Genomic DNA, 115,343 nt, shown 5'->3' with positions numbered 1-115,343 from the left:
GAGGCACTTGCCCTCGACCAGGCACCGGCCGTGGCTGTTGCCCTGCACGTTGATCGGATAGTCGTAGGCGTAGATGTCGCCGGCGCAGTTGCCGATAGCGTAGAGTCCGGAAACGGGCTGGTTGTCGGCGTTGAGCACCTCGAAGTTGTCGGAGATATGGATGCCGCCGCATACGCCGAGCAGGCCGGGGCCAACCTTGCAGGCATAGAAGGGGCCCTGCTTGATCGGGTAGAGGTAGTGGGATTCCTTGTAGAAATCGGTATCCTCGCCCGCTTCGCACAGCGCGTTGTAGCGCTCGATGGTCGCAAGGGCCACATCGGCGGGAACGTCGAGCTGGGCGACAAGCTCCTCGATAGTATCGGCCTTCTTGTAGTTGTCGGGGTTGTCGGTGACGCCCTTCTCGACTCCTTCGGCATGCGATTTTGAAGCGTCCTCGTAGGTGGAGCCCACGGGGCGGAAGCTATCCCAGAACATGCCGCCGCCGTACTGGAGGCTGTCGGTGTTGTCTGCCTCGAAGTTGGCGTCGAAGATCGACCAGGCATGGTCGTAGCCGCCATTGACCATGATACCGACGCACTTGCCCTGCACCCACGTAGCCTCGTTCATGAAGCGGTTGCCATCGGGATTGACGAAGAGGAAGGGACCGTGGTAGGTGGCTGCAGCCTGCGGATGCATCATCGTCGGCCACGGGCCGTCCTGGAACGCACCGCCTGCCCACGCCGCCATGTTGTGGCCGTCGCCCACGTTGCCGCGGTCGGAGCACAGACGCGTCATGACCTTCAAGCCAATGGGAGCGAACGCCTCGAGGTACTCGTCGTTGTAGCTGATGTCGCCCGTAGCGAGCACGACGCCCTTCGAGGCGTTGTACTGCACGTACTTCCCTTCGGAGTTCTCGCAGATGGCGCCTTTGACCGCGCCCGACTCGTCCTGCACGAGCTGAACGGCCGGCATCTCGAACACGAACTCCGCGTTGCCGGTCTCCTCGGCCTTCTTCATGAACAGGTACTCGATGTAGTTGGCGATGTTGATGATGTCGGACGTGGTCTCGCCGCCGTAGATCATGTGGTAGCAATCGATTTCGGGGTGCACGGCGCTGCGCGATCCCACGGTCACCATGCAGCTGCAGCCGTCGGACTCCGCCACATCGAGCAGCCAGTTCATGCAGCGCTCGGACTCGCGGAACCACTTGGCCACGAGCGATTCGCGGCAACGGTTGCCGCAGGTGGAAACCCAGCGCTCCATCTCGATCGGCTTGTCGATGGTGATGCCGAGCTTGTCGAGCTCGCGTGAGCCGACCGCACCCGTGCCGCCGACGCCGTGGCCGTTGAGCACGGTGTCCTTCTCGACGAGAACAACCTTGGTACCGTTCTCGGCCGCGTTAAGCGCGCAACAGGTACCGGAGTAGCCGCCGCCGATCACCAACACTTCGGTATCGACGGTCTCGGCGATATCGGTGATGGGTTCGGGTTTGATCTCCCAGGTATGCTTCGCCGAAGCCGCATCTCCCGACGCATCGCTGCCCGAGCTCGAAGCGTTGTCTTCTCCCGACGCTGCGGGGCTGCATCCCACGACGCCGAGTGCCGCAACGCCCGCCGCAGAGAGCGCCGCTCCCTTGAGCAGATCGCGCCGCGAGATGCCTGATTTCGTTTCGCTCATGTGATTCCCTCCTAAAGAATCGGTTTGCCCGGCTCCTGCTACGTGATCCCGAGCTCATGCCCGGCGACCTTGGAACCGTGACCCGATAGTAGGAAAAGGGAGATGAAACCGCACCCCATAAAACAGGTTGTTTTTGCGTTGTGCCTCGTCAAGTGCTTTTCCGTTGTCTTTTCAACGCACAGCGAAGACGGGTCTAAAACCATGTCAGGGGAATCGCAGGAATGGGTGAACGAGGTTTCACTCGCCGTTCATCAAGTCGATGAGCTGCTGCTTCGAGTGAACATCGAACTTTCGGTATATGTTCTTGGCATGGCCTCGAACCGTATTCTCCGATATGAACAACTTCTTGGCGATGCCGGCGACGCTGTTGCCGCGCACGATGAGGGCGGCAACCTCCCGCTCGCGCTGGCTCAGCGGATCAACGAGGTCCATATCCCCGAACCGGCTCGCAAGCGATGCGATCCACGCTTCTTCGAGATCGGCGGCGCTCAATCCCGAGGTATCCGCTTGAGGCTTCCTCTCGCGATCCGTTGCAGGCCCGACCCTATGCGCCGCATCGTCGTCTGAGGCCTCGTCGCCGCGGCCTCGCTTACGCTGCCTCGTCCACGAAACAAGGAACATCGTGAGCGAAAGCACGTATACGCACATGAACAAGACGCTCACTACAAACGAAAGATCATGGGCGAACGCGGAACTCAAATGCGCACCGAGCAGATCTCCTATCACCATCGCCGCATACACCGGGCACAGGCCGAGCGCGTACACGTAGATCGACGGCATCGAGCGTTCGTTCGCATAGACGGCGCAGGTAACGATAAGCAGAAGGTTGACGATCTCGAACCCGAACATGAGCGTAGCCGAAAGCATCGGCGCGTATTCCATTCCGAATATCGTCGGGAGAAGGAATGCCCCCGTGATGAGCGGGAACAGAACTTGATAGGATCTGAGTACCTCGAACCCCTTTACCGAGAACAGTTCGATAAGCGCGATGACGAGCGCTGCGGCACCGAATCCGGCAAGAACGAAAATAAGCGTCGAAGAGCTCGCATCGCTCAGAATACTCGAAGCGAGCTTCCATACGAACCCGATCGAGCACACGCAGAACACGGGCTTCCAGAGATCCCGGACGGCGCCGCGCATATCCGTGCAGGACGAGCCTTCGGATGAACTCGGCTCGATTTCCGCAATCGCTTTGTACAGAGTAACCGAAGCCAGAACCGGAAAAACGGCGATGGAGCACACGATCGTTCCGCCAAGCGGAAGCGGCTGCATGATAAAGCATAGTATCGCCGAGGCAACCGCCGAAAGCGGAATGTAGATCGCGGTGCGCGAAGCGCCTTCCGAGGTGAAGAACGCCTGCCACAACCCAAAAAACATGCCACTCGCCAAACCGATAAACGCTCCGGATGAAAGCACGAAAGGGAGCTTCGGGACATCGAGGTAAAACCCCGTATAGAACAGAGAGGCACCCGCAGCGAGCAGGAGGCCCGCAGCGAAAGCGACGCGCGGACCGAACTGCTCCCTTCCCCTCGCGCGAACGATCGCCACCAAAGCGAGGACCGCACCGATGGTGCAGAGCAGGTTGAGCGTTTTGAACGCGAGCATCTCCTCGGCCGTTGCGGTTGAAGGATAGAGAAGAGCCGAAAACGTGGTCGCCCACAGAAACGCAAAGCCGACATGATGCCAACGCAGAGTTTTAGCTATCGCCTTTGCCTTCGAGAAGGACAATCGAATTCCTCAGCTCATCGTATCCACGCGGCGGCATCGCCGCACGCGCCTCCTTACGCGATCGCATCGCGCTCCCATAGCAGTGCCAGCATTCTACCATCGTTTGGGAAAGCGCGGGCGGGCGACGAAACGGCCCATCGGCTGCGGTGCGACCTCGCGGCACCGAGGAAAGCGCATCTTCTGCTTGGCTCACGTGAAGGACATCGGCAAGCGGTGGAGTCCGAATCCGTCCCCGAAATATCAAATTGGCATTTTGCGTTACAAGCCCGCCTCATCCAGCCGAAACGAGACTTTCGGAAAACCCCGCTTCGTTTCGCTTCGTCTCCCGATCGGCTGCCCGACTAAACCCGATCCGCAAGCGCCCACGACTCGACCTTCAGTCCGGGCACGCGCTCGAATTCGCGCACGTTGTTCGTCACCAAGGTTGCACCGTGGGCTTTCGCGGTCGCAGCTATCATCAGGTCGTTTGGCCCGATAGTCTTTCCGCGCGTTTCAAGCTCAGCTCTAATGGATGCGTACTCTTCGGCGCACCGAGAATCAAAAGCTGCGCGCTCGAACGGATCGAGGAAGAGTTCCGTCTTCAGGAGGTTCTCCTGAGGCTTTGCGCTTTTCAGAGCCCCTAGCCGCAACTCCGCTTCGACAACGGCAGGCACCATAATCTCCCGAGGATCGTGAGATCGAAGCGCCTTCAGAACCCCCGGCATCGAGCCACGCAGAAACTCAATACACACGCACGTGTCGAGAAGCAGCATCACCAAGCGCCCCTTTTGCCGTCGAGCTCGAACGACAGCTCCGCAGGTTTGCGGAAAGTTTCGTCATCGATAGAACCGTAGAGATCCCAGTAGCCCGTCGGCCAACCGCTCGCTGCATCGTTTCGAATGAGCTCGGCAACGTATTTAGAAAGAGAGACGTTCGCAAGCACCGCTTTCTTCTTCAGCATGTCCATGGTCTCCTCTTCGAGATAGAGGGAGAGTTGGGCCACAATAGCCTCCTTTCAAGTATATTTGCAAGTATACTTGATTCATGCTCACGAGACAATGCGAGGCCTTCAAAAACAAAAAAGCCGTTTCCGCTGATGAATCCATCCCCCGCGGCGGGTGAACGACAGCCTGGGCAAGTCACTCCCGCTCGGGGGATACCGCTTCGTGCTGCAGCGGCCTATCGTTTATTGCGGCGCACAGGCGCCGAACCGATACGAAGGAGGGAACCATGAGTATCAATACAGGTCATTCCGAGAAGTCCGGAGTAACCAGGCGATCGTTTCTTGCCGGGGCGGGAGTCGGCGCGCTCGGCATCGCTGCAGCAGGCATGTTCGGCTGCTCCCCGGCAAACGAGGAGAAGCCGAAAGCGAGCGCAGCCGAAGAAGGCTCCACACCAGCCGCTTCAACCAACACGACTGTCGAAATGACCGAAACCGTCGATACCGACGTCGTTGTGATCGGCACGGGAGTTTCAGGGCTGACCGCAGCCATTTCCGCTGCCGAAGGAGGCGCAAAGGTCATCGTGCTCGAAAAACTCGATGGCCTGAAAAAGGTATACGCCCACAGCATTACGGCGGTCGGCACGTCTTTTCAAAAAGAGCTTGGGGAGGACTGGACACCCGAGGAACTCGTCGCATTCTGGAACCAATACCCCGACAGCGATTCGTTCATGGACACCGACGCCCAGCTCTTCGCCGCCGAGCACTCGGCCGAATCGATCGATTGGCTCATCGAGCATGGCGTGGACATCGTCGGCGTGACCGTTCCGCCCACCAACCCGTTCCAGGTACCCGCGCGCACCTTCGTGACCAGCGCCGATCGCGATGGAGTGAAAGCCTACCTCGAGCCGCTCAAAGCCAAAGCCGAAGAGCTCGGCGTCGAATTCCGCTTCTCGACCGAAGCGACGAAGATCGTTGCCGATGCTTCGGGCGCGGTAACCGGACTCGAAACGGTTTCGGGAGATAAGGGAACGCTGTTCAACGTCAAATCGCTTATCGTGGCGGCAGGCGGATTCGGCGGCTCATCTGACCTGCTGCGCCTTTACGCTCCCCATACCCCCAACTGCTCGACCTTCGATGGCGAGTCGAAGGGGTTCGCGCTCCTGCAAGCAAAAACGGTCGGAGCCGACGTGGTAGCGCCGGGCGGTACGATGGCGTACTTCGTGAATGTCGATGGAGGATACAGCGACAACGCAGGCCAGGGACTCTTCGTCAACCGCGAGGGCAAGCGATGGGTCAACGAGAACCTGTATTTCCTCGATCGCGCCGGCATCGCTTACAAGCAGGGCATCACCGAGTATTGGGCCCTGTACGACTCCGCCCTCTACGAGCAGGTCGCCGGCCAAACCGGAGAGAAGGGCCTCGAATCGGGAACGATCGTCAAGGCCGACACCATCGAAGAGCTCGCCAAGAAGATGAACGTCAACATTGCAGCGCTTACGAAGACCGTCGAGGACTACAACGGGTACTGCGAAGCGAAAAACGACCCCGAGTTCGGCAAACCCGCCACGCGCATGGGCCGCGTGTTCGATCCCGACGACCCGAAAGAGTACGATCTCGACGTCATCGACAAGGAATTCACCTTGCTCAATCCGCTGGCAACCGCTCCGTTCTACGCCATCGACATGACCGTACAGACAACCGCCCTCTCCGGCACAACCGGCGGAATGCGCACCAATACCGACGGGCAGGTTATCGCCGTCGACGGTTCGCTCATTCCGAACCTTTACGCGGTCGGAGAATCGGCAAACGGCCACCTGATCGGATACTTCTACCCGCAATCGGGAACGTCTTTGTGCATGTGCTTCTGCTTCGGACGCTATGCCGGCGCCGCGGCAGCAGCTAACGCAACCGCTTAATCGCCCGTCGCCCGTGCTCCCCGCCAAAGCGGGGAGCACCCCTGTGCTATACTCGCCGCAAGGGGGTAGATGCTCGGATGCCGAATTCCAACGCTCGACGCGACATGCGCGCAATGAAACAATCGCTGCAAACGTTTTCCCAGGCCGCAGCATCCCAGCCCGCCGTCTGGATCGGCTTCGCCTGCGTGTGCGCCTGGCCGTGGAGCTGCACATCCGCAACGCTCGTGTACACAAATGCAGGAACCGTCGGATCACCTGTTTGGCTTGGATCGAACCTCACCTACCTCATCATCGGCATATGCGGCATAGCACTCGGCCTCGGATTCAGAAAATCGGCAGCGCGGCTTCCAAACGCCGCCGTCGCCGTCATCGCGGGCGTATGCTATGTTGCCGCTTCGGCGCTGTTCGTTTTACTCAGCAAGCTACCCCCCGACTATCTCGATCCGGGATACGCCACCATCTCCTATATCTGGCCCGCCTTCGCAGGCATCGGGCAGACGCTCCTGTTCCTCGAGTGGATGAAGGCGTTCGGCCGGACGGGGCCGAAAAAGACCATCGCCTTCGTCGTATGCGGTTCCGTACTCGGTACTGCGCTCATATTCTCGCTCAATTTCATTCCGCAGACGCTGCGCGAGCTTATGCCGGCGGCCGTTGGCGCCTGCGGTGCGCTCTGCGCCTTCCTCATGGCAAAGCGATCCGATGGCGATAACGGCGAAGAAACCCGATCAAGCGGCATCTTCCCAGAAAAGACCCGGGCGCCTTGGAAGCTGCTCGTAACGGCGGCGGTAGCGGGTTTCTCCTTCGGCACGTTTCAAAGCCTGTCGTTCTCGGGATCGTTCGGAACAACGGCCTGGTATACGTTCGGCGTTGTCGGCTTTCTTGTAGCGTCGGTGCTGTTTGCGTTGATCACCCTCGGCCTCAGAATGAACTTCAACTACATGATCTACCGAATCTCGTTCGTCATCATGGCTACGGGTGCATTCTTGTGCTTGTTCGGCACAGAGATTTCAGCGTGGGGATACGGCGTGTACTGCATTGGGTACCGATGCCTCGACATGCTTATCTGGTGCCTATGCGCCTACCTCATCCGACACAGAAGCGTTTCGCCGGTTTGGCTGGGCGGACTCGTTATCGGCACGCTGCTCTTCGGAAGGTTTTTCGGATTCGAGATGTTCACCATCCTCCACCCCCTGCCTGCTTCGACTGACGTATCGTTGCTCATAGCCACCGTTTTGTTCCTGCTCTTGCTCACCGCCCTATCGCTCGTCAGTCACAATAACCTGCTCGAAGCATGGGGCATGGCGAAACCCGGGGAAGCCCCCGGCGATTCCGAGATACTGGATTCGTCTTGCGATCAGATCGGAACCCTGTACCGATTGTCCGAACGGGAACGTGACGTTCTTCGGCGTATCGCCCAAGGAAAAAGCAGAGCCGATATCGGTGTCGACCTCGTCCTCTCAGAGGAGACGGTAAAGACCCACATCCGCCATATCTATCAGAAGTGCGGTATCCACTCCCGCAAAGAGCTTGACGAGATGGTGGAAGCGAGGGTTCGCGAAATCAAGGACGACAGGATCGATCTCACGCAGCAGGATGCGGCGGAGTAGCAACCGCTTTCGACTCGCAGCACAGAACTTCCCTTACTCGATCCCCTTACGGCAGCAAAAACGGTGAAGCGATCGGCACCTCATCGCAATCCTCTTTCGCACCGGGCCTGCGCTCAGCGTGCGGGAAACATGCGGAGCGCAGGCTTTACGGGAGTCGGTAAACGGCTTTCGCGCTAGGCGCTTTCGGCGATATGCTTGCCGGTCAGATAGCCGTACGTCATCGCGATGCTATGGCTCGCGCCGGCAATGGTCGCAGGATAGTCCGCCAAGAAGCGACCACCCTGAACGTTGCCGATGGCATACAGGCCGGGGATGACATTGAGATCGGCATCGCACACCTCGGCGTCCTTCGTTGTCGAAAGGCCGCTCATGGTTACGAGGCAGCGAAGAGCATCCTGCGAAGCCCCGCTCAAGCCAGGCTCGCCCACTGCGTAGCGAATTGCGTAAAACGGCGGGGTTTCCAGAGCGAACATACGCTCGGAGGCTTTTCCGAAATCCTCATCCTTGCCGGCGGCGCATAGCTCGTTGTAACGTGCGATCTGCGCTTTCATGGTATCGGCGACATCGGCTTCGACCCCTAGATTGGCCACCAGGTCTTCGACGGTATCGCCCTTGGCGCTCGTCCAATCATCGATTGCATCGATATCCTCTTGCGAGATCTTGCTTTTCGTGCCGAGACCTGCCTGCATCGAAGAAAGCTGCTCGGGAAACTTCGAGTCGAAAATCTGGTAGATCACGTTGCCGGGCTGACGGATCAGCGCCGAGCCAAAATGATCGTTCGTTAAATCTTCGTTGATGTAGCGCTCACCTTTGCCGTTCAGCTGCAAAAAGGCATCGACGCCGAGCTTGCCCAAATCGCCGTGGGCCATCGCAGCATGCGGACCCGCCTCGATGTTTCCGCCGACCCAGTAGCCCATGCGGTGACCGTCGCCCATATCGGCGAAGTTCCCTTCGATATCCTGATGCATATAGGTGAACGTGAACTTTTCCTTCTGGTCGTAAATCCAGGGCAGATAATGTGCGACCATCTCGTCGTTGCGCACGTAATCGCCCGTTGCCAGCACAACGCCCTTCGAAGCCAGCACCTTGGTATAGGTTTGGTCGTTGAGGTTCTGGAAGATCACGCCGACAACCTTATCGCCCTCCTTCACCAGCTGACGCGCCGGGCAGTCGAAATGCGCATCGACGTTACCAGTTTCCTGGGCCTTCTCGAAGTTCGCGAGGAATACCGGCTTTTGGCCTCCCTTGTCGGGTGCCGTGAACGAGAGCGTGCCGCTGAAGACGACTTCGTGGTCGCGCCCGTATTCATAGGGAGGATACGAGTTCTTGTTGCTTACGTACACCGTGTCTTCGCTTGGCGTCTCGTCGCCAGGATGCACCCAGACAAGACCGCCGTAGGCCGAAGCGTACCAGTCGAACGCCTCGCCGCAGTGGTCTGCCCAGTTTTTGAGAATCCTGAAATCGCTGCGATGGCTCATCTGGATCATGAGTTCATTGACAAGATCGGTCGTCTCGATATCCTCGATGCCCATCGAGCGGGCGTTTTCGGTGTTGAATGCCGAGAACTGAGACGAGCGGCAATTGGGTTCGGAGCATTTTTCGATCGCAACGACCTTCACACCCCCCTCTGCCGCAGAACGCACAGCCGATACTCCGGCAACGCCGAGGCCCACTACAACAAGCTCGGTTTCAATGGTTTGCGCAATTTGATCGTCTGTGATCGGGTCGGGCGCCTGCAAAAACGAAGGAACGCCGGTCGTATCCTGCCCGCCCGCTTTCCCCGTCGACCCGGCATCGGCATCCGCTGAAGCAGGTTCCCCCGCCGCGCAACCCGCAAGCCCCATTGCTCCGAGACCGAGACCGAACGCCGCCGCTCCCCCGATGAAGTTCCTTCTTGAAATCTCTTTCATGTCGATTCCTCCTTGGTTTCGATGTACCCGTGTATCGCCTAGCCGATGAAAGCCCAGGCGATAGACGCACTATGCGACGGGAAACCGCAAGGGTGAAGGCGAGGAAGGGATGAGGAAGCGGGATGATTTTTCTCATACCCCACTGCTTGATCAGGGTGGATACGAGAGGCAAACGTAGGAAACCGCATTCTCGAGCACGATGGGGCGCGCCGATAGTAGAATAGCGAAAGGGAGGAACATGGATACAGAACAAGCGCATACGCTCAGAGCGAAACAGGGCCAATCGATTCCGAGCTTCTGCTTCCTCGGCTTCTTTCTCATGGTCTCGTTCAGCACGTCGCTTTCACTCAGCAACTACGCGATCGACGATTCTCTCGCCTCGCAAAGCCAATTCCCCTTCGGACCGCTTACGAAAATGATCTTGTTCGCAGCAGCGGCTTTTCTTTCAACGAGGCTCACTCCGTTGCACAAAAAGCACCGTCTGCTTATCGCAGCAGCTATCGTTCTTTCGATTGGCGCCGTCCTCACCATTGCATCCCGCTCGTCGATCGGCTCAACGGCGCTCTGGCTAAACGCCTGCGGATCGATCGTCATCAGCATCGGAACCGTCCCCCTATACCTTGCATGGATGGAGCTGTACGCGAACATGGACATGCGCCACGTTCTTGCCTACTATACGGCGACGCATGCGCTCTCGTCGTTTCTCTCATTCGCGCTCACGCTCGTGAGTTCGGCTGCATTCGTCTCGGCGGTCATCGTCGCCTTTCCGCTCGTTTCGACGGTGCTGCTCATCGTCAGCTCGCGCAGGATCGAACATGTTTCCTTCGCGCAGGGTGAAGCGGTTTCGTCGGGCTGGTCGTTTCCCCTCAAACCCGTTGTGCTGTTCGCAGGCTTTACCTTCTGCAACAACTTCTTACGGGGCTTCTTGTCGGGTGCGGGACGAGGATACGCCCTTTTCGGCGTCCTGATCGTCTCGGCAATCGTGCTCGTTGTCATCTTGCTGCTGTTCAAGCAGTTCAGCATTCGCTCGCTGTATCTGATCTCGCTGCCTATGGCGGTGGCTGGTGCGCTCTGCTCGCTCATCGACCTGCCGAATGCCGCGCTTGCCGGTTCGCTTCTGACCAACGGGGCGTATACGCTGTTCAGCATCTTCATCACTGCCGTCTTATGCAACATATCGTTTCGGTACGGCGTAAACCCGCTTTGGACGTTCGGATTCACGCAAAGCGCCCTCGCCCTCGCGCAGATCATTGCGCAATCGGTTCACGCCTCGTTCGACATTCATCTGCAGAATGCAACGTTTTACACCCTGTGCGTCTGCATCATCGCTACCGTAATCATCATCCTGTTCGTCGTATTCATGAGCGACAAGGACTTCACCAGCACATGGGGTATGACACTGTCCAGCAAGAAAACGGCATTCCAAGATCAGGAAGACCGCTCGAGCACAATTGAACGGGCAGCTTACATCGCCCGGATCAAAGGGCTCACCAGACGGGAGGAGGAGATCCTCGCCATGCTGCTCGACGACCGAACCATAGCCAGCATCGAAGGTACGCTCTACATCTCCAATTCCACCGCGAAGACCCACATCCAGCACATTTACAAGAAACTCGATGTACACAGCAAACAAGAACTCATAGAAACGTGCGGAACGCTGTAAGATCGCGAAGCAAGATGCGATCTCACGCAGCAGGATGCGGCGGAGTAGCGCTTCGGCGACAATCGCGCCCGCAGTCAACCAACTCCTAAACCCGCACGCTTCGACCCCTGGCGCCCCTAGCGTGCGGGCCGGATTCTCGCAACCCGGCCCGCACGAACAAGGACGGTCCGCCTCGTTACGACTTCATGATCTCCTCGGCCACGTACACACCCGAGCCGAGTGCGAGACCCACCGACGCGCCTTCGTTGGTGTAGTACGGCACGCTGTACACGCTGCCTTGGTCGACGCCTGCAACATAGAGACCGGGGATCGGGTTGTTCTTCTCGTCCATGGCGCGCAGATGGCTGTCGACTTTCACGCCGCCGTTCGTGCCCCACGCGCTCGGCACGTACTCGAACGCATAGAACGGTGCTGTCTTGACCGCCTTCAAGAACGCCGGATCTTTCCCGAAATCGCCGTCGGCACCCGCATCGCAGAATCCGTTGTACTTCTCAACGGTGGCCTCGAGCGAATCGAGTGAGAACTTCTCCGCAATCTCGGAAAGCGAGTCCGCCTTGAGCGCCCAGCCCTCATCGATGGCCTGCGCAAGATGCGCCTCGGCGTTCTCGGGAGTCGTCTTGTAGTAGTCGGCCATGGGGCCGGGCACCCAGCTTTCAGGCTGGCCGAGATACGCGAAGATACCATCGCCCTTCACGGCCTCGTAGTAGTCCGAATCCATGATCACGTACGCCTTGCCCGCGCGCAGCAGCGCCTCGCCGCCGATAGCCAGAGGGAATTGGGCGATCTTGCCCTCGTTGATGAACCGCTCGCCCGCCGTATCGGTGTACAGGCCTCCGAAGAGCCAGTATCCGTAGTGCTCGTTTACGTTGGTCCAGTCGGGGTTGAAGGGGCTTCCCTCGGTCGCAGCCGAAACGGCGCCGCATTCGTTGCCGAGCACGGCGAAGTTCCGATCCCATGCGCCGCCGGCGTCGAGCACCATGGCGATGCCCGTGCCGTCGGAGAGCGTGTTGCCGAGCGCATAGACCTTCGTGTTGAAGCGATCCATCTGCATGTCTTCGCTTCCGAGGAACCCACCTGCGCACACCACAACCGAATCAGCCATCACGTCGATGCCCTTATCGGTCTGCACGCCTTTGGCGACACCGTCTTCCATGATGACCTTCTCGGCCGCTGTACTGAACAGGAACTCGCCGCCCGCAGCTTCTATCGCCTGCACGAGCGGGGCCACGCGCTCCTCCCCGCCGGTATCGAACATATGGCGGCCGCGGAAGCCCACGCCGTACGAATCGGGGATGAGCGTCATCGGTATACCGAGATCGAGCATCGTGTTGATGGCATCGCCGGTGTGGCTGAGCGTGTTGCGCAGAAGCGCACCGTTCACGCTTGTGCGCGAAAACTCGTTCATGTAGGTGAACATGGTGTCGAGCGTAACGGTTGCGTTCTCCTGCTCCTGCAGCTTGGTTTCGCACGCGGTGGGTCCTCCGCACATCGAGAAGTTCGACATCGCGGCAGAGGGGGCCTTTTCGATCACAACGACGCTCTTACCGCCTTCGGTGAGCTTAAGCGCAGCCAGAAGTCCCGCAGCGCCCGCCCCGACGATCGCAACATCGCATGCTTTCGTTTCGCTTCCCTCCTTGCGCGCTATTCCCGCCGGGGCCTGCGCGGGAGCGTCAGCGGGTTCTGCGCTGGCCGCCTGGTTTCCGCCGTTCTGCTCAGGCGAGCATCCCGCAAGCCCCAAGCCGGCCGTCAGCGCACCCGCTCCGACCAAACCGAGAAACGCCCGTCGATCAAGTTTTGCATCCATGGTTGATTCCTTCCCTGTTACGTTGCAATGGCGCAATCGTACGGAAACGGACGGCCTGCGCCATCACCTCAAAGATGCGTTTGGTGCAGCAAGGGAATGATCTGGGTATACCTCGTGAAAATCACGTTTCTGAGGTGATGCTTCCTCACGCACGCTGCGGTAGGATGGTGGTAGGGGAAACGAGGGAAGCGCTCGAAACGCAAGCTTGGCAGAACGGAGCCGTCATGAACGAACCCCGGAAAACAGAAGCGATGCTCGCGCGCTTCGCTGCGTTGATCGAGCCGCGCTTTCCCGTGCGCCTGCTCGGGTTCGGGCTCGTCTACGTATGGAGCTCGTGCATTTGGGAGCTGTCGATCTTCTCGCCTGTGCGCGCAAGCGAACCGACCGGGTATCTGTTCGACATCTGGCTTCTTTCCGCCTTTCTCACGCCTGTCGCCTGCATCGCCTGCGCCCTCGCAGGGCGAAAGCGGGAGTTGATCGACCGCCCCTCGCTCATCGTCGCAAGCCCTTTGCTTGCCACGATCGGGACACTCTGCATTGCCCTGTACCCCCTGTCCGGCGAAACGTTCCAGCCGATCTTAGGGATTGCAGCGGGAATAGGGACGGGCGTCGGCCCCGCCATCATCGTGGTGCTCTGGGTGGGGCTCTACGCGAAGCTCGACACCGATACCGTCGAGACGGTGGTACCCGCATCGTTCTTCGTGATCATCGTATGCATGCTTGTCATTCCCTATCTTCCGGCGGTTGCCGCGGTCGCGGTCGCCGTCCTGCTCCCCTTGGTATCGGCTGTGCTTCTGCTCATGTCGAAGCACGGCATCGAAACCGGCACGGCGGATTTCCGGGAGGCAGCGGAAACGGACGAGGATGCGAAGCCCTATCCCCTGTCGAGCATTGCGAGGATCTTCCTTTTGATCCTCGTGGCCTACGCGATCAGCTGCACCATACCCTCGTTGCAGCAAGACATTGAACTGGTCGTGCCGCCCGTCGCCGCCAACATCATCGGAATCCTCTTCGCCATCGCCGTTTCGCTGGCCATCGTGCTGTTCTCCTCGCGCATCGACCTCGACGCGTACTTTCGGTGGATGTCGACGCCGCTTATCCTCTCGGTCGTGCTCACGGCCTTCTCCGACCCGCTAGCCATAACCGTCGCGTCGATCCTGGCGAATGCGATGTTCACGAGCCTCGAGATCATCATGATCCTGTATTTCATCCGCCTCGCTCGCAAGGTGCACCGCCCCGTATCCCTGTTCATCGGAATCGGCGCATGCGCAACGTATTCGGGATTGCTCATCGGCTACCTTCTCGGTGCCGAGTGGGCGGCGCTCGCCGCCCGGCAGACGGCGAGCGTCGAGCTGTACTGCCTCGTTCTCATCGGCGTGTTCGCTTTCGCGATGCTGCTGGTGCCCCGCAACGATCCGGCGTGGTCGGGCATGCCGCCTGCAAAGCCTGCTCTCGAGGAGGCACCGAGCGATCCTCAGCGATCATTCGTCTCGATCTGCGACGAAATCGCCGAACAGTACGCCCTTTCCAAGCGGGAGATCGACGTGTTCAGGCTGCTGGCCCAGGGGCGCAGCCAGCCCTACATCCGCGATACGCTCTTCCTGTCCAAGAACACGGTGTCGACCCACATACGCCATATCTACCGCAAGCTCGACATTCACTCGAAGGAGGAGTTGATCGATTTGCTGCAAAAGGATGCCGAGCGGTAGTCCGATCGCGTCCGCTGCAAGCGTGCGTGCTACAGCGCCCGCTTGATCTCGGCGATCGAATAGAGGCTGCCTGCTGCGCACACAAGGCCCTCATCCCCTGCCAGCTCACGGGCTTTTGCGACCGCATCGGGAATGTCCTTCGCGACATAGGGGGCCGTGCAGGCCGAACATCCGAGCAGATCTTGGCCAGTCCAGCGGATGGCACGGGCGAGTTTTGCGGCGGGCAGCGCCCGCGGATTCGGCGGCTCGATGGCGACGAAGGCGCTCCCGAGCGGCAAAAGCTCCTCGAGCATCTCGGGATACTCCTTATCTTCGAGCACGCCGATGACGAACACCGCCTTGCGACCGGGAAACGCCTGTCTGAGCGAATCGGCGAGCGCGCGGGCTCCCTGGGGATTATGCCCGCCGTCGACGACGAACGTCGGGTGCTTCGCCACGATCTCGAAGCGCCCGGGCCACACGGCTTGCGCCAATCCGATGCGGAGCGCCTCATCGGACACCGCCCAACCGCGCTTGCGCAGGGCCTCGATCGTCTCGATGGCGAGTGCCGCGTTGTACGGCTGATAACTGCCGATCAGGCTGATTTCGAGATCTCTATACTGTTTATACGAAAAAATACGAACATTTGTTTCACGTGAAACATCGCTCGCCGAACCGCGAGCACCCGCGTCGACGCAAACGGCTTCGCCTTCCACGACCATGCCCCCGTTCGACAGCTCGGCGAAATCGGGCACAGCCAAGGGCGCATCGAACTTGAGGGCCGTCGCCTCGATCACGCTCATGGCATCGGGTTCCTGCGGCCACGACACCACGGGTACGCCTTGCTTGACGATGCCCGCCTTCTCGCCTGCAATCTCTGCGAGCGTAGTGCCGAGAATGCCCGTATGGTCGAGTGCGATGCGCGCGATCACGCACGCCTCGGGCGACTCGATCACATTCGTCGAGTCGAGCCGTCCGCCCAGACCCACTTCCACAACCGCGATATCGCAGCCTACCCGCGCAAAGTGCACGAATGCGACGGCACAGGCAAGCTCGAATTCGGTTGGATGATCGTCCATGGCTTCCGCCTGATCGCGCACCGCAACCGTAGCTGCAAGAAGGTCATCGGGCGAAATACGTGCGCCGTCGACGGTGATGCTGTTCTCGTACGCCCCGATCGTCGGACTCGTAAACATGCCGACGCGCAGTCCGGCAGCCTGCAGCACGCTTGCGGCAAACGCGGACACCGAGCCCTTGCCGTTCGTACCCGAAACGTGCACGATGCCGTACGCTCGCTCGGGATGGTCGAGCCGTTCGACGAGCTCGGCGATACGGCCAAGCCCCAACTTGCTCGCACGCCATGCGGGGTTTTCGAGATACGCTACTGGGTCGAACGACATAGTCATCCTCATTTCACTTTCGCACGCTGCTCGGAAAACACGATGAACGCGATGAGCGGCAACCCGATGATCGATACTAAAAGCGCGTAGCCCAGCACGACGCTTCCGAACAGAAAGCCCGTCTGGATGACGGCAAGGAAGAACAGCAGCACCGGCATGAACTGCGCGTTGAGGTTTTTTGCAAAAAGATAGCCCGTGTCACGCTCGACGAGAACCGCTTCGTCGAGATCGCAGACGCCAAGATCGCGCCGCATGAAAGCGGGGATGCCGACGATCGGGTCAATGTCCGCCTCGCGGGCGATCGTATTCGTTTCCCGAATCCTTTCGAGCGAATCGATGGGAAGAGCCCTCGCCTTCGCCTTGGCCTTTCCGTGCCGCAAGATCACTTTGTCGGACTCGTCTATACCGAGGTGGACCATCGCCGAACGGGGCAGCCTTACAACATCGCGCCCCTCGTCGTTGTCGTACGGACGGCAGCTTTTGAGCAGAATCGAACTGTTCCCCACCACGAAACCCGAAATCGCCTTCGGCACCCCCGAGAGGAAGTGCGCTGATTCGTCGAACGCCGAAGCGGTTATCTGCACGGCGTCGTAGCCGCATTGCCGCAGATCCCGCCTGATCGTCTTCTGTTCTTCGTAGGACTCGGGGACGAACTGGGGTGCGCGCTCGTAACAGGCGATTATGCGCTGCTTCGTTTCGGCATCGACACCCGCTTCGTCAACCAACCTGCGCATCACCTCATCGAGCGTGCATGGGGGCACGCTCAGGTTGAGCAGCGTTCGCTGGTACCGGCTCAACCGCATGGTTTTCGGGGCAAGGCTTTCATCGACCTCGATCTTGTCAAACGGAATGTAGCACAGGGCACCCGTCGCCAGATGGTTCAACCGGTAGTAATGCCGACGCTTCGAGGAAAGGTCGTCCTCGATGGCCCCCAACTCCCGATAGAGGTCTTCGGACAGGGCGATGCAGCCCTCCCTCACCTTGTCGATCCGCTGGACGGCCACGTGTTCCACCAATAAGGTGCTCGTGTGCTTGCGCACCGATACGCATACGCGGTCCTGCGCGTCTATGCCGAGGACTTCCATAACCCGCAGCGTCGTTTTCGCCGTATTGCAGCCAGCATCGGAAGCGAAATCGTCGTCCTCGTCCGAAGCTGCGATGACAAGGCAGCATTCGGCCGATCGGGAATCACCCTTTCGCGCAACGCGCACGAGCTCGCGATTGATAAACCCGTGCTCGCGCGCCCACGCGGCGCTCACATCAATCCTGTTGGAGGGCACGAAGGAATCGGCTTTACCCGCTATGACAACCGATGCCGACGCCTCGCCGACGCCCGTGGCAACCGCGCGCTCCGCATCAGCGCCCGCCATCGCTTCCACCTCCCGCTATCGAAGCGATATGCGCGATGATCTCCTCTGCCACGTTCACGCCGCAGCATGCCCGTATCCCTTCGAACTGGGCGTTCGAATTGACCTCGCAGAAAACCGGCCGACCTCCTTCGCCGAACAGAATGTCGACGCCGGCGAAATCGAGCCCTATCGTGCGGCAAACCGCAAGAGCCATAGCCTTAAACGATTCCGGAGCATCGAACGCCTCGGCCGACGCCCCGCGCACGATATTCGCACGAAAATCCTTACCACCCGACGATCTGAGCATGCCCGCAACCACGCGATTGCCAACCACCTGCAGCCGCGCATCGCGCCCGACGCTCGATGCGACGAAGCGCTGCAAGACGGCAGGACGGGTTCCGAACGAATCGAGGACGGCAACGAGTTCTTCGCGCGCGTGCACCAGATGCACCTGTTCGCCGAACGAGCCGCTGCTCTCCTTCGCCACCAACGGCAAACCGAGCCGCTCGATCGCCTGATCGGGAAAGTCCTCCCTGCCCCACGAAGGAGGCTGGAAGGAGAGGGGAACCACGATGGCATCGGGCATCTCGATGCCGCGGGCCGCAAGCGCAAGATAGGTCAGAGCCTTGCTGTCGCACACCTCGATGGCATGCGCGCTGTTGCATACGCGAAAACCGCCCATCTCGAGGCGCTTTGCCAGATTGACGTCCTTGTCCCAAAACAAAACGAAATCGGGTCGTTCGTCGGGCGGTACGGTCGAAAAGTCGACGGGAGCCAACTCGACGTTCGTTTTCACGGAAAGGCCGATAGCCGCTTCGTGGGCGGCGTCGACGAGATGGGCATAGGTTGCCCTGAAACGATCGCTTCGCAAAAACCCGTTGACAACGAGCCAGCCCCTCATCGCAGCACCTCGTTCAATCGCCCCACCGCTTCTTCGAGGGCATCGCACACGACCGAAAAATCCGAGCGGCCCCCCTCTTCGAGAAACAGCCTCACGTTCATTTCGATCTGAAAGCAGAGCGCAGGCGATCTTCGGGCGACGTCGGCGGATACGGTTCGGGGGCCTGCAGCAGGGAAAATCGCATCCACCGTCACCGGCTCGATCCCGCGAGACTCGAAGGCCCGCACGATCTCGTCCGTCAGCTCGAACCGCCCGTCGACGTTACGCCCGTGTCCCGTACCGATCTCCACCATCGACTGATGGCGATCGCCCATCTCGTGCAGGTCGAGCACCGCCCGCACGCCTCCGTCGCGCACGAGACGCACGATCTCGTCGCGATAGTCGCTCGCTTCGTCGTAGTTCGGATCCTCCAGGGACGCCCCGCACCGGTAGATGGCCGGGCAGCCCATGCGATCGTGAAGCAGCAGGGCGAGCCGGCCCGCATCGGGCTCGGCGCACTTCACCGCGCCGTTGCGAGCGTGCTCGACCCGATGCGGGGCCGAGACGAGCACGGCTCCATGCCCCGCCAGAACAACGTATGCCGAAGCCGCCTCGGATGCCCGGTGCTCTCCGGATATGAGATCCATAGCGGCACTCCTTGCTAACGCGCGGTCAGTCACCCCATTATACTGCGCTCAGGTAATTCGCGATGCCCTTGGCTGCACGCTTACCCGCGCCCATGGCGAGAATGACCGTCGCTGCACCGATAACCGCATCGCCGCCCGCAAACACGCCAGGAACCGAGGTTGCACACGTTTCCTCGTCGGCTACGATGAGGTGGCGCGGAGTGGTTTCCAAGCCGGGCGTCGTATCGGCGATAAGGGGGTTGGTCTTCGAGCCCACGGCGATGACGAGCATATCGATATCGATCACGAAGTTGCTGCCCTCGACCTCGATCGGACGACGACGCCCGCTCGCATCGGGCTCGCCGAGCTCCATCTTCACGCATTCGAGACCGCTCACCCAACCTTCATCGGTTCCGAGCACGCGAACAGGGTTCGTAAGCATCTGAAACTCGATGCCCTCCTGCTCCGCATGGTGTATCTCCTCGTTGCGGGCGGGCATTTCTTCCTTACCGCGACGGTACACGATCGTCACTTCGGCACCGAGACGGCGGGCGGTGCGAGCGGCGTCCATCGCAACGTTTCCGCCGCCGACGACCACGCATCTCTTGCCCGCGTACACCGGCGTGGCGTACTCGGGGAACTTGTACGCCTTCATGAGGTTCACGCGGGTCAGAAGCTCGCTTGCCACCATCGATCCGTTGAGGCCTTCGCCCTCGATGCCCAGATACGACGGAAGGCCCGCGCCCGTTCCCACGAACACCGCGTCGAAACCCATGTCGCCCATGAGCTCGTCGATGTCGTAGAGCTTGCCCACAAGCGCGTTCACTTCGAACGATACGCCCAGATCGGCGATGGCCGACACCTCTTTGGCCACGAGGTCCTTCGGGAGACGGAACTCGGGGATGCCGTAGGTGAGCACGCCGCCCACCTTGTGGAGCGCTTCGAACACGGTCACATCGGCGCCGCACTTCGCGAGCTCGCCCGCGCAGGTGAGCGATGCGGGACCCGATCCCACAACCGCCACGCGCTTGCCGGCAAGATCGTGGCCCGTCGCGCAGGCGGAACCGCTGCGGTATTCCGCAAGCGCCGCAGCCGCCTCTTCGGGATGGGCGAACGCCCAATCGGCTACGAACCGCTCAAGGCGGCCGATGCCCACCGGCTCGCCGTTCTTGCCGCGGGTGCACACGCCCTCGCACTGGTTCTCCTGGGGGCACACGCGCCCGCAGATCGCCGGCAGCGTGTTGGTATCCTTCACGACCGCGTACGCACGGCCGAAGTTGCCCTCGCCCACCTCGCGGATGAAATCGGGAATCGGCACGCCAACCGGACAACCGCTCACGCACGGTTTGTTCGGACAATGGATGCAGCGGAGCGCCTCGTTGACGGCGTCTTCGGCGCTGTAGCCCTGCGCGACCTCGTCGAACGTCTGCGAGCGAATCGTCGGATCGAGCTCGGGCATGGGAGTCTTTTCCTTTTGCCTGTTCACCTGAAGCTTCTTCTCTTCGGCCATGGCTACTCCCCTTTCCCGTTCATGCAATCTCGACCCTCGTGCGCCTCGCGAGCCGCGCCTTCGAACGAGCGGTACATGACGCCGCGGCGCATCGCGTCGTCAAAATCGACGAGATGACCGTCGAAATCGGGGCCGTCGACGCAGGCGTGAAGGTACTCGTCGCCCACCTTCACACGGCAGCCGCCGCACATGCCCGTACCGTCGATCATGAGCGGGTTCATGGACACAAGCGTTTTGATACCGTAGGGCTTCGTGGTGGCGGCCACGAACTTCATCATGATGACGGGGCCGACGGCCAGCACCAAATCGTAGTCGGCACCCTCGTCGATGCGCTGTTGCAGAGCTTGGGTAACGAGGCCTTTGTTGCCGTTGGAGCCATCGTCGGTCATGATGATCTGACGGGTGGAGTTCTCGTCGATCTCCTTTTCGAGCAGTATGAGATCCTTGTTCCTGAACCCGGTGATCACGTCTACCTCAACGCCGTGCTCGTGAAGCCACTTCGCCTGGGGAAACGCGATCGCCGTTCCCAAGCCGCCGCCGATGACGCACGCCCGTTTGGCGCCTTCGAGTTCGGTGGGGTTACCGAGCGGCCCGGCGAAATCCAGAAGCGCTTCTCCCGCCTTCAGCGTTGCGAGCTTGCCGGTGGTGGCGCCCACGGCCTGGAAGATGATGGTCACGGTTCCGGCTTGAGGATCGCAATCGTTCATCGTGAGCGGAATGCGCTCGCCGCTCTCGTCTATACGGAGCATGATGAACTGCCCGGGCTTGATCTTCTTGGCGATTGCGGGCGCCTCGATAACCATACGCGTAACTTCGTCGTTGAGTGCTTCGACTTCTTTGATGGGATACACGGCGGTCTCGTCCTTCTCGTCTTAGATGCAAAACAGCACCGCGCTTGTACGGGCACGGTGCCGCTTAACTAATCGGTGTCGACGAACGATTATAGCAACTTCCCTACACGGGAAATGTTTCTAAACGGTTAAAGGAGCCTAAACACCGCATACTGCATGCGAGCGGACGCCGATGCCCGCCCGCATGCCGCCTTGCGTAAAAACGGGCGCAGATGCCTAAAAGCATCTGCGCCCGACGAACCTCCGAAGCGGTGTTTACGCCTGCTGCTTCTTGATGTTGAACGCCAAAACCGCACACAGGATGACGATGAGCAGACCGACGAACTGGGACAGGGGGAACGACCCCTGCATAATGCCGAGCACTGCGCTCGCGATGGACAGGATGACGCCGATGATCGACAGCACGAAAAACGGTCCGATCTTCTGGGGGTTCTTCGCGCCGCGCTTGCCGAGCAATCCGAGGATCAGATAGACGACGCCCGAAACGAGGGAGCCCACGCCCAAAATCACCGAGACCGCCGCCGCGTCCAACGCCGACCCGTCCACGTCGATCGCCTGGCCGGCGATGCCGGGAAGCGATGCCCCGAAGCACAGAAACGCGCCGAGCAGAATCATGAGGATCGCGTAGATGATCACGATGATGGATACAACCTTCAACGCTTTCTGAGAACCTGACATTCGTTTTCCTTTCATCCCAGCCTTACGATTCGCCGCACAGCGCGCATCGCGCTTGCGCACTGCCCCGACAAGGCGCAGCCGCATCTGCGGCAAGACCGTTCCTAGGGTAGCACCGCGCAGAAAAACCGGGTCTTGTTTTTCGTCGGTTCAACTTCTCGTTGCGTTTGTTGACATGCCTTTTTACGTATCCATATCATGAGGGCATATGTCGAAAGCGCAGACGATCACCGCCCGAACGCCCGAACGCACAGGAACAGCCCGTGAACATAAATCAAGTGAAATACTATATCTCCGCCGTCGATTGCGGGAGCTTTTCCGCCGCAGCAGCGGAGCACTACATCACCGCACAGGGCGTGTCGAAGGCGATCGCCGATCTCGAGCACGAATTCGGTTTGCAGTTGCTCGTGCGGAAAAACCGCGGCGTCGAACCGACCGCATTCGGCAAGGAGTTCTACAAGCAGGCGAGAGTGACGGAGCTCAGCTTCGACAGCCTCGAACAGTTCGCACGCAATTACGTCGAAGCCCCCGACGGAACCCCGACCCTCGATTTGCTGATCTGCGCCCCGAGTTTCATCGGGATGGGCAGAGTGAGCACCAACGTTGCGGCTTTCGTACGCAAGAACCTCGGCATCAACACCACCGTTTCGTACGGGTCGCCTAGCCAATGCCTGACAGCCCTGAAGAGCGGGTCCGCCGATGCTGCAATATCGCTTGGCGAAATCACGGTTCCCGGCATCGACTGCGACCCCATCGGGATGATCCCCTGCGGCATCTTGATAGCGAAAAGCCACCCGTTCGCCGCGATGAAAAGCATCCGCATAGCCGATCTCGACAATCTGAGCATCGCATTGTGGCCCGATCACGATTTTTTCAACGCCGCCGCCCTGAAGCGCTTGGATCAAAAGGGGGCAGCCATCGGTCCCGCCCCAATCGAAGCGGACGTTCGGGACTTCACCGAGTTTCTCGGATCGGGGGGAGCTTTGGTCGTACCCTACATCTCCGCCATCGACGAGGGAGGAATCCAATCCGTCTCCATCCCCTTCGATCGAAGCGAGGGAATAGCCACGCCGCTGTGCCTCTCCAACAGATCGCTGAATCCCGCGCCGAAAGTCATCGCACTGAAGCGCTTCTTCAAGGCGGCAAAACGATTCATTTCCGAATCGCAGGCTTCCGAAATCCTCACCCAAGTCCAGCACGTTTCAAATACTAGGTAATACATTATTTATCTGCTATAATCGTCGCGCTTCAACTTATCGTTGCACTTTGTTGACACCCGTCCGAGGGCACCCATAATAAGCGGTGCCGCCTTTTTGCTCCATGCGTTTTCCAAAGGCAAAACCGCACTCGCTTCGCAAGGGAACGCTTTGAATATCAACCAAGTCAAATACTTCATCTCGGTCGTTGAATGCGGCAGCTTCTCATCGGCTGCTTCCGAGCAGTTCATCACGGCACAGGGCATGTCGAAGGCGATCGCCGATCTCGAAGCCGAAGTCGGCGCCCAACTGCTGACCCGAAAGAACCGCGGCGTCTCTCCCACCGATTTCGGCTTCGAGTTCTACGAACGCGCCAAGCTGGTTATGAGCTGCTACGAAGACCTCGAATCGTTCGCGCGCGGCTACAAGCACCGCGCCGAGGGATCGCGGGTGTTCAACGTCTACATCTGCATTCCCGCATTCGGCTCGAAGGAGAAGGTCAGCGTCAACGTTGCCAAGTTCGTCAGGGCGAACCTCGGTGTCGAAGCGGAGGTTTCGTTCGGTTCGAAAAGCGAATGCCTTGCCGCGCTCGACAGCGGAGATGCCGATGCGGTAATCGCCATCGGCGAGGCCGAAGTGCCCGGATACGAATGCCTGCCGGTCGGCAAGCTTCCTTGTGGCGTGCAGATAACCAAGCGCAGCCCCCTTTCGCAACAGCCCTACATCAGGCTTGCCGATCTCGCCGATACGAGAGTCGCGCTCTGGCCTAACTACGATTTTTTCAACGACACCATCCAACGGCTGCTCATCGAGAAGAACGCGCCGTTCACTCCGCATCCGGCCGATCGATCGATCAGAAGCCTCATCAAACTGTACGCAGTCGGCAGCGCCGTTCTGCTCCCGCGCATTGCAGCGCTCGACGTGGACATCCTGCAAACCACGCCCGTATCGTTCCATCCCGATGAGGGCCTCTACGTTCCCCTGTACATTATCGGCCCAGCAAGGAAAAGCTCCCCCGCTTTTGCGGCGTTCTGCAACCTCGCGGCCGCGCACAACAATCACGCTTCGGCAACAAGCACCGCGCAAACCATCGCGCAGGTTCTTCCCTCAGACGAAGAAGGCGAATAGCGAACCGGGCGGCACGGGCAACAGATCGATAACCGAGCGCACACGACAACCGCGCCGCAGCTCGTTCTTCCGTATAATCGGGGGCATCGCATGAAGACGCCGCATTGAAGCAGAGCAGCCAGGAAGCGGCCGTGCGACAGCTTGAAGGAGTATCGCCATGCCAGCGCTTTATCGCCTAACCGACCGCCTCGAAGCCCTCGACCCAGAGCAAGGGACCGACCCCGCGCAGCCCGTCATCGAAGTGCTGCGAACCGATGAGCTCGATTCGATCGGCATCGAGGACATCGACGCGCTCGAATCGCTGCGCAGCCTCGCCTCGTCGCAGAGCTCCTACGTCGATGCCTTCCCCGACTGCATGATCGGATCGCTTTCGATTCCCAACAAGAACGACTTGCTCGACGAACCCTCGTGCTTCGGCTTCTACCTCGATCAGATGCGCCTGATATTCGTCGACGACGGAAACATCTGCGAATCGATTCTCAACAGCATCGCCAAAGCCCGCCCTGCGTGCAACCTCACTGTCGCCCGCGTACTGTACGAGTTCCTCAAGTTCACCGTCAAAGACGATACGCTGTTTCTCGCAGACGTCGAAGACAAGCTCGGCGACACCGAGGAGAACATCCTCGACAGAAAACGACACGTAACGAACCATCATATGCTGCAGATCAGGAGAAAGATCCTCAAGCTCGACAATTACTACCAGCAGCTATCCGATATGAGCAGCATCATGAGCGAAGACGAGCACCACATGCTCGCCAAAGAGGAGCGGCGCCTGTTCCATCTGTTCTCGCAGCAAGCCGATCGGCTCATGCAGCGCGCGCAATCCCTCAAGGATTACAGCCTGCAGCTGCGCGAGCTCTACCAGATGCAGATCGATACGCAGCAGAACGAGATCATGCGTTGGTTCACCGTGATCACCACCATCTTCGTACCGCTGACGCTGATTACAAGCTGGTACGGCATGAATTTCCAGAACATGCCCGAGCTCGCTTCGCCCTACGCGTATCCGATCATCATCGTCGTATGCGTTGCGCTTATCGTCGTGGAGCTCGGCTTCTTCAAGAAGAAGAAGTGGCTCTAACGCGGATCACCGCCCAAGGGAAGCCGTTCGGCCGCAGGGGCGCTCGTATCTGCCGTCAGGAGGTCGCCCGGCACAACCGGCTCGGCCTTCTGGGGATCTTCGGAGGCGCCGGCGAAAGATGCGTCTTGCGCCGGCGACGCAGCTTTCGCAGGATCGGCGGGGGCATCGTCGGCCTCGGATCTCACGAATTTCGGATCGGGGGATTCGGCCAGCAGCGCGCCGAGCGTACGGAAATCGGCTTCCATGATGTCGCGCTTGCTGCGGTCGTAGATGGCTGCGGCGGGATGGAAGATCGGGAACACCTTGAACTTACCCGCCTGCTGCAACTTCCCGTGTAACCTCGTTATCCCCACGTCGGTTTTCAGGATGAACTTCGTCGAGAAGTTGCCGAGCGTTACGATGAACTCCGGATCGATCGTGCGCGTCTGTTCGCGCAGGTACGGCGTACACAGCGCGATCTCATCGGGTTGAGGGTCGCGGTTTCCGGGAGGCCGGCACTTGAGCACGTTCGCTATGTAAATGTCTTCGCGCACGAGTCCCGCAAACGCGAGGAGCTCGTTGAGATATTGCCCCGCCGCACCGACGAACGGCTCTCCTTGAAGGTCTTCGTTCTTGCCCGGCGCTTCGCCGACGATCATAACGCGAGCACGAGGGTTTCCCACCCCGAATACGATCTGCGTGCGGCCCTCGCACAGCGCGCATTTCTTGCACGCCTCGACTTCCGATCTGATCTGCCCCAAAGGAATATGCGGTTTCTTCATAGCTGTCCGTTCCGTTCCTGCCTCGCCGCCTTGCCGAACACTGGCGCCACCCGTTGCCGCCACGCGCCGATGAGCTTCGACGCGGCGCATGTTCGCTTCGCCGCTCATACGTATACGCGCGGCATACGATGCGAGAAGCCGATGACTATTTCGTGCTGCACCGTGCCGAGCATGTTCGCCATATCGTCCACCGTCACCACCGAATCGCCCTGACGGCCCACGACGATCACCTCGTCGCCGATCTGCGGGTCGAGCCTGCGGCGGTTGCCGTACACGCGCATATCGACCTCGAACATGCACTGATCCATACAGATGTTGCCCACCTGGCGGCAGCGCTGCCCGTCGAGGATCACATCGGTTCTGCCCGAAAGCTCACGGCGAAACCCGTCGGCATAGCCGAGTGGCAGGGTGCATATCTTCACGCTGCCAGGGCTGCGGTACTGCATCCCGTAGCTGACGCCCTCGCTCATGGGCACGAGCTTCACTTCGGTGATGCGCGCATGCACGCTCATCGCAGGGCGAAGCTCGACCATGCGACGTGTTTCCTGGCAGGGATGGAACCCGTAGAGGGATATGCCGAGACGCGCCATGTCGAAGTGCACATCGGGATAGCGGATGATGGCCGCCGAATTGGCGGCATGCACGATACCGGGGCTGATTCCCGCCGCGCGCATGGCGTTGATGGCCTCGAGGAACCGTTTGGCCTGTATTTGGAAGTCGAGGGTTTCGGCGCAATCAGCCGTCGCAAAATGTGTGAACGTGCCCACCAGATCGAGCGCTCGATGAAAGCTGACCTGCGTCATGAACTCGACGACCTCGTCGTGGCGTATGCCGATGCGGTTCATGCCGGTGTTTATCTTCAGGTGGTACGGAGCCCTCACGCCGAAGGCATCGGCCGCCTCGCCGTACTGGATGGCGAATTCGGGCGTGTAGATCGTCGGCATCACTTTGTAGGCGAGCAAAAGCGGGATCGACGTTATCGGAGGCTCGGCCAACACAAGAACAGGCGCGTTGATGAGCGCTTCACGAAGTTCGATGGCCTCGTCGACCGTTGCCACCCCAAGGTACTCGGCACCCGAGTTGAGCGCGGTCTTCGCAACCTTGACCGCTCCGTGCCCGTATGCGTCCGCTTTTACGACGGCCATAAGCTTCTTGCCGCGCCCGATGCACTGCCGAGCTACGCCGACGTTGTGCCTGATTGCGGCAAGATCGATTTCGACCCACGCCCACCTGCGGTCACGGGCCGGGATGGTCGCCAGCTTCTCGGGGTCGAAGGCGAGCTTACCCGAAGGCGATATGACATCGCGCGCAAAGTCGATCGGCCTTTTAGCGTTCTTCTGGGAATACATGCTCGAATAATCGCTGCGTTGCTCGCTCACGAAAAATGCCTTTCTCTCAGCTCGGTCTTAGTATAGCGCACCGAATATGAACACGGCAGCGTTCGGTTCGACTGCATGAAGATTTCGTCCGCCCTCAAACGGTGTTTGGGTACGCGGAACGAGGAGAACGCATCAGCGACTTTCGATGCGCTATCGAATTCCCAGCACGTTCCCGAGATGTCGGAATCGGGCACGAAATTGGACCTGTGGCAATTATTATCAATAAATTTATCTTCTTACCAGCTTGGGGTTCGGCATAGCGCCTGATCAACGAGATGGCTTTGCTTCGATCATAGTTTATTACTGCATTACCTTTTGACAGGCCTCAAAATTCGTGCCACAGCCCAGGTCGCAGGGCCGATATCGCGCTTGCAGCATCGTCTGCAGTCGCGCGCAAACCCATCCGCCAACCTTCTTGCCGGTCGATGGGTGCAGCTCGGTCTCCCGCACAGGCGAACCGAGCATAGGCGATGCCCGAAGACGACGAGCATCGCGTTTATCCGTTCAGCGTTTCCAGCAACTCGAGCAGTTCTTGGCGGCTGTGGATATCGAGCTTCGTGTAGATATGCTTGCTGTGCGTACGCACCGTGTTCTCGGAAATGACGAGCTTTTCGGCAATGACCGCAACGCTGTGACCGCGCGCGATGAGCTCCATGACCTCGGTTTCCCGCGAAGAAAGACCGTATGCGTCCTTGAGGTCGAAGCACTGCTTCGAGAGGCGGTCGCGAATCGTGCCGAAGTCCTCGGAGGGAGACGGCCGATTACGCCGCTTTTTCTCCACGGAGCGACGTTTCGCGGTATCGGAGCGACGCTTCTTCACCGGCTTACCCCCTTGGAGGCTATCGACGTCCTCGGTCCTTATTCCACTCGCATCTTGATCGCCCGGAGAATCCTGCGAAATCCGCACGGGCTCGCGTCGAAGGGGCAGAAATTCGATAGGATCGGCCTGGACGGCAGCCCTCCCCGTTAGGTTCTTGAACAGGGTACCGCTTGCCGCCAAAAGCGTGAGCCCGAGCACGTAGCTGGAAATCATTGCCACCACGAACAACCATTCAGACCCCATCGACGATACCGAATCGGAGAGCCATCCAAGGAGAAAGCCGAGGCTCTGCATGAGGTAGACCACACTGCCGAAAAACGCGTAGATGAACACGGGGTTGATGCCGCGATCGCGCGAAACCTGCGCGCACTGCATCATCATAAGCATGAGCACCAGAGAAAACACCATGTACGTAAGCGCGGCAAACAGGTTCAGGTAGAATGCGCCGAGAAACGGCAGGAGCAGAAACCCCGTGATGATGAGCGGATACACGACGCGAAACACCGTGGTGAGGCCAAACCGAAAACTCGCCCGATACCACAGCACCAACAGCACCGCAGCCGAGATGAACGAGCCGAGCATCGAGGCTACGTTGACAACGGTGCTGACCTCCTGATGAAGCAGCGCGATGCCGCGGATTACACCGCTTGCAAACGCAAGCGCGCCCACACAGAGGGCACTTCGCCAAAAGTCGCTCATAACCTGTCGATACACACGCGGATGCTGGCGCGGCACATCCTCGAACATCGGCTGATCGACTTTCATTTCTCGTACGCTCAGCGCTACGCACAATCCGCATAGCGGTACGAATACGAGCGGAATGAGAAATGCGGTCAGCGCAATGGGGACGAGGTAGAGCGCGAAATATATAAACGGCGCAAGCGCAGTTCCGACCATCAGCCGCAAGTTGCCTTCCTCCGATGGCAACGAGGCGAAGTAGCGCTGCCAGAGCATGAACAGCCCAGCGCAGCCGACACCGAGCAGAACGCCTCCCCCGCCTACGAGCACAAGCGTGAAATCAGCCAGGTACATCGCGCCGATGAGGCACGCCGACCCGGTGAACACCATGATGGCCGAAAGCGATACGAGCATACGGCGCGCTTCGTGCGGAAACCAATACGATCCGAATACGCTTGCAAGAAACGCTCCCCAAAACGCGAGCGATTGAGCAAGGAAAAAAGTCAGGGTGACTTCGGCGGTTTGAAATTCAAGGGGAAGAAACGGAAAGATGCCCGCCCACGTGGACGTAGCATTTACGGTAAGGAAAAAGGCATAGCCCCAACTCGATACATGCGGCTTGAAAGCCATGCGGCGGCCTCCTCCCTCAAGCTTTGCACGCGCCCCGCTATGCGATATGCTCACTATACCGAATGATCGGTTAAAGCCGCAGGTGGATTAATCACATGATGCTTAAATCACATGCGCCATGTGATTAATCCACCAGCTCGTTCCATTAGGGTTGAGCATGACGAGCAATCCGCAAAGAAGGAGGGACTATGGATTTCAAAGACGAGACAACCCTATCACGCCGAACCTTCGTCAAAGGTTCGCTGGCAGGCCTCGCGCTTGCCGGAGCTGCCGGATCGGCGGCGCTCTACGGCTGCGCTCCAGCCGAGGAGAAGCAGCAAAGCGGCGGGGACGCGCCCGTAGAAGAGACCGACCAGATCGTTTGGGGTCAGTGTTTTGTGAATTGCGGCAGCAATTGCGCCCTGAGGTATCACGTTCGCGACGGAAAGATCCTCTATCTCGAAACCGACAATACCGGAGATCCGGAAAACACCCAAATGCGGGCATGCCTGCGCGGGCGTTCGCGGCGCCGCTGGATCAACTCCCCCGATCGCCTCACGCACCCCATGAAGAGAACCGGTAAACGCGGCGAAGATAAATTCGAGCAAATCAGCTGGGACGAGGCCATCGAAACCATCTCGAGCGAGCTCAAACGCATCATCGACACCTATGGGAACGAAGCCATCTTCATTGCACCGGGCTCGGGCGTTTCGGGGTCCATTGTCCAATCGGCGCATCAGAGACTGTTCAACATGCTCGGCGGATGCGTCACGCGCTACGGCGACTACTCCACCGGCTGCATACAAGGCGTCATGCCGTATATGTTCGGCAAGAAATTCAGCCCCTACGACAACGTTCACGCGTCCTCGATGACCGAGGCCTTGAATTCGGATCTCGTAATCATGTTCGGCAACAGCCCGGCAGAAACCCGCATGGGCGGCGGCAACATCGTTTTCGACTACACGAAAGTTAAGGAGAACGGCGCCCGTATCATCCACATAGATCCGCGCATGAACGAAACGTGCTCGGGCACTCTCGATGAATGGATCCCCATCCGTACGGGAACCGATGCTGCTCTCGTCAGCGCCATCGCCCACGAGCTCATTGCCAACGACCAGATCGACCTCGACTTCCTGCATACCTATTGCGTCGGATACGACGAGGAGACCATGCCCGAATCCGCCAAGGGCCAGAACAAATCGTACTACGACTACATCATGGGCACCGGCTACGACATGATCGAGAAAACCCCCGAATGGGCTGCGCCCATCACGCAAATCCCAGCTGATCGCATCCGCACGCTCGCATCGGACATAGCCGGCGCCAAAGCGCTGTTCGTTGCGCAAGGCTGGGGGCCGCAACGCCACTCGAACGGCGAGAGCGCGACGCGCGCAATTTGCATGATACCGTTGCTAACCGGCCAAATAGGATTGCCGGGCACCAACACCGGCCAACGCGAAGCAGAGGTCGGTTCCATCGCAGGTTCTCCAACGATAGGCGGGATCCCGTCTGGCGATAATCCCGTCACCGTCAAAATTCCCAACTACGAATGGGTGGAGGTAATAGATCGCGGCGAGAAGATGACAGCCACGAACGCCGGCATACGCGGTGCCGACAAGCTGTCAACGGGCTTCAAGTTCGTATGGGGCTTTGCCGGAAACTCTTTCACGAACCAGCATGGCGACATCAACCACGGGCACGACATCTTGGCTGACGAGAGCAAATGCGAGTTCATCGTCATGACCGAAACGGTGCTTACCGACTCGGCAAAATACGCCGATATTCTTTTGCCCGACGTTATGGCCGCCGAACAGTTCACCATCGGAACGAACGGGTATACCGAGTGGTATCGCGGCGTACGTGTGGGCGGGCCCGCCCAGGAAGCGCCGGGCGAGTGTCGGAAAGCGTACGACGTTCAAGCGGACATCGCCGACAAGTTCGGGATCAAGGATCAATTCACCGAAGGAAGGTCTTCAGAAGACTGGGTGGAGTTCCTCTACAAGCAGACCGCCGACAAAAACAGCGACATGCCTTCATGGGAAGAGATTCTGGAGCAGGGTGTCTGGAAACAAGAAGTCGAGCCAGTTATCGGACTCAAGGACTTCAGGGACGATCCCGTCAAAAACGCGCTCGAAACCCCTTCGGGGAAAATCGAGATCTACTCTGAGGAGCTTGCCGAAATCGCCGACACCTGGGAGCTCGATGAGGGAGACGTCATCAGCCCGATTCCGATCTTCGATCCCGGCCGCGAAGGATACGGGGCCGTCACCGACGAGTACCCCCTCTACTGCTCCGGATTCCACCACAAAGCCCGTGCCCACTCTTCGTTTGGCTTCATCGACGTTCTTAAGCAAGCCGCACGCAACCAGATGTGGATGAACCCCGCCGACGCCGAATCGCGCGGCATCGAGAACGGCGACCTCTGCTCCGTCAAAAGCCCGCGCGGCGAAATCCGCATCGAGGCAAAAGTCACTTCGCGCATCGTTCCGGGAACCGTATCGATTCCCCAAGGAGCGTGGCATGATGCGGATATGTACGGCGACAGAATCGACCACGGCGGCTGCTCGAACACGCTTACCATGTCGCACCCGACTCCGTTGGCGAAGGCAACACCGGCACATTCCTGCATCGTCCAAGTGGCGAAGGCGTAAGGGGGTATCACGATGACTCAATACGGATTCTACTTCGACAGCTCGCGCTGCACCGGATGCAAGACCTGCGAGATGGCCTGCAAGGATTACAAAGACCTCTCCCAAACGGTCGCGTTTCGCAAGGTGTACGACTACGAGGGCGGAACGTGGACTGCGGCCGACGACGGATCGTACACCACCGACGCCTACGCCTACCACGTGTCGCTCGCCTGCAACCACTGCGATATGCCCGCCTGCATGGGCGCATGCCCTTCGGGCGCCATCGACAAGGATCAGAAAACCGGCATCGTGCGCATCCACGACGATAAGTGCACGGCTTCGGGAGCCTGCGTGGAGGCTTGCCCCTACAACGTGCCCATCCTCGATACCGAGAAGGGCTACGCCGTCAAATGCGACCTCTGCTACGATCGCGTGACGAACGGGCAGAACCCCATCTGCATCGAAGCGTGTCCGCTGCGCGCTCTCGAGTTCGGCGAGATCGAGGATCTGCGCGCGAAATACGGCGACACCGCAGCCATCGCGCCCATGCCCTCCCCTGACGAAACGCAGCCCAACATCGCCATCAAGGCATGCGATGCCGCCAAGGAACCCGGCGACAGCACCGGCGCCATCGTAAACGAAATGGAAGTCACCGGCACGCCCGCCGCTTAAAAGCGCCTTTTATCGAGCAGCGCCGCGCGCATCGCAGCGGCGCTGCTCCTCTGCGAAAAGCACGTCCGAGCCCATCCGCCTGAATATCCGGCCTTGCCCGATGCGCAAGCGATCGGGCCGCGTATAATCGATGCGGGAAATAGGATTCGAACCGGAGCTATACGAACATGCAATACGGTTTTTTCTTCGACAACGCGCGATGCACCGGCTGCAAAACATGCGAGCTGGCCTGCAAAGACTATAAGGGCCTCGATGCGGGGCGCACCTACCGTCGCGTCATAGACTACGAGGGCGGCACCTGGGAGACCATGCCCGACGGATCGGTTTCCCAAAACTGCTTCGTCTACCACATCTCGCTTTCGTGCAATCATTGCTCCGATCCCGCCTGCACGCACGTGTGCCCTACGGGCGCCATGCACAAAGACGAGCTCGGCCTCGTCTGGCCCGATACGACCAAATGCATCGGCTGCGGATACTGCACGATGGCCTGCCCGTACCATGCGCCGGTTATCGACCAGGTATCGAAGAAGAGCAGCAAGTGCGATGGCTGCAGAGAGCGCACCGCCGAGGGCAAAAAGCCCATCTGCGTCGAAGCATGCCCGCTTCGCGCGCTCGATTTCGCCGAAACGAGCGATCTTTTGAGCGCCCATCCGAACTGCGTTTCGAGCATCCTCCCCCTCGCCGAGCCCGAATACACCCACCCGAATCTGCTCATCAACGTCTCGGCCGCGGCAGCGCACGCCGCCGAACGCGGCGATGGCCGCATCGCCAACTACGATGAGATCGAATAGCGAACGGAAGCATCTATGACCAGCGGATTCGACGAACTGTCACTCGCGGTGTTCACCACGCTCGCCCCCGGCGGCGTCATCGCGTTCATATGCATGGCGCTCGCGTTGCTCAAGCCCGGTATCGACGAGCAGGAAGAAACGAAGCTCAACCGCTACCTCGCCATCCCCATCGCCGTAGCGCTCATCGGCTTCATCGCTTCCGCCACCCACTTGGGCACGCCCGCAAACGCGCTCCATGTGTTTTCGGGCATCGGCAGATCCCCGTTATCCAACGAGGTTCTCTCTGCCGTAGCGTTTCTGTTCCTCGCAGGCTCGTACTGGATGATGGCTTTCAAAGAACGGTTCCCGAAGCCTTTGGCGCGCATCTGGATAGCCGCCGCCGTAGCGGCCGGCATCCTTTTCATCGCGATGACCTCGCTCGCCTATTCGGTCAACACGGTGCCCACGTGGAATACCGTGTTCACTCCCGTAAACCTCGTATTCTCGGCGCTTTTTGCCGGACCCGTACTCTCCCTGTTCGCCATGGCCTGTGCGGATTTCGACTCCCGCGGCGCGGGCATCGCGCTTGTCGCCCTTGCAGCGATCGCCCTGGTTGCCGGATCTGCTGCGTTGTTCATGCACGAAGCCACGCTTTCGGGCATCGCGAACAACGAGATAACAGCCGCGCAGCTCGTTCCCGAGTACCTGGCGACCATCTGGGCTCACGTGGCAATCGGATCCGCCGGAATCGCATGCGCCGCCGCATCGCTCAAGAAGACCGTCTCGCGCAGGGGCGTCTTCGCTTTGCGCCTGGTCGCCTGCCTGTTGGTTTTCGCCGCCGTATTCGCCACGCGGGCGGACTTCTACTTCCTCCACATGACCGTCGGGTTTTAACGGATCGCCGACCGCTTAATACGATACGGCTGCGGGGCGGTCGGCCCCAGGTTCAGTGGCCTTCCCCGGCCATCATCGAAACGGCATGGCCGAGAGCGGGAAGCACGCCTTCCCAGTTTTCGACGGCGGCCTTCTTGCTGCCCGGCAAGTTGATGACCAGAACGCGACCGCGCTGCATGCACAACGCGCGGGACAGCATGGCATGCGGCGTGATGGCCAGGCTGTGGGCGCGCATCGCTTCGGCGATGCCGGGAACGTTGCGATCGCACACGTCCTGCGTGGCCTCCGGCGTCACATCGCGCAACGACAGACCGCTGCCCCCGCACGTCAACACCACATCGACCTTCAGCTCATCGGCCGCCTTGACGATGGCAGCCGAAATGTCGGCCCGCTCGTCCTTCACGATCACATGGCTTGCGCACCCCCATCCCGCATCGGCGATGCGCTGTTCAAGTGCCGCCCCTGCGGTATCTTGGCTTATGTCTCGCGTGTCGGAGCAGGTGACGATCGCAAAGCGAACCGGTTTATCGGACATAGTCGGACTCCTTCTCGTAGGATCGGGCAGGCGATTATATGCTGCGGCGGTCGGCCAGGTAGCAGCCAACTGCCGGCCGTCGCAGCTGAGGGGGCATCTTTACAGGCTGAGTTCCTCAGCCACATCGAGCAGCACGCATTCGACAACCGAACCCGCCGTACGGGACTCCAGCCCCTCGGGCATGATCGCCATGCAGTTGCTGCGCTGGATAACGCCGAACAACCCTGAACTCTGGTTCTTCGCAGGAGCAACGATATATTCGCCCTCGTCGTTCTTGTAGAGCGTCGAACGCAAAAAGATTCGACGCGGATCGTTCTTCTTCACATCGCGCGAAAGCTTCGCCTTGATACGCGGGCGCTCGAAATAACGGTAACCCTGCATCTTGCGGAGCGCCGGCCGGATGATCATCTCGAAGCCGACATAGGCGGCAGCGGGATTGCCGGGCAAACCGAACACCGGCTTCCCGTCGACGATACCGAACGTCTGGGCCTTGCCGGGACGCATGTTGACCGTCGTCATCAAAAGCTCGCCCAACCGCTCGACCACCGGCTTGATGAAGTCGAAATCGCCGTTCGATGCTCCTCCGCTCGTGATGACGAAGTCATGGGTCGCGGCGGCCGTTTTCACCGCATCGGCAAGAGCGTCCTCGCTGTCTTCCACGATGGGAAGGATATCAGGGACGCCGCCGGCTGCCTGCACGCTTGCCGCAAGCGCGTAGCTGTTGGAATTGCGGATCTTTCCGCCCGTTGGCACTTCGGTGGGATCGACGAGCTCCGATCCGATGGAGATGATGGCAACGCGCGGGCGCTCGTAGGTGGTCACGCTGGTGATGCCGCAGCCCGCAAGAAACCCGATGCCCGCACAGCTTATAACCTCGCCGGCTTCGACGATGGCCTCGCCGGCCTTCGCCTCTTCCCCGGCTTCGCGGATGTTCGAGCCGATCTTTGCCGGCGCTGAAAACGACACGATGCTGCCGGGCTTGCCGTCGCCCTCGACGGGTTCTACGATCTCGTACTTCACTACCGTATCGAGCGCTTCGGGGATCGGTGCGCCCGTCATGATGCGGACGCACTCGCCGCGCTCGACCGGGCCGTCGTACCAGTCGCCTGCCGCAACTTCGGCGATAACCTTCAGCTGCACGGGATCCTGTTCGTTCGCCTGCTCGATATCGGCGGCGAACAGCGCGTATCCGTCCATGGCGGAATGCGCGAACGGCGATATGTCGATATCGCTCGCCAGGGCGTCAGCGCTCACGCGGCCGACGACATCGAGCAGAGGAACGGTTTCGGTGGGCAGCGGTTCGACATGCGAAAGCACAAGCGAACGGGCCTCTTCGAGCGAGATCATTTCCGTCATGTATCCTTCTCTCCCCTACGAAAACGTGAACGGGCAAAAGCCTATTCCAGCAGATTTCCCGCCACGCGTCGAACAATGCACGTCGTCCATTATAGCGCTAGAAGAATAAGATTAGTTGAGAGGTTTACGCAGAACTCGGAAGCGCCGCTTACGGCACTCGCGACCCGCCGAAGCAGACGAATCTCCGATGCCTCACGCTTCGATCGTCAGAACGTCGGCGAAGCCCGTCACTTGAAAGACCTCGGCAACGTACTCGTTGGGATGGCGTACGACGAAGACGCCCTTGCGCGCCTCCATGGCCTTGTGGGCCTGCAAAACGACGCGCAAGCCCGCGCTCGAAACGTACTCGACGGCGGCTATGTTGAGTACGAGCGTCTCGACTCCTGCAAGCGTATCAGCATTTGCCACGATGCTCTCAAGGCTCGGCGAGGTCAACGTGTCGAGCCTTCCGTCAAGCGTCAATACCAGCGTTGCGCCCTCGCGCTGTTCGGTGATTTCCATGCGTGCGTCCTTTCGCTCTAGACAAACTTCTTTACGATATGCAGTACGTTCATGCCGCCCGTTCGCTCGTAGCGAACGTCGTCGGCACGCTCCTTCACGAGCAGGATCCCGAGGCCGCCGATCCGATCGTCTGAGCCCATCCCGACCTTCTCGGGCTGAAACGACAGCGGATTGTAGGCGATTCCCCCATCGCTGATCGTCAGGTGCAGGCAGCGTGCCCGCTCGTCGATCGCCGCCTCTACCTTCACGGGCTGTATCGGCTGCCCCTCGGGAAACCCGTAGTGCGCTATGTTGACGAACACCTCTTCGCTGATCAGCATCAGGTCGAGATACGTCCGATCCGTGCAATCCGCACGCTCGGTCAAAGGCTTCAGGAAGGCGAACAGGTCGTCGAGGTACCGATCGTCAGGCGGGAACTCCGTCGATACGACGGGCAGGTTCCACGAGAAAGCCAGCAGGGAGATGTCGTCGGCCTGATCCACACCGTCGGCGAAGCGATCGACCGCCTCGACCGCCTGCGCAATCGCCGCCTCGGCATCTGCGCCTGCTGCCGTATGCAGCACGTCTTCGAACCGGCGGGTGCCGAACAGCTCCTGCTTGGCATCGACCGCCTCGGTGACGCCATCGGTGTACATGAGCAGCCCGTCGCCGGGCGACAGGTCGATCGTAGCGGAAGCGTACGAGACGGTATCGAGGGCGCCCATGACGAACCCGGGCGCCACGTCGAGCCATCCGCTCCTAACGCCGCGGCGCAGCCACGGGGGATTGTGCCCCGCGTTCGCGTAGGTGACGGTCCCCGTTTCGGTATCGAGGATGCAAGCGAACGCCGTCACGAACAGGGAGGCCTCGTTGTGGTCGCACAGGGCTCGGTTCGCCAGCGTGAATGCGCTCCCAACATCGTTGCGGTGCAGTATCTGCTCCCTGATCTCGGTCAGCGCGCGCATCATGAAAAGCGCCGCGGGAACGCCCTTGCCCGACACGTCGGCTATCACGAACCCGACCGCATGGGGCCCCGCGTCGAACACGTCGTAGAAATCGCCGCCGACCTCTTTCGCCGTCCTCATGACGCCCGCGACATCCAGCTGATAGCGCTCGGAGAAATACGAGAAGTCGTGGGGCACGGCACCGTTCTGGATGGTGCTGGCGATATCGAGCTCGGCGGCGGTCCGTTCGCGCTCCGCCGTCGCTTCGGAGAGTTCGCCGATGTAGCGCGCCAGATCGGCGCGCATCTTGTTGGTCGAGGCGAAAAGATCGCGCATCTCGTGGCGAGGCGCCGTCCCCTTGAGATCGACGTCGGAAACCGCGAGGCTTCCCCGGCCAGGATCGTGCGCAGCCACCTGCTCGACGAACGTGCGCGATGCCTCGGTGAGCACTTCGATCGGGCGCGTGAAGCGCTTCTCGAGCGCATGCACGACGCTGAGCAGAGGAGCGAAAACGGTCGCAGTCAACACGGCGGCCATGATGTAGATCGACCCGATCAGCTGCGCAAAATCCGCATCGGGTTCGAAAAAGCGGGGTGCATACGTGAGGCCGACGAGTACGAGGATGGCGCATGCCGCCCCGAAGGTGACGGCGAAGGTCGTCCGCTGCGAGAGGTTCATCGTCTTGCGCTGGCGGTACCGCAACCGTATCCAGGGCGGAGCCAAAGGCTCGAGCGGCAGCCGATCGAGCACGATGAGGGTCGGTATCCCCAGATACACGAGGAATATGACGTTGTTCAGCCAGCGGATGAGGTGAATGTCGAACGCGACCATCGTATCGAGCTCAAAGGGAACGAGCAGCACGCTTACCACGATCGCATCGAGGAGCGCGAGGGCCATGAACAAGGCTACATTCGCCGACGAGTCCAGGCGGGGGAACGGGTGCTCCGACTTCCTCATCACCACGTACCAGATCAGGTACGGTACGGCGTTGTAGGCGATCTGTATGGCGAAGTAGGCTGCCAAAAGCACGGGATCCGACTCGTACAGCATGTCGGATGCGAGATTGCCCACGGCGCACCCGAGGATGCCCGGCACGCCGAAGAACAGCCCCAGCACCGGCCCCAACCCCGAAGCAGGCCTTACCTGGGTATCGGTATTGAACAGCGGAATCTCCAGAAAAGCCTGGAGCACCGCGAAGTACAGCACCGCGCACCCGACGCATGCGAGCGCCGCGTAGGCTACGCGATGCGCTTCGCTGAACCTCTCTTTCTTGTCGCTTGGCTGCATCATGGGCGCTCGCAGCCGCAGACCCGTTCGATGACCGAGCAGAACGAGCGGGGGCTCCACTGCCGATCGTCGACGAATATGCCGTCGAACAGGCCTTCGCCCAGATAGGAAACCGCCTCGTCTTCGCCTGTGCAGCCCCCGTAGAACACGGGAATGTCGATCGGCGCATCCGGTACGGCTTTTCGCAGCGCGCCCCTGATGGCGGCAAGGCGCGCCTCGACGTAGCCGCGCGGCGTTTTGCACGCGCGCTCCCCCATCGACCAGGCGTGCTGGTAGACCACCCCGGTGCGGAAGTAGGCGCTCTCGGGAACCGACGCGAATCCCGCGGCGATCTGCTGTTCGATCGCCCTGTCGGCGGCTGCCCCGTCCAGGTCGGATGCGGCGCCATCGAGGTCGGCGGCGGCCCCGTCCAGGTCGGATGTGACCCCGTCCCCGCAGCCGCCCCCGGAAAGCTCGCCGACGCCGAGAACCGATTTCAACCCGGAACGGAGCAGTGCGTCCATCTTTCGGGCGATCCGCTCGTCGGTTTCGCCCAGCGCGATCCTGCGGTCGAGGGAACCCGCCAGGGCCATATCGGCATCCAGCTGCAACAGCCGCTCGAGCGAAAGCTCGCCCGCTATCTCGCATGCGTGCGGCACGGCGATATCCTGAGCGGACACCTTCACGAAACTCCTGTCCACGCCGCTTAAAACCTCGGCGAGCAACGGCGTCGGCACAAAGGCGAACAGCATCATCGCGCTCTTGCGCTCAAAGGCACGGGAGGCCTCGATCATCGCCGCGATGTCCTCTACGACTTCGCCGGCCCCGCAAACCCGCATGAAGCTGTAGCAGAAGAATCTCAGTGTCATGCATCACCACTCCTTGTCACGATACGCATCCTGCATGTTTTCGGTCTCGGCTCAGCAGCACCAGCGTGTCGTTGAGGCCGAGGGTGCGGGCGTACTCGACCCGCTCGGCCATCGCGCGCATCACCGTAATGCCGGTGAACTCTTCTGCGCTGCCACGGGGCGCCGTAAGCGCATCGAGCGCTACGCCGCCATCGCGGACGGCGATCCGAATCTCGTCGGGATCGATGCGCACGAGCACATCGACGCCCACCGGATCGGCTGCCTTGGACGCCGAGCGGCCCCGATCGCACGGGGCGTTCGTCTCGGCGATGTTGACAACGGCCTCTTCGACCATGAGCCCGACGGTGTTCGCCATCGCATCGTCAAGTCCGTTTGCGCGCGCGAAGGCGATGACTTCCATCGACACGCCCACGGCATCGGTCTTGGTTGCGCGAAGCGACCCGTCGAACAGGGCGACGCGGTCATCGGGCTTCTCGGTCAAAAGGACGCCCTCAAGGGCCCCGTGCGAGCGGCGCGCCACAACAAGACAAGCCGCAACGGCAACGGCCAGGGTAGCCGCTTCGGCGATCACGAACGCCCACCACACGCCGTCGATGCCGAACTGCGTCGACAGGAGCCACGCGGCGGGAACGACGAGGGCGAACCCGCGCAGCACGGTGATCGCAACCGCGATGGATTTTCTCCTGACGGTTTGCAGGTAGTACATGAGGATGAGGTTCGCCCCCATGACGAACAGGCTCAACCCGAAAACCCGAAGCCCGACGACGCCGACGGCGAGCCTGCTCTCATCGGTTATGCTGAACGCCGCGAGAATCAGCTCGGGCGCCAGCTCCATCGCCGCGATGGAAACGCCGCAGGCGATGAGCACGAACAGCAGGGCGCGGCGAAAGACGATGCGCATTCCTCTCGCATCCCTCTCGCCGAACAGCATGCCCAGCAAGGGCACCATGGCCTCGGCGGCGCCCGAGACGAAGATCGAAACGAAGCTGATCGCGTAGTTGCATACCGCGAAAATCTCCATGCCCCCCTGCCCGGCGACGGCGAGCACGATCCTGTTGAGCAGCAGTATCTTCGCGAACAGAAGGCAGGTGTTGAGCGCGGGGGCAACTCCCCCGTCGATGATCGGCGCGAGAAGCTTGCGCGGCTCGCCGAGCGACGCAAACCGCAGCGTACGCCGCTTCGACACGAAGTACCCTAAAACGATGCATCCACCCGCCGCATATCCGACAACGGTTGCCAACGCAGCGCCCGCGATACCCATGCCGAACACCGCGATGAACACGAGATCGAGCACGAGGTTCACCACGTTCGCCACCACGAGCACGGCTGCCGACATGCGCGGCATGCCGTCGACGCGGATGACGTAGACCAGGCCGGGAACCACGAGCATGAACGGCGCGCCCACGATGATCGTCGAGGCGTACGAACGCACGAGCCCCGAGAGCGCCTCGTTGCTGCACAGCACTGCCACGACGCCGTCGATGCCCACGGTGCCGAGTGCGGCCACAGCGATCGAAACCGCCAGCAGGCACAGCGAGCCCATGGTGAACAGCGCGTTCGCCTGAGCCTCTTCGCGCCGGCCGCGGGCGATCGATATCGCCGTCGCCGCGCCCATCCCGAAGAGGAAGAACAACGCCTGCACCACGAGGACGACCGGCTGCGTCAGGTTGACGGCCGACATGGCGTCGGGGCCGATCAGGTTGCCCACGATGATGCCGTCGACGATCGATCCGAGCAGAATCGAAGTCGTCGATAGCAGGCTCGGCCCCAAATACTGCCAAAACGTGCCGGTCAACAGGGCGCCGTTGCGCTTATACATGGCCCGAAGACCCGTCGGAGTCAAAGAAGCCCAGCCCCATCAGGGCCTTGACGAACTGCGCTATATAGGTTTTCGAGGTCATGGACCACTCGAACCCCAAGCGGTACAGCACCTGGGTCGTAAACTGGTTTTTCACCTTCACGAACTCGACCGCCTCGCCCGCATCCTTGCTCTGGTACGCGAGCAGCGAGGTGAGCGCCGCCGCCTTCTTCGGGTCGGCCATCGCCGTGCGGAAAGCCCTCTCGTACTCATCGTCCTCCATAAACTCGATGCCGAGGCCCATGAGCCTCATCTGGGAGATGATATCGCCGATCGCAATGGAGTGGTTGTTGAACGGGTGGAACACGCGGCACGGCTGAGGGGTCCGCGAAAGCAGCAGCACGGCTTTCGCCGTGTTGTCGATCGGCGCGATCTCCGTCGTCGCATCGAGCATGCTGTACGGGAATCCCCCGATCAGCAGATAGGCGCGCAGCCTTCCCATGAAGCCGTTGGTCGAGAAGTTTATCTGGAACTCGCCGTCGGACGTGCGCGGCCCCAGGTTCCCCACGCGCATGATCTTGGCATCGAGACCGCGATCGATCGCAGCGAGGACCATTCGCTCCGCAACGAACTTGCTGTGGGTGTACTGGTTGTCAACCCGCTGGCCGATGAAAAGGTCTCGCTCCGTGAGCTTTGCTCCCGCGGGCGGCTCTTCGCCTACGCGCTCGCCGGCAACGCTCGTCGTGGAAACCTGCACCAGGCGCGCGCCCGAAGCGAGGCAGAAGCCTATCAGGTGCTCGACTCCCCCGATGTTCACATTCCCGATGGCCGAACCGCTCGCAAAATGCTTCACCGATGCCGCGCAGTTGATGACCGTATCGATGGCGTGCTCTCGCACATCCTCATGCCATGCATCGTCGGCAACATCGCCCTCGACGACGAAGATGCGCGTACCGAACAGCTCTTCGTAGCTGTTCTCGAAGTAGTAGAACAGCTTGGCCTTAAGTCGGTTTTCAGGCGACGACGTCGACCCCTTTCGTATGAGGCACACGACGCGGCCCGCCTCTTGCTTGAGGAACGCGCGGAGCACGTGTATGCCGAGGAATCCGGTCGCGCCGGTGAGCAGGATATCTCCCAGCTCTTGGGGCTCTCCCCCGCGATAGGCGTCCAGGGTGTTGCCGTCAAGCAGCGCGTCGATGGAACCGTAGTCGAACCCGTCGCCGCCGACGCGTGTACCAGAGGCATCGGAATCCCGATCCGAAGAGGCCTCGGACGAAGGCCGCTTCCCTGCGCGACCGTCCGCGAACTCGGCCAGACCGCGCGGGGTCGGATGGGCGAATATATCGCCGTACGACACGGCGAGGTTCGCCTCGTCGCAGGCGATGAGCACCTGGGTGGCCGAAAGGGACGTGCCCCCCAGATCGAAGAAGCTGTCGCACGCGCCCACGCGATCGATGCCGAGCACCGAGGCGAACAGTTCGGCCATCGTGCGTTCGAGCTCGGTTTCGGGCTCCATGTACGCCGTCGCCCCCAGAAGCTCGGGGTCGGGCAGGGCCCGCACATCAGTCTTGCCGTTCGGCGTGATCGGGAACGCCTGCATCTGCAGGTACGCGGTGGGAACCATGTAGCCGGCCAGCGTTTTGGCGAGCATGTCCCTGATCTCGGCGGCGTCGATCGGGACGTCGGCCACGTAATAGGCGCTCAGATGCTCGGCCTGCCCTATGGTGCGGATGGCGACCACGGCGGAGGCAACGCGCTCGTGTTCGAGAAGACGGCGCTCGACCTCCTCGAGCTCGATCCGCAGGCCCCTGAGCTTCACCTGGTCGTCCATGCGCCCGAACACCGAAACGTCGCCCTCATCGGTCCACGCGGCGAAGTCCCCCGTTCTGAAGACGCGCATCCCGCAGTGCTCGACGAACACCTCCCTCGTCTGATCCTCGCGGTTCCAGTACCCGAGCGCAACGCCCGGGCCGCCCACCAGCAGCTCCCCGGTAACGCCGACGGGCACCTCGTTGCCGTCGGCGTCGACGATGAACTCGGTAACGTTCAGCAGGGGCGCGCCGATGGTCACGTGGGTTTCGCCCGTCAGCTCCTTGGCGTTGCACGAGACCGTGATCTCGGTCGGGCCGTACGTGTTGAAAATCCGCGCGGCGGTTACGCCTTGCAGTTCGGCCAGCAGCGCATCGGGCATCTTCTCGCCTCCGCACATGACGACCGAGCAGCTCGCCATGGCATCTCGAAACGCGGGCAGCCCCAGGTAGCTCGCCATTCTCGACGGCGTCGCGTTGAACGCATCGGCGCCCGTGCGCTCGAAAAGCCGCGCGAGCAGTACGGGGTCGCGCGCTTCGTCCTCGTCGGCGAGCACGAGCGTAAGTCCGCTCGATAGGCTCACCGCCGTCTCCTTGAGCGACATGTCGAACGATGCCGTCGTCACCGATACGAGTGCGTGGGCTTCGGCGGCAAGGGCGTGAACATGGCGGTTGCCCGCACGGTCGCACAGGTAGTTCGCGATGCCGCGATGGGACAGAACCACGCCCTTCGGGGTGCCGGTCGAGCCCGACGTATAGATGAGATACGCAACGTCCGTTGCGCTGCGCGGTATTTCGGGCGAGCGCTCGATGGAGCACGAGGCGAGCCGCTCGACGTCGAGGGCCTGAACCGAGGGGAGCTCGTCTAACCGATCGGGAGGCACGATCGCAAAGCGGGCCTCGCTGTCGGCCAGGATGTGCGCGATGCGCTCTTGGGGGTAGGCGGGGTCGCACGGAATGTAGGCTCCGCCGGCTTTCATGACGGCGTACATCGCCGCGATCGAACGCGACGTTCGGGGAAGCAGGAGCACGACGCGGTCGTTTCGCTGCAGACCCGCCTGGATGAGGCCGTTCGCCATGCGGTTCGTGAGGGCGTCGAGCTCGGCGTAGGTGAGCGTGGCGTCGGCAGCGACGAGGGCGACCCTCTCGGGATAGCGCTCGGCGCACCGTTCGAACAGGCCGTGGAACGTTTCGCCGCCGTCCAAGGCGGCCTCGAATCGCTCGCCCGCGCCGAACGCCGCCACGCGCTCCCGTTCGCGTTCGTCGAGCAGCGAGACGCTTGCGCAACGCGCATCGGGGTCGGCCATCATGTGCCGCGCCGCGCTTGCAACCGCCCGCGCGAACCCGTCGGCGAACGCCTCGTCGAAGAGCGCGTCGTTGTATTCGAGCGCGATGACGGGCGAGGCCGTGGTACCCTCGATATGGATCGACAGGTCGAACTTCGGGCGCAGATCGCCCACGAACTCGGTCTCGATGGGCACGCCCTCGAACGCGAGCTCGCTTTCGAGCCCGAGCTGGCAGGCGAAGTCGATCGAGGGAGAGTAGCCGGCCTCGCCGACGATCTCCAAAAACGGATAGGATGCGTGGGCCAGCGCCTCGCCCATCGCCGAGCCCGTCGCCTCAAGGTATTCGGCGACGGAGACATCCGGGTCGACGCCGATATGAAGGGGAAGCGTCTTGACGAACATGCCGACGCCCGCGCGCATACGGGCGTCGTCGCGCCCGGCGCTGACCATCGAGAAGTACACGCTGCGCTCAGCGGCGTAACGTGCGATCACGTAGCCCGTTGCGGCAAGGAACAGACGTGCAGGCGTGGTGCGGCGCTCGCGCGTGAAGCGATCGAGATCACCGCCGCGAAACGGAGCCTCGACGCGCGCGAGCGCACCGTCTTCGACACGCCCGCCCAGCTTGGGGGCGATACGGGTCGCTTCGCCCCCGAACTCGGAAAAGAGATCGCGAAAGTACGCCCGCGAGGCCTCGCCAGCGCTCCCGTCCGCCGTTTCCAGCTCGATCCGCGCCGCATCGAGCTGAACGACCTCGGTTTCGAGCGGCGATCCCTCATAGGCAGCGCGCACATCGCGCAGGAACACGCTGAGCGAGAACCCGTCGAACACGAGATGGTGGGCATCGAAGAACAATGCGACGCGGTGCTCGGTCCGTACGATCTCGCAGCGGCACAAAGGCCCCTCATGCAGATCGAACGGACGGGCAAGCTGCGGGGCGCGCGCCTTGAGCGATGCTTCGCCCTCTTGGACGACGGGCACATCGAGCACGCGGTCGTTGTCGAGCACGAGATCCTGTACCGATCCCGCCGACTCGACGTGTGCCTTGAGCACCGGATGGGCGTCGACGGCGGCAACGAGGGCAGCCGCGAGCCGACCTTCGTCAACCGAAAGCGGCAAGGTGGCGAGCGTCGGGATGTTGTATGTCAGGGCTTCGGGGCGCTTCATCGCATCGTAGTACACGCCGAGCTGCGCCGAAGAGAGGGGTGCGCGCTCGCGGTTTACGCCCGTCTCATCGGTTACGGCGGCGGGCGATGCAGCCGAGCCGCTGCCGTCGGAAGGCGGCGCGCCGTCCGCGCAAACCGAGGAAAGCAGGTGCTCGACGATCGCATCCTCGATCGAGAGGATGCTGCCGCCTTCGAGCAGGGTGGCGACCGATATGCGGCAGCCGTAGCGCTCCTCAAGTTCCGTGGCCACCATGATGGCCGAAAGCGAGGTGACGCCGCAGGCCATCAGGTCGTCGCCGATGCCGATCGCATCGTTTCCCGTCGCGTCGGCAACGATGCCGACCAGCTCCTGCTCGAGTTTCGTGAGCGGATGGGACGCCGATGCCGTCGAGGTCGCCGCCTTCGGCTCGGGAAGCTTGCGCTTATCCACCTTGCCGTTGTGGTTGAGCGGAATCTCCTCGATCTGCATCGTCACCGCCGGCACCATGTAGGCGGGCAGCTCCTCTTTGATGAAGGCGTTCAAGGCACCGACATCGACGGGGTCGTCGGCAACCACGTACGCGGCGATGGCCTTGCCCCCAGCCGGCAGATCGTAGGCGATGACGCTCGCGTTGCGAACCGGCTCGAAATCCCGAATGCGCTTCTCGATCTCCGAAAGCTCGATGCGGAAACCCCTGATCTTCACCTGCTCGTCGGCACGGCCGACGTACTGCATCGCGCCGTCCGCCAGCCTTCGGCACACGTCGCCCGTCATATACATGCGCGTGAACCCGTCTTCGTCGGAGAAGGGGTTTTCGGTGAAGGCCGCCTGCGTCTTGTCGGGAAGGTTGAGGTATCCGCGCGCCACCTGCCTGCCCGAAACGGCAAGCTCGCCGGGTACTCCCACAGGAAGCGGCCTGTTGAACGCGTCGACGATGTAGAGTTCGTTATCCCCTGTCGAAAAGCCGATCGGAACGACATCGTATTCCCGATCGATCGAGAAGTCCGTCACGAATATCGTGCACTCGGTCGGGCCGTACGCGTTGATGTAGTCGTAGCGCGGGGGCTCGCACGGCACATGCTTCTCTCCCCCGGACAAAAGCGCTTTCAACGGGTCGTCGGGGTACGCGCACACGTACTGCCTGCCCAGCTGCGTGGTGAAAAACGCGACGGTGATGCGGTTGGACAGCATGAACTCGTGGAGCGCCGGAAGATCGAGGCGTATATCGTCGGGTATGATGCAGACGCATCCCCCGCTCGTGAGGTACGTGTAGAACTCGAGCATCGAGGCGTCGAAGCCGAAGCTTCCGTGCGCCGAGGCGCGGTCGGTCGGCCCGAGGTCGAGCCGCTCGTGCAGACACATGCAGAAGTTCACCAGATTGCGATGCTCGAGCATCACGCCCTTCGGTTTGCCCGTCGTCCCCGACGTGTAGAGCAACGTGAACAGGGTATCCGCTGCGGGCCCTTCGAGCTCGACCGACGCATCGAGCGCGAGGTCGACCGCTTCGGACGCATTGAGCACCGCTCCTTCGAACCGCTCGGGCACGAGGGGTTTCAGCGTTTCGTCGACGATGACGATGGGAGCCCCGGAATCTTCGAGCATGTAGCGCAGGCGTTCCTCGGGATACTTCGCGTCGAGCGGCTGCACGGCGCCCCCGGCTTTGAGTATGCCGAGGATGCAGATGGGAAACTGCTCGTTGCGCTTCACGAGAACGCCCACGGGAACCTCGCGGCGCACGCCCCGTTTTGCCAGCTCGCAGGCCAGCGCTTCGGAGCGGCGATCGAGCTCGCCGTAGGTGAGCACCCTATCGCCCGAGACGATGGCTTCGTTGTCGGGATGGGCCTGCACCTGCGCGCGGAAGAGGTCGACGACGGTCAGGTTATGGTCGTAGTCGGGCACGCCCGTGCGGTCGAGGGCCCTCAGCCGATCGAGCTCTTCGCGCGAGCAGAGCTCGATCTCGCTCAGGTTTTGATCCTCGAGCAAGCCCTCGACGATCCGAACCATCAAGGCTCCGAAGCGCTCGATCGTATCGCGGGTGTAGCGATCGGCACGGTACTCGAACGACAGCTCGTAGCCTTCAGAACCCTTGGACACGCTGAGCGCGATCGTCGCCATCGCATCCTCGTGAGGCGCCCGCCGCATCGCGACGAAGCGGCCGTCCAGATCGATGCCCGAGAGCATGTCACCCTGGTATACGAACATGACGTCGGAGCGGACGTTGTGGCGCGCCGCCAGCTCGACGAACGAGCACTGATCGTGCTCCATGCATGAGAACTGAAGGTCCTGTATGCGCTCGAGGAACGCAGCGGTGCGCTCGGTCTCGTCGATCGTCGTGTACAGCGGAAGCGTTTTGACGAGCATCCCGAACGTGGCGCCCAAAGCCGGATCATGGCGCCCATTCTCGGCCATGCAGGCAAGAACCTCGTTTTGCCCCGTGGATTTGGCGAGGGCGTAGGCGTACGCGCCGAGGAACAGCGAGCTTTCGGTGATCCCCGTCGCTCGACCGTGCTCGGCGATCCTATCGAGCGTTTCTTTATCCCGTATGGCCACATCGAGCCTGCGAGAAGCCGCACGGTTATCCTCGAGCACCGCCCGATCGTCGGGCATCGGACTCGAATCGACCTCGATACCGTCGAGCATCTGGTCGAAGAACGCCTGGTCCTGCTCGGCACGGCCCGACTCGCGGGCGATCTCGTGCGCGTTGGCGACCATGAACGAATCCACCGCCTCGGACGCGATCTTCTCGCCCGCGTACACACGCGCCACCTGGTCGTAGAACAGGGCGGTCGACGTGCCGTCGGCGATGATGTGGTGCATGTCGCCCAAAAGCACCACGCCGTCGCGGCAAGCGCAGACCTCGAAGCGGAACAGGGGGCCGCTTTCGAGGTCGAAAGGCCTCGCAAAGGAGGCGATGAGCTCGTCTGCCGTTTCGCCGGGCCGCTCCGTGATCGGCACGATAACCGCACATGCGGCGTCGGCGACCATGAACGCGGCGCCCTCGTGCCGCGCGGTATGCGCCTTCATGAACGGGTGGGCGCCGATCGCCTCGACGACACCGTCGCGCAAGCGCTCGCGATCGACTGCCCCAGCGTCCTCGAACAGAAAGCCGACGGCGTTGTTGTACATGAGGCTTTCGGGGTCGCGGATGCATTCGAGGTACACGCCGAGCTGGCTGTCGGTCATGGGGTAGGCCTCGCGCTCGCCGCGCAACGATTCCTTATCCGCGTACAGGCTCGGTGCCTGTACGCTTCGGCCCGCGAGCTCTGCGATCGCGCGCGGCGTGCGGCCCTTGAACACGTCTGTCGCGGCGAGCGCGCACTGCGAAAGCTCCTCTTGCAGCATGATGACCTTTATCGAATCGCCACCGAGCGCGAAGAAGTCGTCGTCGATTCCCACGCTTTCGATGCCGAGCACGGATTCGAAGGCCTTGCATACGAGCTCCTGCTCCTCGGTTTCGGGAGCCGCATACGCGCGCCGAAACGATGCCGCATCGGGCGCTTGCAGGCTCTTGCGGTCGACCTTGCCGTTGACGTTGAGCGGGAACGCTTCGAGACGAACCAAAAATCGGGGAATCATGTAATCGGGCATCTTGGACGAGAGTTCCGACCGGATGAGCGCGTCGAATTCCGCATCCGACCGACCCGCTTGCTTCTCGGGCACGTAGTATCCGCATAGGTAGGTTTGCCCGTCGTTGTCCTCGAACGCCTTCACGACGGCGTTCTCGATGCCGTCGACGGCCGCCATGGCAACCTCGGGCTCGCCCGTCTCGACGCGCTGGCCGTTGACCTTGACCATCCAGTCCATGCGGTTCACGTACACGATACGGCCTTCTTCGTCGCGATAGCCCACATCGCCCGTCATGAAGAGCCGCTCGTCGCCCAGGCCCGAAGCAAAGGGGTTCTCGCGAAACGCTGCGGCGGTTTTCTCCGGCAGGCCGATATAGCCTCGGGCGATCGGCCCCGCGATGCAGATTTCGCCTTCGCTGCCGTCGGGAACCTGGTTGCCGTCCTCATCGAGCAGGTACACCGAGTAGCCCTTCGTCGGATACCCGATGGGCGTGTTCTCGTAGGCCTTGTCCACTTCGAAAGCGATCGCCACGCTCAACAGCTCCGAGAGCCCGTACCCGTTGTAGATGGTTCCGTGCTCGCGGAACACGCCCGAAAGCCGCTCGCCGCCGCAGCAGACGGTACGAAGCGTGCTCGGCCTGTCGGGAAGCCACTTGAGCAGCTGGGGGCTCATCACCGTGGCCGTGATCGCGTATTCGTCGATGCTGCGGTCCACCACCGCGATATCCCTGCGCTCCTCCTCCGAGAGGATGCAGACGGTTGCGCCCACCCACAGCGGCACGAAGATATCGGCCATCGAGATGGCGAAGTTGAACGGCGTGACGCTCAGCTCGATGCCGCCGGCTTCGCAAGAAATCGGGAGCTCGGCGATGATCGCGCGCGTGAACCCGTCGTGCTCGTGCAGAATGCCTTTGGGATTGCCCGTCGATCCGGAGGTGTAGGTGACCATGGCGGCGTCGCGAGGATCGATTACGGGGCAGTCGCGCAGGGGTTCGTGATCGCGTGCCGCATCGACGAAGCCCTGGTCGATCAGCAGATCGCTGCCGCAATCGCCGACGATGTAGTTCACGCGGTCGGCTGGGTATTCGAGCGAGAGCGGCGCGAAGGCGGCACCCGCCTTCTGAACGCCGATGGCTGCGGCCAGGTAGTCGATCCCCCGGGGCAGCATGATCGGGTATATCTTCTCGCGCCCCGCGCCCCGTGCCGCCACGGCCCCGGCGAACCGATCGGAAAGCTCGTCGAGATCGCGATAGGTGATCTTCCCGTCTCCGCACACGAGCGCAACCTTGTCAGGCTGGCTTTGGGCGAGGGTTCGAAAGCGTTCGGGGAACGTGAGCATGGCAACCCTTTCGTCGATTTAGGTAACAGTATACGGGTTTTATCCTGCTACGCTGATCTCCAGGTTGCCTATCGGTTCTTCTCCACATACGGCGATTCGGTATCCCGACACGCACGCGAACTCCCCGAAGCGCCAATCACCGTCATCGGGCCTGATGAGCACTGCTTCCCCGGACACCTCGAAGCACACCGACGACGGATCGACGGCAATGCCCCGCCCCGTGGCCTTCAGATAGCTTTCACGAAGCGTCCATATCCGAAAGAACGTCTCGGCGGGATACGCCGACCGCTCGACTTGGCGGATCTCCTCTGGGGCGAACGCGCGCCGTGCGAGCTTGGGGTACTCCAGCGAACGGCATTGCTCCACGTCGCAACCGACCGCTCCCGCCGATCCTACGGCGAGCAGCGCCAGAGTTCCGCTATGGGAGAGGGAAAACGGGGGGCCTCCCGCACGATACGGCTTGCCCCGCTCGTCCCGCTCGATCGGCACCGAGCCGATGTGCCGAGCCACGAGAAGGCCGGCGCCGAGGCTCAACCGCTTGTCGGCGTCGTTCGCGAATCGCTCGATGCGCTCGCGGCGCCGTGCGTCCACTTTCGCGAGCAGAGCGGGGTCGCGCGGGTCGAGGCTGCGCACGTCGGTGCAATACACGCTGATCACGCTGCACCCCGCCTGCCGACGCAACGCCGACGCAAGGCAAAGCCCCCGCATGCCATGCAAGCGGGGGCTTTGCCGAATGCCACCATCGAAGACGGTGGGATGATCTGTCGCACGCTACGCAGTACGGTGCCTAGCGCTTGATGTTGTAGAACGCGCCCATGCCGGCGTAGGCTCCGGCGGCGTCGAGCTCTTCTTCGATGCGGATGAGCTGGTTGTACTTCGCCACGCGATCCGAGCGGCAGGGTGCACCGGTCTTGATCTGACCGACGTTGCAGGCAACCGCCAGATCGGCGATCGTCGTGTCCTCGGTCTCGCCCGAACGGTGGCTCATGACGCAGGCGTAACCGGCCTGCTTCGCCATCTGGATGGCCTCGAGCGTCTCGGTGAGGCTGCCGATCTGGTTCACCTTGATGAGGATGGCGTTCGCGCAGCCCATCTCGATGCCCTTCGCCAGACGCTTGGAGTTGGTAACGAACAGATCGTCGCCCACGAGCTGAACGCGATCGCCGATACGCTCGGTAAGCGCTTTCCAACCGTCCCAATCCTCCTCGGCCATGCCGTCTTCGAGCGAGATGATCGGGTACTTGTCGACGAGCGCCTCCCAATAATCGACCATTTCGGCACTCGTGAGCTCGCGCCCCTCGCCGGCCAGCACGTACCTACCGCTCTCTGCGTTGTAGAACTCGGTGGAAGCGGGGTCCATCGCGAACATGATGTCGGTGCCGGGCGCGTAGCCAGCTGCTTCGCAGGCGCGCATGATGTACTCGAGCGGCTCTTCGTTGGTCTTGAAGTTGGGAGCGAACCCGCCCTCGTCGCCCACGCCGCCGCCGAGGCCGGCGTCGTGCAGGACCTTCTTGAGCGTGTGGTAGATCTCGGCGCACCAGCGCAGCGCCTCGGCGAAGGAGGGGGCGCCTACCGGCATGATCATGAACTCCTGGAAGTCCACGTTGTTATCGGCATGCACGCCGCCGTTCAAGATGTTCATCATGGGCGTCGGAAGCAGGCTCGCGTTCACGCCGCCGACGTATTTGTACAGGGGCAGCTCCGCCGCCTCGGCCGCAGCCTTGGCAACGGCGAGCGATGCGCCGAGGATCGCGTTGGCACCGAGGTTGCCCTTGTTGTCGGTTCCGTCGATTGACAGCATCGTCTCGTCGACGAGGCGCTGATCGTCGGCTTCCATGCCGATGAGCGCATCGGCGATCTCCTCGTTGACATGAGCAACGGCATTGAGCGTGCCCTTGCCGAGATAGCGCTCGGAATCCCCGTCGCGCAGCTCGACGGCCTCGAATGCGCCCGTCGAAGCGCCCGAGGGAACCGCCGCCCGTCCGAACGAGCCGTCCTCGAGTACGACCTCGACCTCCACCGTCGGGTTACCGCGTGAATCGAGCACTTCGCGGCCGAATACATCGATGATGATGCTCATGTGCACTGCCTCCTCATTGGTATTGGTATGGGTGACGGTTCGCCGTGCAAATGCGATACCGCAACCTAGCAAACGATGCCATGATACTAAATACCTTCGAAAGGCGGCACATGATCGGCGATTTCGCTCACAAGTTCCACGGCAGCGGCAAGGCGTCGCTACAGAAACGCCGCGAGCGCCGCGCATGCGGCCAAACCGGCGATCAGCACCGCAGCAGAAGCCCCCGAAAACTCCCGGGGATCGAGCTCGGTTCGCACATCGCCCATGCCGTAGCACCGCGCTTCCATCGCGACAGCCAGGTTGTCAGCGCGACGGAACAGCCCCACGAATAGGGGAATGAGCACGGTTTGCCATGCGCGCAACCGTTCCATTACCGTGCCGTCGGAAAACGCCGCGCCGCGAGCCCATTGCGCCGAACGCACCTGAGAAAACTCTTCAGCAGTCACGGGAATGAATCTGAGGGCGATCGAAACCATCATGGCGATATCCTGCGTGGGCACGCGAAACGCCCGCAGGGGCTTGAGGAAGTCGTTGAGCGCATCGGTCAGATCGTTTGAGGTGGTCGTAAAGCACACGACGAAGCTTGCGAGCACAAGGAACACGATGCGCAGCGCATAGAACGCACCGCGAGCGAACCCCTCGGGCACGAACCCGAACGAACCGATCAGCGGCACCGGTGAAACGCCCGCAAGCACACCAGCCGAAACATCGCCTGCACCGAAACCCGCTGCAACGTGGGCGATATCGAACGCGAAGCTATTGAAGACAAGCGTGAACGCAAGGATAACGTACACGGGAACGAGCAATGAGAACATGCGGGCAGGCGGAATTTTCGCAACCAGCATGGCCGCGAGGCAAGCAGCCACGCAAGCGCCCAGCCCCGTCCAGGTATGCACGAAAAACAGCGTGACCGAATACGCGAGCAGCAAGACAAGCTTGACGCGCGCGTCAAGTCGATGGATAGGCGTTGTACCGGGTATGTAGATGCTCACGCTGAACTGCATGCAAGCAGTATGACATAACCGCTTTCCAACCGCTCGCCAAGCAGTGGAATCGGGTGACCCGAACGCCTCAACGCAACCGGGATGCAAAACGTACCGGCACAGGAATCGAGGGGTTCCCGGCGGAATTCTCCCCCGCCGCAGAAAAGGGCGCCCCGAAAGGCGCCCTTGGATCGCGAGGAACCGGTCTCGGCTTAGAACTTAGCCTTGATCTTCTCGAAGGCGTCCTGAACGGCCTCGCCGGCATCCTGCGCTGCGCCTTTGACCGTCTCGGCGGCAGATTCAGCCGCGTGCTTGACGTTCTCGGCCATCTCGCTTGCACTCTCTTTGACCTGATCCATCGCCTCGGGCGCTTCGGACTTCGCGTCGGTCGCTGCATCCTTTACGCCGTTGCGAGCGTCGTGTGCGGTGTCCTTCACCGCGTTCTTCGCATCGGTAGCTGCGTCTTTCGCGGCATTCTTCATATCGTGTGCGGTGTCCTCCGCCTTGGTAGCGGCATCCTTCACCATCGTATCCATATCAGCCATGATGATCTCCTTCTGGTTCACTACGGGGTTTGCCTATCGTTCATGCGAGCTAGTCGCCGAATTCCTGCTCGGTTGCTTCCCTCAGCTCCTCGGCCTTCGCCGCGGTTTCAGCCGCCTCGACGGAAGCGGCTTCGTCGCATACCGCATCCGCGGATTCAACGGAAGCCTCGGCTTCGAACTTTATGCTCTCCTCCATGCGCTCAAGCTCTTCCGCGGCGCGCCTGCGCTCAACGTCGTCGTCCATCGCGAGCATCTTTTCGGCATCGGCCAATCCTGCTTTGGTCATGATCCCGCTCCTTTCGTCGGATTCTCTTCGATCTACGTCGCCATCTGCGGCAACGCTTCGTTTTTGTTGATTCGATTGTATGCCTTATCGCAGGTCGGTAGGCGTACGGGCGGCAACGGAGATGAAACGGTTGCATGGCAAAGGAAACAGGCGGTCAACAACGCCTCGATCCGTCTCGTAGCCGAACGGCACTCCCGTTCGCGCCATTCGCAATGCAAAGCGCTATACTTACCCTTTCGGCGGTTTGGCATGGGAGGTCATCGCGATGGGGAAACGCACGCCTGCGGTTATCAACCAGGCGGAAGAACGGCAACGCTTGCTCGAAAGCGTCAAGCGCAGCGTCGCCAAGAACCCTTTTCTCAGCATCGCGTTCGGGCTGTACTGGATGCAGACGACGCTGCTCTTTCAAAGCCCGTACCTGTTTCTCGAGCCGTCACCGCTCAGCGGCTTCCCGCTCCCGAAAGGAACGATCCTGCTCGTAGCGAGCGTTGCCACCTATCTCATCTGGAGCATTCTGTACAAACGCATCAATGCGGTGAGCATGCGCCGCTGGTTCCCCTTTACGCTCGGTGCCGTTCTTTCCTTCGGCGCATTGCTGTTCACATGCTATCCCGAGTTCGCGTACACCCATCACGACATCGCCGTCATCCTCTATCTGCTCGGATCGATTCTCATCGGCTGCGGCACCGCGAACGTCAACCTCGAAGCAAGCCGCATTCTCGGCCACATCGGTCCCAAGCAAGCATTGTTTCACCTGGTATTCGCACTGCTCATCGGTACTGCAGGAGCTTACTTCTTCTCGTTGCTGCCCTTGGCGGCAGGTAAAATCGCCATCGTCGCCGTGCCTATTCCGATGGTGTACTGCCTCATGAAAAGCTTCGATGCGGTACCGCGCAAAGCCGTGTACAGCCACGGCATGAAAACCGAAGTGAAGCTGCCGACGAAGTTTCTCGTTACCTCGGCGTTTCAGGGCCTCGCACTCGGTGTCATGCACAGCCTGCTCGTAAATTCTTTCGAGAATTCTGCGCTGCTCGTTTCGCTGGGATTCTTTGCAGCCATCGGACTCGTGTTCTTCTGCTCGATTATGCTGAAAAGCGATTTCGATCTGCTGTTTTACCGCATCGGATTCCCGCTCATGGCCACAGGATTCTTCCTGCTCGGCATCGCACCGAGCATGGTGGAGATGGGAGCGGCGGTGCTCGACGTCGGATACTGCTTCCAGTACCTCATCAGCTGCTCGCTGTGCGCATACCTCGCAAAGGGGCTGAACCAGCCTCCCGTCTGGATCGTCGGCACGAGCACCGCGTGCCTCTTGGCCGGCCAGCTCGCCGGCACCGTGTTCGAGGCCGTCGCCCCCGACCAGACCGCGCTCGCCGTAACGATTGCGTTCGTACTCGTGCTCGCGGCGCTGTACATGACGAGCAATCAGAACCTGCGCCGCGGCTGGGGCGCCGTCAGCCCCGGCTCGGATCACAAGACGGACTCGGGAGCCAACGAGGCGCTCGCCGTACAGGTGCTCGCAAGCGAGCACGGACTTTCGGCACGCGAAACCGAGGTCTATGCGCTGCTCGTCAAAGGATACAGCCGCAAGGCCATCGGCGAAGAGCTCTGCCTGGCGGAAGAGACGATCAAAACCCATGCGGGCAGAATCTATCAAAAGTTCCTCGTGCACTCCAAGCAGGAACTCATCGCGATGACGCACGAGCGCGCTGCAACGCTCGGCGAGTAGGAGCCCGGTACAACCCGCCTGGCGCAATGCCGCGCCGCCCGCGCTCCGGCTAACCGCCGCGCAGACGCGAAAAGCAATGCGACGATCGGCTGCGGCACCGCGAGCGGCACGCCCACCAACTGCCGCACTGGCAAATCGTCCCACGCGCCCGCAAGAAAAACCGCCCCCGATGAAACGAATCGGGGCTTTCCCGCATGTATCATGCAAGGAGGTGATTTCAATGACCGACCAATTGCGCTCGGAACAATTCATGAAGCATGCGCTCGGCACCCTGGCAGGCAGCGTCTATCGGCTCGCGCTCGCGCACCTGCGCAACGCCGCCGATGCGCAGGATGTCGTGCAGGATGTCTTTCTCAGCCTGCTCAAGAGCACCGTTGAATTCCACGACGACGAGCATATGAAGGCATGGCTTTTGCATGTCACCGCCAACCGATGCAGAGAATACCATCGCAGCGCCTGGAGACGGCGTGTTGAATCCACCGATGACGTTGCGTCGTTCGCAGAGTCCGCCGTCTGCGATCCCGGTCTCGAGGCGCTCTTCGAGCATCCCGTCTGGGCGGCGCTTGCGCATCTGCCGGAAAAGCTTCGCATCGTCGTTCACCTTCACGATGTCGAGGGGTATTCGAACGAAGCGATCGCGGATATCTTGGGCATTCTTCCTGCAACGGTGCGTACCCGCCTTCATCGCGGGCGCAAGCAGCTGCGGGAAAACCTCGGCGCAAACGAACAAGCCGCCATCATCACCACGAAACAGAAAGGAGCGAATCATGAACCGCAACCTTTTCGATGACTACCGCAAGCACATGAACGAAGTCGAATTGCCCGATAGCGCCCGCGAAAACCTTAACCGGGCGATTCTCGAGGAGCGCTCGGCATGCAGCCAATCATCCGCAGCGCACTCGACGTGCAAGCGCCTCCCGGCAAGACCCGCGTGGCGCATCGCGGCGGCGGCTGCCTGCATCGGCGTCATCGTATTCGGATGCCTCTTTTTCACGCCCGCCGTCGATCGCATGCTCGGCGGCAATGAGAAATCGTTCGCGTTGACCGCCTACGCCTCGGGCATAGCGACCGAAAGCGCAGGCAACGTAAAGCTCGCTCTCGGCAACTTCGCCAGCTGGGGCGGCTGGTACTCGTTCGACGAGTTAGCCTGGGAGGATGCAAGCCCCTACGAGAACGACTTCATCCATGACACGGGCATGGAAAAGGGATACATCTGCTCGATATACTTCGACCTCGCCTGCGAAGGCTCGGGCATCGCCTCGCTCACCTACGAGCTCGAAGGAGAAGGCGTGTACTTCAACTTCGATCCCGCGCGGGATTGGAGCACGCCCCCCGAAGATTTCACGCGCTACCGCTTTACCGTCGGCCCCGACGATCTGAAAAACGCCGACAAGGGCTTCGTTTACATCGTGGCCAACGTTCCCGTCGAAGGAGATCTTGCCGAGCCGGCCGCAGTGCTCGACGAGCATCTTGAGCGCATGGATGAAGCCCTTGCAGAGAACCCGGACGAGAATCCGAACGAGAGGTTCACCCAAGACGAAATGGATGCCTATAGCGAGGCGATGAACCAGCTGGGCGTTCTCGTGCAAACCAAGGCCGCCGAGATGGTAGGCGAATCGGTTCTCACCATCACGGCGACGTTCTATGACGGCACCACCGAATCGCACCGATACCGCATAGCCCCCGTTGAGGATATCGAGGAGCGCTACCGCGAGATCCTGGACGACCCCCGCTCCGGGGAACGCTCATCGCTCTTCACCATTGAGCAGTTGAGCTGAGACGACGGCACAGCGGAGGCGCGAAACCCGCCGCGTATCCGCTCTGGAAACGACCCGTATCCCGAACGCCAACCGCACCCGCGCCAACGTACGCAAGCCCCGACGCTTTCAGCAAGCAAGCGTCGGGGCTTTCTGAGGGAGGTTCGGCGAAGACGCCGGGTTATTCGTTCTCGGCGATGTACTTGCCGGTGAGGTAGCCGAACGTCACGCAGGTCATGCCGTAGTTCGCGCCTTCGATCATGAACGTGTAGGTTCCGGAGAACATATCGCCCACCATCGTTCCCACGTTGTACAATCCGGGGATCGGCTTGTCGTCGGCATCGCATACCTGCATGTTCACATTGGTGTTCAAGCCGCCGAGCACCGTAAGGAACCCGAACGTTTCGCACATCTCGCCGAAGAACGGACCCTCGGCGATCGGGTGCAGATGCTGCGGATCCTTGTGGAAGTCCTCGTCCACGCCCGCTTCAGCAAGCTCGTTGTAGCGGTTCACCGTCTCGATGGTCTCTTTCGGAAGGCCGAGCTTCTCGATGACCTCCTCGATCGTATCGCCCATAACGTAGGTCTGGCCGTTGCCCTCGGCGGTCTTGGTCCAACCGGCAACCGCTGCGGCGATGGCCTCTTCGCCCGTCATCATCGAATCGACCGTCCAGTCGCCCGAAACCGCTTCGTGCTTCGCATAGCCCGCATCCCAGATGGCGTAGGCCTTCTTCTCGGGAAGCAGCGTGATGTTCTCGGCGGCCATAGGACCGATGCAGTCCTCGTTCATGTAGCGGTTGCCGTCGCGGTCGAGCAGCAGGCCGAGATGGTTCGTGTAGAGGTTGCGGGGTCCGGGCGCCCAATACGAGCCCATCGTGCAGTTCGGGAAGCTCTTCTGCCATGCGGCGCCGACCCAAAGACCCATCTTCTGGCCCTGACCCTTGTAGATGCCGCCGTACTTGAAGCCCTGGTCGTAGTCCGGCTCGCTGTCGTACACCTTCGGGTCCACGAAATCGGCCGTCTCGGGGCAGAAGCAGCGCATCATGTCGCGGTCGCCCGAGAAATCGCCCGTAGCGAGCACGATGGCGTTCTTGCCGACGTACTTGGCGTAGGTGCCGTCTTCGCGCTTGCAGATGACGGCGGTTACGCGGCCCGTGTTCTCGTCTTCGCGAACAAGCTGCTCGGCCACGTTCTTGTAGTAGATCGTCCCGCTCAGATCCTCGGTGAGATGCCGGGCGAGCTCGTACACCAGAAGCGGCTGCATCTTGCCGGTTACGACCTCCATGCCCTCCTCGGGAGGCTCTTGGCCGTTGAGGTTCCAACCGACGGCAGCCGTGCGCTGCAGGTAGAGGCTGTCCTCCTCGTCGGGCGTGCCAATTTCGATGTCGATCGAGTAGCCCGCCTTTTCCATGAGGTCGATCGTCCAGTTCATGGCCGTTTCGGAGTTGTTGTAGTGCTGGTACCACTTGCGCTGATCGACCTTGTGCATCTGGCAGAAGATCTCTTTCTGGTACTGCGACACGGGAACCTTCTCGTAGCCCTGCTCCTCGAACGCCTTGCAGTACACCGCGTTGTTCGAGCCGCCGCGCGACGTGGGCTTGGTCGAAGCGGATACGACGACGACGTTCTTGCCCTCTTCTGCGGCGCTGTTCGCCGTCATGAGGCCCGCCGTGCCGGCTCCCACCACGATCACATCGGCCTCGATGGTTTCGGCGATGTCGCTCTCGGCAATCGGCTCGGGCGGAATCTCGAACGACCACTTCTTCTTCATCGTTTCAGCGGTCAGGTATTCCTCGCCGTCGGCCGATACGGGCGCGCTCGCGTCCTTCTTGCCGGCATCCGCGCTCGGCGCGCAGGCCCCGAGCGTTGCGGCCGCCATGGCCCCGACCGCGGTCACGCCCGCGCCCTTGAGGAAATTACGACGATCCATCTCCATGTTCTAGCTCCCTTCCTGATGTTTCCACGATCCCGATGCCCCGCATGCGGCTTCGATGCTTTTCGGGCCGCATCGATGCATCGGACGTACGTGCAAGAGGATTTCCCAAGCGGACTCCGATAGCCCGTCCTCCTGAGCGCACTCTATGAAAAACCGAAAGGGGCATACATCCCCCGCAACGGGGCTACCTCGCGAAAACCGAGATTGGCCCGTTTTGGGGGACATGCGAGCTGGGATAACGAAGTCGTCGTCGCAGAATCGGCGCTGCGGGCGAGGTTCCTCGACTCGCCCGGCGGGCACGGCAGCCTCCCAGTCCCCATCGCCGCCGCGTTCGCTCAGCCGATCAGAAGCGAAACTCATCCCCCCAATCGAAACCGCCCGACGTCTCGACGTCCCTCGGCCAGTGCGCGCACCAATCGGGAACTGCGGGAGCATCCACGCGATCGATGCTCGGCGTGTAGGGCTTGATGTCGATCACGGGGGTTCCAAGCTCGGCATCAAGATACGGTGTGCGGATAATGCCCGCTTCGGTATCGATTCCCGCAACGTCGACAACGCTGATGCACAGCGGGTTGGGGCGGACGGGTGAGCGGGTGGCAAAGATGCCAAGCGGCGATTCCACCCTGCGGTACGGCATGCCCGCATCGAGGAACATACGGTACTCGGGCTCGTCGGCGCCGCTCGCCCACCATACGATGATAAGATGGCTGAATCCGTCGAGCCCCCGAAGCCCAGGGCGATACGCCTCGGCAACCTCGATGGCCGACAGGCCGTCTCGCTCGGATACGGTGCCGATGGGATTGAGTTCTATGGTACTCATGAAACGCTCCTTTCTCGTGGTATCGGGAGCGTACAGGCTGACACCGTGTCAGGGTCAACGGGTAATTTCGCCGCCCGTACAACCGATGCGGGCGCATGGCGGCAAAACGGCTGAAGGCGCGTCGTCCGCCGAAAGCGGCAAAAAACGCGCTGGGCACCGCGCGGCCGAGCGGTAACCGATCAGCCCTCGGATGATCTGCGGTGCACCGGAATCTGGAATTCCGTCACATACTCGCTCGGATCCTCGGTGTTCCAGCATCCCCGATGGGCGATCTCTCGGGTATTGCCCGCCATCTCGTACAAGGGATGCCCCTCGAGCCACTGAGCGAACGCGGTATACACCGGGGCGATGTTCTCGTAGGGACCGTACACCATAATCGAAGCCACCTGGGGCAAGGCGTCGGTTCGGTAAAAGCGGACGGGGCCCTCGCCTTCGCGCAGCTCGTCGACCGCCACCGCCACCTCGACCGTCACGCCTTCCTCGTCCGCTTCGCTTTGGCTGTCGAACTCGCAGAACTCGACATAGGGGTCGGATACGGGCACGTCGTGCTCCTTCACGAACGAACCGAGCGCCTCCCAGGCACGGCGCTCTTCGTCGTAGGAGGAAAGCGCCATGCGCAGCGCGATCACCTCGTAGGATGGCACCGCCTTGAGCGACACTTCGAAATCGAGGCCGGCCGATCCGTCGACCACGGCATCGCGAAGGCTGCGCACGTCGGCAAGCCGCCGTTCCCCCTGTTCGATATCCGAGAGAATGCGTTCTTCGTGCAGATCAAGTTCGCGGACGAACCCCTCGTCATCAAGCTCCACCAAACGCTTGATATCCTCAACGAGAAAACCCATATCGCGCAGCGTCGTGATCTTGTTCGCACGACGCAGCTGCCCGACGGAATAGAGACGGTAGCCGTTCTCGGGATCGATGGCATCGGGAGCGAGCAGCCCGAGCTTGTCGTAATGGCGCAACATGCGCACCGACACGCGCGATAACCGAGAAAACTCCCCTATCTTGAACATGAAGCCGTCACCCCGCATCCATCCACGAGCGCTCAATCAAAGCAAACCGCATCGCTGCGGCGGAGCGGCACGCCAAAACCATCTTCGCCCCGTTCGCCTTCAAGCCGAGCACGTCCCGCACCATGAAAGCCGCGCGTTGCCGTGCGGTAGAACGTGCGCTTGTCGCAGTTCATCGCCTCATCGGCATCGAACAGCATCTTCGAAATGCTCTTGGGATGCTCCTCCCAGCGCGCACCGATGGCCGCGCGGCGAAGCGAGCCGTCCTCGAACGTTCGGCCGAGCTCAGCCGACAAACGGGAAAAATCGGTTTCGGCGATACCCACGGCGATGGCGACGAATTCATCGCCGCCGATGCGATACAGCGAGAACAGGTCGGCGAGCACCGAGCGCATCGTATTCGCGCATTCGATAAGCAACCGATCGCCCACCGCATGGCCGTCCCGATCGTTGACTTCCTTCATGCCGTTGATGTCGAGGAAGATAACGCCGATCGGTTCGTTTCGCTCGGCCAAGCCGTCAAGATCCTGTATATAGCGGTTGCGGTTGAGCAGGCCCGTCAGGGAATCGTGATGCTGCAAGAACTCATAGCACTCGAAGTTGGCTATATCCTCATCGGAGCCGACGCCGAACAGCTCCCGTCCCGGTTCGTTGATATAGAGCAGGTCGTACGTCTCGATATCCGAGATGTAGAGGGGATCGATACCATCCGATTCGGGTTCGTTCATGGCCTACCGCCGTTGCCGTTGCCGTTGCCGTTGCCGTTGCCGTTGCCGTTGCCGTTGCCGTTGCACAAAGTATAGCCCAGGCATCTCGGTTTTTCGTCGACGACAGCGCTCGTCTATAGGATTGGACGGGTCGAGCGTCCGTCGGCGTCGGCCCCGGGAGCATGCAGGCAAGCTGCAATGGCCCGCCGCCCGCCAGCCCAGCCCCCGAAGTGCACGTCGTTTTTCGAATTCCGAACCCATCGTCAACCCGCCGCAATGCAGCCAAAACACTGTCGAGCGGACAAAAAAAGCCGATGTGAAGCATTTTGTCCGCCTCAGAAGACGCGCGGAACCGCTTTGGAGCGTAACGGTTGAGATCACTGTATCAGCAAGCTTCTGATCTGGTCTTTTAAAGGACAAAAAATGTGAAGGCGGGGGAATCGGGCACAGAAAGCTTCACAACGGCGATTTTTGTGCTTTTAAACGAGCGGCCCGCGCAAGCCGCGCCCCCGTTTAGACCCAGTCAGCACCGACCTCTCGGTCCCAGCGATGCCCCATGCCCCGATTGGCGCACTCCTATACGTGCCGCTCGACAAGCGCTATAAGCTCCTGCTTTTTGTGAATACCGAGCTTCTTGTACAGCCCTTTGGAGTGGGATCGAACGGTATCGGTCGATATGAAGAGCTTCTCGCCTATCATCGGCAGCGTGTAGCCCTTGACAACCAGCAAGGCTATTTCCGATTCCCTCGGAGAAAGCGCGTACTGCTCGGCAATGACGGCAATCGCACGCTCCGTCGGATCGATCGAGTTCGCTTGGCCCGGCGAAACAACCTGCGAAACCCTGGCCCTCATCACCACTACGATGATCGCCACTACAAGAACCAGCGCCATAGCCGCGGTTATCGCTATGTTGACGAGCGATGTCTCGTAGCTGTCGAGCATCGGATGAAATATCCCGATCAGGTAGCCGACCATGGCGGGAAGCTGCGAGAACACCAGGTTGCCGGCGCCGAAAAACAGCAGCGCCGGAAGCTTTTGCCGATAGATCGAAGCCGCCATGAACACCCAGCAGAACAGCATGAGCGTCCGCCGGGTTGCGCTCATGAAGCTCGTAGCAAGCTCCGAGTTGATTGCCGAGAACGAAGAATAGAAAAACAGGCCGCTGAAGATAACGAGTACCAGGAAAGGCCAAAGGGCGTCGGGATCGTTGCGCTTGAACCGGAATACCCAAACGCAATAGACCACGAAAACAGCGAAGTAGATGATCATCCAAAACACGTTGAAAGCCCTCTGGTCAATGAGGCTCGGCGGCGTAAAAGCCCCGCTGACAACGCCCGCAAGGGCGCAGAGGAACAAAAGGATCACGGTGTCGAGGGGAATTCTTCGCAGCATCGCCGCATCAACCGTCTGCTTTTCGCCGACGTTAACGGCGTTTTTCTCGCTGCACCACACCAAGCAAAACCCCGATGCGATCGGGAACACGAGCGCCGCAAACGCGATAACGTCGCGCGGCGCAAGCGAGAGAACGAGCGAGATAACACCGAAAATCGTATACCCGCCCGCAATGATGAGCGCCGAGCGCTTCGGCTCGATCGAACACAAAAGGCGCCCCAAGCCCAAAAGCAGCACGGCGCTTCCCGCCCCACGGAACACGGCGCCGAAAACTGCAACCGCCTGGGAATCGAAATCCCCCAAATAGTACGGCGCAAAGAGCAATCCGCTTCCGCAGAGCTGCGCGGCGGCGGCAACGACGATGAGGGCATTGACCGTTCGCTCGGTATACGCGAAACGATAGTCGAGCACGATCAATGCGAGCATGGCAACAGCCTGCGCGGCCATTTCGGTAAAGTTCAGAAAGTCGTTCGTCGGGGCGAAAGACCCGGAGTTGGTGCTCCAATACACAAGCCGATAGAACGCAATGGCAAAGCAGGCAAGCAGCGAAAAGCCCGATAGGAACCCCCCGCCTTGCTTTTTGTTTCTCGCGACCACTACCACGCTGCTCCTCTTCGCTATAGCAAACCGGCCCATCCCCGTATCCCGGCCGATAACCGACAACCATTATATGTCGCAAAGCGCCAAACGCTTCGATCATTTGATTTCAGGCATCACATCAATGATGTGATCTAAGAAGCGAGACGCTTTTCCCCTGATTCATGCGGTAGCGCGCACGAACCCAACCAATATCATCGTTTCTGCAGCGCTGCAAAACAATGATACAGGGTACAAGGGAGGTCCACAGATGGAAAAGCCCTCAAAAGAGGCAATCGGAACCACGGGCATTTCGAGACGGAGCTTTGTGGAAGGCGCAGCCTTGGCGGCCATCGGCGCAACGGCGGCATCGGCTCTGTCCCTCACGGGATGCAGCCCCGCACCATCGAATTCGGCGGAGAACGGAAACGCGGCGAATGCCCCTTCGGCGGCACCTTCGCCGTCCACCGTAGTCGAACTCAACCCGCAAGACGATTCGTACGATAGTTATTCGGGCGACGTGTCGGCAATCTTCAGCCCCATCACGATCGGGAGCATGAACCTCAAGAACCGCATCGTAAAATCAGCAGCAGGCTCCGACACAATGCCGAAGGGCGCTACGGAAATGAGCCAGAACGCGATCGACTACTACGGTCTCATCGCCGACGGCGGCACCGCACTCATCATTCTCGAAACCGGAACATTGAGCCCCTTCGGCCTCACGAACGGCTCAAAACCCAGCGAACAAGGCGTTCTCGAAGCTCAGAAAATCGCCGACCGGATCCATCAAGCCGATGCATACGTTGGCGTCCAGTTCGGCCTCGGCACCCCGCTGTCCCCCATAACGCAGGTCAACGATTACACCAATGAGGAAATCAAGGCTCTCGTGAAGGACTGCGGGGAAGCCGCCCTCAGGCTGAAGAACGCCGGCTTCGACTGCGTCGAAATGAAGGGTGCGACCACCGATGTCTTGAACCAGTTCCTCTCGAGGAGCCGCAATTTCAGAGAAGACGAATACGGAGCCCAGAACAACGAGAATCGCGTCCGTCTCTTCAAGGAGATCATCGAGGAGATCAGGAGCCAATGCGGTGAAGACTTCACCATCCTGACGCTGATTAACGCCGTAGAAGAGATGGATTCGAGCCTGGGAGACAACGACGGATTCATCGTTTTGGAAGAGGCGCAGTACCTGGCTCAGGAATTGGAAAAATCCGGCGCCGACTTCATCCAGGTCCGCGTAGGCGTGCCCGGCCAAGAGGTTACCTGCTACGGACCCGATTGCAACCACACGGGCTACAAGATGGATGGGGCAACGGGTTTCGGCACGCAGTTCGATTACGCGAAGCACTTCGAAGGCCTGATGGACGGCAGCCACTCGGGCGTCGGCGGATTCATTCCCCTCGCCAAGAAAATCAAGGAGGTCGTCGACATCCCCGTGGGCTGCGCGGGCAATATGGATGCGAGGCTTGCCCCCGATCTGATCAATGCCGCGGTTGCAAACGGTGACGTCGATCTCGTCTTCATGAACCGCATGCTCGTCGTAGACCCCGAACTGCCCAAAAAACTCGAGGAAGGCCGTCGGGACGAGATAGCCCCGTGCACGAAATGCTTCCATTGCCATGCGAAACCACTGGGCGAAGCGGAAATGTGCCGCGTGAATGCAACAACGCAGTTTGCCTACACCGAAGAAATGCCGGAAGGCTACGCGCTCGAGCCTGCCGAGAAAAGCAAGAACGTTATGGTCGTAGGCGGAGGCCCTGCGGGCATGGAGGCGGCGCGCATTGCAGCGCTTCGGGGCCACACCGTCACCCTCTACGAACAGAAGGACTCTCTGGGCGGCCTGCTGGGAACGGCGCAGGCCTACAAGGGGACCCACGAGCGGATGGGCGACCTCAAGGACTACCTAGCACGCCAACTTGAGATCGCAAGCGTCCAGACCGTCACCGGCCAGACGGTCGACGTGGACTTCGTGAAAAGCGAGGGTCCCGATGTCGTCTTGGTAGCCGTCGGCGGTTCAAGGGAAAGCAAGCTTTCTTCGAGCGCCTCCGTTAACGTCATGGACGTAGGCTCTATCGATCTTAACGAGATCGACGACGATGTTGTGATCGTGGGCGGCAACCTGCAGGCAGTGGATATCGCATCGTTTCTTATTGCGCAAGGAAAGCATGTCGACATCGTGAACCCCGGCGCCAAAGACGTTCTCGACATCGAGCAATCGCCTTGGGTGAGAAGGTTCACGTTACCCCACCTGTACGCAAAGGGCGTCAAGGTCTACAACGAAGCCGATGCGACCGAGGTTACCGATAGCGGCCTCAGGATCACGATGCGGGATTGCGGCCTCGACAAGGAAATCGTCTGCGGAACGGTTATCGAGTGCTGGGACATGGTAGGCAATACCGCGCTTGTCGACGATATCGCCGCGACCGGCATCGAGGCATATGCCGTAGGATGCGACGCACCCAAGAACATTCAAAGCGCCATACATGCCGGCAACATCGTAGCCCGTAGCATCTAGCAATCCGAAACAGCCCAAACCCATATGCGCACCGAGCCCCGCGCAAGCCCCTTTCGGAAGCTTGCGCGGGGCTTCTTTGCTTGTCGTGAGCAAAGGAAATCCGTCGACAGCACGCACGGCGGCGACCTGAATCAACGGGGGTAGCCCGCATCGGCGTCGACAAGCGGCCGGCTATCCTGAATAGCCGCATGCGAGAGCGCGAACTCGTCGGCATCCCACCCGAATTGCACTCGCCCGAGCGCTTCGGCGACAGCTACGACGGCTTTACCGCGCTTCGCCGCATGCTCCCGATACGCTAGAATGGCAAGTACTTGAACCGAGAGAAGGCGGAAGCCATGGGAGCCCACTTTTCCAGTTTATTCTACGATGCACCGCCAGTGCCTCAGAGCATTCTCCTCGTTGGGGACGAGCGAGAATTCGCTCCAGGCGAAATGCTGGTCGAACACAATACTTCGATAGGCGGTTGCTACTACATTATCGAAGGGCTTGTTTTCGCTGTCGACTTCACGGAAAACGGTGAAAAGGTTTTCGGATTGATCGTAGACAAGGAAACACTGCTCGGCGAAACGTCGCTTTTGCTGGGCATCCCCTTTCCAACAGGGTTTCAGGCCCAGATCAAAACCCGGGCCCTCTTCATTTCCGCAGCGGATTTCTCAGACCTTTTCGAACGAGATAAAGAAGTTTCCCAGTATGCGGCCCGCGTTGCTGCAAGAAAAATGCTTTCGATAAAAAAGCTCTACAGCAATCGGAAAAACGAATCCGTCGTTTGGCGGATCTGCAACACCATCCTTGAGCTCTCTTACCGATATGGAAAAGACTTCGAAGGAGGAAAGCTCATCGCGTTTCCGCTCAGCCACCAGCTGCTGGCGGATTTCGTCAATGCGAATCGCATTACGGTGACGAAGTGCATGCGATCCCTCAAAAACCAAGGTCTCATCCGCAGGATCAACAATGCCTACAACGTTCCCGACGTAAAACGCCTTGAGGCGTACAAGAAGGATCAAGCCGTCAGCAACCAAAACACGCTCTAGCACAGACACGATCGGACGCTGTAGCCGAGACTACACCTGTAGCCCCGCTTTCTAGACCGATCATCTCGAGACCCCTATTCTCTTACCTGCAGAAAGGGGGTAATCGTGCTGCCAACGAGTTGGACCAGACAAGCGCACAGCAATGCCACCGACATGCCAGGCGGCACAAACAGGAAACCGCATAGATGGCTTCAAGGTTAAAAGGGATGGGAGATCGCCATGGAAATGGATCGCAGGAAATTCTTATCAACCGCCGTTATCGCGGGCGGAGCCGCAGCTTTAGCAGGTTTGGCCGGGTGCAGCCCGAGCGCCGAACCCACCACCGCATCTGCGGATTCGAACGGTTCGGAAGGCACGGAAGCGAAAAACCAGGAGAAGACTGCCGATATCGTCATCGTTGGAGCAGGTGCCGCAGGGCTGAGCGCGGCCTGCACGGCATCCGAAAAAGGAGCCAGCGTTGTTTTGCTCGAGGCAATGCCGATGACCGGCGGAGCCTCGCTGGGCGCTACCGCCACCAATATCGGCGGATCGCAAAAGCAAAAAGATGCAGGCGTTGAAGACAATGCCGAGTTGATTTTGGAGAGCTACGCCAAAGACCTCGACGACCCGTACGTACTTGCCACGGCAAAAATGTACTCCGAGAACAACGGGGCAACCTACGACTGGCTGATGTCCGATATGGGAGTCAAGTTCTCAGACGAGGTACAATTCTTCCCCCCGTATCCCGTTGCGCGAATCTGCTATCCCATCGGGGGCGGCCCGGGCATCGCTAAAACCCTGACGGAAAAAATCGAAGAATCCCCCGTCGAGTTGCTGCTCGAAACGACCGCTACCGAGCTTATAAAGGAAAACGGTGCCGTTGTAGGCGTTATCGCCGAAGCCGCGGATGGAACCGAATACCGCATCAACGCCAAAGCCGTCGTTCTTGCTGCGGGAGGCTTTGGCGCGCGACGTGACATGCTTCCCTACGAGTCGCTCAAAAACGTCATTTTCTACGGCTCGGAGTCCTCGGACGGCAAAGCAATGGGACTTGCCCTGTACGGTGGAGCCATGCTTCGGTACCTCGACAACCTGTCTATCGAAGGCGGAGGCCTCGAGCTCTCGCCCGGAACCGGCACGCAATTGTATTCCGTTGTATTAGGTTCGTTCAGGGATGCCGCAGGAATCATCATCGGACCTGACGGCAACAGGATAATGAACGAAATGGGCCCAGCGCCGGCGCAGGTCAATGCGTATCGATCCCTTCCCGATTCCGCCGCCTACCTCTTCTTGGACAAAGCATCGTTCGACGTCTTCTATACCCTGGGAACCAGGGAAGTGGGAGGCGTATTCACCCCCGATACCTGGGAGAAGTGGCTTGCAAGTGAAGACTTGCCCTTTATCGTTACCGCCGACACGGTAGACGAAGTTGCTTCCGAAGCCGGAATAAACAGCGAGGGTTTGAAGGCGACGATCGAATCGTACAACGCAGACGCCCCAGCCGGTATCGATTCTGCGTTCAACCGCCCCATCGCCTCCTCCATTGGAGAAGGGCCCTACTACATCATCAAGATGAACCTCAGGTACGCGCACAGCTACGGCGGTTTGATCGCCAACGAAAACCTCGAAGTGCTCGATTGGAGCGAAACGCCCATCCCCGGATTGTACGGCACCGGACAGATGCTTTGCAGCATCCAGGGCAGGGACAACATCGCCAAACCATCGACCGGTACGTCCTTCGCCTACACATCGGGTCGTCGCGCGGTTCTCAACGCCCTTGAGACGTTCTAGGCAGTTCCCTCGATAAGGGCGTCTTCTTTTCGCCGGCATCCCAACGATACGTATTGGGATGCCGGTTTTTTGACGGGACCGACGAACCCCTCAATCGTCCATCGCGAACACTCGGGACTCCTGCGTTGCTCTTGAAGCTGTTTTCGCATCCTTTGCGGCAGGCTTCTGCGGGCAGGCTTTTCGTAACGCTGCTGCATGTGGATGAACGAGTATGACATGATGATGCACCGCTTCGGATGCACTCGTTTCCGAGCGTAAAAACGGGGGCCGTAGCCCCCGTTCGATTCAACTATGTGCCGCTTGCAAGCTCAGGCGCCTACTTGGCCTCTTCGGCCTTCTTCTCGGCAGCGGCCTCGGCTTCCTGAGTTGCCTCTTGAGCCTCGGCGGCTTCGGCGGCGGTCTCGGCGGCCTCGACGGCAGCTTTCTCATCGCCAGCTTCATCGGCGGCTTCGACGGAAGCCTCGGCTTCCTCCTTCACCGCTTCCTCGATCTGCTCAAGCTCCTCGGCGGCCTCTTTGGCCTCCTCGGCTTCAGCGGCTTTCGCCTCGTCGGCCTTCTTCGGAGCGGCCTTCTTGGCAGCGGACTTCTTCGCAGCCGGCTTGGCATCGTCCTTCTTGGCCTTGGCGACGGGCTCGGTCACGAGCTCGATGATGACCATGGGGGCGTTGTCGCCCTTGCGGTTGCCGAGCTTCATGATGCGGGTGTAACCGCCCTGGCGATCGGCGAACATGCCCTGCGAAACCTTCTCGAAGATCTCGCGAACAAGCTCTTTGTCGCCGAGCGCCGCAATGGCGAGACGGCGGGAATGAAGATCGCCCTTCTTCGCCCAGGTGATGATCTTGTCGACGTCGCCGCGGATCTCCTTGGCGCGCGCATCGACCGTCTTGATGCGGTCGTTCAGGAACAACGCACCAACCAGGCTCTTCTTCATTGCCTTGGTGTGGCTCGCGTCGGTACCGAGCTTGCGACCTTTCTTATAGTGTCTCATCGTTATCTAACTCCTATAGCTTCAAATTGAGATCCATCGAGATCAGCTTGTCTTTGACCTCTTCGATGGATTTCGCACCAAAGTTCCTGATATTCAAAAGGTCGTTCTCGGAGAACTCGACGAGCTGGCGCACGGAGTGGATACCCGCACGCTTCAGGCAGTTGTAGGAGCGAACCGAGAGGTCCAGATCCTCGATCTGCTTGTCGAGCTCCGCGTTGCTCTCCTGGCCTTCGGGAGCGAAGATCGAGGCAACCTCGCCTTCCTCTTCTTCGAGCGTATCGGAGAGGCTCAAGAACGCGCCCATATACTGGTTGATGATGTTGGCCGCACGGCAGATCGCCTCGGTGGGGGCGATGGAGCCGTCGGTCTCAACCTCCAGCACCAACTTGTCGTAGTCGGTGCGCTGGCCCACGCGGGTATCGGTGACGTTCAACGTGCAACGACGAACCGGCGAGAACAGCGAGTCGACATGGATGACGCCGATAGGATCTTCGGTGCGCTTGTTGCGCTCAGCCGAAACGTAGCCGCGGCCGACGCCGATGCGGATGGTCATATCGAGCTGACCGCCGTCGGCAACCGTAGCGATGACGTGCTCGGGGTTGATCAGCGTGAATTCGGTGGGGATATCGAGATCCGCACCGGTGACCGTACACGGTCCTTCAGCCAATACGTGAGCAGTCGCCTCTTCGATGTCATCGGAAAGTGCGGAAAACACCAGGCCTTTCACATTCAGCACGATGTCGGTAATATCTTCGATCACGCCTTCAGCGGTGGTGAACTCGTGTTGCACCCCCTCGATCTGGATCGCGGTTGCTTTCGCACCGTCCAGCGAGGAAAGGAGCACTCGACGCATGCAGTTACCCAATGTGTAACCGTAACCACGCTCAAGCGGCTCGACAACGAAACGAGCAACGGTCTCGTTGATCTCTTCCGTTGTTACCGTCGGCCTCATGAACTCTGTCATATTGTGTAAGCCTCCTTCAATTATGCCGCAATGTTATTTCGAGTAAAGTTCGACAATAAGCTGTTCGCGAATGTCGAGATCGATCTGATCGCGCTGCGGGAGGGAGAGCACGCTACCCTGCAGCTTCTCGATGTCGACTTCCAGCCATGCGGGGACTTGCACACGCTCATTGGAGATGAGCGCACTCTTGATGACCAGCATATCTTTGGCTTTCGGAGCTACGGCGACGAGATCGCCCGGGCGAACGCGGTACGACGGGATGTCGACGCGCTTGCCGTTGACGACGATGTGTCCGTGACGGACTTGCTGGCGAGCCTCGGCGCGGGACTTGGCGAACCCGAGACGGTACACCACGTTGTCCAGACGGCTTTCGAGGATGCGAAGCAGGTTCTCGCCGGTAACGCCCTGCTGGCGGTTGGCGAGATCGTAGTAGCCACGGAACTGCTTCTCGAGCACACCGTAAATACGCTTGGTCTTCTGCTTTTCGCGCAACTGAGTGCGATATTCGCTTTCCTTCACGCGCTTCTTGCCGGCTTCGCCCGGCGCATAGTTGCGACGCTCCAAGGCACATTTGTCCGTATAGCAGCGATCGCCTTTAAGGAACAGCTTCGTCCCTTCGCGGCGGCACAATCTGCAGTCCGCCCCTGTGTATCGAGCCATGTGTAGATCCTTTCAGTTAAACGCGACGACGCTTGCGCGGACGGCAACCGTTGTGCGGGATAGGCGTGCAATCTTGAATGCTGGCGATTTCGAGGCCAGCAGCCTGAAGCGAGCGGATAGCGGTCTCGCGACCGGAACCCGGACCCTTAACGAACACGGAAACCTTGCGCAGGCCGTGCTCCATGGCGGTCTTCGCTGCCGCTTCCGCAGCCATCTGCGCTGCGAACGGGGTGGACTTACGAGAGCCCTTGAACCCGACCGTACCGGCGGACTGCCACGAGATCACATTACCCTGAGGATCGGTGATGCTCACGATGGTGTTGTTAAACGTAGATTTGATATGCGCAGAGCCGACGGCGATGTTCTTACGTTCGGAACGCTTGAGGCGCGTGCGCACGTTCTTCTTTGCTGCCACTTAGTTACCTCACTTCTTCTTTCCGCCGATTTGCTTCCTGGGACCTTTGCGCGTACGCGCATTGGTGTGCGTGCGCTGACCGCGCACGGGCAGGCCGCGACGATGACGCAGGCCGCGGTAGCAACCGATCTCCATGAGGCGTTTGATGTTCTGGGAAACCTCGCGATGCAGGTCGCCTTCGACCTTGAGGTTGTCCTGGATGTAGTCGCGCAGCTTGGTCAGATCATCTTCGCTGAGATCCTTCACGCGGATGTCGGGATCGACACCGGTATCTGCGATGATCTTCTTGGCGGTGGTGGGGCCAATGCCGTAAATGTAGGTCAAGCCGACTTCAATGCGCTTATCGCGAGGAAGGTCGACACCAACAAGACGTGCCATAGGTTATTTCTCCTCTTTCTTCCTAGCCCTGACGCTGCTTGTGGCGCGGGTTTTCGCAGATGACGAGAACCTTGCCGTGGCGTCGGATAATCTTGCATTTGTCGCACATTTTCTTGACCGAAGGACGTACCTTCATAATAAATTCCTTTCGGTTTGTGCAGGTCTAAAGCGACCCTTATCTTCTTTACTGTATAGCCACACCCAGCCGCAGGTGATTGTTTGCTCCATAAGCCCGCGCCGAACGAGTTCGACCGCGAGAACAACGCATACTTAGCCTCAAGCACACAAAAACCGCACATTCGGAAACCCGATGCGCGGGAGGAAACCGCTTATTTATACCTATAGGTGATGCGTCCGCGATTAAGATCGTACACCGAGAGCTCGACGGTTACTTTATCCCCCGGCAGGATTTTGATATAGTGCATACGCATCTTGCCGGAAATATGAGCCAATATCTTGTGCCCGTTCTCGAGTTCAACCCTAAACATTGCGTTCGGCAACGCCTCGAGGACCGTCCCCTCAAGCTCGATAACATCTTCTTTGGTCAAAAGTGCTCCTTAAAGCAAATAGGTCATTAAGCGACAAACGTAGATGATATCAAAAACGCAGGCAGCCATGCAAGCACGCATTATGGGCGCACACATAGGCTGCACACGGAAACCCATAGTCATTCGGCGATCGTACGCGATCCCCCATAGAGACCCCCCGGAAACGGGCGCTCATCCATCCTGAAGCCCTCCAAGCACTTTAGGATAGAGACCCGATTCGATCGACTATCGGCTTATACGCAAAATCGCCCTTACGGGCGATTATCGATTGCGTGGCTGGCCCACCAGGATTCGAACCTAGATAGCTGGTACCAAAAACCAGAGTCCTGCCGTTGGACGATGGGCCAGTGTATACGGTGTTTCCCGAAACGAAGGAAACACGGGTCGCCCTTCGCGGCATGTGCTTGCCTAGTGAAGATGGTGGGCCGTGAGGGAGTCGAACCCGCGACCTTGGGATTAAAAGTCCCCTGCTCTACCAGCTGAGCTAACGGCCCACCATCTTCACTCGCGTAGCGTGCGGAACCATAGGGTACCTTCGCGAAATGCGAGTATCTATTCTAGCCGCGAGTTCTAATGCGGTCAATGAGAATTATCCGACATATTTCGGACACCGGCAAAACGACGGGATCGAGGTAAATCATTCTCAGTTTAATTCGAATCCGACGCAAAAGGCATCGCGGAAAACTCACTCGAAAGGACGATGCGTGTAAGACTGTCCGGATTCCTCATGTTCAACGGTGCAAGGTTCCCGCTTCATCCCTCAGACCGCCACGCAAGACGCACGCGGTAGGCTTGCCGTATCGCGCGTCTTACAGCCGAGGTGCGCGGCGAACCAAGGAGGAAGCCGATGTCCGCAAACCCGATCCGCATACTCGTATTCTTCGTATCGCTGCTCATCTGCGCAGCGGGGCTCGTGGGAAACCCACCCGTCGCCTCTGCTTCGCCGCAGGAAAACCTGCTCCAGGCAAGCGGGGTGGTCTCGGTCGACAGAACGACTTTCTTCGACGAGGGAAAGTACATCAACCTGCTCGATCTCGAAAACGATATCGCCATCCCTGATTTCACTACATCAGGCGGTTCGATGATCGCCCTCGCCGACAGCACCGCGAAGCGCGACCCAAACCGAGATTACTCGCCCTATCGCGCCATGCAGATACCCATCGAGAACGTCTACGGCAGAACCGAAGGCATTCCGGGCTTCGGATTTCTCTGCGACAAGACAGCCTCCGCAGCCAACGGAGCCAGCGTGAGCATCGTCTATGACTACGTTGGCGATATGAAGGACATCGCCGATCCGAGCTTCAGCGTTCCCGTATCCATCAAAGCAACCTACACGGTTCGCGACGGCAACACGGTGGCCGAACAGGGAGACTACCAAGCGCACTACAACGGCCATCCGCTCGTGCAGATACCCAAGTGCTTCAGCCACGGAATCTTCTTCGTCGGCACCGACGAGCTCGATGCGCACTACGAGTTCTTCGAAGCCCAAACCGGGTTGCCGATCGAACTCGGCACGATATACGTGACAGCCACATCGCTCAACCGAGGGGAGGGGTTCGCCTTGCCGAGCGAAAAAGTGTCCGCCTGCTACGTGAGCAACGAAGCGCCGGACGCCTCGCTGCTCTGCAACTACGAGGGGGGAAAGACCCCCTACGACGTCATCGCCGGCAGCCTGCTCTACGACAAGACCGGCGAATACGGAAATGGCTACACCACGTTTATCGGCTGCCCCGACGTATACGACTCAAACGGTGACTCTATCGATTTCTCCGATACGATCGGAGAGCAAACGTACTACTGGAGATCGGTCTGCTTCGCCGTCGACAACGAGCTGTCGAATTCGATCGAAACCAAGGCATACGCAGTCAAAACCGCTTCGTGGTCCGGCACGGCAGGCATCGCGGGCGACGGGGCCGTCATGAACGGAAGCATGTGGTACGCAACCAACTTCATGACCCTCACCTCGGTTAAACCGCCGGCTCCGACGAAGATCGCCGACAAAACGCACGATGTCCGTCTGGGCGACACGATCACATACCGCATCGCTCAACAGGTGAACGACCTCGGCGCAACGAGTTTCATCCGCTACGAATCGATGTCGATCGTCGATACGTTACCGGGCACGCTTCGGCTCGAAAGCGCACGCCTGCTCGATGAAAGCGGCAAGGAACTTCCTCAAGCAGGTACAGCTGCATTCGACGACAAAACGAGGACCGTCTCCTTCGAGTTCGCAAAAGAGTTCTGCGAAAGCGGGATGAGCATGATGGGCGAAACGTACTATCTCGAGATCGAAACCGAGGTGATCGACTATCCCGACGACGGCACCCTGCGGTTCGCCAACAGCGCAAAGGCCATCATCAACGGAACCGAGCAACCCACCGAAGAGGTCGTAACCGAGCTCGCGCCGCCCGAGCTCGATATCGACAAGCACGTCGAAGCCGATCCCGCAACCGCAAACGAGTATGAGTTTCCCGTCGGAAGCGAAGTGACCTTTCGCGCAACGCTTACCCAAACGCAAGAGAACGCAAGGGCCAAAGCGGTGGCTGTTTCGGATACGCTTCCCAAAGGACTCGAACTCGTACCCGGCTCGGTTGCGATAGCCGAAGGCGAAAATGCATCCGTCAGCGAAACGGCTGAGGGCTGGACCGCTTCCCTTGACGAGCTCGACTTCGGAGAAACCGTCGATATATCGTATCGCGCCATCGCGAGCGAGCAGGGAAACGGAACCGAGGTGGTCAATACGGTATACGCCCATGCGCAAAACATCCCCGATGGCAGCACGGGATGCCCCCTTATCCCCACGTCTGACGATGCCGAGGTGTTCATCAACTCGCCCCGCCTGGTCATCTCCGAAGAGGCGCTGGTCTCCCCGTTGACCGGAAGCGCCTACGAGCGCCGCGTGGACGATCCTGTCGTTTTCGAGGTGAAGATAGCAGCCGAACCAAAGGGGACCATCGCGCGCGACCTTACGCTCGAAAGCCTTCCTCTGCCCGAGGGGCTCGCCATCGTCGATGGGCCTGACGCGGTACGCGTCGAGGGAATCGACCTCGATGGGGAATCAGCGCAAGTCCCCTATCCCGTCCACGGCGACGACGAAGTGCATGGAGAAGCCGAGCAACGTACGATCTCGGGCACCGTCGAGGTGTCGGAAAACCGGCTTGAATCCTCCCTGTCGCTGAACTACCTGCCTGCCGACACGCCGGTTAAGCTTGTTTTCGAATGCATCCCCTCAGAAGAAGTAAATGGGTGCGAGATCCTGAACAGCGCCGTAGTTTTTGCGCAAAACGCATCCGGACCCGTAACGGCCGAGCCGGCTGCCCGCGTATGGGTAAACTCGCCGCGCCTCAGTGTTGCCAAGCAGGCTCCTTCCCTCGCGTACCAAGTAGGCGATATCGTAACGTATCGCATCGACGCCTCCAATCGGGCACGGGGAACCGTCGCCCGCAACGTGGTTTTCGAGGACGTTCTCGAAACACCGGGCATGGAGCTGCTTCGCAATTCCATCGTGGTCAGCGATCAGGACGGCGCCGTCATCACCGATCAAATCGACATAGTCCAAAACGTCGGCTCGCAGAACTGGAAGATCGAAACAGGAAAGGCGCTTGTCAATAGCCAAAACCATCGTATATGGGATTGCGACGACGGCGGCACAGTCATCGAAGCGGCTGCGCTCAATCCCCTCGATATCGAACGCGAACGCTCCTTCCGAATCGAATACCAAGCCCTGATCACCGATCAAGCGCTCGCTTCAAAAACGGCCACGAACAGCATAACGGCCACAAGCGACGAGAACCTTCCCGCGACCGATACGGAAACCGTTTCGGTCGCCGGTCCCGTTCTGGGCATATCGAAATCCGCTGATATCGGTTTTTACCACGTGGGCGACGTGGCAGAGTACACGATCGAGGTAGCCGAATTGCGGACTGGGGAGACCGCGCACAACGTGCGCATCGGCGACGATCTGCTCGCCGACAGGGCTCGGGCCGTTGCGATCCTCGACGATTCGATTTCGTTGAAAGACGAACGCGGTCGCACCCTTTCCGGGTGGGACGTCGCATGGGCCGACAACGAGGTGGGCGAACATAGCGGATTCGTTATCACCACCAACGCCGATCTTCCCGATTCGTCGAAAATCATCGTTTCGTACAAAGCGAGATTCAATGCGAAAACCCCATCGAAGGCCGTAAGCAATACCGCCTGGACCGAAGCGGACGACGCCCCGAGAGCACAAGCAAGCTGCTCGATCACCTGCGCAGACCCCGACGATACCGCGCTCGAAATAGAGAAGACGTCCGATCGTGAAACCTACTCCCCCGGCCGCACGGCCCGCTATGAACTCTCCATCTTCAACACCGACGAAACAGGGCCCGCCCGAAGCATCGGCGTGACCGACGCGCTCGAATCGACCGAATCGGCATCGATAGCCAAGGGGTCGGTTGTCGTAAGCAACGGCGACAACGAACCGATAGATTCCGCGCAAATCGTCTACCGGGCAGACAGCAACGAAACGCTCACGGGCTTTTCCGTTGAAACGGACTTCGATCTGACAAGCGCCGACCAGCTGACGATACGCTACGAAACGCTGATCGACGAGGAGGCGGAGCCTGGGGATACCGTGAGCAATAGCGCCACGGCTTCGGCAGACAACACGGGAGACGCGTCGGTCGAACACGAAGTTTCCGTAGCCTTTCCCTCGCACGACCCCGAGCCGATACAGGGATACAAGACGACCGCCTACAAGACCGCCAATCCCGCATCGGGATCCGCCGTAGAAGCAGGCAGCGAGATAGCGTATCTGATTACCGTCAAGAACACCGGCGCGACAACAACGCCGACTGTGCGGATTCGCGATTACATCCCCGAAGGGGCCTCGTATCTGTTCGACTCGGCAAGCGAGGGAGGCGCATTCGTTATCGCCACGGAAAAACGCGACGGCTATGTCGAATGGGTGCTTACCGATGTCGCACCCGATACCGAACGGTCGGTCGGATTTTCGGTTCGTGTCGGTGAAAACCCGCCTGAATGGATCGTCAACGAGGCGCTCTATTCGGCATCGTCCGACTCGGTTACCGCAGGCGATCCGACTTTGCCCGACCCCGACCGCGTCACCGCCCGCACCGTGCACTCGGTCAACACCGCATCGCCCTTCGGCCCCATCGTGAACGTCGTGAAGTCATCCGTACCGCCAGCAGGCGAAAGCGTGCGAAACGACGACGAGATCGATTACGTGCTTACCGTCTCGAACGTCGGCGATGCGATCGCCGAAAACGTGCTCGTTCGCGATCCCGTACCCGAAGGATCATCGTACGTGCCGCAGTCGGCTTCCGATGGCGGTACGTTGAGCGAAAACAATCGCCGTATCGAATGGCTCGTGCCGCGCATCGAAGCCGGGGCAACGCTCGAGCTGTCGTTCGCCGTAACGGTCGATGCTCCCCAGACGGTTCGATCGATAGAGAACCAGGCCTCGTTCGCGCTCAGCGCCGCCGACCGCGCAAGATCGAGCGGCGTTCTCGAAAACACCAGCAACATCGTTGAGCACACCGTGCCTCAAGCGGGCGCGAACGGGCGCCCGGCAGCGCCGAGGACGGGAGACGGAACCGCGGTCTTTGCGATCGGCGCTTCCGCGCTCATCGCACTCGCCGTTTTGGCAGTGGCGGCAATCGTCCGCTCGAAGCGCAGGAAAGCGCTCCGCCGGATGCAACGCGTGTCACCGGAGACCGCCGCCGCGCCGCCGCGCGCGAAAGCCCATTCGCCCAAACGAAGGCGACACGACTACTTGCGATGGCGATAGCGGGGCAGCGACGCGCCCTGAACCAAAGCGGCTCGGGGCGCTGTACCAGAAGACGTTGCGGTTTGCGCGGTTTCGCCCGCTTAGGCCTCTTCTTCGCCTACACGCAAAGCGCGGTCGTGTTCGGCAAGCTCTTCGGCGGTTTCGTGCCAGCACTGCGTCGGAGGCAAACCGGGAATGCTCGAGGCCACGAAAACCGGATCTTTATGCTGCTTGCGCTGCGCCGTGTAATCATCGAGCGCGCGAAGCGCCCACTTGCCGAGCAGGACGATGGAGATGATGTTCACGAACGCCATGGCGCCCATCACGATATCCGCAACGTTCCAAGCGAGATCGAAACTCGACTGCGCACCCATGAAGATGGCGACAAGGCACGTGATGCGAAACACGAACAAGACGATCTTGTTGTCTTTGATGAATTTGATATTGCTCTCAGCATAGAAATAATTGCCGATCAGGCTGGAGAAAGCGAAGGCGAAAATCGAGAACGTGATGAAATGGATGCCCAATTCGCCGACCGAATAGTTGATGGCCTGTTGCACGAGCGGCATGCCGTTGAGATCGCCCGGCTCTCCTCCGACGAAGAACACGAGCACCATCATCGCGGTACATGAGCAGATTACGAGCGTATCGATAAACACCGAAAGGGTCTGCACGAGACCCTGTTTGCAGGGATGCGATACCGACGCCGCAGCGGCAGCGTTGGGAGCAGAGCCCATGCCGGCCTCGTTCGAGAAAAGCCCGCGCTTGATGCCAATCACGACAACCGACCCGGCAAAGCCGCCGAAGATCGATTGGAAGTTGAACGCCGATTCGAAGATGAGCGAGAACACCGCGGGGATCGCATCGATATGCGTAACCGTGATCCATACCGAAAGGGCGATGTAGGCAATCGCCATGATAGGCACGATGATCGATGTCATGAAGCTGATGCGGTGCGCACCGCCGAAGATGACGAACGCGGTGAACACGACGAGCACGATTGCGAGCGCCAGCGGCGCCTGCGATTCGGAGTAGCCGGGGATGTAGTATTCAAGCGACGAGCTCATGTTGAAAGACTGCAGCGCATTGAACCCGTACGCAAAGCAAATGATGAGCAGGATACTGAACAGCACGCCGAGCCAGCGCTTTCCGAGCGCCTGCTCGATATAATAAGCGGGTCCGCCGCGAAATTCCCCGCCCGGGCCCTTGATTTTGAACATCTGCGCAAGCGTCGATTCGATAAACGCCGAAGCCGACCCGATGAGAGCCATGAGCCACATCCAGAAAACCGCCCCCGGTCCGCCGGTAGCAACCGCCGTGGCGATACCTGCTATGTTGCCGGTGCCGACGCGGCTCGCCGTCGAAACCATGAGAGCCTGGAACGACGAGACGCTCCTGGTACCGCCCACGTGCTTCTGCTCGGTCAGTACCGTGAACATGTCCTTGATATAGCGGAACTGAACGCCCTTGGTCCGTATGGTGAAATACACCCCGGCTCCCACGAGCATGAACACGAGCACGTAGGTGTACATCGCTTCGCTGATCGCGCCGGTAACGCTGATGAGTGTATCGGTCATCCCGTCCAATCGAATACCTCCTCGTCTATACAACTAGCGAATTGTACCAGATGGGAAGCCTGATTGCATCACCCGCATATTTCTGATGAAACCCCGATTGCAGCCCGAAAGCAAGAAGGCCCCCGCATGCGGGGGCCCGGCAGCCAAACGGGGCGGCGCTTATTCGGCGGGAACGAACGTGTCCTTGTCGGGTGCGAACGACTGCATGGCCGTGATGGTGCGATCGAACAGCTCGTCGAGCTCCCAACCGAGCATCTCGGCTCCGCTGCGAATCACCTCGCGGCTGACTCCCGCCGCAAAACGCTTGTCCTTGAACTTCTTCTTGAGCGACTTCACCTCGAAATCCATGACGCTTTTCGAGGGACGCATGACGATGGCAGCTCCGATGAGCCCCGTGAGTTCCTCCGTCGCGAACAGAATCTTCTCCATCATGAGTTCCGGCTTGGGCAGATCGGTGTTGAAATCCGACGTATGCGACTGGATGGCGCGTATGAGCTCGGGGGTGCCGCCGGCAGCCTCGATATCCTGCGCGGCGTAGATGGTATGCAGCTCGGGCTCGTTGTCGTGCTCTTCCCAATCGAGGTCGTGCAGCAAACCGACGATGCCCCAAAACTCCTCGTTTTCAGGATCGTACTCGCGCGCAAAGTACATCATGGTCTGCTCAACCGTCTCGCCGTGTTCGATATGGAACGGATCCTTGTTGTGCTCCTTCAAAAGTTCGAGCGCCTCATCGCGCGTCATACCAGCTTCAAGCTTCGCCATGGCTCCTCCTGTTTCGCCTTGATCGATTACTGCCCACTATAGCAATTCGTTTGCCCATGGCAAGCCACTGCCGCCTAGAACGTTATTCCAACCGCCGAAATGACAAGCCCCCACACCACGCCGATGCCGTAGAGAAGCGCGAGGATTGCGATGTTCTGCTTAACGGAACGGTTCGTGCGGAACAGCACGAGCAAACCGACGCCCGCCGAAACGAGCAGCCCCGCCATCATGGCTCCAGCCGACAGCGTGCCCTCGAGGTACAGCTCGGTGATGACGACGGATGCCGCACAGTTGGGAATGAGGCCTACGAGCGCCGAGGCGAACACCGAAAGGCCCGGGTTCGCACCGAGGAACTCGGCGAGCACATCTTCGCCGACGCCTTCGATAACGGCTTCGAGCACAAGCGTGATGATGAAGATGAACAGCGTCACCTGCAACGTATGCTTGATAGCGCTTTTGAGAATTCCGCCATCGCCGCCATGGCAGTGGCAGTGATCGCGCTCGCACAGCTCGTGAATGCTCATCGCGTCGGCACCGCGGCGGCGGGCGATGCGCAGCGCCCCGTCGACGAGAAAGCCCATGACCAAACCGATAAGCAGCTTCGCTCCGAGGATTTTCAAGATAACGGCGGGATCGACCTGCTCGGCGATGAAGATGGGCAGCATCTCATCCGAAGTCGAAAGGAACACGGCGATGAGCGTTCCAAGCGTGATCACCCGCCCGGCATACAGCGTCGCGGCAGCAGCGGAAAACCCGCACTGGGGAAACACGCCGAGCACCGCGCCGATCGCAGGTCCCGCGGCCCCCGCCTTTCGGATGGCGGCTTCGGCCCTATCGCCCGCTTTATGCTCGAGCGCCTCCATGGCAAGATAGGTAACGAACAGAAACGGTACAAGCCGCAGCGTGTCGATCACCGAGTGTTCCAAAATATGTAAGATGATTTCCATGGCTGAGTATTCTAGCAGAACCATCGAATCTACGTGCAGCAAGCTCATGGCCGTTGACGAACCGCAGAAAACCCGCGCTCGGCGCCACCCGAAGAGGACGCCATGAAGCAGCAAGCGACGATCAGCGCTCGCGCAGTTCCCAAAACGCCACAGCCGAAGCGGCGGCGACGTTGAGCGAGTCGACTCCGTGGGCCATGGGAATCTTGACCGTATAGTCGCAACGCGCGATAGTCGATTGCGCAAGCCCGTCGCCTTCGGTACCGAACACCATAGCCAACCGATCGCAAGCATGAAGACGCTCATCATCGATCGAAAGGGATTCGTCGGTCAGAGCGAATGCCGCCGTGGCGAACCCGAGGCTCCGCAGCAGAGCCAACCCCGCTTCGGGCCAATCTTCCACCGTGCTTCCTATGCGGGTCCAAGGAACTTGAAACACCGTTCCCATCGAAACCCGCACGGCACGTCGGTACAAAGGATCGCAGCAGCTCGGCGTCACGAGCACCGCATCGATGCCAAGCGCTGCCGCCGAGCGGAAAATCGCCCCCACGTTGGTATGGTCGACGACGCCTTCGAGCACGGCCACGCGATGCGCATCAGCCAGCAGGTTCTCGACGCTCGGCAGCACGGGCCTGCGCATCGCAGCAAGGATCCCCCGCGTAAGCTCGAAACCCGTCAGACGTTTGAGCTCATCGGCAGGCAGCACGAACACCGGCACATCGGATTGAACGCGGTCGATAACGCCCGTCGACGCATCAAGCCATTTCTCCTCCATGAGAAACGAGATCGGCTCGTAGGCCGCAGCGAGCGCTCGGTCGATCACTTTGATCGACTCCGCGATGAAAATGCCCTTCTCGGGCTCGAGCCGATTGCGCAACTGCGCTTCGGTAAGCCGCGCATATGCATCGAGGCGCGAATCCCCCAACGACGACAACCGGATAATCGGCACGTGAAGCTCCCATCAACGACGTGTTCGAAAAAACGAATCTTCTCTACCATATTCTACTTCGCGGGGATGGCATTGCCGCGCACATCCGCCTATGATCATGGAATCACAGCAAGGAGGAAGTGCATGGACGCACGGACAACGGGCCGATTCGTAGCCCTCAAGCGCAAGACGCTCGGAATCACGCAAGAGCAGCTTGCGGGAGAGCTCGGCATAACGGGAAAAGCAGTATCGAAATGGGAAACGGGACGCTGCCTGCCCGACAGCTCGATCATGGAACCCCTCTGCGAGCGTCTCGGCGTTACGTTGAGCGAGCTTCTCAACGGCCACGATATTGAAAGCGATCGCGAAAGCGCCCTCTCGGAAGAAGTGGTGCGCCAAGCGCTCAACACCGTCGAGCAGCTGCAGCGCGAAAAGCGCGTGCTCGTTGGCGTGCTCATTATCATGCTCGGCTTCGTAACCCTCACCGTCGGCCAATCGGTGGCCGACCTCTCAACAAGCGAGACGATGGATTTCCTCGGCGGTTTCCTCGTTGGCATGTCCATCGTTGAGATGCTCGTCGGCATCTTCGTGACGATCAGAAACCTCGTGAACCCGAGCTAGCGTCTCGAACGCGCGGCATTTCGGGCCGGAGCATCAGGCCATGTCCGGCGATCGGAGCTCGGAGTCCGAAACCCTGCGAGCGGAGCGTACCCGGCAATGCCCCGGGCTGGTTTGGTCGGGAACACTTTCGCAAAAGGGCTCGATTCATCCGTTTCGGATGACACATTCGTCCCATATAGCCGTTTTCGTGAGACAGACCTTCTCGAAATCCCAGCGTACAGTGCACTCATGCCCTGCGAACGATCGAGGAAAGGCGCATCGGTATGCGGAGTGCGCCCAATGCGCACGAGCCTCGGCGAGGGCGTCAAGGAGGAAGGGGCCGACGCGATGCGTCGGCAAACGAAAGCGAGGAGAGCATGGGTAAAGAAACGATCGCACGTCGAGATTTTCTCAAAGCAGCAGCCCTGTCCGGCATGGCCTTGGGCACCGCCGGCGTACTTTCGGGATGCGCGAGCAACCAGCAAGAGCAAGCCGCACCGTCAGGCGCAGATATCACCTGGGACAAAGAAGCGGACATCCTCGTAGTCGGCTCGGGAACAGGTGCTTTTGCCGCACTGGCCGCCGCAAAGCTCGGCTCGGAATCCGTCTGCCTGCTCGAAAAGGGGCAGTTCTGGGGAGGTACGGCGGCCACCTCGGGCGGCGGCATGGCCGTCCCCCTGTCCGATGCAGCAAAAGAAGCCGGCGTGAACGATACGAAGGAAGCGGTTGTCGAGTACTACCTCAACGCAAGCGAGGGGCGCGCGGACGAAACCGTTATCAACAGTTTCCTTGACAACGGCAACGACTTTCTCAAATGGACGGGCGAGGCGCTCGGATGGACATGGACGCCCTCGACTCTGTTCGGCGATTACTACGAGCCGCTTCCGGGATGGATCCCGTTCGGCCGCGCGAGCCTGGGAGCCTCCGATTCTTCGGGTGCCCTCGTTGCCGCGCAAATGTGGGAGCAGCTCAAGGCGGCGCTTACCGATGCCGGCGTAGAGATCATGATGGAAACGCCCGCAACCACGCTCGTCACGGACGAAAACGGTGCGGTGATCGGCGTCAGAGCGACGTCGGGGCGCGACGAAATCGCCATCAAAGCCAACCACGTCATCCTCGCCACCGGCGGCTTCGACCACAACGCAGACATGCGCGCAAAGCATCTGCCCTTCAAAATACTCGCCACCAACGCCTGCACCACGAACACGGGCGACGGCCACAAGATGGGCCAAGCAGTAGGCGCCGACCTTTCGTACATGGATTCCTGCTGGGGCGCTCCCGCCATTCTCACGACGGGACAGGACCCCAAAGAGCTGATCGCCAACAACGAGATCGCCCAGGAGATCGCGGGAACCGACTGGGCTATGTACCGAGGCCTTCCCGGCGCGGTTGTCGTCAACAGAAAAGGCCACCGCATCGGCAACGAGGCAACCGCATACGACACCTACAACAAGGCCTTCGCCTATTACGACAACGGCGAAATGGAGCATCTCAACATACCCTCGTACTTCATCTGCGACTCGGCATGCTGGAACACCTACTCCCTCCCGGGGCACACGGTCGGGTCGATGGACGGCGGCTATTTCGACGAGACGTACGGCAGCGATGGATCCGACGGCGAGTTTCCTGCCCACTTCGTTCAAGCGGACACGCTCGAAGAGCTTGCCGAGAAACTCGGGGTCGACGCAGCCGGGCTCGCCGCCGAGTTGGCAGCTTTCAACGAGAACGCCGAGCAGGGCATCGACCCTGTGTACCATCGAGGTGAAAAACAGCTCGATCTGAACACCACCGCGGTCATGGCGGGCATGCGCACCGATCTCGCGAACCCGTGCCTGGCACCGGTGGCAACGCCCCCGTTCTACGGCGCGATCTACGTTCCCGGAACCTGCGGCACCGCAGGCGGCCTCACCATCAACGAGAACGCCCAGGTCGTCAATGCGCTCGGAGAGCCCATATCGGGACTCTACGCGGTGGGCAACTGCTCGTCGGGCGTTTCCGGCGGTCGCTACGTCGGCGGCGGCATCAGCTTGGGATCAGGCGGCGTTATGGGATGGGTTGCCGTCCACCACGCGCTCGGGCTCTAGCTTCGTCGGCTGCCCGAACCGCAGCTGCGGTTCGGGCAGCGCCCGCAGCCTCTCGCCATCCGAGGCCGGCTTCTTTGGGGCCGGCCTTTTTCACGTTCCCCGCCGCCTCACACGTTGGCTTTGAAATAATCGATGAGCTCCTGCTTCGAATGAACCCCGAGTTTGGCGTATATCCGCTTCACGTGGGTTCGCGCCGTTCCCTCCGAAATGTAGAGCTCGTTTTGAATGTAGCGCAGGCTTCTGCCTTCGAGAAGCAACAGGACGACCTCCGTCTCGCGATTCGACAAACCCTGGGCGCGAGCGAAATCCTCCGAAGCCACCGTTTTCGATTCGACGATGTATTTCGGCCCGTTGAGCCACGTGTTCTGGAATACAAAGAAGCTCGCAACGATGGCAACCGACAAGACGACCGACAGCGAGTCGGGCACGGCGGGTGTAAGCTGAAACACAAGGCTTCCCAGCATCGATCCAACCGCCCACGCGACGTTCATCACGACGAAGTACATCGCCTTCCTGAAGCGCAAACCGAACGATACGATTACCCCCAACTCCATATAGAGAAGAAGCATCAGGAGAAACGATGGGGACGGCGCCGTCAAGAGATCGGCGAGCGTCGTGGCGGAGGATATGCTCCCGCTGGAGAACACGAAGCCCCCCGCTATCCCGAATATCACCACGAGGAGGTTCGGGGTGAGGAAAAACGTCTTTTTAGAAATCTTGCCGACGCGTTCGGTTTCCCGCAGCGGCTTTCGTGCCCCGATCAGCAGAACAAGCGGGGCAAGAATCGCGAATGCGTCGTACACCATGCGGGGAAGGATCAGCAGCGCGAAGCTGAGCACGTAGTACAAAAGCAACGAACCGACCAGCGCCGCAGTAAGGGTCTTCACGTCATCGCATTTCGCAAGGTTTTCGACGCGCAGGAGCTGGCACCCGAAGCATGCGACCGAGAAGAACAGGAAGGCGACCATCTCGTACACCGTGCCCGATAGCGAGAACCGGCTGATGAGCAAAAGCGCCACCGTCGAAGCGAGGGCAAGGACGGGGACGGTTACCCGAAACGCGAACGGTATCCGATCCCAGCGCGCGAGCATAATGCCCGCCCCTGTCGCCAGCGTTACGAGAAGGCCGAACACCCCGAACGCCGGGAGGCAATCCACCTGCTGGGTAAACAGGCTCTGGTAGGATACCTGATGAAACCAGAACCAAATAACCGCATCGAGAAGCGCCGTTTTCGCAACTTGCCTCTTCCCTATTTTCCCCGCCTTTAAGTCTACTTGCATGCCCTTCCCTCCACGCCCTCCCCCCGAATCATACCTTACGGATGACAGAAAAAGGCAGTTTAGCCACTTTCGTGAGACAGACCGCCTCACTACCCGCAGGTATGGTGAACCGAGTCGAATCTGCTTCGTGTGGGCTGCTGGGTTTTGGGAGAAACCTCCATGTAGCCTAGTTGTATCGGGCGGCATTTGTCAAGCAGAAAGGAAGCGGCACGTCGTATCCGATGCATACCGAGCGGTTCGCCGCTACAGGATCGCTCGCCCAAAGCGAGCGCCGTCGGCACCCGCGCGATGCGGCGTCGGCGCAATCATCGGAAAGGGGATGGTTATGATCGATATGCGTTCGGATATTTCCCGAAGAGCGTTCATGGCGGTTGGGGCCGCCGCAGGAGTCGCATCGCTCGGCGCGATGGCCGGCTGCTCCCAACAAACGGCTTCGCCGCCCGAGCCCGCCAACGGGGCGCAAGCAACCGAGGAAGACGAAGGGGGCCAAGCAGAGATGGCGCAGGAAGAAAAGCTGTACGTCGTCGATACGTTTATGCCGAAACCGGGAGACGGCAAGTCATTCCTCGACGACTATATGAAAACGTACCGCCCCATGGCGGAGGACGCCGGCATGGTGCTCGTCAGCTCAACGGTCGCGCCCCCCATGTGGCTCGACAACGATTCCAACACCGTACAGGTCGTATGGGCCCTCGACGACATCGCCGTGGCCTGCTGGGCGATGTCGTCGGCAACGCGATACAACCCCGCTTACGTCGAATGGTGCGCCGCAGTCAGGAAACGCGTGGTTTCCCGCGATCGCTCGTATTTCGCAAGCGAAGAGTATATGGAGGTGCTCAACAATGTTTAGCGCAGTATTCATGGCCACGTTCGCCGAGGGGGCAGATGCTTCCGCGAAAGAGGCATTCGACGCAGACGTTAAAGCCTCAGCAGGCGCGATTACGACCGTCAACCTCGCGGCACCGGTGCTCGAGCCGCCCATGCCCGGCGGCGACTACTTCTGCGAGTTGGGATTCAAGGACCAAGCCGAGTACGACCAGGCGAAAGCCCAACCTTCCTGGAATGATCTGTACACGCTGTTCGAGAACACCGCCGTGGTTGCGGGCTTCGAATTCGCCGCCTACGGGGACGGGACGCTGACCTTGCAGGAGAAAAGCGTTTCGAAATGCCACCGCGTGCTCATCTTCAGCCTTCTCGAAGACGCGAACCCCGACATGGTTGCCAAGATGGAAGCCAATATGAACGGCATGACCGAGCATGTTCCCGGACTGCGCAACTGCAAGTTCGCAAAGATCGTCGAGTCGGCGGGGTCCGATTCGTGGGCCTACGCTTTCGAGTGCGATTTCGACGAACCGGGATCGTTCTTGGGCAAGTACATGACGACCCCGTACCACTTCTGCTACATCGACAAGTTCTTCGAACCGGCCTGCAACGAATGGATCGTCAACACGAACCTCTGCACCCCGTATCTGGCCCAGGAAACGCCGTTTCTTGCCAACTACGCAGACTGAAACGCTGTTCGCTTGGTTCGACGCTTCGCAAGCTCGGCACAACGGAGTTCGCCGAACCTTCCAAACCTCCCGCGGCCCTCGCTGTGCCCGACACGCAAAAGAGCCGACCGGATTCGGTCGGCTCTCACTGCGTGCATTCGATTCGACGGCACGCCGCCCTATCCGCGAGAAACGAACTGGTCGTTCTTGCGCATGCGACGCCCACCGCACTTGCGATGACCGTCGTAACGACGGCTGCGGCGGCTGCGATGGTTGCAGCGACGGTCCTCATCGTCTTCCTGGGTTGCCTTCTTTTCGAGGGAATCCGAAAGCTTGGCGAGCAGGCCTTCAAGCTGCATGCGCTCTTCGTCGGTGAAATCAGCGAAGATTTCCTCGGCAACACGGTCGTTGGCCGCCGCCCGCTTCTCGGCGATGGCGCGACCTTCGTCGGTCAGAAACACTCCCGTAGAACGGGAGTCGTCGGCGTTCGGGGCAACCGTGACGAACCCGTTGCACTCGGCCTGACGCACAACGTCGGCGAGCGACGCGGGATACATGCGCATCTCCTTGGCGAGGTCCTTCTGGGTTGCGCCGTCCAAGGCAAGCAGGTAGTGCATGAGCTTGCCCTGTCCGTGGCGGGTGTTCATGGGGCCGCTCTGGTGGTACATGCGGCGCATGAGGTTCGAGCAGTGGCGGAATTGATCCGGCAGGTTGCGTGCTTCTTGAGACATGTGATCCTCCTGGGTATCGTACAACGTATTGTCCGTTGCCCATGATAGCGATGCGATCGGGCAAACCGTTGTTCGTCATACATTATTCACAAAGTACGTCTTTTCACTACATTAAGCCAGATCAATACTTATTTTCGAATTATTCATATATGAGGGTAAACGAGGGGGATGAGGCGGTACAGAACGGTACGAAACGGTACGTAGCGCGTTCGAACCCGCCCACGCAGATCGTAGAAGGCGAAACGAGCGGAACCGTTTAGGTGCTGTATTCCCGTTCGCTGAACTGCGACTTGAGTGCAGTTTTTTCGTTTAAGCGACGACGAGCAGCCCGAACGGTACCCCACCGATCGCCGCCTCGCCGAACGCTCTCGATAACGCCTGGTCAGAGGGACGATACATCATCGGGTCTCTGTTGCTGATTGGATCTGCGATCAGAAAAGCTCTTTCGGCGCTCGAATTGCCTTTCGCAGAGCGCATAATCGAAAAAAGCTGCACGAAACCTCCCGATCCGCTGCGCTGCCCGTCGAGGGGCTCTTGCGCTTTTCGCAGGATCCGGCGGCGCCGCGCTTCCGTACACATCGACCGACGCCCCAATGCCTCGACGCTTCAAAAAAGGGCGGCCCGAAGGCCGCCCAATTTCCGAGTTTGAAGCTTTACGGTAAAAACGGTAAGCGAGCGCTTACATCATCCCGCCCATGCCGCCGGCAGCGCCTGCGAGCGCGGACAAATCGGGGCCGTCTTTCGGAATCTCGTTGATGGTCGCCTCGGTGATGAGGATGAGCGCACCCACGGAAGCAGCGGACTGCAGCGCGGTGCGGGTAACCTTCACCGGATCGTTGACGCCCATCTCGATCATGTTGCCGTACTCGCCCGTAGCGCAGTTCAGGCCTTCGCCGACCTTCATGCTCTTCACGTGCTCGACGACAACGCTGCCTTCGAAACCGGCGTTCTGAGCGATGGCGCGCATCGGAGCCTCGAGCGCCTTGCGCACGATGCCGACGCCGACCTCTTCGTCCTTGTCGGCGGTCTCGACCTTGTCGAGCGCGGGGATGGCGTTCACGAGAGCCACGCCGCCGCCGGCGACGATGCCCTCTTCAACCGCAGCGCGGGTTGCCTGCAGGGCATCCTCGATGCGGCTCTTCTTCTCCTTGAGCTCGCTTTCGGTAGCAGCGCCGACCTTGAGCACCGCAACGCCGCCGGAGAGCTTGGCCAAGCGCTCCTGGAGCTTTTCGCGGTCGAAATCGGAATCGACGCGATCGAGCTCGGCCTTGATCTGGTGGATGCGATCCTCGATGGCCTTCTTGTCGCCAGCACCGTCGACGATGAGCGCGGTGTCCTTGGTGACCTTGACGGTCTTGGCATGGCCCATCATGTCGATGGTGGCATCGGCCATGGTCATGCCGAAGTCCTTGTCGATGACCTGCGCACCGGTGACGGCGGCGATGTCCTCGAGGATGCGCTTGCGGCGATCGCCGAAGCCGGGGGCTTTGATGGCAACGCAGTTGAAGGTGCCGCGCAGCTTGTTCAGGAGGATGGTGGCCAGAGCCTCGCCCTCAACGTCTTCGGCGACGAGGAACAGCGGGCGACCGGACTTCATGACCTCTTCGAGCAGCGGAACCATGTCTTGGATGTTGCTGACCTTCTGGTCGGTCAAAAGGATGTAGGGGTCCTTCAGAACGGCTTCCATCTTCTCCATGTCGGTAGCCATGTAGGGAGAGATGTAGCCGCGGTCGTACTGCATGCCCTCGACGATGTCCATCTCGAGACCGAACGTCTGACTCTCCTCGACCGAGATCGCGCCGTCCTTGCCGACAGCGTCCATAGCCTCGGCGATCTTCTCGCCGATCTCGGCATCGCCTGCGGAAATGGTGCCGACGTTGGCGATCTGATCCTTGCCGGAAACCTCGGTTGCGGTGTTCTTGATCTCCTCGACAACGGCGTCGGTTGCCTTCTGGATGCCGCGGCGGATACCGAGCGCATCGGCACCGGCGGTCACGTTTCGCAGACCCTCGGAAACGATGACGTCGGCGAGCAGCGTTGCGGTGGTGGTGCCGTCGCCCGCAACGTCGTTGGTCTTAACGGCAACTTCGCGGACGAGCTGGGCGCCCATGTTCTCTACCGGATCCTCCAGCTCGACTTCCTTGGCGACGGTCACGCCGTCGTTGGTGATGACGGGCGCGCCGTAGGACTTCTCGAGGGCGACGTAGCGGCCCTTGGGGCCAAGGGTTACCTTAACGGCATCGGCCAACTTGGAAACGCCGGCCGCAAGTGCGCTGCGCGCATCGGCTTCGAACTTGATATCTTTTGCCATAGTGCTCATTTCCTCTCATTTACTTACTGCAACCCGCGCTTTCCGCATCGATGCAGCGAAAAGGCGGTATGTTTGACAGGGATACAGAAAAACTAGGCTTATGCGAAGACCGCATACAGGTCGTCGGCACGCAGGATCAAAACGTCCTCGCCGTCGACGGTAACCTCGGTGCCGCCGAACTTCCCATAGATAACCTTGTCGCCGACTTCGACGGGCATCGGCAGATGCTTGCCGTCCTTGTCGAGCTTGCCATCGCCTACGGCGAGCACAACACCGGTCGTCGGCTTCTCCTTGGCCTCCGACGCAATGTACAGACCCGACGCAGTCGTGGTCTCCGCCTCATCCGGCTTGATGATCACGCGGTCACCCAATGGTTTAAGATTCATATCTATGCCTTCCTTTCGATCGGCTCTTTCTGAATCACGTCACGTTGCTCTATTTAACCACTCGTTTGAGCTGAGTGCTAGCACTCTTGAGTAACGAGTGCTAAACAATGCGGTATATTACCACCAACGGCAGGGAATGCAACCCAATTTGAGAAAACCTAAGTCTCTTTGACTTAGGTTTCACAAGGACTCTACACATCGTACCCCAGCTTCACGACCCCGGCACCACAAGCCCGTTCTCGTAAGCGAGCACTACGAGCTGCGCGCGATCGTGTGCGCCGAGCTTCGACATGATGCGAGCCACATGGGTTTTGACCGTTGCCGGAGAGATAACGAGATCGGACGCGATATCGTCGTTCGTGAGGCCCCGCGCCACAAGAGCGAGGATTTCCCGCTCGCGCTCGGTGAGCACCGAAAGCGATGTCTCGGAATGAACCCTGCGCGTGCGCGATTCGACGAACGTTTCCACGAGCCTACGCGTAATCGAAGGCTGGATGAGGGCATCGCCTTGGGCGACCACCTCGATGGCATCGGCTATATCGTCGGGCTCGGAATCTTTGAGCATGAACCCGCTCGCCCCGGCGGAAAGCGCGTCGTACACGTATTCGTCGATATCGAAGGTCGTCAGGATCAGGACGTGCGTATCAGCCAGCTCGGGATCGGCGGTGATTTCCGCCGTCGCCTCGATGCCGTTCTCGATCGGCATGCGTATATCCATGAGCACCACGTCGGGCTTCGTCTCGCGCACGCGCTCGACCGCCTCGCGCCCGTTGCTCGCCTCCCCCACCACCTTGAGGTTCTCGAACGACGAGAGGATGAGTTTGAACCCGTTTCGCACGAGATCCTGATCGTCGGCGATCACCACGCGCAGCTCGGGTCCGCGGCTGAGCGCCTCGTCGGCCATGCGCGCAGCCTCTTCGCTGCGCTGGCGCAAGCGCTCCTGCATCTCCCGGTATTTATCGTTGTAGAGGTCGGAGCCCCCGATGAGTTCTTCAGCCATGATTCCTCCCAGCTTCGGTCAAAGGGATGCCCACGCGCACGGCGAATCCCTTGCCCGCGCGGTTGTGCGCGGTTATCGTGCCATCGAGCAGGCTCACCCGCTCGTTCATACCCTCGATGCCGTGCCCGTCGGTTGCGCCCTCGTCGCTGCGCCCGCACCCGTCGTCCTCGACGGAAAGCCGCACCGTCTCGCCATCGACGGCGAGACGAATCGAAGCGTGGCTTGCCTGCGCATGTTTCACGATGTTGGTTGCAGCTTCGCGGGCGATGCCGAACAGCGCCACATCGATATAGGCGGGAACCCGTTCGCGATCGAAGCCCGAAGCGTCGTAGTCCACCTCGATGCCCGCATCCTCGAGGTACGAGACGATATCGGCCATACGCTCGGTTCCCACAGTCGGAGCCGTTTCGGCCTGGGCATCGCCGCTGCGAAGCACGCCGATCATGCTACGTATCTCCTCGAGGGCGTCCTTCGAGGTTGCGCGGATCGTGCCGATGGCCTCTTTGGCGGCTTTCGGATCCTTGTCGATAAGGCGATCGGCCGCCGCAGCCTGAATGCTCACCGCCGACAGCGAGTGAGCCGTAATGTCGTGGATTTCGCGGGCGATGCGGACGCGCTCCGCCTCGACACGGCGGGCAGCCTCTTCCTCGCGGCTCTTCTCCGCCGCGATGGCGCGCTGCTCGGTTTCGAGCACGTACTCCTGATGGGTGCGCAGGGCGAAACCGCCGAGCGCGGCAGCCACCATGTACGTGACGTTCTGCAGCCGCATAAGATCGGCCAGGCTTTCGCTCTTCGTCGGCGGCGCAATGAAGAGCAGCGAGGCAACCGCGAGCACGGTGGCAACGATGGCCTCCGTGCGATCGCGCTCATGGGCTATCGTGAACAGCGCGATGATCGGGCCGAGCACGGCAAGCGTATATCCGTTCAAAACGCTCTGCGTTCCGAGAAAGGCTATCATCACGAAGATGAAAACGAGCCAAGGCGATTTGCGCCGCGCCACAAGCGGCAGCGTAGTCAAGCCTACGGCAACGTACGCCCCCGTCTGCGGCATGGAGTTCGGTATGCCGAGCAATTGGCGGAAAAGCTCATCGGGCATAACGACCGACGACAGCGTCAAAAGAAGCTGTGCGCAGCCGAACGCGAACGCACCGAGCGCGACGGCGGCATCGAACAGCCAATCGGCGGCAGTGAGCTTTTTGCTGTTTATAAGAAAATCTTCCATACGGGTATAGTAGGTGAGATGAGGGGCTTTTCGCCATACTCTGGCAAGAGTATATTCAAACTGTAACTATGTACGGAATACGACGGGCACCGAAGACCTCGTTTTTGCCTGGCACAGCGCGGCACCCCTCGCCCCGAGCAGAGCAACAGCTGAACGAGGCGCCCGCGATCCCGCCCATGCCGTCCGCCAACCGTTCATCCCGTATGCCGAGGCTTTGATGGAGACATTGCGACGTTCGGCAAAACGGGTGGTGACAAACCCGCCCGCAGGGCCCTATACTCGGTGATCCTCGTACACGTATCGCCGAAGCGCTGTTCGGCTTGCATCCGAAAGGAACACGATCGCCTCAATGGAACGACGCGACTTTTTCAAGCTTGCCGGAGCGTCTGCCGCCACCCTGGCGATCGGCGGAGCCCTGTTCGGATGCGAAACCGAGATCGTCGCTCCCAAAACGGCTGACCCGACGCAGGGCGAAAACGTCGTCGGCTCCCCCGCAATATCGTTTTCGGAAACGGTCGACGTGCTCGTCGTCGGCAGCGGCATCGCCGGTCTCTCGGCTGCCATGGATCCCATCGAACAGAAGCGCTCGGTCCTCGTGGTGGAAAAGCGCGACTTGCTCGGCGGCGAAAGCTACGAAGCGAACGGCCTGTTCTACGTTTCGGGCACGTCCGTCCAGCAAGGGGCGGGTATAACGAAAACGGCCGAAGACGCCTGGAAGGAACGCAAGGCGCAGCTCGAAGAAGAAGGCAACACCGACGACCTCCACTTCAAGCAGAGCCTCGTCATGGCGCAAACCGAATGGATCGATCGCGCCGCAAACGACTACCACGCCAAGTTCGCCGATCCGAAAGAGTACGCGAAGAGCGCGACGACCGAATCGATCCTGCTTCCGAAAAAGGGCATCGGCGACATGGAAAGCGTTATGGCCCCCATCAAGGAGGGACTCTCGGGCAAAGGGGTGTCGTTCACCCTCGGCATGCGCGCAACCGCGTTCATCCTCGATAGCGCGAACAACCCCGTAGGCATGCGCTTCTACTCCGACAAAGCAGGTACGGTACTCGACGTAAAGGCGCGTAAAATCGTCCTGGCATCGGGAGGGTTCTGCTCGAACCAGCAGATGATCAGCGATAACACGCCCGACCAAACGACGATCGGATGCTTGACCGTATCATCCACCGGCGACGGCATCGCCCTCGGCGCGACCCTCGGCGGTCAGACGGCCGACATGAGCCAGCCCGCGTTGCTCACCGGCGACATCCCCCGGGTTTCCGCCTGGGGCGTATTCGGGCCGACCGTGAACCTTTCGCCCCAGGGCGTCCGTTTCGCCCGAGAAGATCAGGTAGGGAAAGCAGCCGCCGAATGCGTATCGCTCGGATTCGGCTTCTGGTGGACGGTGTTCGGCAAGCAGCTCTCCGAAGGCCTCCTCTCCCGAAGCGTTGCCTCGGTATCGAGCAAGTACGCAAAACGCATCGTGGGGCCGTTCGATTCGCTCGAAGATCTCGCCTCGGCCATAAGCGTGCAGACCGAGACGCTCGAGGGCACCTTCGAAGAGTACGAAAAAGCCGTCGAAGCGAAGAAGGACGGGGCGTTCGGCCGCGAATCGGCTCTTGAGGAAGTCGGCGGGCCGTATTACGCCATCAAGCAGTTCCCCGTCAGATACAAGACGCTCGGAGGCTTGAAAACCAACGACGCGGGGCAGCTCGTCAATGCGACCTCGCTGCCCGTTGCGAACGTATACTGTTGCGGATCGTGCGCTGCCGAAAGCGCGAACGGCCTTGCCTCGAACGCGGCGTTCGGCATGATCGTCGGAAAAGCCCTCGTCGAAGAGCTGGCTTCGGAAGATGCGCAGACGGAACAGCAGAAGGACGATGCCGACAAGACCGCTTCGTCCAGCTGATCCGGCCCAGAGGCGCTATCGGTAGAACGGAATGCTCGGATACGGCGGCTCTAGGGCGCGCTTGAACGCGTAGCGCTCAACCGTTGCGAGCACATCGCGTACCGCATCCTCGGAAAACCCCTGCGCAACAACCTCGTCGACCGACCTTCCGTGTTCGAGCACGGCGATCAGGATCTCGTCGAGATCGGCGTACGCGATGCCGAGGCTTCGCTCATCCTGCTGATCGGGAGCGAGTTCAGCACTCGGCGGCTTCACGAGCGTGCTTTCGGGAATGGGTACAACCAACCCGTCCCGGGCGGCCTTGCCGTTGCGCCACTTGCCGATGCGGTACACATCGGTCTTGTAGATGCCGCCCATCGGCGCAAACGCCCCGGCGGTATCGCCGTACAGCGTCGAATAGCCCATCATCGCCTCGCTCTTGTTGCCCGTGTTGACGAGCATCCATCCGAATGCGTTCGAGAGGGCCATCAGGCACACCATGCGACAGCGCGCCTGGGTGTTCTCGGCGGCGAGCCCCGTAAGCTCTCCCCCGCACGGCTTGGCAAGCACGCGCTCGAACGCCTCGAACGGCTCGAGAATCGAGATGGTCTGCGCGCGTATGCCGAGGTTATCGGCCAGATCTTGGGCGTCTTCGACCGAATGCTCGCTCGAGTACGGTCCGGGAAGCAGTACGCCGTGCACGCGCTCGGCGCCGAGGGCATCGACCGCCATCACGGCAACGACGGCCGAATCGATACCGCCCGAAAGCCCAATGACCGCATCGGTGAACCCGGCGTTATCGGCGTACTTCCTGAGCGCCGCTACGCACGCTTCGTACATTTCCTGAGGTTGCATGCTCCCGCCTTTCCACGCCGCAAGCTACAGACAGCCGCACAGCCGCCCGCCGTAATGCATCCAGTATAGGCTGCGAAGGTTTCGAGCGTATTGCCGGCGCGTTACTGCTACTGAATCGCGCGAATCTGCTCGGCGAGCCACTCGGCCCACTCGGCGACTCCCTCGCCCTTGGTTGCGGCTATAGGGAAGATGGGTGCATTGGGATTGAGTTGGTTCACCGAAGCGTAGAACGCATCGCGATCGAAATCGAATACGGGCATCGTATCGACCTTGTTGAGGATAACCGCCTCGGATGCCTGGAACACACCCGGGTACTTGAGCGGCTTGTCGTCGCCCTCGGGAACCGAAAGGATCATGACCTTCATGTTCTCGCCCAGATCGAAATCGGTGGGACATACGAGGTTGCCCACGTTTTCGACGATGATAAGGTCGAGGCGCTCGAGATCGAGCACATCGACCGCTCGACGGATCATGTCGCTTTCGAGGTGGCAGGCACCGCCCGTGTTGATCTGCACGGCGGCGATCCCCTGGGCCTTGATCTTCTCGGCATCGACGCTCGAAGCGATATCGCCCTCGATGACGGCGATGTTGAACTCGTCGCGAAGCGCATCGATCGTCGCAAGGATTGTGGAGGTCTTGCCCGAACCGGGGCTCGCGAGCAGATCGAGCACGAACACGTTGTGCTGAGCGAACAGATCGCGGTTCTTTTTTGCCAGCTCGTCGTTTTTGCCGAGAATCGGCTGCTTGATGTCTATCTGCATGCTTTACGCTCCTTCACTCTCGCTGTCAGCGGGTTTCTGTTCCAGGGCATCGACATCGTCGGCCCCGCCTTCGTCATCCGGAATGTCAACCTCGATCGAATCGATCTGCAGTTCCTTGCCCGCAAGCAGCTTGGTTGCGAAGCTGCCGCACTCGGGGCAGAGCATGTGCAATCGATCGTGCTCGTATTCGACGCCGCACTCGAGGCAGAGGCTCTTGGGCTGAATCATGGAGATCTCGAATTCAGCGCCTTCGCAGATGGTGTTTTCGGAGAGCGCCTCGAACGCAAAGCGGAGCGCGTCCTCGATCGCCTCGGTCATAACTCCAACCGAAAGGCTGATCTTGAGAACCTTATCGGCCCCCGCATCCTTGGCAGCGGTCTCGACCGATTCCATGACGCCGGTCATGATGCCTAATTCGTGCACGTGATGAACCTTTCGCTCTCGCAGCGATCCGCCCGCGGCGGCATATCTGCGGTGTTTCGTACCTGAAAGTGTAATCGGTGTTGCGCCCTATGCCGAGCGCAACACCGATCAACGTAGTCAAACCTATCGCGAGCGCACGAGGTTAGTCTTTGTCTTTCTTGCGCTCCTTCTTCATGGCAGCGTATTCCTCTTGCCATTCCGCCTCTTCGGCTTGGGCGGCCTCGTACGCCGCCGTCTGCTCCTTGATGCGCTTACCGAGCACAAGACGAGAGATCAACAAACTCGCTTCGTACAGCGCGACGAGGGCGGCGAACATGAGCAGCATCGTAACGGGCGAGGCGTCGGGCGTCACCATGGCCGAGATGACCATGAGGGCGATGTAGACGGTACGCCAGCTGTTACGGAGCTTCTTGTACGGCACCACGTCGAAGATAACGAGGTAGAACACGATGAGCGGCAGCTCGAATGCAAAGCCGAAGCCGAGCTCGAACTTGATGATGATATCGAGATACGAACTGGCTCGCGCCATGATCTCCCAGCCTACCGCCTGCTCGGTAAGCCACTCAAATGCGGGGTTGAGAATGATGAGGTAGCAGAACACCGTGCCGAAGATGAACAGGGCGACGGCCGCAGCGAACGTAGGGACGAACCACTTGCGCTCGTTGGGCTTGAGCGCTGGAAGGAAGAACGCGAGTATCTGCCACAAGATTACCGGCATGCAAGCCACGAGCGAAGTCCAGAATGCCAGTTTGAAACGCTGCGCAAACGGCTCGAACGGATCGATGACTATAAGATCGGTGGGAAGATAATCGCGGATGGGCGCGATCAGGAATTCGGAAATCGTCGGTGTTGCCAGGTAGAAAACGCACACTGCCACAGCCAAACAAACGAGGATGCGCACAAGACGCATGCGCAGTTCGCTCAGATGGTCGAAAAGGGGCATACGCGCCGGACCGATAGGCATAGCTTATTCCCCCTTTTCCTCAGTCGTCGGTTTGCTGCTTGCAGCGGGCTTGGCTGCAGAGGATTTCGCCGCTGGTTTGGCCGCCGTCTTCGAAGCTGCGGGTTTGGCTGCCGTTTTCGATGCGGCCGATTTCGCAGCCGTGGTTTTCGACGTTGCCGGCTTTGCTGCGGCAGTCGCCTTGGAGGCAGTCGCCTTCGCAGCGGTCGTCCTCGATGCCGCCGATTTAGCGGCAGAAGCGGTCTTGGTAGCGGCAGTCGAAGTCTTAGCCGCCGATGCGGTCTTGGCGGCAGTCGTCTTCGACGCGGCCGGCTTTGCGGTCGCAGCCGTTTTCGAAGCGGTGGTTTTCGCGGCGGTGGTCGACGTTGCGGCAGACGAGCTCTTCGCCGCCGCCGTGGACTTGGCAGCCGTTGGCTTTGCCGCCGCAGCCCTTGCTGCGGGCTTCTTCGCAACGGATTCGGTCCCATCGGCCTTTGCATCGGCCTTGGCCGTCGTCGAGGTTGCGGTCTTCTTGGCAGCTGCGGGCTTGTTGCCGTACAACTCGTCGGCGGACGGCTTGGGCTTCTCGTCGGCCTTTGCACCGTCGGTCGCCTTCTTGGCCGCTACTGCGGCACCGGCCGCGGCCGCCGTCGGGCCTGCGGCCGCCTTCTTCTCTTCGGCAGCCTTCTTCGCCGCACGCTCTTTGTCGTACTTCGCCTTGCGCTCCGAGAAGCTCTCGGTCTTCTCCTCGTCCTTCTTGCCGACCTCGCTGATCTTCGACAGAGCGTCGAGCGGGTTCTTGAAGGGCTCGTCGGAGGTAGGATCGTACACCTCGGTCTTGATGACCTTGTTCATCTCCTCTTGAGCGCTTCTGAATTTGCCGATTGCTTTTCCAATCGTTTTCGCAATCGCGGGAAGCTTATCGGGTCCGAATACGAGGAACCCGAACAGCAGCACGAGGAAAAACTCGATTCCACTGATACCAAACAAGGTAACCCCTATACATTCTCATGGCACAAGCTCGTCTTGCTACGCTCGCACCTCATCGATCTTTAACCGAATCATAGTAGCACAAACCCTCGGTTCGATACCCTCGGAAACGCGCATGAGCATTATTCCACAGACGGGTAACCCGCTGCGAGTACGCCGAAGATCCTACGAACCGCCGCCCATCACCATAAGCGCCATGGTGGGAAGCGAAAGAGCCAGCACCAAGATCACGGCGACGATCACAATGAAGGTCTTTTTGAGCTTCTCGGATTTCTCGCGCTTTTCTTTGGCTCGCGCCTCGCGTTCTTGGGCGGCCTTGATGCGCTCGCTTCTCTGCTGAGCGGTGAGTTTTTGTTGCTTGTTCGACATTTACATCCTCAGTTTTCCACGTATCTCGATCACGCGAGCGATGTTCTTGGCGACCTCGACGTCCACATGCCAGTGATTCTTCTCGTACAGCATCGTGCCGGCGACCATGGTCATGAGCACGTCCGCACCGCTGCAGGTGTTCACCACGGCGGAAACCGGATCGGAAGACGGGGTCTGATGCGAACCGGACAGGTCGACCGCGATAACGTCGGCTTCTTTGCCCACCTCGAGCGAACCGACCTTATCGTCGAGCATGAGGGCGCGCGCTCCGCCGATCGTAGCCATCTCGAGCATGGTCTGGGAATCGAGGAACTTGCCCACGTTGACCGCGCGCTGCACGAGCATGCCGATGCGCATTTCGGCGAGCATATCGGTCGAATCGGTAGCCGCAGGCGAATCGGTGCCGAGACCAAGGCGCAGGCCCGCACGCAGAAACTCGCTGATCGGAGCGACGCCCATGCCGAGCTGCGCATTGCAGCGCGGGCAGGCGGCGATCGCCACATTGTATTCTTTCAGCTTCTCGATATCCTCCGCATCGATGTGGACGCAGTGGATGGCGAGCACGTTGGGCGCATCGAACGCGCCCCAGTTGAGTGCATAGCGGATCGGAGTCGTGCCCGTGGGAAGCCATGGCGGAATCTCCACGTAGCCGCGCTTCTGATCCATTTCGTGCACCGAGAACGGTGACGAGCCGTACTTGATGAAGTTGTACTCCTCGCGGCTGCCCGCAAGGTGCATGGCAACCGGCATGTCGTGCTTGGTCGCAAGCTCGGCGACGCGGGCGAACATCGAGGGGTGGCAGACGTAGAGGGCCGAGGGCGCGATGCCGATGGTGATACGGCTCGAATCGACCTCTTCTTTCCAATGGGCGATATCGTGTTCGGCGAGCCTCATCGCGTAGTCGACGCGGTGCTTGTCGAGCGCACCGACCTCGCGGTAGATCACGCTGCGCAGGCCGAGCTTCTGGGTGGCCGTGCAGGCGGCGCCGGTCGGCGTGATGTCGGCGACGCAGGTGATACCCGAAGACAGCGCCTCGAGACCGCCGAGAATAGCCGAATCGTACCAGTCGCCCGCCTCCATGCGGCTGCCTTTTTCATGCACCGAAGTGATCCAGGTGGCGTAGGGCACGTCGTGCACTACGCCGCGCATGACCGCATTCTCGAGATGGGTGTGCAGATCGATAAGGCCCGGCATTACCGCAGCGAGACCGAAGTCCTTGACTTCCTCGTCGGGGTAGCGCAGTTTCAGCATGTCGGCCTTGCCGAGGTCGCGGATCTTTCCGTCGCGCACGAGCACAGCACCATTGGTGATCGGCTCGGACGTTATGGGCAGAATATAATGTGCGCACAATAACATAGGCGTCTCCTGAAAATCGTGTGGCACGTATTCTAGCATTGATGGCGTCCGACCGCCCGCATGTCCACGCTAATATCGGTTATTCGGCAAACCGCTGTCGGCGAGGCAGACGGGCGGGTCGGAAGAACCCCGTACTCGTCTTACGCAGGAGTCCCGTCGCCGAAAAGCAGCTCGCGTTCGCTTCCTTTGAGCGCGGCGCGCGCTTGGTCGCGCAGGTTGTTCATGCCGCTGAGGAATTGCCGGTACATGACAACGGTAAGGTAGCGTCCGATGGGCGTGAGCGTCAGCTCTTCGTCGTTATCGGTCTCGAACGCCTTGTTTACGCGCATGAACGCCATCTCCATGGGAAGCCCCGCTTCGACACTGCAGCCGAAATCGCGTTTGAACTGCTTCTTATCGAGCCGAAGCTTGTAGAGATCGAGCAGGAAGCGATAGCGCATGAGATCGCGCTTGCTCATATTGGTCTTTCCCATGATGGACATGCGTCCGCTCTCGATGGCGGCGTTGTAATCCTTGATGCTGAAATTGTTGACGTAGAGGCACCCGTTCAGATGGGTGATGGAGCCGCTACCGATAGCCGGATACTCGTCGTAGTTCACCTGGTACTCCTCGATCTGCGGAGCGTCGGCGGGCTTCTCCTTCTTCTCTTCTTCGTCGCCCCGGGTAAACGTCCACAGGGTCGTACGGCGGAAAAGGGGATCGTCGCCATCGGCCAAGACGCCGTCGAGAAGCTGGTAGTAGCGGTATTCGCGATCGTAATCCATCTTGCCGAGCGTAGCGGCCATCTTGCGCGTCGTTGCCGAAGAAACGTACAGCGGCGAGAACGTGGTCTGCCGACACCCGCTGAGAGCGATCTTCTCCAAATCCGCCATCAGCACATCTTCGGTCTGCGAAGGGAAGTTGAAGATCATGTCGACGTTCAGGGAATCGAAATACGATTCGGCCTCGGCGATGCGCTCCAATATCTCTTCCCCGCTGCCGTATTTCTCGTAGCGGTCCATCTGCTTGAGCAAATCGTTGTCGAAGCTCTGCACGCCCACGGAAAGGCGTTGAACGCGGCCCCTCAGCTTGTCGAGCCACGGCTGCGTCAAGTGGTTCGGATTCGTCTCGGACGCGACTTCCCTGATGTCGAAATTGTCACGGGCGAGGTCGAGCGTCTCGCACAGCTCGTCGATCATGACGGTGGGAGTACCCCCGCCCACGTAGATGCTCTCGAAATCGTAGCCCAGGTCTTTGAGCATCATCATCTCTTTGCGCATGTTCTCGAAATACGGACGAGCAACCTCCTCCCGAAACGGATAGCGGTTGAAGCTGCAATACGGGCATAGACGCTCGCAGAAGGGAACGTGCATGTACAGCATGTATTTCTGCCCGGGGTTGGCGGGCGGCATCATCGTTTCGTCGGTCGGGTTCAGTGCGAGATGGCTCTTGGTCATAGTATGGATCAGGCGCGAAAGAATGCGCTCGGAAAGCATGCTGTCTCCTATTCAGTTAGATTTTTCTCGAACACATGATATAGCTTCTTGGACGGTTTGTGCACATTCTTGATCTTCGTCCATAGGGAATATCGATATGGGCTGATCACGGGCGCATGATCGGCACCCGAAATGCAAATGCCTCAGATCCGCATCTCGTGCGGCGCCTCCTCCTCGAAGCCGAAGCTTCTCTGCTCGGCCTCGACGGCTTCGAACACCTCCTGCTGGGAGTGGATGCCCATCTTGCGGTAGATGTTGCGGATATGGGTTTTCACCGTCTCCTTCGACAACGTGAGCTCGCTGCAGACGTAGGCGCGGTTGCGCCCCTTCGCCAGAAGCGCGAACACCTCTTCCTCCCGTGCGGTGAGATCGTATTTGCGGCACACGAGCGTGCACCCCATCTCGAAGTTGCCGGGCGGCGACTCGGCATCGCCGGGACGGACCATGCCCCATCCCGTTTGCAGGTTCTTCCGATCGGACAGCAGCAAAGCGAGCGCGAGCAGCACGAACACCATGACGATCGAAAGGCTGTAGGCTCCCTCGCCCGATAGCGGGATGACCGCCATCGTGGCCGACCCGAGCACCGCGCCGGTGAGCTGTCCCAAGAGCAAAAAGCACGTGGTGATGGCGAACACCCAGTTCGTCGGCAGGCCGCGCTGCTTGATCAGATAGACGCACAGCGCCCACATCATGATGTCCACGAACCGATACCCCGTCATCTGCACGAGCAGCGCGCCGATAAAATCGGGCGTTACGAGCGACATGAGCAGGTAACCGAGCGCCATGACGAGAAAACCCACCTGATAGATGAGCTGGTTGAAATCCATGCGGAAGAACAACGCGCATACGAGCAGGATCACCGCCGATAGGGCGAAGCTCGAAGCCGTGAGGGCGACAACGGGCCCATCGTAGTTGCCCGTGAGCAGAATCGTCTGCACGATGCCGAGCGAAAGCCCCTGGGTGAACGAGGTGGCGAGAAAGCGACGCGGCACGTTGAGCTGCACGTCGGTTACCGGCGGATAGAAATGGTGGACCGATCGGGCTTCCGCTCCAAGCAACCGCATGCTGAGAATCGGGATGAAAAACGCGATCACCCAGAGAAACACAGTGGAAAACGAGGTGATGAACACGAGGAAAGCCGCCGCGAGCACCGTGCCCACGATGCCGTGCAGGATGGTCTTGCGCGGCCCCAAATGCCCGAGCATGCGGCCCCATTCGACATGGAAGCACGACGTACCCGCCCCCATGAGCAGACCGCCTATGCAGAAAACCACCGAGTTGACCGCGGGGTTGAGCAGCGGCGAGAACGTGAGGATGCCGCACACGAGAGTCCCGAACGACATAACCGCAGGTATCGCCCGCACGTACCACGAACCCCTCGGCACCACGCGCTTGATCCTGAACAGGGCGCCGAGGACGAGAAACGTCACGGCGTACGCCGAGAGGGGAATGATCCAGCCCGGTATCGGCACGCCCGATTCGACGAGGAACGCCAGGCTGAAAAACGTCGTCTGGAACACGAGCCACACCCACGCCCAGAACAAACCGAACCCGATCGAAAGACGGTAGCGCGCCGCGATCTCCTGGCCGAAATCGCGCAGAATCGTTTTGCGCTCACGCGATTCGGTGAGTGCTGCATCCTGCGATTCCCTCGTTCGACCCATAACCCTCGCACCCCCGGCTTCAAGCGCATCGTGTGGAAATACTACCACACCTGCCCCATCGTCGCTTTGCACACCCGATTCTGCATCTACCCCCGCGGGGGTAGATGGCGTCCCCTCGCAAGTTACCCGCAGCCGGGGGATGCATAGTACCTCGTCAGAGGCTAGGGTGATCTCACGGAAGCGATCTGGCGCCGATGCTTCATCAAGCCGGCGCAAACACAGATCAGCCAACGCATAGAAGGGCGCAAAGCGCCGCAAAACCTACTTCACGGGAGGAAGGGGCATCATGAACAAGAAGGCAACGGGAGTATCGCGCAGGCAGTTTCTCATCGGGGCAGGACTCGCCGGCATCGGCGCCGCAGGAGCGGGGCTCGTCGGCTGCGCGCCGAACAACGAGGCACCGGCCACCGGGTCGTCGAACGGAGCCGCCAACGGCAAGGCTGCCGGCGACGCGGCATCGCTTGCGGGTAACCCGCTCGGCGCGAACGCAGCCGTCGAATGGTCGTTCATGACGCCGCCGGCCGAGATTCCCGCCGATCAGATCACGGGCACCGAAGACGTCGATGTGCTCGTCGTCGGCTGCGGTTTCGCCGGTGCCATCGCCTCGACGACCGCCGCCGAATACGGCGCTAAGACGCTCTGCATCGACAAGGCCTCCACCTGGTCGGGCCGCGGCGGGCACATCACCGCCTACGGTTCGCGCATGGTGAAGCAGTACGTCGAGGAGGGTTGGTTCGAGGAAGCCGACTACGCCCATATCGTGCGCCGCCTGACCGAATGGGCGACGGGACGCGTGAAGGAGCCGCTGCTCTGGCAATTCGCCAAGAAGTCCGGTGCCTGCATGGACTGGCTCGAAGACCTCGTCGCCGATTCGGGCCTGCATCCGACCCTCTGGGCGGGCTATTACAAGGGCCCCGACTACACCGAGGAGCCCATCACGCACTTCTTCTACGACGACACGACCGACTTCGTATACCTCGACGGCGTTTCCACCGGCCTCGGCATGGCGGTGCTCATCCCCGCCGTCATCGAACAGGGCGAGAAACTCGGTGTCGAATACCGCTACGACACCCCGTGCGTGCGCCTGCTCCGCGACGGCGACGGCCCGGTGACCGGCGCGATCATCGGCGAAGAGGGCAGCTACACCCAGGTCAACGCCAAGGCGGTCATCGTCGCATCGGGCGACTACCTCGACGACGACGAGATGCGCACCCGTTACCAGCCGTTCACCTGGAACGCCGACAGCCGCCTGTACATTCCCTTCGGCATCTCCACGGGCGACCTCCACAAGCAGGCCATGTGGATCGGCGGGGCCATGCAGGAGTCCGAACCCCACTGCTCGACGATCCATCTCGAATCGGGCGCCCAGAGCTACAACTTCCTCCACGTCAACGCCGAGGGCAACCGCTTCATGAACGAAGACGTGAACACGCAGTCGAAATCGTGCGTCAAATCGTTCCAGCCCGAGGGCAAGGCGTTCACCATCTACGACGCCAACTCCCTTGAATCGTTCGCCGAATCGTGCAACGATGGGCGCTCAGGCGGCATCTCGTCCGACCAGCAGTACCGCCGCTTCGGCGTTCCCTTCGACATGGAGGTCGAGCTCAAGCTGCGCGAAGAGAAGATCAAGCAGGGGCTTTTGTTCCAGGCCGACACGCTCGAAGAGCTCGCCGAGCAGATCGGCGTACCCGCCGACAACCTCAAGGCAACGGTCGATCGCTACAACGAGCTCTGCGCCAAGGGCAACGACGACGATTTCGGCAAGCGTCCCGAGATCATGTGGCCCGTCGACACGCCGCCGTACTTCGCCGGACAACTCGTATCCACCCTACTCGCCGCGTCAGGCGGCCTGCGCCAGGACACCGCCTGCCACATCCTCGACGAGAACAACCAGGCCATCGAGAACCTCTACGTTGCGGGAGCCGCGGGCGGCCAGTACTTCTCGAACGACTACCCCACCATCTGCCCCGGCACCAATCATGGCCGCTGCCTCACCTTCGGCCGCATCGCGGGCATCAACGCAGCGGGCGGCGATGCCGACAAGGAGATAGCCGACCTCGAGATCCTCGCCGGCCCCATGCCCGAAGCCGACCGCGTCAATACCGTAACGCCTTCGAAGTAAACGGGCGAGACCCCATCGAAAGGCCGTCGATCGGAGCGCTCGACGGCCGCATACGAAAGCCGAGGCCCAGCGAGGGCCTCGGCTTTCTTGCGTCTCGGCAAAACGCCGAGCTTAATCCGATAGCGAGGTAAGAAAAGCTTTCTCGGTAACAACGTAGGGGGTCAATTGCATGTCGGCCACGCATTCGACGCAGTCGGATTGCACAAGCCGCAAGTACCCCCAATGATATGGGGAGGTCATGTACTTTCCCAGGAAGGTCGCAGGCGTATCGAAATCGCAATCGTACACATAGTTCCAATCAACGGAACCGCTCGACTCGAAAACTTCCGATATCTGCGTGCTGACGAGTCCCGGAACGTATTCTCCGACCTTGAGCACGCGGCGGCGCATCATATCGATCACCTCGGGGGCGACTCCGTCCACGAGACGCATCAGCATAACCCGATGGCAGGTGCACTCGCCTTTGCCGAGGTTGGCATCTCCGGGACCATAAGCCACAAAGGTTACGTCGGCCGCAAGTTCTTCTTCTGAAACGGTCGCCTTCAGCTCGTCCCAAGCGCCGGTTGACGAAGCGGCATCATAATCCGTCCGCTCACGAAACGCCATCTCGCAAAACAGATCTCCGGGATTCGTAGGAGAATCATCGGGCACGACCTCGCAAATACCCACCTCGGAAACGCTTTCGCACAGCTTTCGCGCCGCATCCGCCATGGCTGTCTTTTGCTCAACGGATACGCCATCGGCAAATTTAACGATATACAGGGCGTTTATCATCGGTTCAGCACCTCCACGTCGGCTTCGGTTGAGAAATAGGATCGATCCCTGCTCTCAAGGCTCTCTTCGAGCCCGCGCCACCACTCGGTCACACTCGCATCGCCATAGGAGATGGCTGCAGCCAGTTTCCCATACCCCTCGAACGACCATATGAATTCAAGGGTATTGTTGCTCTCGGCATCGGTGAGCCAAATCGGAGGCGCAACGATGGCGTGCTCGAGCGTCATGCCCTTCTCCGCCGCAACGGTTTCGAGTCTTTCCAGGTAAGCATCATGCACCTCTCGCCCCTTGCCAGGCTTAACGACCATGCGATCGATGAGGTATATCATCGGTGCAGCAGCCTGTTCGGCAGAGGCATCCTCCTTCGGCGCATCCTCGGGTTCCTCGACCAGTGCCTCCGGCGCCGTATTCTGTTCGGCGCATCCCCCTAAAACTCCCATGGTCATCGCAGCGCATCCGGCAACCGCACCAACCTTCAGAAAATCTCGGCGAGAAACGCCATCCGGTTCTCCCATACGTCCTCCTTTCGTTTTCGGGCACCCGATCCGCCTTCGCCCAGTCTCGTCTGGCGTCAAACGAGCGAAAGCGTTAGAATCGGCATCGGCGATACGGCGTGGGGCCTTTCATCGCTCATACCTTTTCCGACGAATCGGGTAGCTCGGATGCTATCGTGGATCGGCCCGGGGATCGATCTCACGAAAAAGGCTATATGGCCGAAATGGATCATCCGAAAGGGACGATTTTCAAATCGGGAGGGAAAAAATGCAGGTGTATTTGCAGTCGGAACGCATTGATTTTTCGCGCTCGTCCAAGATCGCACTCGTCGATGCCGCCATCTGGGTTTGGTTCTACCAAACCTCTCACGCCGAAGGATCCATCCTCACCATGGCAACGGAAGCGTCATGGTACGGCCAAGGGGTGCTTGGCATCATCATTGCCGCACTTGTGCTGCTTTTGAAGTGGGATGCCTTTCCGCAGCGGTTTCGCATTCTTGCACCGATCGTTGCAAGCAGCGCCTGTGCGCTTTTAACGGCAGTCGGGCTTTTGGATCTGTCGGGGACCGTCGTTCAGCACGCTACGCTGGCAGTGCTGTCCTTCAGTGCATGCGCCTGCCAGCTGCTCCGACTCGACAACCTGGCAAAGTCAGACAACATCCGCATGCTCGCAACGGTGCTGACCGAGTCCCTCGTGATGTTTTACGCTCTGAATCTGATTCTCGCCGAATCCTCCCAAATCTTGCGCGATATCTTCATGATCGTTGCGCCGTGCGCTCTCCTGGCAGGGCTCAAAACACCTTCCGCTCCAACTAAAAACATGCGTCCTTTTTCCTTAAAAACACTGGTGACCACGCCGAATGTTCTCGTGTGCGCATTCGGCATCGCCGGGGGCTTCGTGTTCGTCGCTGGAGCCTTGCATGTTCCGACGGGCTTAAACGACCTGTTCCACAGCCCCATGCCGACCTACCCGACCATGCAGCTGCTCTACATGGCTCTCGCCATCACAGCCTCATCGGGCCTGCGCTTGCCCAAAGCGATGTACTTTTCTCTGGTCAACCTCTCATGGGCCTTTGGCTCGCTGTTGGGATCGTTCGCCATGCGCATGGCGCCCCAAATTCCCGAAGCCGTATCGTTCGTCCTCGCCGCCGCAGTTATGATGAGCTTCTTTTTGTTCCAAAGCACTTGGATAGACCGCCCGGAAACCATGCCGAGCACCCCCGACCAGCTCGTCGAAGAGATAGCTGGACAGTACGGCCTCACGAAAAGGGAGACCGAGGTTGCTGCCCTGCTTCTCGAAGGCCGAAGCCTTCGGCACATACAGAATGCACTGTTTATCTCAGAGGGTACGGCCAAAACCCACGCCAAACACATTTATGCAAAGCTCAACGTCCGAACGAAGCAAGAGCTCATCGACCTCTTCAAGAACGGAAGCAGATAAACCCCCGCACCAGTCGCCGCCGAACCGAGTAATCATAACTTTCGGATGACAAAAACCACCACAATCGTCGTTTTCGAGAGATGGTTTCTTTTGGCTCGCTCGGTAATCTAATCCCAGCATACGGCACCCGTACGGAAACCCCGTCATGGTCGTATGCAGCCTTAAGAGGGATGGTCGGCACGATGAAGCCGGCAACACGAAAGAGAGGTTACCGATGGAAAATCACGGAACGATCGGACGGCGCGACTTTTTGAAAGCAGCCGCGCTCTCAAGCGTCGCCATGGGGGCAGCGGGAATGCTCGCAAGCTGCGCCCCCGGCGGAGAAAAGGGCGGGTCCAGCGCGACGGGAAGCGAGAACATCGCATGGGATAAGGAAGCGACCATTGTCGTTGCAGGTTCAGGCACGGGCGCATTTGCAGCTTTGGCAGCCAAGAAGCTCGGTGCAGAATCGGTTATCCTCCTCGAGAAGGGCACCATGTGGGGAGGCACGGCCGCAACCTCGGGCGGCGGAATGGCCATACCGCTTACCGACGTGGCAAAAGCTGCCGGTGCGGAGGATTCGCTGGAAGAGGTTCTGAAGTATTTCCAGAACGCAAGCGAAGGTCGCGCTAATCCGGCCGTAGTCGAGTCGTTCGCCACCAACGGAAACGATTTCTTGAACTGGATGCTCGAAACCATGGGCTGGCAATGCAACCCCAGCCCGTTGTTCAGCGATTACTACGAGCCCGTTGAGGGATGGGCGCCATTCGGACGCGCAAGCTTGGGATTCGCCAAGGACGACGGCTCGACCGGCGCTGCCTTCATGTGGACCGAGCTGAAAGCGGCACTCGAAGAAGCAGGCGTTGAAATCATGATGGAAACACCGGCAACGCAGCTCGTCACCGACAGCTCGGGAGCCGTAATCGGCGTAAAAGCGACTTCGGGGCGCGATGAAATCGCAATCAGGGCCGACGCCGTCCTTCTCGCAACCGGCGGCTTCGATCATGACGACGAAATGCGCGCCAAGCACATGCCGTTCAAGATACTCGCCACTAACGCCGTTGCCACCAACACGGGCGATGGGCATAAAATGGGCATGGCTATCGGCGCCGACGTATCCCTCATGGATTCATGCTGGGGAGCGCCCGCCGTTCTCACGACGGGTCAGGATCCAAAAGAGCTCATCGAAACCGGTACGATCGCCCAAGAGATCGCGGGTACCGACTGGGCGATGTACCGAGGCCTTCCAGGTGCTGTCGTGGTCAACAGGAAAGGTCACCGCATAGGTAACGAGGCAACCGCCTACGATTCGTTCTTTCGTGCTTTCTCGTATTACGATAACGGCGAAATGGAGCACATCAACATCCCATCGTACCTCATCTGCGATTCGGCCTGCTGGAACACCTACTCTATGCCGGGTCACACCGTCGGCTCCATGGATGGCGGCTACTTCGACGAAACCTACGGCAGCGAAAGCAGCGGGGACGAGGTTCCCAGCCATTTTGTAGTAGCCGATACCCTCGAAGAGCTTGCAGAAAAGCTCGGCATCGATCCTGAGGGCCTTGCGAATGAGATTGCCCGATTCAACGAAAACGCCGAGCAGGGAATCGATCCGGTTTACCATCGCGGAGAAAAGCATCTCGACGTCGCTACAACGGGCGTGATGGCGGGCAGCAGAACCGATCTGGCGAATCCCTGCCTCGCCCCGCTTTCCACTCCCCCCTTCTACGGTGCCGTGTACGTGCCGGGCACCTGCGGAACCGGCGGAGGATTGACCATCAATGAAAACGCTCAGGTGATGAGCGCGATGGGCGAGCCTATACCCGGTCTGTACGCTGCGGGCAATTGCTCATCGGGCGTTTCCGGCGGCCGTTATGTGCATGGCGGCATCAGCATCGGCGCAGGAAGCGTTATGGGCTGGGTTGCCGTAAACCACGCTCTGGGGCTATAGGCAAACGGCTCCCATCAGCACACCTCGATCAGGCCGGTTCCCAAGGAGCCGGCCTGACTCCGCTAGGCCACGCAACGCGACACCGCATCTTGAGAGGCTGCTCCACAGCAGCGCTCAGTCATTCTGCAATATATTACCGTTACGGGTATTGCGAGTTCGGTGCAAGAAATTGTGTTTCGGGGCTGTGGCAGAGAAGCATCGCAGGGCAGTCACCGTCAACCGAAACCGAAAACACGACTGCCGCAATTCGCCCTCGGGAGCGCTGCCTAGGTCGACCATTGCAAACGCCGCCCGATCTAGCGCCGCGTCGATCCGCCATCGAAGCGCTGCCTTGCTACGTTTCGACGATCATGCATAATTTAGGTAACTTCTGCTATTTTTTTATGTGGCAAGTACAATCGGGGAAAGCCACCCGTGCGTCCGCAACCGAGGAGGAATGCGATGCGTCCCGACTACCCTATGACACCGAAACGTATGCTCATCAGAAAGCTGGCTAGCTTCAGCAACAAGATGAAGCGGCTCAGACGCATGCCCGTCGGCGACCTATCGGGCAGCCAGTTGCTTCTGCTCCCCATCATCTACTCTTTCGATAATCCTCCGACCCTCAACGAGCTCGCAGAGGCGAATGAAAGCTCCTACCAGAACACCCGCCAAATACTCGAAAAGCTCGAAAGCACCGGGTACGTGACCATTCTGCCCGACGAGAAGGACAGCAGAGCAATTCGTGCCATACTCGCCGATAAGGGCATAGCGGCCGTCCACGAGTATTATCGAACCATGTACGGAGCAGTGCTGCACCTCTACGACGGTATTGGCGATAGGGACGTCGAAATCACCCTGAGCGTGCTGGACACCCTGTACGATCGCATCGACAGCCTCTATGCTTCCAGCATCACCGCGCACCTAGATTCGTAGCCCGACGCATCGCGCTCCGCCCCCACACTTCGCCGGGCATCGCCGCTTCAGAAGACCCACCGCCAAAGCCACAGCATCCAAGCGCAAGAAAGCCCCCGAAATCGGGGGCTTCCATGACATTGAAGTAAGTTTAGCGCTTGCTGAACTGCGGGCGCTTGCGGGCCTTCTTGAGGCCGTACTTCTTGCGCTCGACCATACGGGAGTCGCGCGTGAGGTATCCCGCACGCTTGAGCTCGCCGCGGTAGTCGCCAGCCTCGAGCAGGGCGCGGGCGATGCCGTGGCGCAGAGCGCCGGCCTGGCCCGAGATGCCACCGCCGTTGAGCGTGGCGATCACGTCGAAGTGATCCATCGTGTCGGTCACCTTGAACGGGGACTTCGCGTAGTTCACGAGCGCTTCGCGACCGAAGTAGTCGAGGCCCTCGCGACCGTTGACCGTAACCTTACCGGTGCCGGGAACGAGACGAACGCGGGCGATGGCGTTCTTCCTGCGGCCGGTGCCGTAATACAAAGCTTCGCCTGCCATTAGTTATCCTCCATCTTGATCTCGCGGGGCTTCTGGGCCATGTGCGGATGCTCCGCACCGGCATAGACCTTGAGCTTCTTGCCCATTGCACGGCCGAGCGTGTTCTTCGGAAGCATGCCCTTGACGGCATGCTCGATCACGCGCTCGGGATGCTTGGCCATAGCCTCTTCGAAGGATTCGACCTTCAGCCCACCCGGAAAACCGCTGTGACGATAATACTCTTTGGCAGCTGCCTTGTTGCCCGTCAGACGGATCTTGTCGGCATTGATGATGACGACAAAGTCACCCGTATCGACGTGCGGGGTGTATTGCGGCTTGTGCTTGCCCTTCAAGATATGAGCGGCCTTGGTGGCGACGCGGCCGAGAACCTGATCAGCTGCATCGATCAAGACCCATTCGCGCTCAACTTCGTTGGGCTTTGCGTAATACGTCTTCACTTCATTTCCTCCATATTGCTTGCTCCCGCGGTCTGAGAAGCGGTTGCCGACCTGCGGGGTGTTTGTTTTCAAAAGTTGCAGACGCATACGGATGCCGGGTTCCTACGCCGACGCGCCGGGCTGGTCTGGACTCCAACCGTTTGCGCTTCCGCATCAAATCTGCCACACGGGGCTTTTGAAAGCGAACCTTTGCATTGTAAGATGACGAAATGAGCACGTCAATACGAATGGGCGGCTTTTCGCCCATCGCATCTCCCATTTAGCCGCGTTTCTCCACAAGTATCCGCGATGAGCGGCCCTGCGCCGTGCTGCAGACGACCAATCGCACAGCGGCAAGCCGCACGGTACGAGCGCTCGCTATGGCGGCGCTGCTTGGCAAACCGGGCGTCGGCTCGGCTGTGCGGCCTGCGGGTCCGACACCGATGCAGCAGCGCGGTTGGAGATCCGCTACTTTCCGCCGAAGAGACCGCCCAGCTTGCCAAGCAGATCGCCGCCGTTGTCGCCGAGGAAATCCCCCACGGTCTCCATAACGGAGTTCATATCGAGTTCCTTGCCTTCAAGCAACGGCTCGATCACCTTCACCACGTCGGTTACTTCCTCATCGGTAAGCTCGAGCCCCGTTGCACCCTT

The 115,343-nt window shown here is 60.2% G+C and carries 92 protein-coding genes and 2 tRNA genes (2 of these 94 cut by a window edge); 27 read left to right on the top strand and 67 right to left on the bottom strand.

Annotation, left to right across the window (positions count from 1 at the left end; translation table 11 throughout):
• From MWL89_RS03390 to MWL89_RS03375, 4 genes are all read right to left on the bottom strand, one after another.
• Positions 1 to 1,656: the 5' portion of an FAD-dependent oxidoreductase gene (locus tag MWL89_RS03390; RefSeq protein WP_244411759.1), read on the bottom strand. The gene continues 36 nt to the left of window position 1, outside the view; only the first 1,656 of its 1,692 coding nucleotides appear in the window; its start codon is at positions 1,654 to 1,656; its stop codon lies beyond the left edge, outside the window.
• Between the two features lie 237 nt (positions 1,657 to 1,893).
• Positions 1,894 to 3,384 carry a helix-turn-helix transcriptional regulator gene (locus MWL89_RS03385; RefSeq protein ID WP_244411758.1) on the bottom strand — a complete coding sequence of 497 codons (1,491 nt, stop codon included), beginning with the start codon at positions 3,382 to 3,384 and terminating at the stop codon, positions 1,894 to 1,896.
• Positions 3,385 to 3,725: 341 nt separating this feature from the next.
• Positions 3,726 to 4,136, bottom strand: coding sequence for a type II toxin-antitoxin system VapC family toxin (locus tag MWL89_RS03380; protein WP_244412576.1), 411 nt, complete (start codon positions 4,134 to 4,136; stop codon positions 3,726 to 3,728).
• On the bottom strand, positions 4,136 to 4,366 hold the full coding sequence (locus MWL89_RS03375; RefSeq protein WP_102379009.1) for an antitoxin: 231 nt from the start codon (positions 4,364 to 4,366) through the stop codon (positions 4,136 to 4,138). Before MWL89_RS03375 ends, MWL89_RS03380 begins: the two co-directional genes overlap by 1 nt.
• A gap of 227 nt (positions 4,367 to 4,593) precedes the next feature.
• Here MWL89_RS03375 and MWL89_RS03370 point away from each other — a divergent pair, with 227 nt between their 5' ends.
• Positions 4,594 to 6,222 carry an FAD-dependent oxidoreductase gene (locus MWL89_RS03370; protein WP_244411757.1) on the top strand — a complete coding sequence of 543 codons (1,629 nt, stop codon included), beginning with the start codon at positions 4,594 to 4,596 and terminating at the stop codon, positions 6,220 to 6,222.
• A 77-nt stretch (positions 6,223 to 6,299) separates the two neighbouring features.
• Positions 6,300 to 7,829 carry a response regulator transcription factor gene (locus MWL89_RS03365; protein ID WP_244411756.1) on the top strand — a complete coding sequence of 510 codons (1,530 nt, stop codon included), beginning with the start codon at positions 6,300 to 6,302 and terminating at the stop codon, positions 7,827 to 7,829.
• Between the two features lie 173 nt (positions 7,830 to 8,002).
• Here the strand turns inward: MWL89_RS03365 and MWL89_RS03360 are convergent, their stop codons facing one another.
• On the bottom strand, positions 8,003 to 9,739 hold the full coding sequence (locus MWL89_RS03360; protein WP_244411755.1) for an FAD-dependent oxidoreductase: 1,737 nt from the start codon (positions 9,737 to 9,739) through the stop codon (positions 8,003 to 8,005).
• A gap of 238 nt (positions 9,740 to 9,977) precedes the next feature.
• Here MWL89_RS03360 and MWL89_RS03355 point away from each other — a divergent pair, with 238 nt between their 5' ends.
• A complete protein-coding gene (locus MWL89_RS03355) occupies positions 9,978 to 11,402 on the top strand; it encodes a response regulator transcription factor (protein ID WP_180995116.1) in 1,425 nt (474 codons plus the stop codon).
• Between the two features lie 175 nt (positions 11,403 to 11,577).
• Here the strand turns inward: MWL89_RS03355 and MWL89_RS03350 are convergent, their stop codons facing one another.
• On the bottom strand, positions 11,578 to 13,206 hold the full coding sequence (locus MWL89_RS03350; RefSeq protein WP_244411754.1) for an FAD-dependent oxidoreductase: 1,629 nt from the start codon (positions 13,204 to 13,206) through the stop codon (positions 11,578 to 11,580).
• Between the two features lie 224 nt (positions 13,207 to 13,430).
• On the opposite strand from MWL89_RS03350, the gene MWL89_RS03345 reads away from it, so the two are divergent.
• Positions 13,431 to 14,915 carry a helix-turn-helix transcriptional regulator gene (locus MWL89_RS03345; RefSeq protein ID WP_244411753.1) on the top strand — a complete coding sequence of 495 codons (1,485 nt, stop codon included), beginning with the start codon at positions 13,431 to 13,433 and terminating at the stop codon, positions 14,913 to 14,915.
• Positions 14,916 to 14,944: 29 nt separating this feature from the next.
• Here the strand turns inward: MWL89_RS03345 and MWL89_RS03340 are convergent, their stop codons facing one another.
• The 7 genes from MWL89_RS03340 to MWL89_RS03310 all read right to left on the bottom strand — a co-directional run bounded on the left by MWL89_RS03340 (position 14,945) and on the right by MWL89_RS03310 (position 22,188).
• Entirely contained in the window at positions 14,945 to 16,294 is a 1,350-nt protein-coding gene (locus MWL89_RS03340; RefSeq protein ID WP_244411752.1) for a bifunctional folylpolyglutamate synthase/dihydrofolate synthase, read from the bottom strand.
• A gap of 8 nt (positions 16,295 to 16,302) precedes the next feature.
• Positions 16,303 to 17,664, bottom strand: a complete 1,362-nt coding sequence (locus tag MWL89_RS03335; RefSeq protein ID WP_244411751.1) for a hypothetical protein — start codon at positions 17,662 to 17,664, stop codon at positions 16,303 to 16,305.
• Positions 17,651 to 18,544, bottom strand: a complete 894-nt coding sequence (locus MWL89_RS03330; protein ID WP_244411750.1) for an ATP-grasp domain-containing protein — start codon at positions 18,542 to 18,544, stop codon at positions 17,651 to 17,653. The genes MWL89_RS03335 and MWL89_RS03330 overlap by 14 nt, the downstream gene beginning before the upstream one ends.
• On the bottom strand, positions 18,541 to 19,170 hold the full coding sequence (locus MWL89_RS03325) for a hypothetical protein (protein ID WP_244411749.1): 630 nt from the start codon (positions 19,168 to 19,170) through the stop codon (positions 18,541 to 18,543). The genes MWL89_RS03330 and MWL89_RS03325 overlap by 4 nt, the downstream gene beginning before the upstream one ends.
• A 37-nt stretch (positions 19,171 to 19,207) precedes the next feature.
• Positions 19,208 to 20,659 carry an NADPH-dependent glutamate synthase gene (gene gltA, locus MWL89_RS03320; RefSeq protein ID WP_102379020.1) on the bottom strand — a complete coding sequence of 484 codons (1,452 nt, stop codon included), beginning with the start codon at positions 20,657 to 20,659 and terminating at the stop codon, positions 19,208 to 19,210.
• A 2-nt stretch (positions 20,660 to 20,661) separates the two neighbouring features.
• Entirely contained in the window at positions 20,662 to 21,510 is an 849-nt protein-coding gene (locus MWL89_RS03315; RefSeq protein ID WP_102379021.1) for a sulfide/dihydroorotate dehydrogenase-like FAD/NAD-binding protein, read from the bottom strand.
• Positions 21,511 to 21,765: 255 nt separating this feature from the next.
• Complete coding sequence (locus tag MWL89_RS03310; protein ID WP_102379022.1) at positions 21,766 to 22,188, bottom strand: hypothetical protein; 423 nt, start codon at positions 22,186 to 22,188, stop codon at positions 21,766 to 21,768.
• A gap of 260 nt (positions 22,189 to 22,448) precedes the next feature.
• On the opposite strand from MWL89_RS03310, the gene MWL89_RS03305 reads away from it, so the two are divergent.
• From MWL89_RS03305 to MWL89_RS03295, 3 genes are all read left to right on the top strand, one after another.
• Positions 22,449 to 23,402 (top strand): LysR family transcriptional regulator, encoded by a 954-nt coding sequence (locus MWL89_RS03305; protein ID WP_244411748.1) that lies wholly within the window; start codon positions 22,449 to 22,451, stop codon positions 23,400 to 23,402.
• A gap of 150 nt (positions 23,403 to 23,552) precedes the next feature.
• On the top strand, positions 23,553 to 24,509 hold the full coding sequence (locus tag MWL89_RS03300) for a LysR family transcriptional regulator (protein WP_244411747.1): 957 nt from the start codon (positions 23,553 to 23,555) through the stop codon (positions 24,507 to 24,509).
• A 157-nt stretch (positions 24,510 to 24,666) separates the two neighbouring features.
• Positions 24,667 to 25,590, top strand: coding sequence for a magnesium transporter CorA family protein (locus MWL89_RS03295; protein ID WP_244411746.1), 924 nt, complete (start codon positions 24,667 to 24,669; stop codon positions 25,588 to 25,590).
• Here the strand turns inward: MWL89_RS03295 and MWL89_RS03290 are convergent.
• The 3 genes from MWL89_RS03290 to MWL89_RS03280 all read right to left on the bottom strand — a co-directional run bounded on the left by MWL89_RS03290 (position 25,587) and on the right by MWL89_RS03280 (position 29,858).
• Positions 25,587 to 26,351 (bottom strand): uracil-DNA glycosylase, encoded by a 765-nt coding sequence (locus MWL89_RS03290; RefSeq protein WP_244411745.1) that lies wholly within the window; start codon positions 26,349 to 26,351, stop codon positions 25,587 to 25,589. The two genes, MWL89_RS03295 and MWL89_RS03290, sit on opposite strands and share 4 nt — an antisense overlap.
• A gap of 104 nt (positions 26,352 to 26,455) precedes the next feature.
• Positions 26,456 to 27,700 carry an alanine racemase gene (gene alr / locus MWL89_RS03285; RefSeq protein WP_244412575.1) on the bottom strand — a complete coding sequence of 415 codons (1,245 nt, stop codon included), beginning with the start codon at positions 27,698 to 27,700 and terminating at the stop codon, positions 26,456 to 26,458.
• 526 nt (positions 27,701 to 28,226) lie between these two features.
• On the bottom strand, positions 28,227 to 29,858 hold the full coding sequence (locus tag MWL89_RS03280) for a LuxR C-terminal-related transcriptional regulator (RefSeq protein WP_244411744.1): 1,632 nt from the start codon (positions 29,856 to 29,858) through the stop codon (positions 28,227 to 28,229).
• Positions 29,859 to 30,046: 188 nt separating this feature from the next.
• Here MWL89_RS03280 and MWL89_RS03275 point away from each other — a divergent pair, with 188 nt between their 5' ends.
• From MWL89_RS03275 to MWL89_RS03260, 4 genes are all read left to right on the top strand, one after another.
• Positions 30,047 to 32,488, top strand: coding sequence for a DMSO/selenate family reductase complex A subunit (locus MWL89_RS03275; protein WP_244411743.1), 2,442 nt, complete (start codon positions 30,047 to 30,049; stop codon positions 32,486 to 32,488).
• A gap of 12 nt (positions 32,489 to 32,500) precedes the next feature.
• A complete protein-coding gene (locus tag MWL89_RS03270; RefSeq protein ID WP_244411742.1) occupies positions 32,501 to 33,139 on the top strand; it encodes a 4Fe-4S dicluster domain-containing protein in 639 nt (212 codons plus the stop codon).
• A 167-nt stretch (positions 33,140 to 33,306) separates the two neighbouring features.
• Positions 33,307 to 33,930 carry a 4Fe-4S dicluster domain-containing protein gene (locus tag MWL89_RS03265; protein WP_244411741.1) on the top strand — a complete coding sequence of 208 codons (624 nt, stop codon included), beginning with the start codon at positions 33,307 to 33,309 and terminating at the stop codon, positions 33,928 to 33,930.
• Between the two features lie 15 nt (positions 33,931 to 33,945).
• Entirely contained in the window at positions 33,946 to 34,803 is an 858-nt protein-coding gene (locus tag MWL89_RS03260; protein WP_244411740.1) for a dimethyl sulfoxide reductase anchor subunit family protein, read from the top strand.
• 52 nt (positions 34,804 to 34,855) lie between these two features.
• On the opposite strand, the gene MWL89_RS03255 is transcribed toward MWL89_RS03260, so the two are convergent.
• The 12 genes from MWL89_RS03255 to MWL89_RS03200 form a co-directional block, all read right to left on the bottom strand.
• Positions 34,856 to 35,338, bottom strand: a complete 483-nt coding sequence (locus MWL89_RS03255) for a MogA/MoaB family molybdenum cofactor biosynthesis protein (protein WP_244411739.1) — start codon at positions 35,336 to 35,338, stop codon at positions 34,856 to 34,858.
• A 99-nt stretch (positions 35,339 to 35,437) separates the two neighbouring features.
• Entirely contained in the window at positions 35,438 to 36,694 is a 1,257-nt protein-coding gene (locus MWL89_RS03250; protein ID WP_244411738.1) for a molybdopterin molybdotransferase MoeA, read from the bottom strand.
• Positions 36,695 to 36,886: 192 nt separating this feature from the next.
• Entirely contained in the window at positions 36,887 to 37,195 is a 309-nt protein-coding gene (locus MWL89_RS03245) for an STAS domain-containing protein (protein ID WP_102379035.1), read from the bottom strand.
• Positions 37,196 to 37,212: 17 nt separating this feature from the next.
• Complete coding sequence (locus MWL89_RS03240) at positions 37,213 to 39,408, bottom strand: SpoIIE family protein phosphatase (protein WP_244411737.1); 2,196 nt, start codon at positions 39,406 to 39,408, stop codon at positions 37,213 to 37,215.
• The gene (locus MWL89_RS03235) at positions 39,405 to 40,253 is read right to left on the bottom strand and encodes a triose-phosphate isomerase (protein WP_244411736.1); all 849 of its coding nucleotides are present in this window, start codon (positions 40,251 to 40,253) and stop codon (positions 39,405 to 39,407) included. The genes MWL89_RS03240 and MWL89_RS03235 overlap by 4 nt, the downstream gene beginning before the upstream one ends.
• A gap of 16 nt (positions 40,254 to 40,269) precedes the next feature.
• Positions 40,270 to 42,072, bottom strand: coding sequence for an MATE family efflux transporter (locus MWL89_RS03230; RefSeq protein WP_244411735.1), 1,803 nt, complete (start codon positions 42,070 to 42,072; stop codon positions 40,270 to 40,272).
• Positions 42,065 to 51,193 (bottom strand): non-ribosomal peptide synthetase, encoded by a 9,129-nt coding sequence (locus MWL89_RS03225; RefSeq protein ID WP_244411734.1) that lies wholly within the window; start codon positions 51,191 to 51,193, stop codon positions 42,065 to 42,067. The genes MWL89_RS03230 and MWL89_RS03225 overlap by 8 nt, the downstream gene beginning before the upstream one ends.
• A gap of 39 nt (positions 51,194 to 51,232) precedes the next feature.
• Positions 51,233 to 51,850 (bottom strand): 4'-phosphopantetheinyl transferase family protein, encoded by a 618-nt coding sequence (locus MWL89_RS03220; RefSeq protein WP_244411733.1) that lies wholly within the window; start codon positions 51,848 to 51,850, stop codon positions 51,233 to 51,235.
• A 130-nt stretch (positions 51,851 to 51,980) separates the two neighbouring features.
• Positions 51,981 to 53,273 (bottom strand): phosphopyruvate hydratase, encoded by a 1,293-nt coding sequence (gene eno / locus MWL89_RS03215; RefSeq protein ID WP_244411732.1) that lies wholly within the window; start codon positions 53,271 to 53,273, stop codon positions 51,981 to 51,983.
• 158 nt (positions 53,274 to 53,431) lie between these two features.
• Positions 53,432 to 54,265, bottom strand: a complete 834-nt coding sequence (locus MWL89_RS03210; protein ID WP_244411731.1) for an energy-coupling factor transporter transmembrane component T family protein — start codon at positions 54,263 to 54,265, stop codon at positions 53,432 to 53,434.
• Positions 54,266 to 54,468: 203 nt separating this feature from the next.
• Positions 54,469 to 54,801 carry a hypothetical protein gene (locus tag MWL89_RS03205; protein WP_244411730.1) on the bottom strand — a complete coding sequence of 111 codons (333 nt, stop codon included), beginning with the start codon at positions 54,799 to 54,801 and terminating at the stop codon, positions 54,469 to 54,471.
• Positions 54,802 to 54,850: 49 nt separating this feature from the next.
• Entirely contained in the window at positions 54,851 to 55,087 is a 237-nt protein-coding gene (locus tag MWL89_RS03200; RefSeq protein WP_244411729.1) for a hypothetical protein, read from the bottom strand.
• A 265-nt stretch (positions 55,088 to 55,352) separates the two neighbouring features.
• Here MWL89_RS03200 and MWL89_RS03195 point away from each other — a divergent pair, with 265 nt between their 5' ends.
• From MWL89_RS03195 to MWL89_RS03185, 3 genes are all read left to right on the top strand, one after another.
• Positions 55,353 to 56,816: a helix-turn-helix transcriptional regulator gene (locus MWL89_RS03195; protein WP_244411728.1), complete on the top strand. Its 1,464-nt coding sequence runs from the start codon at positions 55,353 to 55,355 to the stop codon at positions 56,814 to 56,816.
• Between the two features lie 76 nt (positions 56,817 to 56,892).
• Positions 56,893 to 57,606, top strand: a complete 714-nt coding sequence (locus MWL89_RS03190; protein ID WP_244411727.1) for an RNA polymerase sigma factor — start codon at positions 56,893 to 56,895, stop codon at positions 57,604 to 57,606.
• Positions 57,584 to 58,594: a hypothetical protein gene (locus MWL89_RS03185; protein ID WP_244411726.1), complete on the top strand. Its 1,011-nt coding sequence runs from the start codon at positions 57,584 to 57,586 to the stop codon at positions 58,592 to 58,594. The genes MWL89_RS03190 and MWL89_RS03185 overlap by 23 nt, the downstream gene beginning before the upstream one ends.
• Positions 58,595 to 58,754: 160 nt before the next feature.
• Here MWL89_RS03185 and MWL89_RS03180 read toward each other — a convergent pair whose 3' ends face one another.
• The 5 genes from MWL89_RS03180 to MWL89_RS03160 form a co-directional block, all read right to left on the bottom strand.
• Entirely contained in the window at positions 58,755 to 60,509 is a 1,755-nt protein-coding gene (locus MWL89_RS03180) for an FAD-dependent oxidoreductase (RefSeq protein WP_244411725.1), read from the bottom strand.
• 343 nt (positions 60,510 to 60,852) lie between these two features.
• Positions 60,853 to 61,329: a TrmO family methyltransferase domain-containing protein gene (locus tag MWL89_RS03175; RefSeq protein WP_244411724.1), complete on the bottom strand. Its 477-nt coding sequence runs from the start codon at positions 61,327 to 61,329 to the stop codon at positions 60,853 to 60,855.
• A gap of 179 nt (positions 61,330 to 61,508) precedes the next feature.
• Positions 61,509 to 62,342, bottom strand: a complete 834-nt coding sequence (locus MWL89_RS03170; protein ID WP_244411723.1) for a MerR family transcriptional regulator — start codon at positions 62,340 to 62,342, stop codon at positions 61,509 to 61,511.
• Positions 62,343 to 62,374: 32 nt separating this feature from the next.
• On the bottom strand, positions 62,375 to 63,067 hold the full coding sequence (locus tag MWL89_RS03165) for a GGDEF domain-containing protein (RefSeq protein ID WP_244411722.1): 693 nt from the start codon (positions 63,065 to 63,067) through the stop codon (positions 62,375 to 62,377).
• Between the two features lie 555 nt (positions 63,068 to 63,622).
• On the bottom strand, positions 63,623 to 65,035 hold the full coding sequence (locus MWL89_RS03160; RefSeq protein WP_244411721.1) for a helix-turn-helix domain-containing protein: 1,413 nt from the start codon (positions 65,033 to 65,035) through the stop codon (positions 63,623 to 63,625).
• A 250-nt stretch (positions 65,036 to 65,285) separates the two neighbouring features.
• Here MWL89_RS03160 and MWL89_RS03155 point away from each other — a divergent pair, with 250 nt between their 5' ends.
• The 3 genes from MWL89_RS03155 (at position 65,286) to MWL89_RS03145 (ending at position 70,330) form a co-directional block, all read left to right on the top strand.
• Positions 65,286 to 67,529 (top strand): oxidoreductase, encoded by a 2,244-nt coding sequence (locus MWL89_RS03155; protein ID WP_244411720.1) that lies wholly within the window; start codon positions 65,286 to 65,288, stop codon positions 67,527 to 67,529.
• A 335-nt stretch (positions 67,530 to 67,864) separates the two neighbouring features.
• Positions 67,865 to 68,560 (top strand): Crp/Fnr family transcriptional regulator, encoded by a 696-nt coding sequence (locus MWL89_RS03150; protein ID WP_244411719.1) that lies wholly within the window; start codon positions 67,865 to 67,867, stop codon positions 68,558 to 68,560.
• 219 nt (positions 68,561 to 68,779) lie between these two features.
• Positions 68,780 to 70,330, top strand: coding sequence for an FAD-dependent oxidoreductase (locus tag MWL89_RS03145; RefSeq protein WP_244411718.1), 1,551 nt, complete (start codon positions 68,780 to 68,782; stop codon positions 70,328 to 70,330).
• 316 nt (positions 70,331 to 70,646) lie between these two features.
• On the opposite strand, the gene rplQ is transcribed toward MWL89_RS03145, so the two are convergent.
• From rplQ to MWL89_RS03100, 9 genes are all read right to left on the bottom strand, one after another.
• The gene (rplQ, locus tag MWL89_RS16360) at positions 70,647 to 71,318 is read right to left on the bottom strand and encodes a 50S ribosomal protein L17 (RefSeq protein ID WP_244411717.1); all 672 of its coding nucleotides are present in this window, start codon (positions 71,316 to 71,318) and stop codon (positions 70,647 to 70,649) included.
• Between the two features lie 13 nt (positions 71,319 to 71,331).
• The gene (locus tag MWL89_RS03135) at positions 71,332 to 72,282 is read right to left on the bottom strand and encodes a DNA-directed RNA polymerase subunit alpha (protein WP_102379057.1); all 951 of its coding nucleotides are present in this window, start codon (positions 72,280 to 72,282) and stop codon (positions 71,332 to 71,334) included.
• Between the two features lie 33 nt (positions 72,283 to 72,315).
• Positions 72,316 to 72,942 carry a 30S ribosomal protein S4 gene (gene rpsD, locus MWL89_RS03130; protein ID WP_102379058.1) on the bottom strand — a complete coding sequence of 209 codons (627 nt, stop codon included), beginning with the start codon at positions 72,940 to 72,942 and terminating at the stop codon, positions 72,316 to 72,318.
• A 16-nt stretch (positions 72,943 to 72,958) separates the two neighbouring features.
• A complete protein-coding gene (gene rpsK / locus MWL89_RS03125) occupies positions 72,959 to 73,357 on the bottom strand; it encodes a 30S ribosomal protein S11 (RefSeq protein WP_102379059.1) in 399 nt (132 codons plus the stop codon).
• A 9-nt stretch (positions 73,358 to 73,366) separates the two neighbouring features.
• Positions 73,367 to 73,735 carry a 30S ribosomal protein S13 gene (gene rpsM, locus MWL89_RS03120; protein WP_102379060.1) on the bottom strand — a complete coding sequence of 123 codons (369 nt, stop codon included), beginning with the start codon at positions 73,733 to 73,735 and terminating at the stop codon, positions 73,367 to 73,369.
• Between the two features lie 22 nt (positions 73,736 to 73,757).
• Positions 73,758 to 73,871 carry a 50S ribosomal protein L36 gene (gene rpmJ / locus MWL89_RS03115; protein ID WP_006363204.1) on the bottom strand — a complete coding sequence of 38 codons (114 nt, stop codon included), beginning with the start codon at positions 73,869 to 73,871 and terminating at the stop codon, positions 73,758 to 73,760.
• A 193-nt stretch (positions 73,872 to 74,064) separates the two neighbouring features.
• Positions 74,065 to 74,283, bottom strand: a complete 219-nt coding sequence (gene infA, locus MWL89_RS03110; RefSeq protein ID WP_102375564.1) for a translation initiation factor IF-1 — start codon at positions 74,281 to 74,283, stop codon at positions 74,065 to 74,067.
• A gap of 273 nt (positions 74,284 to 74,556) precedes the next feature.
• Positions 74,557 to 74,630, bottom strand: a tRNA-Gln gene (locus tag MWL89_RS03105).
• A gap of 71 nt (positions 74,631 to 74,701) precedes the next feature.
• A tRNA-Lys gene (locus MWL89_RS03100) sits at positions 74,702 to 74,777 on the bottom strand.
• Positions 74,778 to 75,130: 353 nt separating this feature from the next.
• Between MWL89_RS03100 and MWL89_RS03095 the strand changes: the two genes are divergently transcribed.
• Entirely contained in the window at positions 75,131 to 80,074 is a 4,944-nt protein-coding gene (locus MWL89_RS03095; RefSeq protein WP_244411716.1) for a hypothetical protein, read from the top strand.
• A gap of 80 nt (positions 80,075 to 80,154) precedes the next feature.
• On the opposite strand, the gene MWL89_RS03090 is transcribed toward MWL89_RS03095, so the two are convergent.
• The 4 genes from MWL89_RS03090 to MWL89_RS03075 all read right to left on the bottom strand — a co-directional run bounded on the left by MWL89_RS03090 (position 80,155) and on the right by MWL89_RS03075 (position 84,285).
• Positions 80,155 to 81,630 (bottom strand): alanine/glycine:cation symporter family protein, encoded by a 1,476-nt coding sequence (locus MWL89_RS03090; protein ID WP_244411715.1) that lies wholly within the window; start codon positions 81,628 to 81,630, stop codon positions 80,155 to 80,157.
• Positions 81,631 to 81,789: 159 nt separating this feature from the next.
• Positions 81,790 to 82,392, bottom strand: a complete 603-nt coding sequence (locus MWL89_RS03085) for an HD family phosphohydrolase (RefSeq protein WP_102379063.1) — start codon at positions 82,390 to 82,392, stop codon at positions 81,790 to 81,792.
• 74 nt (positions 82,393 to 82,466) lie between these two features.
• Positions 82,467 to 83,306: a putative manganese transporter gene (locus MWL89_RS03080; protein ID WP_244411714.1), complete on the bottom strand. Its 840-nt coding sequence runs from the start codon at positions 83,304 to 83,306 to the stop codon at positions 82,467 to 82,469.
• A gap of 154 nt (positions 83,307 to 83,460) precedes the next feature.
• Positions 83,461 to 84,285 (bottom strand): TrmH family RNA methyltransferase, encoded by an 825-nt coding sequence (locus MWL89_RS03075; RefSeq protein WP_102379064.1) that lies wholly within the window; start codon positions 84,283 to 84,285, stop codon positions 83,461 to 83,463.
• A 123-nt stretch (positions 84,286 to 84,408) separates the two neighbouring features.
• Here MWL89_RS03075 and MWL89_RS03070 point away from each other — a divergent pair, with 123 nt between their 5' ends.
• A complete protein-coding gene (locus tag MWL89_RS03070; RefSeq protein ID WP_244411713.1) occupies positions 84,409 to 84,885 on the top strand; it encodes a helix-turn-helix domain-containing protein in 477 nt (158 codons plus the stop codon).
• Positions 84,886 to 85,241: 356 nt separating this feature from the next.
• Positions 85,242 to 86,948: an FAD-dependent oxidoreductase gene (locus tag MWL89_RS03065; protein ID WP_244411712.1), complete on the top strand. Its 1,707-nt coding sequence runs from the start codon at positions 85,242 to 85,244 to the stop codon at positions 86,946 to 86,948.
• Between the two features lie 107 nt (positions 86,949 to 87,055).
• Here the strand turns inward: MWL89_RS03065 and MWL89_RS03060 are convergent, their stop codons facing one another.
• Positions 87,056 to 88,228: a response regulator transcription factor gene (locus tag MWL89_RS03060; protein WP_244411711.1), complete on the bottom strand. Its 1,173-nt coding sequence runs from the start codon at positions 88,226 to 88,228 to the stop codon at positions 87,056 to 87,058.
• Between the two features lie 325 nt (positions 88,229 to 88,553).
• Here MWL89_RS03060 and MWL89_RS03055 point away from each other — a divergent pair, with 325 nt between their 5' ends.
• Complete coding sequence (locus MWL89_RS03055) at positions 88,554 to 89,078, top strand: hypothetical protein (RefSeq protein WP_102379068.1); 525 nt, start codon at positions 88,554 to 88,556, stop codon at positions 89,076 to 89,078.
• Entirely contained in the window at positions 89,071 to 89,739 is a 669-nt protein-coding gene (locus MWL89_RS03050; RefSeq protein ID WP_244411710.1) for a Dabb family protein, read from the top strand. Before MWL89_RS03055 ends, MWL89_RS03050 begins: the two co-directional genes overlap by 8 nt.
• 158 nt (positions 89,740 to 89,897) lie before the next feature.
• On the opposite strand, the gene MWL89_RS03045 is transcribed toward MWL89_RS03050, so the two are convergent.
• From MWL89_RS03045 to MWL89_RS03020, 6 genes are all read right to left on the bottom strand, one after another.
• The gene (locus MWL89_RS03045) at positions 89,898 to 90,449 is read right to left on the bottom strand and encodes a MarR family winged helix-turn-helix transcriptional regulator (RefSeq protein WP_102379070.1); all 552 of its coding nucleotides are present in this window, start codon (positions 90,447 to 90,449) and stop codon (positions 89,898 to 89,900) included.
• Positions 90,450 to 90,758: 309 nt separating this feature from the next.
• On the bottom strand, positions 90,759 to 91,028 hold the full coding sequence (locus tag MWL89_RS03040; RefSeq protein ID WP_244411709.1) for a hypothetical protein: 270 nt from the start codon (positions 91,026 to 91,028) through the stop codon (positions 90,759 to 90,761).
• 100 nt (positions 91,029 to 91,128) lie between these two features.
• Positions 91,129 to 92,760: a chaperonin GroEL gene (gene groL / locus MWL89_RS03035; RefSeq protein ID WP_102379072.1), complete on the bottom strand. Its 1,632-nt coding sequence runs from the start codon at positions 92,758 to 92,760 to the stop codon at positions 91,129 to 91,131.
• 98 nt (positions 92,761 to 92,858) lie between these two features.
• Positions 92,859 to 93,146, bottom strand: coding sequence for a co-chaperone GroES (locus tag MWL89_RS03030; protein WP_102379073.1), 288 nt, complete (start codon positions 93,144 to 93,146; stop codon positions 92,859 to 92,861).
• A gap of 211 nt (positions 93,147 to 93,357) precedes the next feature.
• Entirely contained in the window at positions 93,358 to 94,146 is a 789-nt protein-coding gene (locus MWL89_RS03025) for a response regulator (RefSeq protein WP_244411708.1), read from the bottom strand.
• A complete protein-coding gene (locus tag MWL89_RS03020) occupies positions 94,139 to 95,368 on the bottom strand; it encodes a sensor histidine kinase (RefSeq protein ID WP_244411707.1) in 1,230 nt (409 codons plus the stop codon). The genes MWL89_RS03025 and MWL89_RS03020 overlap by 8 nt, the downstream gene beginning before the upstream one ends.
• A 349-nt stretch (positions 95,369 to 95,717) precedes the next feature.
• Between MWL89_RS03020 and MWL89_RS03015 the strand changes: the two genes are divergently transcribed.
• Positions 95,718 to 97,265: an FAD-dependent oxidoreductase gene (locus tag MWL89_RS03015; RefSeq protein ID WP_244411706.1), complete on the top strand. Its 1,548-nt coding sequence runs from the start codon at positions 95,718 to 95,720 to the stop codon at positions 97,263 to 97,265.
• Positions 97,266 to 97,280: 15 nt separating this feature from the next.
• Here MWL89_RS03015 and nadE read toward each other — a convergent pair whose 3' ends face one another.
• The 9 genes from nadE to MWL89_RS02970 form a co-directional block, all read right to left on the bottom strand.
• Positions 97,281 to 98,099, bottom strand: a complete 819-nt coding sequence (nadE, locus tag MWL89_RS03010; protein WP_244411705.1) for an NAD(+) synthase — start codon at positions 98,097 to 98,099, stop codon at positions 97,281 to 97,283.
• 107 nt (positions 98,100 to 98,206) lie between these two features.
• Positions 98,207 to 98,860, bottom strand: coding sequence for a hydrogenase nickel incorporation protein HypB (gene hypB, locus MWL89_RS03005; RefSeq protein WP_244411704.1), 654 nt, complete (start codon positions 98,858 to 98,860; stop codon positions 98,207 to 98,209).
• A 3-nt stretch (positions 98,861 to 98,863) separates the two neighbouring features.
• Positions 98,864 to 99,283, bottom strand: a complete 420-nt coding sequence (hypA, locus tag MWL89_RS03000) for a hydrogenase maturation nickel metallochaperone HypA (protein ID WP_244411703.1) — start codon at positions 99,281 to 99,283, stop codon at positions 98,864 to 98,866.
• A 142-nt stretch (positions 99,284 to 99,425) separates the two neighbouring features.
• Positions 99,426 to 100,247 (bottom strand): twin-arginine translocase subunit TatC, encoded by an 822-nt coding sequence (gene tatC / locus MWL89_RS02995; RefSeq protein WP_102379079.1) that lies wholly within the window; start codon positions 100,245 to 100,247, stop codon positions 99,426 to 99,428.
• Positions 100,248 to 100,250: 3 nt separating this feature from the next.
• Complete coding sequence (locus MWL89_RS02990) at positions 100,251 to 101,213, bottom strand: Sec-independent protein translocase subunit TatA/TatB (protein WP_244411702.1); 963 nt, start codon at positions 101,211 to 101,213, stop codon at positions 100,251 to 100,253.
• Between the two features lie 165 nt (positions 101,214 to 101,378).
• Complete coding sequence (locus MWL89_RS02985) at positions 101,379 to 101,582, bottom strand: CASC3 protein CASC3 (RefSeq protein ID WP_102379081.1); 204 nt, start codon at positions 101,580 to 101,582, stop codon at positions 101,379 to 101,381.
• Complete coding sequence (locus MWL89_RS02980) at positions 101,583 to 102,938, bottom strand: amidohydrolase family protein (RefSeq protein ID WP_102379082.1); 1,356 nt, start codon at positions 102,936 to 102,938, stop codon at positions 101,583 to 101,585.
• Positions 102,939 to 103,078: 140 nt separating this feature from the next.
• The gene (locus MWL89_RS02975) at positions 103,079 to 104,413 is read right to left on the bottom strand and encodes a coproporphyrinogen III oxidase family protein (protein ID WP_244411701.1); all 1,335 of its coding nucleotides are present in this window, start codon (positions 104,411 to 104,413) and stop codon (positions 103,079 to 103,081) included.
• A 143-nt stretch (positions 104,414 to 104,556) separates the two neighbouring features.
• Positions 104,557 to 106,125 (bottom strand): LuxR family transcriptional regulator, encoded by a 1,569-nt coding sequence (locus MWL89_RS02970; protein ID WP_244411700.1) that lies wholly within the window; start codon positions 106,123 to 106,125, stop codon positions 104,557 to 104,559.
• A gap of 238 nt (positions 106,126 to 106,363) precedes the next feature.
• Here MWL89_RS02970 and MWL89_RS02965 point away from each other — a divergent pair, with 238 nt between their 5' ends.
• Complete coding sequence (locus MWL89_RS02965; protein ID WP_244411699.1) at positions 106,364 to 108,199, top strand: FAD-dependent oxidoreductase; 1,836 nt, start codon at positions 106,364 to 106,366, stop codon at positions 108,197 to 108,199.
• 111 nt (positions 108,200 to 108,310) lie between these two features.
• Here the strand turns inward: MWL89_RS02965 and MWL89_RS02960 are convergent, their stop codons facing one another.
• Positions 108,311 to 108,973, bottom strand: coding sequence for an antibiotic biosynthesis monooxygenase family protein (locus MWL89_RS02960; protein ID WP_102379085.1), 663 nt, complete (start codon positions 108,971 to 108,973; stop codon positions 108,311 to 108,313).
• Positions 108,970 to 109,488, bottom strand: coding sequence for a twin-arginine translocation signal domain-containing protein (locus MWL89_RS02955; RefSeq protein WP_244411698.1), 519 nt, complete (start codon positions 109,486 to 109,488; stop codon positions 108,970 to 108,972). The genes MWL89_RS02960 and MWL89_RS02955 overlap by 4 nt, the downstream gene beginning before the upstream one ends.
• Positions 109,489 to 109,735: 247 nt before the next feature.
• Between MWL89_RS02955 and MWL89_RS02950 the strand changes: the two genes are divergently transcribed.
• From MWL89_RS02950 to MWL89_RS02940, 3 genes are all read left to right on the top strand, one after another.
• On the top strand, positions 109,736 to 110,908 hold the full coding sequence (locus MWL89_RS02950; protein ID WP_244411697.1) for a helix-turn-helix transcriptional regulator: 1,173 nt from the start codon (positions 109,736 to 109,738) through the stop codon (positions 110,906 to 110,908).
• 214 nt (positions 110,909 to 111,122) lie between these two features.
• Complete coding sequence (locus MWL89_RS02945) at positions 111,123 to 112,838, top strand: FAD-dependent oxidoreductase (protein WP_244411696.1); 1,716 nt, start codon at positions 111,123 to 111,125, stop codon at positions 112,836 to 112,838.
• Between the two features lie 441 nt (positions 112,839 to 113,279).
• Complete coding sequence (locus tag MWL89_RS02940) at positions 113,280 to 113,753, top strand: MarR family winged helix-turn-helix transcriptional regulator (protein ID WP_244411695.1); 474 nt, start codon at positions 113,280 to 113,282, stop codon at positions 113,751 to 113,753.
• A 130-nt stretch (positions 113,754 to 113,883) separates the two neighbouring features.
• Here the strand turns inward: MWL89_RS02940 and rpsI are convergent, their stop codons facing one another.
• The 3 genes from rpsI to MWL89_RS02925 form a co-directional block, all read right to left on the bottom strand.
• On the bottom strand, positions 113,884 to 114,276 hold the full coding sequence (gene rpsI / locus MWL89_RS02935; protein ID WP_102379090.1) for a 30S ribosomal protein S9: 393 nt from the start codon (positions 114,274 to 114,276) through the stop codon (positions 113,884 to 113,886).
• Positions 114,276 to 114,713, bottom strand: a complete 438-nt coding sequence (gene rplM / locus MWL89_RS02930; RefSeq protein ID WP_102379091.1) for a 50S ribosomal protein L13 — start codon at positions 114,711 to 114,713, stop codon at positions 114,276 to 114,278. The genes rpsI and rplM overlap by 1 nt, the downstream gene beginning before the upstream one ends.
• A gap of 447 nt (positions 114,714 to 115,160) precedes the next feature.
• Positions 115,161 to 115,343: the 3' portion of a homocitrate synthase gene (locus MWL89_RS02925; protein ID WP_244411694.1), read on the bottom strand. 96 nt of this gene lie beyond the right edge of the window; 183 of the gene's 279 nt are visible here — the last part of the coding sequence; its start codon lies off the right edge, out of view; its stop codon occupies positions 115,161 to 115,163.

It is taken from the genome of Raoultibacter timonensis, from assembly GCF_022845715.1.
Taxonomy (GTDB): Bacteria; Actinomycetota; Coriobacteriia; order Coriobacteriales; family Eggerthellaceae; genus Raoultibacter; species Raoultibacter timonensis.
The sequence above is the reverse complement of the archived record's forward strand: the minus strand, read 5'-3'. Positions and strand labels throughout refer to the sequence as shown.

Bases quoted from the DNA above. Each gene is read 5' to 3' on its own strand.
- MWL89_RS03350 (WP_244411754.1), bottom strand. From the start codon at position 13,206: ATGGATGCAAAACTTGATCGACGGGCGTTTCTCGGTTTGGTCGGAGCG.
- MWL89_RS03245 (WP_102379035.1), bottom strand. From the start codon at position 37,195: ATGGAAATCACCGAACAGCGCGAGGGCGCAACGCTGGTATTGACGCTT.
- MWL89_RS03280 (WP_244411744.1), bottom strand. From the start codon at position 29,858: ATGGCTTTCAAGCCGCATGTATCGAGTTGGGGCTATGCCTTTTTCCTT.
- MWL89_RS03360 (WP_244411755.1), bottom strand. From the start codon at position 9,739: ATGAAAGAGATTTCAAGAAGGAACTTCATCGGGGGAGCGGCGGCGTTC.
- MWL89_RS03055 (WP_102379068.1), top strand. From the start codon at position 88,554: ATGATCGATATGCGTTCGGATATTTCCCGAAGAGCGTTCATGGCGGTT.
- rplQ (WP_244411717.1), bottom strand. From the start codon at position 71,318: ATGAGACACTATAAGAAAGGTCGCAAGCTCGGTACCGACGCGAGCCAC.
- MWL89_RS03045 (WP_102379070.1), bottom strand. From the start codon at position 90,449: ATGTCTCAAGAAGCACGCAACCTGCCGGATCAATTCCGCCACTGCTCG.
- MWL89_RS03040 (WP_244411709.1), bottom strand. From the start codon at position 91,028: ATGTGTACGGAAGCGCGGCGCCGCCGGATCCTGCGAAAAGCGCAAGAG.
- MWL89_RS02950 (WP_244411697.1), top strand. From the start codon at position 109,736: ATGCAGGTGTATTTGCAGTCGGAACGCATTGATTTTTCGCGCTCGTCC.
- MWL89_RS03025 (WP_244411708.1), bottom strand. From the start codon at position 94,146: ATGGCTGAAGAACTCATCGGGGGCTCCGACCTCTACAACGATAAATAC.
- MWL89_RS03050 (WP_244411710.1), top strand. From the start codon at position 89,071: ATGTTTAGCGCAGTATTCATGGCCACGTTCGCCGAGGGGGCAGATGCT.
- MWL89_RS03230 (WP_244411735.1), bottom strand. From the start codon at position 42,072: ATGTATAAGCGCAACGGCGCCCTGTTGACCGGCACGTTTTGGCAGTAT.
- MWL89_RS03290 (WP_244411745.1), bottom strand. From the start codon at position 26,351: ATGAAGAAACCGCATATTCCTTTGGGGCAGATCAGATCGGAAGTCGAG.
- MWL89_RS03030 (WP_102379073.1), bottom strand. From the start codon at position 93,146: ATGAATCTTAAACCATTGGGTGACCGCGTGATCATCAAGCCGGATGAG.
- MWL89_RS03205 (WP_244411730.1), bottom strand. From the start codon at position 54,801: ATGGCTGATATGGATACGATGGTGAAGGATGCCGCTACCAAGGCGGAG.
- MWL89_RS03015 (WP_244411706.1), top strand. From the start codon at position 95,718: ATGGAACGACGCGACTTTTTCAAGCTTGCCGGAGCGTCTGCCGCCACC.
- MWL89_RS03155 (WP_244411720.1), top strand. From the start codon at position 65,286: ATGGAAAAGCCCTCAAAAGAGGCAATCGGAACCACGGGCATTTCGAGA.
- MWL89_RS03240 (WP_244411737.1), bottom strand. From the start codon at position 39,408: ATGATGCAGCCAAGCGACAAGAAAGAGAGGTTCAGCGAAGCGCATCGC.
- MWL89_RS03175 (WP_244411724.1), bottom strand. From the start codon at position 61,329: ATGAGTACCATAGAACTCAATCCCATCGGCACCGTATCCGAGCGAGAC.
- MWL89_RS03020 (WP_244411707.1), bottom strand. From the start codon at position 95,368: ATGGAAGATTTTCTTATAAACAGCAAAAAGCTCACTGCCGCCGATTGG.
- MWL89_RS03355 (WP_180995116.1), top strand. From the start codon at position 9,978: ATGGATACAGAACAAGCGCATACGCTCAGAGCGAAACAGGGCCAATCG.
- MWL89_RS03135 (WP_102379057.1), bottom strand. From the start codon at position 72,282: ATGACAGAGTTCATGAGGCCGACGGTAACAACGGAAGAGATCAACGAG.
- MWL89_RS03370 (WP_244411757.1), top strand. From the start codon at position 4,594: ATGAGTATCAATACAGGTCATTCCGAGAAGTCCGGAGTAACCAGGCGA.
- MWL89_RS03275 (WP_244411743.1), top strand. From the start codon at position 30,047: ATGGATTTCAAAGACGAGACAACCCTATCACGCCGAACCTTCGTCAAA.
- MWL89_RS03340 (WP_244411752.1), bottom strand. From the start codon at position 16,294: ATGTCGTTCGACCCAGTAGCGTATCTCGAAAACCCCGCATGGCGTGCG.
- MWL89_RS02975 (WP_244411701.1), bottom strand. From the start codon at position 104,413: ATGCTTTCCGAGCGCATTCTTTCGCGCCTGATCCATACTATGACCAAG.
- MWL89_RS03365 (WP_244411756.1), top strand. From the start codon at position 6,300: ATGCCGAATTCCAACGCTCGACGCGACATGCGCGCAATGAAACAATCG.
- MWL89_RS03255 (WP_244411739.1), bottom strand. From the start codon at position 35,338: ATGTCCGATAAACCGGTTCGCTTTGCGATCGTCACCTGCTCCGACACG.
- MWL89_RS02960 (WP_102379085.1), bottom strand. From the start codon at position 108,973: ATGATAAACGCCCTGTATATCGTTAAATTTGCCGATGGCGTATCCGTT.
- rpsD (WP_102379058.1), bottom strand. From the start codon at position 72,942: ATGGCTCGATACACAGGGGCGGACTGCAGATTGTGCCGCCGCGAAGGG.
- MWL89_RS03065 (WP_244411712.1), top strand. From the start codon at position 85,242: ATGGGTAAAGAAACGATCGCACGTCGAGATTTTCTCAAAGCAGCAGCC.
- MWL89_RS03325 (WP_244411749.1), bottom strand. From the start codon at position 19,170: ATGGATCTCATATCCGGAGAGCACCGGGCATCCGAGGCGGCTTCGGCA.
- MWL89_RS03185 (WP_244411726.1), top strand. From the start codon at position 57,584: ATGAACCGCAACCTTTTCGATGACTACCGCAAGCACATGAACGAAGTC.
- MWL89_RS03085 (WP_102379063.1), bottom strand. From the start codon at position 82,392: ATGGCGAAGCTTGAAGCTGGTATGACGCGCGATGAGGCGCTCGAACTT.
- tatC (WP_102379079.1), bottom strand. From the start codon at position 100,247: ATGCCTATCGGTCCGGCGCGTATGCCCCTTTTCGACCATCTGAGCGAA.
- MWL89_RS03380 (WP_244412576.1), bottom strand. From the start codon at position 4,136: ATGCTGCTTCTCGACACGTGCGTGTGTATTGAGTTTCTGCGTGGCTCG.
- MWL89_RS02985 (WP_102379081.1), bottom strand. From the start codon at position 101,582: ATGTCGAACAAGCAACAAAAACTCACCGCTCAGCAGAGAAGCGAGCGC.
- MWL89_RS03345 (WP_244411753.1), top strand. From the start codon at position 13,431: ATGAACGAACCCCGGAAAACAGAAGCGATGCTCGCGCGCTTCGCTGCG.
- eno (WP_244411732.1), bottom strand. From the start codon at position 53,273: ATGAGCATCATCATCGATGTATTCGGCCGCGAAGTGCTCGATTCACGC.
- MWL89_RS02965 (WP_244411699.1), top strand. From the start codon at position 106,364: ATGAACAAGAAGGCAACGGGAGTATCGCGCAGGCAGTTTCTCATCGGG.
- MWL89_RS03070 (WP_244411713.1), top strand. From the start codon at position 84,409: ATGGACGCACGGACAACGGGCCGATTCGTAGCCCTCAAGCGCAAGACG.
- MWL89_RS03235 (WP_244411736.1), bottom strand. From the start codon at position 40,253: ATGACACTGAGATTCTTCTGCTACAGCTTCATGCGGGTTTGCGGGGCC.
- nadE (WP_244411705.1), bottom strand. From the start codon at position 98,099: ATGCAACCTCAGGAAATGTACGAAGCGTGCGTAGCGGCGCTCAGGAAG.
- MWL89_RS03265 (WP_244411741.1), top strand. From the start codon at position 33,307: ATGCAATACGGTTTTTTCTTCGACAACGCGCGATGCACCGGCTGCAAA.
- MWL89_RS03165 (WP_244411722.1), bottom strand. From the start codon at position 63,067: ATGAACGAACCCGAATCGGATGGTATCGATCCCCTCTACATCTCGGAT.
- MWL89_RS03195 (WP_244411728.1), top strand. From the start codon at position 55,353: ATGGGGAAACGCACGCCTGCGGTTATCAACCAGGCGGAAGAACGGCAA.
- MWL89_RS03270 (WP_244411742.1), top strand. From the start codon at position 32,501: ATGACTCAATACGGATTCTACTTCGACAGCTCGCGCTGCACCGGATGC.
- MWL89_RS03250 (WP_244411738.1), bottom strand. From the start codon at position 36,694: ATGACGGAAATGATCTCGCTCGAAGAGGCCCGTTCGCTTGTGCTTTCG.
- MWL89_RS03295 (WP_244411746.1), top strand. From the start codon at position 24,667: ATGCCAGCGCTTTATCGCCTAACCGACCGCCTCGAAGCCCTCGACCCA.
- MWL89_RS03190 (WP_244411727.1), top strand. From the start codon at position 56,893: ATGCGACGATCGGCTGCGGCACCGCGAGCGGCACGCCCACCAACTGCC.
- MWL89_RS03225 (WP_244411734.1), bottom strand. From the start codon at position 51,193: ATGCTCACGTTCCCCGAACGCTTTCGAACCCTCGCCCAAAGCCAGCCT.
- MWL89_RS02940 (WP_244411695.1), top strand. From the start codon at position 113,280: ATGCGTCCCGACTACCCTATGACACCGAAACGTATGCTCATCAGAAAG.
- MWL89_RS03180 (WP_244411725.1), bottom strand. From the start codon at position 60,509: ATGGAGATGGATCGTCGTAATTTCCTCAAGGGCGCGGGCGTGACCGCG.
- MWL89_RS03150 (WP_244411719.1), top strand. From the start codon at position 67,865: ATGGGAGCCCACTTTTCCAGTTTATTCTACGATGCACCGCCAGTGCCT.
- MWL89_RS03260 (WP_244411740.1), top strand. From the start codon at position 33,946: ATGACCAGCGGATTCGACGAACTGTCACTCGCGGTGTTCACCACGCTC.
- MWL89_RS03170 (WP_244411723.1), bottom strand. From the start codon at position 62,342: ATGTTCAAGATAGGGGAGTTTTCTCGGTTATCGCGCGTGTCGGTGCGC.
- MWL89_RS02945 (WP_244411696.1), top strand. From the start codon at position 111,123: ATGGAAAATCACGGAACGATCGGACGGCGCGACTTTTTGAAAGCAGCC.
- MWL89_RS02980 (WP_102379082.1), bottom strand. From the start codon at position 102,938: ATGTTATTGTGCGCACATTATATTCTGCCCATAACGTCCGAGCCGATC.
- MWL89_RS03200 (WP_244411729.1), bottom strand. From the start codon at position 55,087: ATGACCAAAGCAGGATTGGCCGATGCCGAAAAGATGCTCGCGATGGAC.
- MWL89_RS03090 (WP_244411715.1), bottom strand. From the start codon at position 81,630: ATGACCGATACACTCATCAGCGTTACCGGCGCGATCAGCGAAGCGATG.
- alr (WP_244412575.1), bottom strand. From the start codon at position 27,700: ATGTATTCCCAGAAGAACGCTAAAAGGCCGATCGACTTTGCGCGCGAT.
- MWL89_RS03310 (WP_102379022.1), bottom strand. From the start codon at position 22,188: ATGTCAGGTTCTCAGAAAGCGTTGAAGGTTGTATCCATCATCGTGATC.
- rpsI (WP_102379090.1), bottom strand. From the start codon at position 114,276: ATGGCAGGCGAAGCTTTGTATTACGGCACCGGCCGCAGGAAGAACGCC.
- groL (WP_102379072.1), bottom strand. From the start codon at position 92,760: ATGGCAAAAGATATCAAGTTCGAAGCCGATGCGCGCAGCGCACTTGCG.
- hypB (WP_244411704.1), bottom strand. From the start codon at position 98,860: ATGCAGATAGACATCAAGCAGCCGATTCTCGGCAAAAACGACGAGCTG.
- rpmJ (WP_006363204.1), bottom strand. From the start codon at position 73,871: ATGAAGGTACGTCCTTCGGTCAAGAAAATGTGCGACAAATGCAAGATT.
- MWL89_RS03060 (WP_244411711.1), bottom strand. From the start codon at position 88,228: ATGCAAGTAGACTTAAAGGCGGGGAAAATAGGGAAGAGGCAAGTTGCG.
- rpsM (WP_102379060.1), bottom strand. From the start codon at position 73,735: ATGGCACGTCTTGTTGGTGTCGACCTTCCTCGCGATAAGCGCATTGAA.
- gltA (WP_102379020.1), bottom strand. From the start codon at position 20,659: ATGGCCGAAGAGAAGAAGCTTCAGGTGAACAGGCAAAAGGAAAAGACT.
- MWL89_RS03095 (WP_244411716.1), top strand. From the start codon at position 75,131: ATGTCCGCAAACCCGATCCGCATACTCGTATTCTTCGTATCGCTGCTC.
- MWL89_RS03145 (WP_244411718.1), top strand. From the start codon at position 68,780: ATGGAAATGGATCGCAGGAAATTCTTATCAACCGCCGTTATCGCGGGC.
- MWL89_RS02955 (WP_244411698.1), bottom strand. From the start codon at position 109,488: ATGGGAGAACCGGATGGCGTTTCTCGCCGAGATTTTCTGAAGGTTGGT.
- MWL89_RS03335 (WP_244411751.1), bottom strand. From the start codon at position 17,664: ATGGCGGGCGCTGATGCGGAGCGCGCGGTTGCCACGGGCGTCGGCGAG.
- MWL89_RS03330 (WP_244411750.1), bottom strand. From the start codon at position 18,544: ATGAGGGGCTGGCTCGTTGTCAACGGGTTTTTGCGAAGCGATCGTTTC.